Below are 83,197 nucleotides of genomic sequence, written 5' to 3'. Positions count from 1 at the left end.
CCCCCAGCCCCGCGCCCGCGCCCAGCCACGCGACGTCGCGCACGCGGTGCAGCTCCCGCGCGCCCTCCATCCGCCGGAACAGCAGCGCCGGCAGCACTGCCTCCAGCGTGGAGCCCAGCACGACGGACAGCCCCACGCCCGGGGTCACATCCATGGCGTACGCCACCGCGCCCGCGCCCAGCGCCACCGCGGGCCAGCGCGACACCCCCAGGAGCAGAAGCCCCCCCAGCGCGACGCCCGACGGCAACCACACGGGACAGATGTGGCTCTTCTCCGCGGCCAGCGACAGCGCCACCCGCGCGGCCAGCAGGTACACCACCGCCAGCGCGAGGACCTCCACGAGGCCCCGGACCGGGAACGCCGCCACACGGGCCTGAGGACGACCTTGGATGATGACTTCCCCCCGTCCCTTCCAGGCCGTGACACCCGGGCCGAAGGGACATGCGCCATGCTAGCGGGGACCGCCGTGCGTTGCACCCCATCCGCCAATCCGCCCGCCCGGCGGGCAGGCGGTGTCCGGCAGGGGATGCAATGGACAGACTTGGGGACCGTAGGAAGGGGCAAGGAGGAACGAAATCCATGTCGCGTCCCGGTCTTGCTGCGCTGCTGTCGTTCTTCATCCCCGGCGTGGGGCAGATCTACAACGGTGACATCCTGCGCGGGGTCTTCTGGCTCATCATCACGCCCGGCTTCTGGCTGGGCACGGGCGGCATCCTCGGCTGGGTGTGCCACATCATCGCCGCCGCCACCGCCTACAACCGCGCCGAGGACAAGGAGCGGATGAGATACGGCATGGGCTAGTCACGCGACTCCAGAGCCCGGGAGCCCGGAAGGGTCCGGACATGAAAAAGGGGCCCACCGGCCCCTTGCCCACCGCCGCCCCGGTGCCCTCATGGGCCGGGGCGGTGTCGTTGCATCAGCCTCAGGTGTTGAACGCGTCGGGCAACGGCTGCGGGCCCGGGATGATACCGGCGATGTCGGGATCTTCTTCGCCCGGCCCGCGAGTCGGACGCTGGTCCTTCTCGGTCTTGCGCCCGGCCTTCTTGGCGTCCTTCTCGCGCTGCTTCTGCGCGCGGGCCATCTCCTTCTGCCGCTTCGTGGACCTTCCCTGCATGGAACCTCCTGGGAAACATTGACCGAAAAAGAGGCCCGGCCCCGTCAAGGCCGGACCTCGTGGATGCGTGAAGAGCAACCGAGCCGGTAGGCTCAGCCGACCGGGCGGACGTTCTCCGCCTGGAGCCCCTTGGGGCCCTTCTTCACTTCGAACTCCACCTTCTGGCCCTCGGCCAGGGTGCGGAAGCCGTCCGACTGGATGGCCGTGTGGTGGCAGAACACGTCCGGACCACCGCTGTCCTGCGTAATGAAACCAAAGCCCTTCGCATCATTGAACCACTTCACCGTACCACTTGCCATGATCTGCTTCCTTGTCCCACTGGCATCCCGGCGAAATCGCCGGACTGCCCGCCCCCATATTTTGGGGCGAAGACCGCGCCTTAACCCTGAACAGGCATGAAGTCGAGCCGGGAACCACTCCCGGCCTCCCCCACGCCGTCGAAGGTAACAACCTCGATCACGGGGTGAAACGCCTTCTCGGGGCGGTGCATTTCCCGCTGGCTGACGCTCCAGGCAGCCAGGGGTGACGGTTTTCAGGCCCGGCGGTGTTCTGGAATAGTTTCTCCCCCTGAACACTTCCGCCTGGACGTGTCCTATCGTGGAGCCCGCTCGTCCCCGCTCCACCCTGCCGTCCCCTCCCGTGAGGCGTCCCTCCCAGTGACAAACCCGATCCGTGTGACCTTTGGCCAGCGCGACGCCTCCTTCGCGGAGGACCTGAAGCGGCGCGTCTCCGAGTACTTCGAGACCCGGAACCTCTCGCAGCGGGCCAACAAGGCCATGTACGTGAAGGCCCTGTCCATCCTGGGCTTCACGGCGGGCGTCTACGGCCTCTTGCTCAGCGGCCACTTCAACGCCTGGGGCATGCTGGGCCTGGCGGTGCTGATGGGCGTGGCCATCGCGGGCATCGGCTTCTGCATCGGCCATGACGGCGTGCACGGCTCCTACAGCGACGACGCCAAGGCGAACGCGGTGGTGGGCCTCGCGTTCGACCTGATTGGCGCGAACAGCTACATGTGGCGCATCACCCACAACGTCCTGCACCACACGTACACCAACATCCAGGGCATGGACGAGGACCTGACGGTGAGCCCGCAGCTGCGGCTGTCGCCGCACAGCGAGTGGAAGGCGTACCACCGCTTCCAGCACCTGTACGCGTTCGCGGCCTACTCGCTGACCACCGTCTTCTGGGTGTTCGCCAAGGACTACAAGTACTTCTTCCAGAAGGACCTGGGCCCCTACAAGGACAAGAAGCACGCGCCGGCCGAGTGGGCCCGCCTGATTGCGATGAAGGCCGTGTACTACGGCTGGACGCTGGTGATTCCGTGGCTGGTGCTGGACGTGACCTGGTGGCAGTTCGTGGTGGGGCAGCTGGCCATGCACATGACGGCGGGCTTCATCCTGGGCATCGTCTTCCAACTGGCCCACGTGGTGGAGGACGCGGAGTTCCCCCTGCCGGACACGGACGGCAAGGTGGAGGACGCGTGGATGGCGCACCAGCTGCGCACCACGGCGAACTTCGCCCGCAAGAACCGCCTGCTGAGCTGGTACGTGGGCGGCCTCAACTTCCAGGTGGAGCACCACCTGTTCCCCAAGGTGTGCAGCATCCACTACCCGGCCCTGAGCGAAATCGTGAAGGCCACCGCCCACGAGCACGGCCTGCCCTACATCGAGGCGAAGACCTTCCGCAGCGCCGTGGCGTCGCACTACCGGATGCTCAAGATGCTGAGCCGTCCGCCCGCGGTGGATGGCGCCGGGGAAGCGGCCAAGCCGAAGCTCGCCGTGGCCGCCTGAGCCACGAAGCCACCGCGCGGTAGCCACCAGGGGCCGTCCTCCTCATCCGAAGGAGGCGGCCCCTTTCCGCTTTTCAGGGGGCCGCGGTCCGCAGCGCGGCCAGCAGCTCACCGGCCGAGGAGACCACCGCGCGAGCCCCGTGCGCGCGCAGCTCCTCCGCCGTGCGGAAGCCCCAGGTGACGCCCACGCCGTACATGCCCGCGGCCTTCGCGGTGTCCATGTCCACGGAGGTGTCCCCCACGAAGCCGCACGCGTCCGGCGCCACGCCCAGCTCCGTCGCCAGGGCCAGCGCCGCGGTGGGGTCCGGCTTGCGCGGGATGCCTGGCCGCTCGCCGTACACGGCCGAGAACATCACCCCCGGCAAGAGCCGCGCCGCCAGCCGCTTCACGAAGTCGTCGGACTTGTTGCTGAGCACGCCCAGCCGCACGCCGTCCGCCGCCAGCTCCGCGAGCGCGGCCTCCACGCCCGGGTAGGCATACGTCCGGTCGAACAGGTGGGTGTCGTAGTAGGCGTGGTAGGTGGCCAGCACCTGCCCCTGGAGCGCGGCCGGCGCGCCGCCCGTGGCCCGCTCCGCGAGCCTGGCCACGCCCTCGCCGACCATGCGCAGGTAGGCGGCCTCCGGGTGCGGCGGCAGGCCGTGCTGCCCCAGCGCGTGGTTCATCGCCGTGGCGATGTCCCCCAGCGAGTCCACCAGCGTCCCATCCAGGTCGAAGAGCACGGCGCGCAGGAACATGGGGCGCTTCTCTAGCAGAAACGCGAACGCCCCGACCCATGCAGGGTCAGGGCGTCTTTTGTAAAGCGCGGCCCCCGGAACCGGCCGGGGGCCGCCGCGAAGCTAGTGGGTGGCGGCGGCGGTCTTCTCACCGGTCGCGGCGCCACCGGCCTGGATGACGGCGAAGTTGATGTTGTTGTAGCCGGCCGTGGCGCAGCTGAACATCACCCGCTTGATGACCTTGAACTGGACGTCCTTGTTGGCCTGGATGTTCACGTCACCCTTGAAGGTTTCGCCACCGCCGGCCATGGAGTGCAGGTCCTCGAACTGCTTCTTCATGTCCCGCAGCTTCTCTTCCAGCGCGGGGATGTTGAGGTACTCGTCCTTGGTGAGGTCCTCCACCCGGCCCACGATGGTCCCCGACACGCTGACCTGGTCGTTGGACACCATCACCACCGGGTGCATCTCCACTTCCTTCACGTTGACCGCTTCGGGAAGGACGATGTCCTTGGTCATCATCAGCACCTCGCCCGTCGCGGAGAAGTTCGCGATGAGGAAGAGCACGATGATGACGAACATGTCGACGAGCGGGGTGATGAGCAGGTCCGCGTTGCCGTTCTTCTTGCCGTGACCGCCGTGGCCGAAGACCTTGGAGTGCTCCAGCCGCTTGCCGTACCGCTTACCGGGAATCTTGATGCCCATGGCGTTCGCTGACTCCTGTTAGCCCATCGCCGCGGAGACCGACACCTGGGGCAGCCCGGAGCCGATGCACTCGTCGATGATGCGGACCAGGTCCTCGTAGCGGACCATGTCCTCGGTCTGGAGGGTGATGGCGGACTGGTCCGGCAGCTGCGCCTTCAGCTCCTTGAAGCGCGCAATCAGCTTGGACAGGTCCGGCCGGCCCTTGTCATCCCGGGTGAGAGGAATGGGGTCGAAGGCGCTCTGGTCGGCGGTGAGGCGCATCTCCGTGGGCGACACCAGGAGGGTGAGCTGGACCGTCTTGGTCTTCTCCTCCTCCTGCTGCTCGTCCGTGGAGGCCCCGCCGGCCTGCGACACCTGGAGACGGCCAATCTGGGTCCAGACCGCCGTCATGATGAGGAAGCTGATGGTCACTGCCATCAGGTCGATGAAGGGCACCATGTTGATGGCGGTGTCGAGCGGCTTCTTGCCACCCTTTCCACCGGTGCCCAGGTCCATTCCGCCGGCCATGGCGACTACCTCCCAACCCTACCGCGCTCTTCGCGCACGAACGACGTTTCAAGAAGACTGCGAAGGCTGGCGCGCCTCCCGGTGCTCTGCATGCCTCGGAGCATCCAGACAGCGCGCCAGTACCGCCGGTTCCACCTCCACCGCGCTACGGCGAGGAGCGACTACTCCTCGGCGTGGGCGGAGGCCGGGATGTTCAGGTTCTTGAACTTGTCGCGGTTGGCCACGATGAGGTTCAGCACGGAGACGCTGGTCTCGTTGATGTCGTTGATGATGCCCTGGGTGCGGCCCATCAGCACGGAGAAGGCCACCAGCGCCGGGATGGCCGTGAGCAGACCGAAGCCCGTGCAGTTCATGGCTTCAGAGATGCCGTTCGCCAGAATGGTCGCCTTGTCGGCCGGGTTCACGTTCGCCACCGCCTCGAAGCAGGTGATGAGACCGTTCACCGTGCCCAGGAGGCCCGCGAGCATCGCCGCGTTGCCGAGCATCGCCAGGTAGCCCGTGCGCGCCTCCAGCTTCGGCGTCTCACGCAGGCTGGCCTCGTCGAGCGCCGCCTGGACCTCTTCCTGGCCCTTCGGCACGTTCATCAGGCCGGCCTTGACGACGTTGGTCAGCGGCGTGCTCTTCTGGCCGGCCACGTAGTTGATGGCCTTGTCCAGGTCGCCCGCGTAGATGTGCTTCTTCAGGCCGCGCAGGAAGCCCTCCTTGTTGATGGAGGCCTTGCCGAACAGGACGATGCTGCGCTCGATGATGATGGAGAGCGCGATCACGAGACAGACCGCGATGGGGTACATACCGGCCTGACCGGACTCCCAGCGGCGCCCCAGCTCCTGCAGGAAGGTCTCATTGCTTCCGCCGGCGTTGGCGAGGACGGACAGATTGGCTACGAACCCCAGGTTCATCACGGAATGCCTCCAGATGGACGGCGCGGCACGCGCCTGCGAGCCGCTCCGCACTGCTACCGGCCGGGTGGACCTCCACCCTGGTCAGCGGCAGGAATTTTGGATCACGGTGGCGCCGAGTCTAGGAACCGCTCCCAGGCGTGTCAAGGCAGGCACCCTCAGCGTTAGTTACTGAAATCTCACAGGAATTTTGCGTTGGCGCGCGGCTTGCCAAGTCGCTCCACAGGGCACAGGACGGGCCCTTTTCAGTGGCTTGCGCAACAGGCGTGCCAGCGATTTGGGCACCTTCGGGTGACGTGTTAGGCGGGGAAACCATGGCCAGGAAGCGCATTGGTGAGCTGCTCGTGGAACGCGGCGCGATCACCCCCGAGCAGCTGGAGGCGGGGCTCGCGGCGCAGCGGCAGACGCGGCAGCGGTTGGGCGTGACGCTCATCGGGCAGGGCGCCATCACGGAAGCCACGCTGGCGCAGGCGCTCAGCGAGGCGCTGGGGATGCCGCGGGTGGACCTGGCGGCGATCACCCCGGACTGGGCGGCGGTGCACCTGCTGCGCGCGCGCTTCTGCGAACAGCACGACCTGTTCCCGTACGCGCTGGAGAACGTGGGCGGCAAGCGCCAGCTGGTGGTGGCGATGGCTGATCCGCTGAACATCACCGCCATCGAGGAGATTGAGTTCACCAGCGGGCTGAAGGTCAGCGGCCGGGTGACGGCGCTGTCCGCGGTGCGCGGCGCCATCCTGCGCTACTACCACAAGGTCCCCGTGGCCACGGGCTCCCGCCCCGCTCCGGCGCGTCCGCCTGCAAGGGCCGCTCCGGCGCCCGCGCGGCCGGCCGTGGTGGAGGACGACGAGGAGGTCATCGTCGGCGAGGAGCTGCCCGCGTCGGAGAAGACGCAGCGCACGTCGCTGGCGGACCTCATCCGCGAGCGCGAGGAGCAGGCGAAGCGCAAGCGCGGCGGCGCGGTGGACAAGGCCAAGCCCAAGGCGCCGTCGTCCGGTGGCGGCGGCGTGCTGGACGACCTGGACTACCTCTTCGGCCAGGCGGCGCGCGAGGAGCCGGACCGGCTGGAGGAGCTGGAGCGCCGCTTCTGGGCGCTGATGCGCATCATGGCGCGCAAGGGCCTGCTCACGAACGACGAGTTCCGGCGCGAGCTGGACGACGAGTCCGGCGAGGGCTGAAGCGCCCCCGCCGCTCGCGCTCAGTCCGCGGTCAGGGGCAGCCGCACCGTGAAGGTGGTGCCCTGCCCCAGCGTGCTCTCCACGGTGAGGCGTCCGCCGTGGTTCTCCACGATGCCCTGGCAGATGGACAGGCCCAGGCCGGTGCCGCGCCCTTCGGGCTTGGTGGTGAAGAAGGGCTCGAAGATGCGCGACAGGTTGCGCTGCTCGATGCCGGTGCCGGTGTCCCGCACGCGCACCACCGCCTCCGTGCCCTCCTGAAGCGTGGTCAGATACACCTGTCCGCCGGGCGGCATGGCGTGGCAGGCGTTGGTGATGAGGTTGACGAACACCTGCACCAGGTTGGCGCGCACGGCGGCCAGGGGCGGCACGTCGCTCGCGTATTCGCGCTGCACGCTGACGCGGGCCTGGGACACGACGTGCTCGCAGAAGCCCACGGCCATGTCCACGACGGCGTTGAGCGACACGCGCTCCGGCCGGTCCTGCGCGGGCCGCGCGTAGCTCACCAGGTCACGGGTGAAGCGCAGGATGCGGTGGCTGCTCTCCAGGATCTTCTTCAGCTTCTCCTGGTCCGCGGGGTTCGCGCCCGGCGTCATCCGCGAGCGTTGCAACAGCGCGTCCGCGTAGGTGGCCACCGCGGTCATGGGGTTGTTGATTTCATGCACCACGCTGGCCGCGAGCTGCCCGATGGAGGCCAGCTTCTCCGCGTGGATGATGCGCTTCTCCAGCTCCTTCACCACCGTGACGTCCTGGCCAATGGCGATGACGCCCTCCACCTCGCCCGGCTGGGTCTGCATGGAGGAGGTGGCGAAGGACACGCGCACCTCGCCGCCGTCGCGGGTGAGCAGGCGCGTCTCGAAGTTGTTCACGGACTCGCCGCGCATGGCAGCCGCCAGCACGGGCACCAGCCGCAGCTGCTCGCTGTCCGCCACCAGCGAGGACAGGTCCCGCCCCAGCACCTGCTCCTTGGTGAGGCCGGTGAGCGCGCTCAGCGCCTGGTTGAAGACCACCACCTGCTTGTCCCGGTTCACCACCAGGATGAGGGCGTTGGCCTTCTCCAGCAGCTCCTCCAGGTACTTGCGCACGAACGTCAGCTCGTCGATGAGCTTCGCGTTCTTCACCGCCACGGCGACCTGGCTGGCCAGCTGGAGCAGCACGCGCTCGTCGTGCGCGGGGTCCGCGTCCAGCCCCTCCGGGTACTCCATGTTGATGGCGCCGAAGAGCTGGCCGCTCGCGACCAGCGGGGCGCTCACCGCGCGGGTGCTGCCGTGGAAGAGCAGCGGCACCTCTTCGGAGATGGTCACCCGCCCCTGCGGCAGCGCCGTCTGCGTAAGGTTGGTCTTCTCCACCGAGCGCTGGAAGAGCACCAGCGGCTCGTGCGCGCCCTCCTTGAGGCGGCCTTCCGCGTAGAGCGACGTGAGGCCGCCGGTGCGCGCGTCCACGATGCGGATGCAGAAGGCGCGGCCGGGGAAGAGCTCCTTCACGCCGCGCGCCACCGCGGCCACCAGTTCCTCCTCGCCGCCGGCCTCCGCCACGCTGCGGCCCAGGTCCAGGAGCACGCCTTCCGTGCGCGCCTGCTCCAGCAGGGCCCGCTCCGCCACCACCAGCCGGCCGCTGATGACCTCCGTGTCCACGCGGGCGCGCACCGCCACGGTGTCCGAGCGGCGCGACAGGGTGAGCACCAGCGAGGTGCCGCTCTGGAGCACGAGGTCGATTTCGTGGGACTGCCCGTCCTCCGGGGCCACGGCGTTCGCCAGGGCCTCGGCCACCATGTCCACGCTGATGTCGTGCGTGGCGCAGAAGCGGCGCATGGCCGCGTTCACGGCCGCGATGCGCAGGGACACGTCGCAGACGGCGGCGGGTTCATCCAGCGCGTCGAAGAAGGCCTGGAAGGCGTCGGGGGCCAGATTTCCGGACGGGCGCACGGCGCGGACCTCACTCTTCATGGGAGCTGGCCTTGTCCAAGTCGAGGATCTGCTTCGCCCCCACGTACGACTTCACCTCGAAGCGGGTGATCTTCCCGATCTTCCGGACGATCTCCGCCATGCGCTCCGCCTCGCGGTAGATGATGTCCACCGGCCTGTAGGCGAAGTCCTCCTCCTTGAGCTTGCGCTTGAGCAGCTCCGCGTAGCCCATCACGGAGGTGAGGGGCTGGTTGAGTTCGTGGGCCGCGGTGCCGGCGAGCGCGACGATGACGGCGTTCTTCTCGCTCTCCTCCAGCCGCGTCTCCACGTCGTACAGCTTGCGCTCCAGCTGCACCCGGTCCCGGAGGTCCGTGAAGATGCCCACGGTGAAGGACTCGCGGCCGCCCTCGTAGACGATGGAGGCCGTCATGTTCACGGGCACGCGTTCACCGGAGCGGTGCATCAGCTCCTGGCGCGTGAGCGACAGCCGGCCCTTGCCGCCCATGTCGGGCCCGCGCAGCTGGGCCATGATGCGCTGGGCCTCGCCGGGCGGGTAGAGCTGGAGCGCGTTGAGCTTCTCCTGGGCCTCCTGCGCGGTGTAGCCGCACATGGCCTCCGCGCCCTTGTTGAAGAGGATGATGCGCCCCTTCAGGTCGGCCGCGATGATGGCGTCCACCGACGAATCGATGAGCCGCTCCAGGAAGTCCTTCGTGTTGCGCAGCTCGTCCTCCAGCTTGCGCGCGTGAGTCACGTCGCGGAAGGACAGGATGGTGGCCGCGTCCTCGTCGCGCAGCGGCGCCGCGGACATGGACAGCGTGAGGCACCTTCCCGCGGGCGTGCGCACCACCACGTCCACGCCCATGCGCGCTTCACCGCGCGACGCGGACGTCACCAGCTCCATCAGCACGCCGTCATCCACCGGCTGGGTGATTTGATTCAGGTGCTTGCCCCGGGCCTCGCCGGCGGTCGTGTCCAGCATCTGCGCGCCCGCGGGGTTGAGCGACAGCACGGCGGCCTCGTCGTCGAGGATGGCCACGCCCTCGCTCACATGGGCGAAGAAGAGCTGGTAGGGCTTGAAGGACGCGGCCTTCTCCTCCGCCGCGAGCCGCGCCGTCTGCACGGACTGGAGCACCGACGCGCTCCGGAGCGCCACCGCCGTCGCGTGGGCCACCGTGGTGAGGAAGTCGATTTCGCGCGAGCTGAAGGCCCGCCTGCGCCCGGCCGCGCGCAGGAGCAGCACGCCGCGCACCTGGCCACGGATGGGCAGGGGCAGCGCGGCGATGGCGTGGATGCCTCGCGCGGCCACGGCCCGGCGCTCCAGGTCGCCCAGGAGCGGGTGCGTGGCGGCCTCCTGCATGACCACGGGCTTGCCGGTGCGCACCACCTCGCGGATTTCCGGGTAGCGCGCCAGGTCAATGCGCAGGTCCTTCATGCCCGGGTCGTCGCTGGCGGCGACGATGACGCCTTCGTCCACGCCGCCGCCCACCATCACCAGCGTGGCGCGCGCGATGTCCAGTTGCTCCGCCAGACGCCGCGTCACGCCGTGCAGGAGCGCTTCCACGTCGGAGCTCTCCGCGTAGTCGGCGGTGAGCTCGAGGAGCAGCGCCAGGTCCGTCTGGCTGCGGGCCTGCTCTTCACGCTCGCGGTGGCGCTCCGCGGCGCGCTGGAGGCGCCAGGTGAGCTCGTGCGACAGCCCCTGGTGGGTGACGATGTCCGCGGGGCGCAGCGTGTCCACGGCGGCGAAGCCGCGCGAATCCGGGGACACCACCGCGAGCAGCGTGAGGTGCGGCCCGTTGAGGGACGTGAGCAGCTCCACGACGGCGGGGCCGCAGCCCGGGGCGGTGAGGTCCACCAGCGCCAGGGCCGCGTCGTCCGGGTCGTCCACCACGCGCAGGCCCGCGCGCTCGGCGGCGTCGTTCAGGGGTTCTCGAGCCACCGACCCGGGGGGGGACCAGGACGATGCCGAAGGCGGGTTCCGACGGGGCCGACACGGGGGCGCAGGACTCCGGAGCGAGGGGCCCCGGAGTCTACACAACCCCCGGGGTCAGGGGCAGCCTGACTCGAAGGCCCCCTGGTCCGGCGCCGCCCCGCAGAAGGGCAGCCCCAGGGACAGGCCCGCCTCGCGCGCGGGGGACTGCGCGGACAGCCGGTAGTCGTCCGCGCCGGTGTCCACGAAGGCAGGCGCGCGCTCCTGGGAGCGCTTGTCCAGGCCAGCCTTCGTGCGCCAGTCCGCCAGCCCCACGGTGGCGCCCTCCAGGTTGAACACCGCCGCGCCACTGCTCCGGTAGTACAGGTTGCCGTCCACCACCGCGCCGCTCCGGCCCGAGCCACCGCGCGCGGCGATGCCACAGCCGGCGAAGATGTTGTTGCGCACGTCCAGGCCCTGGCTCGCGCCGTTGGAGCCCGTGCCGAAGATGAGGCACGCGCCGCTCAGGTTCCACACGGTGTTGTGCTGCACCTTCACGTCCACGGACGCGTCCACGCGGATGCCAGTGCCCTCCTCGCCGTCCGCATCTCCCAGGCCGTCGTGGATGAGGTTGCGGCGCAGGATGACGCGCGTGGGGGGCGCGCCCTCGCGGTTGCCACCAATCTGGATGGCGCGCGCGTTGGCGTAGAAGACGTTGTCCTCCAGCGTGACGTCGGACGGGGACATGTGGACGATGACGCCCTCGCCCGCGGAGGTGGACACCGAACGGTGGTTGTAGATGGTGTTGCCGCGCAGCGTGACGCGGGTGCACGTCTTGATGTCCGCGCCGTTCTCCCGGTTGTCGTGGAGCCGGTTGTCCTCCACGAGCAGGTTGTCGAACGGCGTGCCCGGGTTGGTGGCGCCGCCCTCCGGTCCCAGGCACTGCACGCCGTCGCCGGAGTTGTGGTGGATGTCATTGCCGCGCACGGTGACGTTGCTGGCGGAGGTCTGCACCGCGACGCCGTGGCTGTCCACGTCGCCCTGGTCGAAGTGGGAGATGTCGTTGTCCTCGATGAGGACGTCGTGCGCCTTCTCCGTCACGTAGACGCCCGCGCCCTCCGTGCCGTTCTTCACGATGCTGTCGCGGAGCACGCCGTGGTGCGCGCCCGCGCCGCGCCACATCACCGCGAAGGCGGACTCGCCGCCCACGTCCACCGTGAGCCCCTGGATGTTCCAGTACGCGCCGCTCACGTCCACCAGCGCCGTCTCGCCAATGGAGCCCCCCTTGAGGATGGCCGTGGCGCCCGGCGCGGCCCTCAGCGTCAGCGGCTTGTCCGCCGTGCCCTGACGCTCCTTCAGCGCCACGTGCTCGCGCCACGTGCCGGATTGGAGGAAGACCGCCTCGCCGGGCTTCACCAGGGACACCGCTCGCGCCACCGTGCGCAGGGGCAGCGCTTCCGTGCCCGCCGCGGAGTCGTTGCCGCTGGGGGACACCCAGAGCACGCGCGTGTATTGCGGCTCGGCGGGCGGCGGCGGTTCGGGCTCTTGCGGTTCCGTGGGCGGTGGGTCTACCGGATCCGTAGGCGGATCCGTGGGCGGATCCGTGGGAGTGGTGCCGCCGTCGGTGGCGACGCCTCCGTCCTCGTCAGGGGACGTGCCCGCGTCGGCCGGTGTCTGGGGCCTCCCGGGCGGAGTGATGATGGGCGGACCGGACGTGCCCGGAGGTGTGGCTGTCGCGGGCTCGACCTTGCCGGTACAGCCGACGGTGCCAGCGAGCATCCCGGTGGCACAGACGATGGTCGTCAGGGTCTGGCGGAAGCGCATGTGGACTCCTCGTAGGGGTTCACGGCGCGGGGGTGCGCTCGCGGGGTCGGCGGGCAACGGGAACACGCGTGCCGAGCATTCCCCGTCAGCCGTGGACTTCGCTGTCGCCTGGTCGCAGGGCAGCCGAGCAGGAATGTGAATCCGCGCGGTTGGGCCTGGCGCCAGGGACCCGCGAATGTGCCGGAGGGTGGTCAGCGCGCGCAGAAACACGCGGGCCGTGCTCCCCGGCATGAGGAACACGGCCCGGATGCGGCGACGGATGAAGGCTTCAGGGGGAAGCGGAGTCCTGGGCCTCCCGGCCGAGGAGCGCATCCAGTTCCCCGCGAGCCTCCAGGTCATACAGGTCATCGCAGCCGCCGACATGACGGCCCGCGATGAAGATCTGGGGCACGGTCTGACGGCCGCAGCGACGCATCATCTCTTCGTGTCGCGCTTCGTCCGCGGCGACATCCACCTTCTGGAACTCGCAGCCCTTCTCGTTGAGCAGGTCCATGGCCTGCCGCGAATAGGGGCAGGTGCGCTTCATGTAGACGACGACCTCGAGCATTACGACCTCCTGCGTCGAAGGGTGGGGACGCATCCCGCGGCCCGCAACCCGGCGCGAGTGCGCTCGCTCCCCTGCCCGGCCCCCTTCAGCGGGCCCCAGACACGGGCACGGTCGCGGGCAGGCGCGCGCTGGCCTCCCGGGCACGTCCGCGCAGGTCCCACGCATAGAGGGCACACCACTGGAGCACGGCGGTGAACACGAACAGCAGCGGCCACAGCGGCGTGTAGTGCAGCCGCAGGAGGTACAGGCCCGCGTAGTACACGTAGAACTGGAGCACGAACGCGAGCAGCGAGTGCCGGCCAATGACGCTCGCCACGCGCAGCCAGCGCGACAGGTATCCGGCCTGCTCGGCGTGAATCAAGAGCCCCAGCAGCGCGAGCGCCGTGCCGCCATAGAGCGCGACATAGGCGGGTCCCGGCGGGTACTTCTGCGACTGCGATGTGAGCGCCATCAGCGTGTCGAAGCCCGCGCCATGCCACAGGTGGTGCACCGCGATGTGGAGCACCACCAGCGCCGCGCCGCCCATGGCGATGCCCAGGCCCACGAGCTCGAAGCGGCGCCCCACGCCCTTCACGTCCGCGCGGCCCCACGTCCCCAGCCACTCGCCGAACATGCTGCCCACCAGGTACACGCCCAGCCACGGCACCACCGGGAAGCTGGAGAGCAGCACGGTCAGCTCACGCTGCCCGAAGAAGACCTCCTTGAACGCGCGCGCCACGACCCACTCCGGCCACCAGCACAGGCTCACCATCCAGCTCAGCACGAACAACCCCAACCCCAGCACCGCGCGGGCCCGTCCGTTCAGCCGCGTCACCACCCAAGGCCCCACGAGCAGCGCCACCGCGAGGGTGTCCGTCACCGGCAGGGCTCGCAGCAGGACCCACGGCTCGTCCGGCCAGAAGCGGTACGTGGGCACGATGAGCAGGTGGCCCGCGGTGAGCAGGAACAGGCCCCGGCGCTGGAGCCGCGTGCGCAGCGGGCCGAAGTCTCGGCTGCGCGCGGCCAGGAGGCCCAGCATCAGGCCGCTGATGACCATGAAGCCGGGCGTGGCCAGCCGCGTCAGCAGGTTGAGCCGCTCGCGCAGATGCGCGGCCTCACCTCCGAGCGGATAGAGATACGCGTCCGCGAAATGCGAGAGGAACACGAGCAACATCACCGTGCCCCGCATGGCATCCACCGCTTCCAGCCGCCCCGAGGCGGACCTCGCCCCTGGCACCTGCTCGCGCTGCATGGGAAATCCTTTCGGAAGAAGGCGCGCGGTCTTTGATGGCATCCCCCACCCGCCTTCGCGGGTGCCTGCCCTGCGCGCCTGATGACAGGGATAGCACCGCCGGCATCAAAGACAAACATTCGGCGGGCAAACCCTTGTCACTGGAATCCTTGTCGCGCCAAGCATCGGCTCTGGGTTGAGCGCCGGCAGGGATGGGTGGGCCGCCGTGCCGGGTGCCTGCCCGGTGGGGAGGTGGACGGGCATCTGGAGGGGAGCGGCGGGACCGGGCGTGCTAGGTAGGAGTCATGTCTCCCCGACGCCCCGAAATCCTCGCCCCCGCTGGTGACCTGGAGTCGTTGCGTGCCGCCCTCGCCAGTGGCGCGGACGCCGTCTACTTCGGGCTCGATGAAGGCTTCAACGCGCGAGCCCGCGCGGAGAACTTCTCGCTCGAGCGGTTGCCTGAGACGGTGGGGCTCATCCACCGGGCGGGCGCGCGTGCCTACGTGACGCTGAACACGTTGGTGTTCGAGCCGGAGCTGCCGGTGGTGGAGCACCTGTTGCGCGGCGTGGCAAAGGCAGGCGTGGACGCGCTCATCGTGCAGGACCCGGCGGTGGCGCTGCTCGCGCGGGCCATCTGCCCCCAGTTGGAGCTGCACGCGTCCACGCAGATGACGCTGTCCAGCGCGGAGGGGGCGCGGTTCGCCACGGGCCTGGGCTTCACGCGCATGGTGGTGCCGCGCGAGCTGTCGGTGGCGGAGATCCGCCGGCTGGCGTCGCAGACGGACATCGAGCTGGAGGTCTTCATCCACGGCGCGCTCTGCATGTCGTGGAGCGGTCAGTGCCTCACGAGCGAAGCGTGGGGCGGCCGGTCCGCCAACCGGGGCCAGTGCGCGCAGTCGTGCCGGCTGCCGTACGACCTGGTGGTGGACGGCGAGACGCGCGACCTGGGCGAGGTGAAGTACCTGCTCAGCCCCAAGGACCTGGCGGGCGTGCGCGCGGTGCCGGAGCTGGCGGACATCGGCGTGCACAGCCTGAAGATCGAAGGCCGGCTCAAGGGCCCGGCCTACGTCTCCAGCACGGTGCAGGGCTACCGCCGCTGGCTGGACGGCGTGATGGCCGGCAAGCCCGACGGCGCGCGGCTGGCGAAGGACCTGGCGGAGATGTCGCTGTCGTACAGCCGGGGCTTCTCCCACGGCTTCCTGGCGGGCTCCGACCACCAGACGCTGGTGGAGGGGCGCTTCCCCAAGCACCGCGGGCTGTACCTGGGCCGGGTGCATGCGGTGTCCGGCAAGGACGTGCTCGTGGTGCCGGACGACCGGCCGTGGACGGGCGCGCTGGGTCTGGGCGACGAGCGCCCGGAGGCCCCGGCGGGCAACGTGTCCGCGCCGCTCACGGGCGAGCCCGACCCCGCGGACGTGGATCCGCGTCCGGGCATGGGCGTGGTGTTCGACGCGGGCGCGCCGGAGGACAAGCACGAGCCGGGTGGTCCCATCTTCCGCGTGGAGCGCGAGGGCGACGCGTGGGTGCTGGGCTTCGGCCATCCGGGTCCGGACCTGGGCCGCGTGGCACCGGGGCAGCGCGTGTGGCTGAACAGCGACCCTGCGCTCGCGCGGCGCACGGGCGATCTGCTCGCGGAGGGCGAGCCCGAGGGCCGCATCCCGCTGTCGCTTTGGGTCTCCGGCGCGGAGGGCACGCCGCTGCGCGTGCGGATGAGCACCGCGCGCTTCACGCGCGAGGCAACGGGCACGACGCTGCTCGCGCCGTCGCGGGGCGCGGGCGTGGACGCGGCGCTGCTGAAGGACAAGCTGGCCGCGCTGGGCGGCACGTCGTTCCACCTGGCGGAGCTGGATGCGTCCGGGCTGGCGCCGGGGCTGCACCTGCCGGTGTCGGAGCTGAAGGCGCTGCGGCGGCAGCTGGTGGCGGAGCTGACGGCGGACGTGGAGCGGGGGCCTGCTCGGACCGTGAGCACGGAGGCGGTGGAGGCCGGCGTGCGTCAGGACCTGCTGGCGAAGGTGGCTTCGCGGCCGGCGGAGGAGGCGCCCCGGTTGCTGCCGCTGTGCCGCGACGACGCGCAGCTGGAGGCGGTCATCGCCGCGGGCCTGCGCGAGGTGGAGCTGGACTGGATGGAGATGGTGGGGCTCCAGAAGGCCGTGGAGCGGGCGCGCGCGGCGGGGCTGCGCGTCACCATCGCCACGGTGCGCGTGCAGAAGCCCGGCGAGGAGGGCTACGACACGCGCCTGGACCGGCTGCGCCCGGACGCGGTGCTGGTGCGCCACTGGGGCGCGATGATGCACTTCCTGGAGCAGCCGGCGGGGGCTTCGCGGCCGGTGCTGCACGGGGACTTCTCGCTGAACGTCACGAACTCGCTGACGGCGGCGCACCTGTTGAGCCTGGGACTGGACACGCTGACGGTGTCGCACGACCTGGATTCGGAGCAGCTCTTCGCGCTCTTGGAGCAGGCGCCGGCGCACCGGTTCGCGGTGGCGCTGCACCACCACATCGCGACGTTCCACACGGAGCACTGCGTGTATTCACACACGCTGTCCAACGGGCGCGACTACAAGACCTGCGGGCGGCCGTGTGAGAAGCACGCCATCGCGCTGAAGGACCGGCTGGGCCTGGAGCATCCGGTCATCGTGGACGTGGGGTGCCGCAACACGGTGTTCAACGCGCAGGCGCAGAGCGCGGCGTCGCTGGTGCCCCGGCTGCTGGAGCGCGGCGTGCGGCGCTTCCGCGTGGAGTTCGTGCGCGAGACGCGCGAGGAGGCCACGCGGGTGCTGGGCGCGTATCAGGAGCTGCTCGCGGGCCGGCTGTCGCCCGCGGAGGCGGTGAAGCGCGCGGCGGTGCACGAGCAGTTCGGCGTCACGCGCGGCACGATGCAGGTGCTCAAGCACCCGGCCGCGAACGCGCGCTGAGACACGGTGCGCGCAGGGCTCCTGCTGCTTCGAGCCCTGCCCTTCTGTCTGTTCAGGCGATGTGGAGCACGTCCCCGTGGGACGAAGCACTCCGCAGCCACTTCATGCGCAGGAGGACGAACAGCAGCGTCATCGCGGCGAACCACTTCCAGTGGGTGGGATCGATGCCATCCCCCGCCTGCTCGACATGCTCCACCAGCGTGTCCGCACTGATGAGGATCTCCATGCCGAGCAGCAGCGGCCCGATGAGGGCCACCGCCACGCAGCCCCAGGTCAGGAGGTCGCGGAAGGCCGAGACGGGGCGCCGGGACGACGGGGCCATCAGGCCCAGGACGTCGTGGCCATCACGGGCTCCGCGCCGCAACCATCGCAGCAGCAGGAACACCACCACCGGTGAGCACCAGAGCGCGTAGAACAAACCCGTCCCGGGCGGCGGCGGACCACAGACATCCGCGAGCGTGAACTGCATGAGGGCACCCTCCTCCCCCGCAGTCTACCGCAGTCAGGCCGCGGCCGCGGACGGGGGCTCGGACTTGGGCGTCACGAGGTTCACCGGCTCACCGTCCTCACCCAGCACCACCGGCGCGATGCCCAGCTTGCGCTCCACCAGCGCGTGCCCCAGGTAGACGAGCGGCGTCAGGCCAATGGCCACCAGCAGCTTCACCGCGTACGAGGTGAAGATGATCCGGAAGATGACCTCCTGCGGCAGCACGCCCGTCCAGGCGACGAACTGCACCACCACCGTGTCGATGAGCTGCGACACCACCGTGGAGCCCGTGGCCCGCAGCCACAGCATCCGGTTGTTCGTCACCCGCTTGAGCAGGTTGAACACCGAGATGTCCAGGAACTGGGCCACCAGGTACGCCACCATCGACGCCATCAGGATGCGCTGCGAGCCGCCGAACACGTTGTTGAACGAGGCCGCCACCGTCCCGCCGTAGTCCTTGGCCTCCGTCATCGGCGCCCACGGAATCTGGCCCGCCAGCGCGACAATCACGAACGTGAAGATGGCCATGAAGAAGCCCACCCACGTCACGAACCGCGCGACCTTCTTGCCGTAGAACTCGTTGAGGATGTCCGTCAGCAGGAACGTCACCGGGAACGGCAACATGCCCACCGACATCACCGCCACCACCGGGCCCAGGTGCACCTCGAACAGCTTCACCCCGATGATGTCGCCCACCACCAGTGAGGTGATGAACAGCCCCGCGAGCACCACGAAAAGCTGAATCCGCCGGTCCAGGGTCATCCGATGCGTCCTTCAAGAGCAGAGGCGCCCCTACTGCTAGCACACCCTCCCGCCCCCGTCGCTTGGACGCCCGGGGCCTATTCGGGCAGGTAGTACTGCCTGCCCGGCCCCACGGGCACCGTCTCCCCGGAGCCGCCCGCTTCCGACAGCACCAGGCGCGGCCGGTACACCCCCAGCACCGTCTGTTCGGTCGCCGTCGGGTTGTCGTAGCCGTGCCCGAAGACCTCCGGGCCGCTGAACGCCATCCCGCGCCCCACCGGCTGTCCTTGCAGCACCAGCCCCGCGCCCAGCACCAACTCCATTCCTTCCGTGTGGCCGTCCGCGCGCGGCGGGATGCTCGCCCCTGGCTCCACCCGCAGCCGGTACACGCCGTAGGTCGCGCCCTCGTGGATGACGTCCACGTGGCCGAAGGGCTTCGCGTCCGTCCGGTACACCATCTCCTCCGCGGTGCGGTGAACCTGGAGCGACGGGATGGCCCAGCCTGTCAGCGCCTCCGGCTTGGTGACCCGCACCGTGGCGGCGTGCAGCGGCGCGTGCGGCGCGGCGTCCGTGGGCGGCGCCAGCAGGTAGCGGCACACCGCCTCCGCCGCGGACTCCAACAGCTCGAAGCGGCACGCATCCAGGAGGAAGCGCAGCTCTCCGGCCAGGCGCCCGTAGTGCACGGTGTTCGCCAGCCGCCCGCCCACCGCCGCCTGCCGGGCGTCCAGGAAGAGCGCCACGTCCAGCCGCAGCGGCTGCGGCGTCACGCGCTCGCGGTTGTAGAGTCCCACGATGACGTCCACCGTGAGCCCGCGCAGCTCCATCACGTCCAGCGGACGGCCCTGCGCGTCGGTGACCACGGGGTGGATCCACACGGGTTCCTGGCTCACAGCTGCGCGCTCCTTCCGCCATCCACGGCGATGACCTGCCCGGTGAGGTACGGCGCCTCGCGCGCGAGGAACACCACCGTGCGCGCCACGTCCTCCACGCTGCCCTCGCGGCCCATGGGCACGCGGTCGAGCACTTCCTTCCGCGCGGCTTCGTCGAAGTGCTCCGGGAACGCCACCACGCCCGGCGAGATGGCGTTGACGCGCACGTGTGGAGCCAGCTCCACCGCCAGCGCGCGCGTGAGCATCACGAGCCCCGCCTTGCTCACCGAGTAGTGCGAGTAGTGGCTCACCGCCCGCTCCCCGCCGATGTCGGTGAGGTGCACCACCAGCGGGTCCTTCCCCGCGCGCAGCGACGGCAGCAGCGCCTGCGTGAGGAAGAAGGGCGCGTCCACGTTCACGGCGAGCATGCGGCGGTACTGCTCGCGCGTCACGGCCGCGAAGTCCACCCGTTCATAGAGCCCCGCGTTGTGGACGACCACGTCCAGCGCGGGGTGCGCCTCCCGCACCCGCGCGCCCAGCGCGTCCACGGCCCGCGCGTCGGAGAGGTCGCCGCTGTACAGCGTGACGGCGCGGCCCAGCTCGCGCAGCTCCTGCGCCAGCGACTCCAGCGGCTCCATGGAGCGGTTCGCGTGAAGCGCCAGGTCGTAGCCGGCGCGGCCGAGCGCGCGCGCCACCGCGCTGCCGATGCGCACGCCCGCGCCCGTGATGAATGCGGTCCCCATATGCGGGCCCTGCCTAACAGGCCCGCCCGCGAAAAAACACCGCGGGGCGATACCTGGAGACCCCTCTCCAGGCACCGCCCCGCGGCACTGCGTCGTCCCCTTTGCGTCGTTCGTCCCGTCTCGTCTCCTCGTGTTGACTACGGGTAGTAGACCACCGTCTGCCAGCGGCGCCCGCCGTACGGCACCCAGACCCACTCCGTCACCGCCTGGTAGCCGCCCGCCACATAGCGCTGGTCGTAGTAGCCCGGCGTGCAGCTCACGTGGCGGCCGCGGCGGCCACGGGACACGCACTGCTCGGGGACCCAGACCTGCTCGTAGCGCGCCGGCACCCAGCGCTCCACCGTCTGCAGCTCGTAGCGGCCGCGCGAGTCCACCGGGCGCGGCATGGGGCCGTGGTTGCAGTTCGGGCCGCGGCAGCCCATGAAGCGGCGCGTCTTCGCGTCGTCGTTGTCGTAGCGGAACGCCTGGCCCTGCGGCGCGGAGTCCCAGCCGCCGTTGTACCGCTGCTGGCCGCCCCACTGCGCATCCGCCCGGGTCGGGCCGCGCCAGTCCGCCGCGAACGACGTGGAGGAACCGAGCAGCATTGCACCGAAGGCCAGGGTCGCGAGTCCGAGCTTGAAAGCCATGTCTTCCATCCTCCGTCCGAGTTGCTTGTCCTGACTGACGGGGCCCCCGCCGGAACATTCAAATCCCGTCGAGTCACGCTCAACCCCGGTGGCGGGGCCGGGGGGATGTGGGTACACCTCGTCCCATGTTCCACCGCGACGGCCCCACCTTCCGCGAGCTTGCACGGCAGGCCCTCACCTCCGTCGAGCAGGGCTACGACCTGCTCGCGCCCAAGTTCGAGCACACGCCGTTCCGCACGCCGGATCCGGTGCTCAAGGCCGCGCTCGCGCACGTGGGCCCCGAAGGCAGCGTGGGCAGCGCCCTGGACGTGTGCTGCGGCACCGGCGCCGCGATGCGTGTGCTGCGTCCGCTGTGCCGTGAGCGCGTCGTCGGGTTCGACCTGAGCCAGGGCATGCTGGATGAAGCGCGGCGCAGGCTCGCGGATGCACCGGGCAGCGCGGCGCTCGACTTCGTCCGGGGCGATGCGCTGGCGCTGCCCTTCGACGCGGCGTTCGAGCTGATCACCAGCTTCGGCGCCTTCGGGCACATCCTGGAGGAGGACGAGCCGCGCCTCGTCGAGGGCATCACGCGGGCGCTGAAGCCCGGCGGCCGCTTCGTCTTCGTCACCGCGCAGCCACCGTCCGCGCTCAACCCCGGCTACTGGGTGGCCAAGGGCTTCAACGCCGCCATGCGCGTGCGCAACGCGCTCTGGAAGCCGCCGTTCGTCATGTACTACCTGACGTTCCTCGTGCCCCGCGCCCGCGCGCTGCTGGAGGCGGCGGGCTTCGACGTGGCGGTGCGCGAGGGCGACATGCCGGAGCCCTTCGGCCGGCTCGTCACCGTCATCGCCACGAAGCGCTGAAGCGGCCAGGCCTCAAGGCGCGGCCGTGGCGGCTTCGGACTCCGCGTACTCCACCGCGAGGATTTCGTACTCCACCGTGCCGCGCGGGCGCTCCACCTGCACGGCCTCGCCGGCCTCCTTGCCCAGGAGCGCGCGCGCCAGCGGAGACTCCACGCTCAGGCGCCCCGCCTTCACGTCCGCTTCATCCGGACCGACGATGCGATAGCGCATGCGCGCGCCGTCCTCGTCCTCCAGCACCACCCACGCACCGAAGAAGACGCGGCCCGCCTGCGAGGGATCCGGCGCCACCACCCGCACATCCTCCAGGATGGCGGTGAGTTCGCGCGCCCGGCGCTCCCGCTCGCGCTTGCGCACGACCGCTTCCAGCTCTGGCCAGTCCCGGGGCGCGGGCCCCTGAAGCTCCAGCAGCTCCTCCTGGAGCGCGCGGTAGCCCTCCGGCGTGATGTAGCGCTGCTCCGCCGACGTCGACCGGGGACGCGCGGGGGTGAGCCCCTCGTCGCCGCCCCCGTCTTCCTTGGTGAATGCCTTCGACATGGCCCGCTCCCTTCTCCCGGGAAATTTCTCAACGTTTCCCGGGCTTTGCATGCCGGGTCCGCCTGCCCGCCCGCTTTTGAATGGCGCAATTTTACTACGCAAGCGGAATCCGCCAGGATTCGAGGGCATGCACCTCCCCCGAGCCGTGCCTCGCTTCGAGCATCGCCTGGCCGTCCGTCTGCGCGGCATGCTGCCGCTCTACACGCGAGATGTGTCGGAGAGCGGCTTCTGCGCGGAGATGCTCCAGCCGATGAAGGCGGGCGATCTCGTGGAAGGCGCGTTGCTGCTGGGGGACGAGGAGGTCCCCTTCCAGGCGCGGGTGATGTGGTCACGCCGCTCCGCCGGGGAGCGCACGCGCGGACGCTGCGGCGTGCGCTTCGTCACCATCGGCGAGGACTTCCAGCGGCGGCTGGAGGCGTTCAGGCGCTTGCAGGGCAGGCGCCTGATTCGCTGGTTCACCTGACGAGCCGGGCCTACTTCGCCGCTTCGGACGCCGCCGGGGCCGCGGCCTCGGAGGGAGCGTCGGGCGTCGCGGGCGTGGTGGACGGCTCCACGGCGGACTCGGCCGGGGGAGCGATGGGGGCGCCTTCGGGCGCGGGGGCCTCACCGGAGGGCACCACCTGGAGCTTGTAGCGGCTCACGCCCTTGGGCAGCACGACCTCCACCAGCGGGTTCTCCTTCACCAGGCCCGGGTCGAGCTTGAGGGAGAACTCGCCGTTCTCGTCGGTGGTCGCGTTGATGTGGTTGCGGTACTCGCCGCCGAGCACCTTGGCGCCCTTCACCGGCTGGCCCGTCGCGGCGTCCGTCACGCGCAGCACCACGAGCTGTCCCTCCTGGAACGCGGTGGCGCCGTTCGCCTGGATGACTTCGTTGTAGCGCGGGCGCAGCGCGCAGGCGGACAGCAGCGCGGAGGAGAGGACGGCAAGGGTCAGCAGGTTGCGGCGAAGGCTCATGGAATCCATCCAGGCTGGGAAGCGGTACGGCGGAGGCGCGGCAGCATAGCCGCCAGCCACCGGACGCCAAGTCTCCGGTGCGTGACAGCCCCCGTGTGCGGCATCCGCCCCCACGCCGGGTCGCGAAATTCCCGGCAGGCAGGCACGGCATGCGCCTTCCTTCTCAGGGACCGGTGGAGCCGTCAGCCCTTCCACCCGCCCGCTTCCAGCACCATCTCCCAAGGTGTCCGGGCACATCCTTCCCCCGCCCGCACGGAGGTCATTGCTCCATGGATGAGACCTATACGGAGACATCCGAACGCGTCGCGCGTCCGGAGCGCCGCTTCGCGATGGAAAACGGGCGGGCCGAGTACGCGACCATTCCAGCCGACACGCGCGTGGAGGAGAGCCGCATCGTCTGGAAGCACAACCGGTTCGACGTGAGCGTGCTGACGATGGTGCTCATCAGCACCATCACGTTCTTCATTCCGCTGTTCAACGGCCTGCTGGCCGGCACGTTCGGGGGCTTCCACGCGGGGCGGCCCCGCCGGGCGCTGGCCGCCGCGGCCGTCGCCTCGGTGGTGGTGCCCGCCGCGTTCTACGTGGCCTTCAACGTCTTCAGCGTGGGCGGCGAGCGCATCTTCCTGGGCCTGGGCTGGGGGAACTGGACGCTGCTGCACGTCATCGGCCTGTTCATCGGGGCGCTCTGCGGCGCCGCCAGCCGTCCGGTGTTCACCGGTGAGTTCCCCGTCTTCCGTACGCAGTCCGTCAGCGGACCTCCACTCCTAGCGCAAGGCGATGTCGCGCCAACCCTTCCGGAAGGCTCGCGAGACTTCTCCCGGGACCTGCCCACGACGCGAGTGTCCCCTCCCAGTGGACCTGTGCGCGGGGAGTGAGCAGCACGCTCCAGCGGGAGATGCGCCCCAGGTACCACTCCACCTGGAGCGTCGCGTCCGCCTCGTGCGTGAAGCCCGGCGTGATGCCCGTGCGCCACGACGGCACGTACGTGGCCTCCAGGCGCAGGGCGCTGTTGCCTGGACCGGGCAGGCCCAGACGATGGGCCAATGACAGACGGGGCCCCACCGTGGGGACCGTCTCCGTGGGGCTCCAGGCCATCGTGGCCTGGGCACCCAACCCCACCGCGAGGAAGGTGTCGAAGCGCTCCGAGGCCGCCACCACGCCCAGCGCCTCCGCCTCCACCGTCGCGCGGTAGGGCAGCGGACGGCCGATGTCCGTGGACATCTTCGCCTCCGCGCCCCAGCCCAGCGAGTCGGAGAACGACCGCTGCTGCTGGGGCAGCTCGGGCATCAGCGTGCGGTAGCCCACCAGCGTCAGGCGCGAGCCGAGGATGCGCGGCACGCCCCAGCGCGGCTCCACCGACAGCTCTCCGTCCAGCACGCGCAGCTCGCTGCTGGACTGGAAGCCGTGCAGGCGCGCGTCGCCCAGGGCCTCGTTCATCGCGGAGGTGCGCAGGCTCACCACCGGCCGCGCGGCGCCCACCTCCGGGAAGTCCACGCCGCCACTCACCACCGTGCGGGCCGCGCCGGATTCGCGCAGCGCGCCCCGGGCCCAGGTGGTCTCCAGCTCCACCTTCTGTTCATGGTCCTTCGCGAGGAAGGCCCGCGGATCCACGTCCGCGAGCGGTCCGTCATTGAGCGCACCCTGAGCTTCCGTGGCCGCGGCGAAGGCGGCCTCGGTGTGCTCCGCGCGGACCAGGGCCTTGAGCTCGTCCGGCGTGGGCAGCCGCTTGATGGCGGTGTCCAGGGCCTGCTGGAGCAGGGCCGTGCGGTCGAGCACCGCGAGCTTGCGCTGCATGGCGTCCTCGCGCTCGAAGAGGAGCTGCCGGTCCTTGACACCCTGGGCGGCGCCGCCCTGCCCCTTCAGGTCGAGGGCGACGAGGCGCTCGCGCTCGATGGCGAGCTTCTCTCCTTCGGCCTGGTCCACCGCCGCGCGCTCCACCCGCACCGCGTGCGCCACGTAGGCATGCAAGGCCTCGCGGGTTTCGGCGCGCGCGGAGGGCGGTGCGGCGTCGAGCGCCGTCGTCACGGCGTGGAGCAGCTGTTCGTAGGCCTGCCTGCGCACGCCGGGTTCGGGGGACTGGAGGCGGCGGTGCACGTGGTGCAGCGGCGCGAGCGCGGTGGACGGAAGCAGGGAGGCCAGCTTCGTGAGCAGCCGCTCCTCTTCCACGAGCGCGCGCCGGGCGCGGTCTCCCGTGGATTCGAGGGCGTCCGGGACGTGCTCCAGGAGCGGCACCTTGCGCCCGTTCGCGTCCACGACGCTCGTCTTCGCCAGCGTGTCCAACGTGGCCGTGGGCAGGACCCACAGCATGCCGGGCGCGCTCACGTGACGGCCGTTCTCCAGCGAGCCATTGAGGAGGAAGAGCAGCGCGGCGGCGCAGTTGTCGGTGAAGAAGTAGTAGCCCAGGTAGCCGCGACGCTCGAGCTCCCAGATGCGCTCCAGCATGCGCTGGGACTCGCCGGGCGTGAGGTTCAGCCGGAAGCGGCGGATGGTGCGCTGCTCCAGCTCCAGCGACTCGTGGGTGATGTCGCCCAGGGTGCCGGTGAGGAAGACGGTGCTGTAGCCGCCCGTCATGCCCTTCATCAGGTAGCCCAGGCCCTTCTCCTCCATGCCGGTGAGGGCCACGAGCTGCACGACGCGCTCGAAGCCGGGGCCCTGCACCATGGCGCCTTCGCGCCAGACCGGGCGCAGGAGCAGGTGACCGAAGAGGGACTGGGGCTGGCGGCCCGTGGCCGCGACGAGCAGGACCTCCAGGTGCGAGAGCGCCTCCGCTTCCGCCCACGCGTCGAAGGCCGGGCAGTCTCCCCGCGCGGGCAGCGTGCCCAGGCGCGCCTCCGAGATGAACTCCGACAGGGCGCGCGTCTTGGACAGCTCCTGACAGCGCACCTGATCATCCTCGGGCAGTGCATCCGGGCGCAGGGACTCCACGGGGACGAGCAGCTCCTCCGCGAACGTGACGAGGTCCAGCGAGGCGCTCGCCTGCCCCCGGGCGCGGCTGAAGGCCCCCGCGTAGGTGATGCTCGCGGTCTCCTTCCACGTGAGGGGGCGCTCGAGGGGGAGCAGCCATCCGTCCAGCCTGCGCCACTGGGGACGCTTGCTCCAGCCGCGCGCGTCGTCCCAGCGCTGCATCACGGCGTGCACCACGGCGCGGCGGCGCCACAGGTGTTCGGCCTCCGTGTCGGTGAGCCGTGACAGGCGCAGCGTGGCCCGGCGCTCCTCGGAAGGGGCGTAGCGATAGAGATGGAACTGCTCGCGCTGCTCCGACCAGTCCGGACGGTCCTTCGTGCCGTCACCCAGGCCCAGCGGCGCGGGCTCCGCGTGGAGCACGAACTCCAACCGGCCTCCGGGCGGACGGCGCATCGCGGGAGGCAGGGTGGCGAGCCCCGCCTCCACGTCCGAGACCAGCGAGGCATCCCGCGCCGCGGCACCGCGAAGGACGATGCCCGACGTGGCCTCCAGGGCCGCGACCCGTTCGGCCAGGACGATCTCCGGGGACAGCTTCTTCAAGAACGCCGGCACCGCCAGGTGGCCCAGGGGTTCTTGAGCCTGCGCGCTCACGGGCAACAGCAGCACCGTGAGCCATCCCATCCAGGCTGGGCGGGGCCTCACTGGAGGGCCTCGGCCGCTTGGGGCGCACCCTCCTGTTCCTGGAGGAAGGCCTGCCGGTCCTCTTCGAGCCGGGGTTCGGTGCGCGCCAGCTGGCCCACGCGCTCCAGCCAGGCGCGGGCGCGCTCGGGCGTCAGCGTCTTCGCATCCGCCATCATCAGCAGCTCCTTGCGGTGCGTGCGGAGCAGCTTGCCGAAGACCTCCAGGTTCTCACGTCGGATGCGCGCCGCCTGCGCCAGGTCCTCCACCGTCGGGCCCGCGCCCAGCGCCAGGTCCTCTCGCAGCTGGTGCGTGCGGGCTCGCAGGTACACCTGGGCCGCGTGCCCCACTTCCTTCGGAGAAGGAGAGGGCCGCTTGTTCTTGCGCCGCTCCGCGCGCGCGTACGACTGCCAGATGACGATGCCCAGGCCCATCACCGTCAGCGCCACCGTGGCCGTCGACAGGAGCTGATTCTCGCGGCCGTTGCTGCTCTCGCTGCGCGTGCGCGAATCGTCGCCCTGGTCCACATGGTTCGACTCACTGCTGCCCGCGTTGCTGTGCTCGCTGGAGCCCCCTTCTCGCGAGCTGTGGTCGCTGGAGCCCGAGGAGTCGCTTGAGTCCGAGGAGTCGCTTGAGTCCGAGGAGTCGCTGGAGCCCGAGGAGTCACCCGAGTCCGACTTGCTCGAATCCCCATGGCTGGAGTTGCCCGAGTCGGAGTCGCTGGACTCGCCCGAGCCCGACTCGCTGGAGCCCTCGTCGCTGGAGCCGTTGGAGTCCGACCTGCTCGAGTCCCCACCGCTGGAGTTGCCCGAGTCGGACTTGCTGGACTCGCCCTGGCTGGAGTCCCCCTGGCTGGAGTTGCCCGAGTCCGACTGGCTGGAGTCACCCTGGCTGGAAGCGCCCGAGTCCGATGAGTTGCCCGAGTCCGACGCCCCCGCGGCCCGCAAGCCCGCGGCGGGTCCGCGACACCCCACGGCGAGCATCAGCATCGACGCCGTCACCACGCGCTTCCACGAAGACTTCGTCCGCATCCATCCCCCTCGAAAGGGCGCCACCGGGCCTGGCGCCAGCCAGTGCCCTAGCCAACCGCATGCCGGGCGCTGAATTGTGCATTATCGGGAGGTTGCTGGATCGTCTGACGCAATACGGCGCGAAAAACAGGTCCCAGGGTGCGTCAAGCGCTTCGCGCCCCTGATTCACCACGGGTGTGACGAACGCCCTCCTCCAGGAAGAGCCGTTTCAGATAGGGATTGAGGAAGCGCCCCTCCGGGTCCAGTTGCTCGCGCACGCGCTGGAAGTCGTCCCAGCGGGGATACAGATGTTTCAGTGTCGCGGCCGTCTGGGTGTGCAGCTTGCCCCAGTGCGGCCGGCCGCCGTGGTTGCGGAAGATGGCCTCCGCGCCGGAGAAGTAGGGCTCCAGCGGCATGCCCCGGTATTGATGCACCGCGATGAACGCGCGGTCCCCGCCGTGCGCCGGGCTGAGGAACACGTCGTCACCGCGCACGAAGCGGTACTCCACCGGGAAGTGCACGGGCAGCTGCTCGCGCGTGATGTATTCGGACAGCTCGCGCAGGCAGTCGGGCCCTCGCTCCACCGGCACGGCGTATTCCATCTCCTGGAAGCGCACGAGCCGCGGCGTGGCGAACAGCGTGTGGCTCTGTCCCGCCAGCACGCCCTCCGACGCCAGCTTCGCCGACAGCCGGCTCACCGGCGCGCACCACGCGGGCCGCATCCGGCACGCACGGCTCACCGCGCCGAAGACCGCGTTCTCCATCACCATCTCGCTGAACCAGCGCCCCACGCCCACCCCGTGCGGGGTCTCGTCCGTGAGGTCCATGGCCTTCGTCATCACGCGGTCGGAGTGCGGGAACCAGAAGAACTCGTAGTGCCGGTGGCGCGCCCGCGCTTCGTCCAGGCCCGCGAGGCACTCCTCCAGCGCCAGGTTCCGCCGCGTCAGCCGCAGCCGGTACGCGGGCAGCAAGCGCAGCCGCACCCGCGTCACCACGCCCAGCGCGCCCAGGGACACCCGCGCGGCCTGGAGCAGCTCCGGCGACGCGTCCTCCGAGCACGTCACCTCGTCCCCGCTCGCAGTGACGAGCGTCATCTCCGCCGCCTGCGTGGAGAGGATGCCCAGCCCCACGCCCGTGCCGTGCGTGCCCGTGCCCAGCGCGCCGCCCAGCGACTGCTTGTTGATGTCGCCCAGGTTCTCCATCGCGAGCCCGTGCGACGCGAGCAGCGCGCCCAGCTCGCGCAGGTTCGTGCCCGCCCACACCACGGCCTCGCGCGTGCGTTCGTCCACGGACTCCAAGCCCCGCAGCGCTTCGAGCGACACCATCGTCTCGTCCGTCGCGCACAGGGGTGGGAACGAGTGGCCGCTGCCCACCACGCGCACGGTGCGCGACCGGGCGCTGGCGTCGCGGAGCGCGGCCTTCAGGGCGTCCACGGAATCCGGCTGGAGGAAGCCGGAGGGATGGGCCACCACCCCGCCGGACCAGTTGCGCCACGTCTTCGTCTTCGCCGCCTCGGTCGTCATGCCGTCACCCCCATTCGCCCCGGTAGGTCGGGACCTCTTCCACGACGCGGCCGCCGGAGATGAGCAGCAGCGTGCGGAAGTGCTCGCACACCTCGCCCGCCTTCGCGTGCCGGAAGAACACCGGCGCGCCCAGGGACAGCGGCACCGGCCCCGCGTACGCGATGGGCGTCTGCACCTCGCCCGCGCCCTCCAGCGGAAGGAGCTTCGCGCCCTCGGGAAGGTAGGGCACGGGCAGCTTGTCCACGCCCGCCGAGCCGGAGGCCACGAAGCCTCCCCCCTGGAGCGTGAAGAGGCCCGGGCCGGGGCGCCGCGTCACGGGGATGGCGAACGCCACCGCGGGCTGGTGCTGGAAGCCGCGGTAGCCATCGAAGAGCGCGGGCGAGTACAGGCCGCTGCCCGCGGTGAGCTCGGTGACGCTCGCGTCCTGGCGCGTGGACTCCAGGCTGCCGGTGCCACCGCCGTTCACGAAGCGCGGCGCGAACCCCGCGCCCTTCAGCGCGGCCACGACCGCCTGCCTGCGCGAGTGCACGCGGCCCACCGAGCCCCGCTTGAGCGCGCGGATGACCACGTTCTTCGGGCCCGCGTGCGGCGCGGCGTCCGGCACGCCCGCGAGCTGCGCCTCGTAGCCCATGACGCCCGCCAGGAAGACGGCGTCCCCTTCCGCCGCGATGCTCTTCGCCACCGCCAGCGCGTCCTCCGCGGAGCGCACCGGCGAGCGGTGCACCCCGAAGCGCAGGCCCGGCAGGTCCACGGACAGGTCCACGTCCAGGCACAGCGGCGCTCGCGTCCCATGACGGCGGGCAGCGCGGGCGGCGAGCGCCACGTGCTCCACCGAGTCCACCATCAGCGTCACGGGCGCTGGCGGCCGGCACAGCTCCGCCAGGGCCTCGGCATCCACCACGGGGTAGCCCATGAGCAGGTCGCTAAAGCCGCGCTCGCGCAGGTGCACGGCCTCGTCGGCGCTGAAGCACATGAGGCCCTGGAAGCCGGGATGCCCGTCGAGCACGCGCCGCAGCAGCGCGACGCACCGCACCGACTTCGTGGCCACCCGCACCGGCAGCCCGCCCGCGCGCCGCACCAGCGCCGCCGCGTTCTCGTTCAGCAGGTCCAGGTCCGCGAAGGCCAGGGGCAGCCTCCGTCCCTCCAGCGCCTGGGCGTAGTAGGCGTAATCACGCGGCATGTCAGGGCCTCCGGGCGCGGGCACGACGGGAGCGGATATCATCGCCGCGCCCCGTCAGGGACGGGGCCTGCCGGCACCGGGCGCGTGGGGTGGTGGACAGGCGGGGACAGGAGCGGGAAAAGGGGCAGCGCGCCGGACATCCCTGGGGGAACGCCCGGCGCGCGCACACGCGGATACTTCGACTCCTAGGTCGGCCCACCCCCCCGGAAGGGCACGGACCGCCATGGTGCCGCCAGCCGAAAGTCATTTCTATTGAGGAAATCACGCGAGTCCTAAACGACTCGGGGGGAAAGTAATCACTTCCCACCTGGACAGGCGGAAGAAGCACTGATTCCACTCCCGACCTCACAAGTCTTCCAATTGGCCCCAACGGCTATAGTAAGTAAATCGTGATTGATTTGATTTCCGAGGACCAACGCCTCTTGCAGGAGCTGGAGGGCCTGCTGGAGGGGTTGGAGCCCGGCTCCGAGGCCCTGCCGACGGTCCTCGCCGCGCTCCGAAGCGCCCTGCGCGCGGAGCGGACGGCGGCCTACGGCGTGGACGTGGGCCCGGACCGCTATCACACGGCGTTCGTGCACGGCGTGGGCTTCCCGCAGCCGCCCTCCGTCCTCACCGAGGCCTTTGACGCGTCGCTGCCGCCGGCAGGGAGCCGCTTCGGCTACTTCGATCCCGCGCGTCCGCCGCTGGCGCAGCGCAACCGCGCGATGCGCTTCTCGCCCCTGGGAATGTCGGAGCCGCTGCGGGCCCTGCCCATCACCGGCGAGGGCGAGGGCCCTCTTTGGGAGCGGCTGGGCTTGAGCGAGGCGGAGTGGGAGCACGCGCGGACGCAGCTGGCCGGGTATGCCTCCCATCTCTACCGGCAGCTGGGACTGGAGCAGCTGGCGCAGCTGCGGGTGCTGGTGTGTGAAGGCGACATGATGCTGGGCTGGGTGGGCGCCTTCCGGGCCGAGCCCTTCACGGAGCGGGAGCAGCGGCTGTTGCAGGCGCTGACGCCCTCCATCCAGCGGCGGATGGCCATGGACCGGCGGCTGCGCGAGGCGGGCCTGCTGGGGCCGGCCCTGGGCGCGGCGCTGGAGGTGCTGGGGCGGCCCGCGTGGGTCGTCACGTTCAGCGGCCGGGTGATGCACGCGAACAAGGCGGGGCAGGCGCGGTGGGAGCAGGACTCCCAGGCGCTGGCGGCGCAGGTGCGCGAGTGTCTGCGGAGCCCGCCGGGCACGGGGCCGCTGTTCTCCTCCGGGCCGCTGCGCACGCAGGGGCTGCCGGACCACTACCTGGTGCTGGACCCCGGGCCGCCGATGGAGCCGACCTCGCGCCTGCCGGTGCTGAGCCAGCGCTGGGGGCTCACCGCGCGCGAGGCGCAGGTGCTGGAGCACGTGGTGCAGGGAGAGACGAACAAGGCCATCGCCCTGCACCTGGGCTGCGCCGAGCGCACGGTGGAGGTGCACGTCACGCACCTCCTGAACAAGGCGCAGGTGGAGAGCCGCTCCGCGCTCATCTCGCGCTTCTTCCAGTCCTGATGGGCCGGTGGGCAGGTCCCGGCGCATGACTAGGATGGAGGGATGGACGAAGCGCTCTTGAGGAAGGCGCTGGCCCGCGCCGACGTGGCGGTGGCGAAGGGGCCGCACGCGCTGGCGGCGGATGGCCAGCGCCGCACGCTGCACGTGGCGATGGGGGACCCGCAGGCGGACTTCGACCGGGTGCTCTCCATCCTCTCGCTGCACGGGCTGCTGGACGAAGAGGGAGGGCTGCGGCCGCACGTGTGCCTGGTGTCCGTGGGCGACCACTTCGACTGGGGCCCCGCGGCGGACCGGGAGCGCGTGGCCCGGAGCGCGCTGCGGCTGGTGGCGTGGCTCGCGTCCCATCCGGCGGATCAGGCCGTGATGCTCCTGGGCAACCACGACCTGGGACGCGTGGGGGAGCTGGCGGACTTCACGGATGCGACGTTCCGCGCCGCGCAGGTGGAGGCGGACCGGGTCTACGCGGGGGACGACACCGACGCGGCGGCGGAGCGGGCCTTCCTCCAGCGCTGGCCTGGATTGCCGAGCGCGGAGCTGGCGGCGCGGGACTTCAGCACCTGGACCGAGGAGCAGCGCGCGTGGGTGGAGCACCTGCTGCGCGCACGGCGCTTCCGCGTGGCGCATGCGGCGGGGGACTCGCTGCTGGTGCTGCACGCGGGCGTCACTCGCGAAGACCTGGGGGTCGTGGGGCTCGCGCCTGAGCGGTGGGCGGAGGCGCACGCGGTGGCGGAGGCGCTCAACGGCGTGATGGACCGGGCGGTGGCGGCGTGGAAGGGCGGGCCGCTCGTGCTGCCGGGGCTGCACCATCCGGGCAATGCGAAGGATGGCGAGGGAGTGGGCATCTTCTACCAGCGGCCCAGCCTCGCCGCGGAGGATGGGGAGCGCGTGCGGGGAACGCCCCGGCGCAGGTTCGATCCCCGGAGGTTGCCCCTCGGGTTGACCCAGGTGGTGGGCCACACGCGGGACAAGCGGGTGCGGGAGCTGGTGTCACCCGGCCCCACGCGCGATGGAGTGCTGCGCCACCTGGTGACGGACGGGACGCGCGTGGACTACGCGCACGGCCCGCCGCCCATGACGGGCCCGGGCGAGGCGGTGATGGTGTTCACCGACGGCGCCATGCGCGAGGGCCGCGCGGAAGACTTCGAGCTGTTTGATTTGAATGCCCGACGCTCGGTGCCGCTGGCATCGTGAGTCTTCGCGCGTGCCGCATGCGTGGCGCGCGCGAAGGCTCGTGCATCCGCTACGGCGCCGCGCCAGGAACAGCGGCAGGCGACTTCAGGCTGGCGAGCTTCTTCTCCAGCGACTCCACCTGACGCGGGGACACCTGCGCGGCGGGCAGCGTCTTCGCGAAGGTCAGCGCCTCCTCCAGCGTCTTCACCGCGCCGGCGGTGTCCTTGCGCGCGACCTGGATGTCCGCGCGGCCGGAGAGCACGGACAGCCGCCGCGCTCCCTGCACCCGCGCCAGCGCCCGGTCGTTCGCGGCGAGCGCGTCGTCCAGCCGGCCCGACAGGCGGTACAGCGTCGCGAGCCGCGCGGGCGGGTTGTAGTCCTGCGGCAGGTCTTTCTCGCTCTGCTCCAGCGCGGGGATGGCCCGCTGCGGCTGCTCCAGCGTCATCGCCGCGAGCATGCGGTGCGAGTCGAACACGCTGCGCGCCTCGGGGTTCGGCGCCTTCGCGGCCTCGCCCTCCAGGAAAGTCAGCCACTCCTGGGCCACCTGCTTCGCGCCCGCGGTGTCCTTGTCCTGCTTGCGCGCCTCCACCAGCACCTCGTACAGGCCGGAGCGGTCATCCGCCTCCATGTCGATGGCCGGCGGCGCGAGCACGTCGCGCGCCTTCGCCTCCAGCGCGTGCCGCAGGTCCGCCGCCTCGGGCGTGCCTTCCGGGATGGCCAGCGCGCAGCTGAGGCCGTTGAGGACGCCGTTGGCCAGGTTGAGCGAGCGCGGCACCTTCGGCAGCTCCGCCACCGCCTTCTGCGCGCAGGGCACGTACTGCTTCGCTCCGTACTGCGCCATCAGCAGCGACTCCAGCGCGCGGCCCCGGCGGGACCAGTCCGCGGGAGCCTCCGCGAGCGCGAGCGACAGGGCCTCCGCGGCCTCCGCGGGCTTGCGCTCTCCGTAGAGGGCATCCCCGCGCGCGAGCAGCGCTTCCGCGCCGGTGGCACCGCCCTGGTAGGCGCGCTCGCCGTCCTCGAAGAGGCGCTCCAGCTGCGGCACCGTCGCGCTGCCGGCGAAGCGCAGCAGGGCCTTCTCCTCGCGCGGGTCGATGATGAAGAAGGTGGGCCAGAACTCCACCGGGTACTTCTCCTGGAACGTCGCGTTCTGGGTCAGGTCGGTGTTGAGCTCCAGCCACACGAAGCGGTCCGCGTGCTTCGCCAGCGCCTTGTCCGTGAAGACGTACGCGCGCATGGAGCGGCAGGTGTGACACCACGGCGCCCAGGTGTCGACGAACAGGGGCACGCCCTTCGCCTTCGCGTCCGCGAGCGCGCGGGCGTAGTCGTCCGGGATGAAGGGCAGCGGGCCTTCGGCGTGGGCCTCGGCGGACGCGGGCGCGGGCGCGTTGGCGTTCGTGGCCGTGCAGGCGATGGACCCCGACAGGAACAGGCAGGCGAGGAGGGAGCGCATGCGGCGCACCCTACCGCGCCTCTCCAGGGGTGTCCCCGGTGGACAGAGCGCGCACACTTCGCTGGGCACGACGCGGCGTGCGTGCTGTCCTGCACATGGCCCCTATGCCCATGAAGGACCCTCGCGCCCTGCGCACCGCCCTCGCGTCCGCCCTAGACGCCCTGCCCGCCTCCGAGCGCTTCCCCGACAGCGGTGACGCCGACGTGGCCCGCCGCCTGGCTGAACGCCTGCGCCGCGACCTGCTGCCCCGCCTCGGCGCCGGGGACGCGCCGCTGCTCCTCGTGGCCATCGCCGGCCCCAACAACGTCGGGAAGTCCACGCTCTTCAACTCGCTGGCGAAGGCGTCCCTGTCCCCCGCGCGTCCCGAGGGCGGACTCACCAAGCAGTGCCTGGCCGCGTCGAATCCGGAGACGTGGGCGGGCGCGCTGAAGGACGTGCTCACCCAGCGCTACGACATCATCCCGGTGGCCGACGGCGCCGTGGCGCCCGTGGATGAGCCCGGGCCTCCGGGCCGGCTGTACCTGGTGCTGTCGGAGGCCGTACCGCGCGGGCTGCTGGTGATGGACACGCCGGACTTCGACAGCGTGTACCGCGACAACCGCGAGCGGGCCGAGGCGCTGCTCGTCACGGTGGACGTGCTGGTGTTCGTGGTGAGCCGGCAGACGTACCAGAACGCGGCGCTGGTGGACTTCCTGCGCGCGGCGGTGGGCCACGGCAAGCCGTACCTGCTCGTCTACAACGAGGCCACACGCGAGGACGTGGCGCGCGGCCACCTGGACAAGCTGGCCCAGGACGTGGGCCACCCGCCCATCGCGCGCTACCTGGCGCCGCACCAGCCGGACGTGGAGGCGGGGCTGAAGCCGCTGGCCACCGAGGCGCTGGATGGACGGCCGCCGCTCGCCGCGCTGCTGGGCCAGGCGGAGCATGTGCGCGAGCTGAAGGCGCGGGCGCTGGAGGCGTCGCTGTCGGATGCGCGCTCGGAGCTGGACGCGGTGGCGCGGGCGGCGACCCGCGCGGCCCGCGAGCCGGAGCGGCTGAGGCAACGGCTGCGGCACGACCTGCAAGGCATTGGCGCGCAGGCGGCGCTGAAGGCCGTGCCCGCGGATGTGCTGGTGGATGCGTTCCGCGACGAACTGGATGCGCGCAGCACCTTCCACCGGTTCGTGCGGCTGCCGTTCCGCGGACTGGCCACGGCGCTCACGTTCGTGAGCCGCAAGGTGCGTGAGTCCTTCACCGGACCCCAGCCGCATGAGGCGCTGCCCACGCAGGCGGTGGATGACTCGCTGAAGGACGGGCTGCGCAGGCTGGTGGATGCCTTCGCGCCGGAGGTGGCCGCGTGGCGCGGGGACGCGGAGACTCGCGAGAAGCTGGCGCAGTCCTTCGGGCCCGCGATGCTCGGCCGGCTGGATGCGCCGCTGGAGTTGGGCGCGCTGCACGCGCACGCGGCGGACCGGGCCACGCTGTATGACTTCTGCCGCCAACTGGTGGGCAGCGAGCTGCAGGGCGGCATGCGCGAGGAGCTGCTCCAGGCGCTCACCACGCTGGTGTACTCGGTGCCGTCTGGCGCGGCGGCGGTGGTGACGGTGGCCACCGGCGGCCTGGGCCATGACGCGGTGGTGTGGGCGGGGACGCTCCTGTCCACGCCGCTCTTGGAGCGCTTCGTGGACCTGCTGGGCGCCCAGGTGCGCGCGACGGTGACGCGCAAGTGGGCGGACGCGCACGGAGCCACGCTGGCGCAGGCCATGGAGACGCGCTTCTTCGCGGAGCTGTTGTCCCACCTGGACTCCCAGGCGGACGGCTGGCTTCGCACCGCCTCCACCCTGGAGACGGCACGGCGGGCGGCGGAGTAGGCGGCCGGCTCCTGACAGGGTCCCGCCTCCGGGCTGGAGGCGAGACTTCGTGCCTCATCGCCACCGATGCGTCATGCTGGGTCCGCCATGACCGGTCCGAGCCCGGAGGCGGGTTCTCCTCTCATCCTGTCGTTCCGTCACCTGCTGACCGAGTCCGTCAGTGCGTTCCTCGACGAGGCGGACATGACGTGTCCGCAAACGGCGGACGCGCTCAGCGAGCTGCTGGTGACGCTGTCGCGCTACCGCGAGGAGGGCGCGCTGCTGTTCCCCACCGCGTTCCTGGGTGACGACCTGGGCGCGATGATGGAGCTGCTGGGCGGGCACGACCCGATTCCCCTGGGCTCGGGGCCGCGCAACCGCGCCACCATCCAGCGGGCGCTCAAGCAGTGCGCGCCGCTGGGACAGGGGCGCTGGTGGGCGCTGTATCTGCTGCGTGAGCCGGCGGGCCTCACCTACGGCATCTTCCGGACGGATCCGTTCCCCCTGGCGGAGACGCCGCTGGAGCGCCTGCGGCACGCGCCGGACCGGGGCGCCCGCGTGGTGGGCGTGTTGCAGCTGGCGGACAACATCCTCGAGCTGCGCGGAGGCGGCGGGCTGTGCCGGCACGTGTACCTGTCCGGCGCGCGCATCGACCTGGAGCCGCCCTCCGTGGTGCTGGACGCGCTGGCGAGCGCGGTGACCGAGCAGGTCCTGCCCTCCAGCCGCGAGTACGCGCGGGGCTTCTTCCGGCGGGTGCTGTTCGAGGTGATGCAGTCCTCGCACGGCACGCTGGTGGCGGTGTTGCCCCGCGAGCGCGCGGGTTCGGCGCTGTTCGTGGACGGCATCCTGTTGCCCCGGCCCATGGACGTGGTGTCGATGCTGGACCGGCACCACGCGACCCAGGACGACAGCGCGGCGTCAGCGGTGCGGGCGGCCTCTCAGCTGCTGCGCGGCATGATGGCCACGGATGGCATCACGGTGTTGCGCGCGGACGGATGCATCCTCGGGTACAACGTCTTCGTGCGTCACCCGGAGACCCTGGCGCGGCAGCCGGGCTTCTTCGGCGGAGCGCGGCGGCGGACCTTCGAGGTGCTGTGCGCGGCCCTGGGCAACGAACTCGCCGCGGCGTTCATCCGCTCGCAGGACGGGGACGTCGCGTGCCGTCGCGTGTGACAGTTTCCTGTTTTGCGCGCTGTCCGGATTGATTGCGTCCCTGAGGGATGGAGGACCCTGGAGGTCGCATTCGGGCACAGGGACTCGGGACGTGGGCGGAAGGTTGAGAACCTCAACTTAATCTGTAAGGCTGCGCCCGTTTTGCGCACAGCTCCCCTCCTCCTCCGCGCGGTTGCCGCGCTGTCCCTGCTCGCCGTGTGCCTCGCGAGCGCGCCTGCCGTGGCGCAGAAGCTGCCGGCCGTAGTGGTGGACGGGCAGCCCTCAGCGCCCTCTCCGGTCAACAACGTCGGCACGGGGATCTGCATGGCGTCCAGCGTGTGGACGCGCACCGCGAACGAGTTTCCGCAGAGCCAGTCGCTCTACACGGAAGGCCTGAACGCATACATGGAGGAGAACAGCGGAGCGCGTATGACCTCTGTGCTGCGCTCCGCGTTCGACCTGTCGAACAACCTGAACGACGGTCGCGTGCTGAGCTTCGGCGACTTCGTCAATGTGGATTCAGGCTGTGCCCAGGGTGGTTGTCCCTTCCACTATACGAACCCGGATACGAGGTTCGTCTCCCGCTTTCGCGGATACCTGAACGTCACCCCGGCCATGGTCGGACGGGTCCTGCACTTCGGTTTCTACGCTGACGACGCCATCAGCCTCGTTCTGTTCGACAAAGCCAGCAGGCGCTACGACGTCATCATCCGACCGCCGGAAATCGGAGCTCCGACACGACGCACCACCAACTCCGTCACCTTCACGCAGGAAGGGCTCTACGCCATGGAGCTGCTCTACGTGCAGATCGTGGAGCACTCAGCACTGGAGTTCGCCGTCCTGGATGGAGCGTTCACGGACTTTGACCGGCCTGCGAATCAGCCACCGGTCGTTCCCCTTGCTTCTTCCGGTTTCTCCCTAGTCCAGCCCGCGCAGCTGTTCCAGACGGAAACTGGCCGCCCGTCGTTCCCGAACAACCTGGATCAGTGCGTCCAGTGCAACCGCCAGTTCGCGAACCAGCCCGGCAACGGCACTTGCGGTCCGTCCTACTACTGCAACTCCGCTGCGCTCTGCGCGCCCTGTGACACGAACTTCCTTTGCGGTGACACGTGCTCGCCGTGCGGACCGACCGCGCCCATCTGCGCGCAGGTCAACGGCCAGTTCACCTGCGTCGCGTGCACCCAGAACAGTGACTGCGCCACTGGCCGCTGCGACACCACCACCAACGTCTGCACCGGCTGTGTCCGCGACTCCGACTGCGGCTCCGGCCAGGTCTGCGACGAGCCGAACTTCACCTGCGTCCAGTGCACCTCCGACGCGGAGTGCCCCGGCAGCCAGGTCTGCGACCTCACCGCGAACAGCTGCGTCGAGTGCAACGAAGACACCCAGTGCGACCGTGGCGAGTCGTGCTCCAACCACGTCTGCACGCCCTGCAACACCAACGATTCCTGCGCCGGCAACTCCTGCAACTGCTGCCCCAATGGCACCCAGTGCGCCGCGCCCACGCCCGGCGCCCCGCCCTCCTGCGTCGAGTGCACCACCGACAGCCAGTGCTCCAACGGCCAGCGCTGCGACACCCTGAACGGCGCCTGCGTCGACAGCATCGCCGAGTGCAACACCTCCGACCGCTGCGGCCCCGGCTGCTCCAAGTGCCCCGGTGGGCGCCCCTTCTGTCTCGACGGCGAGGTCTGCGTCCAGTGCCGCAACGACCTGGAATGCGGCAACGGCCAGACCTGTGTCAGCGGTGAGTGCAGCTCCTGCACCACCGACAATCGCTGCGGCCCCCGCTGCGACTCGTGCGGCGGAGACACCCCGTTCTGCCTCTCCGACGGCACCGTGCAGAACAGCGTGTGCGTGGGCTGCGTCAACGACTCCGACTGCGGCAGCGGCACCTGCGACCCCACCACCCGCACGTGCTCCAACACCGGCGCCTGCGCCGTGACGTGCGCGGAAGGCACCGTGTGCGACGGCTCCACCTGCGTCGAGTGCTTCGCCGATGCCCACTGCCCCTGCGGCGGCACCTGCGACCTCACGTCCAACACCTGCCTTGAAACCTGCGCCGACAGCGGCGACTGCCTGGGCGTCGAGTTCTGCTCCGCCGAAACCCAGCAGTGCGAACGCGGCCGCCGCAAACCCGGCACTGAACCCCAGGGCGGCGCCTTCTGCTGCGGCACCACCGCCGAGGGCACCCCCACCGGCAGCACCGCCATGCTGGTCACCCTCGCCCTGGGCTTCCTCTTCCTGCGCTCCGCCCGCCGCGTCCGATGAAGCCTTCCCGCGCGCCGCTCCTCCCGCTGCTGCTGGCCCTCGCGCTGTCCACCGCCGCCCACGCCGCGCCGGATCCGCGCTTCAACATCCAGGTCTTCCGCCCGTCCGGCGCGCCGCAGGACCTGGTGATGGTCACCCAGTCCCGGCCCCTGTCCCACCTGTCCGTCTCCGCCGGGCCCTACTTCAGCTACTCCCTCAACCCGCTCTCGCTCGTCCCCAAGGACGGTGACCTGGGCTCCATCAGCCTCGTGGGCAACCGGCTCCAGTTGGACGTCATGGCCACCGTCGGCCTCTTCGACTGGTTCGAGGTCGGCGTGGACATGCCGCTCGTGCTCCTGCAGGGCGGCCAGAACCTGGAGGTCATCGGCACCGAAGGGCCCGTGGAGAGCTTCGCCCTGGGCGACCTGCGCCTCATGGGCAAGGTGGCCATCCCCGGCTTCCGCCGCTCCGCGGAGGGCCACGGCTGGGGTGCCTCGCTCACGCTCAACGTCAGCTTCCCCACCGGCGTGCAGGAGGCCTTCGCGGGCGACGGCGAGCTCACCTGGGCGCCGGGCCTGGTGCTCGACTACCGCTTCGAGTCCGGCATCCTCCTCGCCTTCAACGGCGGCTTCTGGAAGCGGCCGGACGTCATCTTCAGCGGCGTGCAGTTGGGGGACATGGCGCCGTTCGGCCTGGGCACGGAGGTGCCCCTGTTGCGCGGCAGCGGCATCACCGCGCTCGGCATGGTGAACGGCGCGTTCGGCCTCAAGAAGGCTCCGGGCCAGGAGCGGCAGATTCCCGCGGAGCTGCTCATCGGCCTGCGCTGGTACAGCTCGCTGGGCGTCACGTTCACCTTTGGCGGCGGCCTGGGCTGCGGCTGCTCGCTGGCGTCGCCGAACCTGAGCTTCTTCACGTCCATCCTCTGGGTGCCCGCCAAGACGCGCGAGTGGGAGGCCATCGAGCGCTTCAAGGAGCCGCCCGAGCCGCCCCCGCCGCCCGTGGACCCCGACTTCGACGGCGTCATCGGTGAGCGCGACCGCTGCCCCGACCTGGCGGGCCCGGTGGAGAACAGCGGCTGCCCGGACACCGACGCGGACTCCGACGGCGTGGTGGACCGCATCGACAAGTGCCCGGATGTTCCGCAGGGCAAGCGCGGCCGTGACGGCTGTCCGCTCGCGCGCACGTCGGGGAACAAGATCGTCATCCTGGAGCAGGTGAACTTCGCCACCGACCAGGACGTCATCCTCTCCGAGTCCTACCCGGTGCTGGAGGAGGTCGCGCGGGTGATGGAGGAGAACCCGAAGATGGACCGCATCCTCATCGAGGGTCACACCGACTCGCGCGCCAGCGACCAGTACAACCTGGACCTGTCCAAGCGCCGCGCCGCCAGCGTGAAGCGATTCCTCATCGAGACCGGCGTCGCCGCGGAGCGCGTGTGCTCGCAGGGCTACGGACGCAGCATGCCCCTGGCCGACAACGCCACGGAGGAGGGCATGGCCCTCAACCGCCGCGTGGAGTTCACCATCCAGCCGCCTGTCGACGGTCCCCGCCCGCCCTGCCCGGATGACGTGGAGGCCGCGTCCAAGAAGAAGGGCGGCAAGCGCCCCGCGCCGAAGTCCCCGGCGCCGCCCAAGAAGAAGCCGTAGAGGCGGGCTACTCGACGATGAAGTCCGCGGCCGTGCGGCGGCGGCCGGCCACCACCGACACCACCGCGCGGCCCTTGCCCACGGCCGTCACGCGGCCTTCGGGCGACACCGTCACCACGGCGGCGTTGGAGCTGAACCACTCCAGCGGCACCTTCTCCAACGCCACGCCGTTGCGGTTGTACGCGCGCGCCTGGACCACCACCGACTGGCCCTTCTTCTTGAAGGTGTACGAGGTGAGGTTCAGCCCCAGGCGCGCGAAGTCCGGCGGAACCACCTGCACGGCGATGGCGCGGTGCAGGTGCCCCAGCGTCGCGGAGACGGTGGCCACGCCGGCCGACGCGGCGATGAGTTCGCCGTTCTCCACGCGCGCCACGGCCTCGTTGCTGGAGCGGAAGTCGGGCGCCGCGTCGGGGATGACGTGGCCCGCTTCATTGCGCGCCACCACGCGCATCTTGATGGTGCGCCCCACCTCCACGAAGTCCGCGCCCGGCGCGCGCACGTCCAGCGACGCGAGGATGGTGAGGTCCAACGGCAGCGCCGCCTTCGCCCGTCCGCCCTGCACGCCGATGATGGTCTTCCCGGACTTGCGCGCCACCACCGTGCCGTCCTCCAGCACGGAGGCCACCTCCGGCGCGGAGCTGGTCCAGCGCAGGCGCGTGTCCATCATCTTGCGCCCGTCCGCGTCCAACACCGTGTAGCTGAGCGGCAGGTTCTGGCCCTGCGTGCGCAGGTAGCGCAGCTCGGGAGGCTCCAGGGTGATGGTCGTGGGCGACGGTCCACACGCGCCGAGCACGCCCAGCGCGAGGAAACCCAACAGGGAAAAGGAGGCGGGACGTGACGTCTTCACGAAGGCAGGCACGAGGGCGGGCGGGGAATGGCCCAGTCTACCGGCGGATCACCCGGAGGGCGTGAAAACCGCGAGCGCTCGCGCCGAAGTCCGCGTGCCTGCACGCCTGCTGACGACTACTGCCCACTTCCACGGCGCGGGGCCCGGGCCTCCATCGCCCCCAGCACCTGCGCGGCCAGGGCCTCTCCCTCCCGCCAGCCCGCCACCCGGGCGCGCTCCCTCGCCTGCTCCAGCCGCTCACGCGCCTCCGGCGCCCGGCCTCCCGCCACCAGCAGGCGCCCGGCGTTGTAGTGGATGCGCGCCACCTCCTGGGCGTCCCCGCCCTGCTCGGCCAGGGCGAGCGCGCGCTCCAGGTCCGACAGCGCCTGGGCCGGTTCGCCCGCGAGGACCCGCAGGCCCGCGAGCTGCGACAGCGCCCGCGCCTGGCCCACCGCGCTGCCCACCGAGCGCGCCTGCTCCGCCGCGCGCGTGAAGGCCACCCGCGCCCGGTCCAGCTGTCCCAGCCGCTGCTGCAGCCGGCCCAGGAGCAGGTAGTGCTCCCAGAAGAAGTCCGCCACGTACGGGGTCCGGTTCCCCATGCGCTGGAAGGCCCGCGCGAGCAGCTCCACCGCGGCCGTCGTCTCGCCCTTGGCCTCGCGCACGCGCGCGAGCTCGCCCAGAACCAGGGCCTCGACCTCCGGGTCCGCGCCCGCTGGGCTCTGCGCCATGCCGAGGCGCACCTCCGCGTCGTCCACGCGCCCCAGCTTCAGCTCCGCGACGGCCAGGCGCCGCGCGACCTCCGCCCACCGGCCGGGCGTCTGCATCACCGGCACGCGGTCCAGCCACGGCGTCACCAACCCGTCCACCGCGGCGGGGTCCGCCTGCGTGAGACATCCCGCCGCGCGCGCGAGCACGTCCAGCTGCCAGCGCACCACCGCCGCCGTCGCGCCGGGCGCCCGGCCCAGGGCCCAGCGGAAGAACTCCACCGCCGAGCGCCACTCGCCTCGCGCCGCGAACCAGTCTCCCGCCCGCTCGCACGCGGCCGGCGCGCCGGAGGAACCCGCGCCCAGCAGGTGGTCCGCCACCCGCACCTCGCGGGCCGGCTCCTGCACGAACGCCTCGTAATCCAACGTCTCCGCCAGCTCCCGGTGCGCGCTCCGCAGCTGCGAGGGCGACAGGCGCTCGCGCAGCACCTGCCGCGCCTCCTCGCTCGTGAAGCGGAAGATGCCGGGCTGCCCGGGCACGGGCACCACCCACTCCGCGTCCTCCAGCACCCCGGCGCCGTCCGTGGCCGTCAGCGACACGCGCACCAGCTCCGCGGAGAAGAGCGAGCCCTCCACCGCGGCCCGCTGGAGGAAGCGCAGCGACGCGGCGGGCAGCAGCTCCAGCCGCGCGCCCAGGGCCTGCCCCAGGCCTTGCGGCAGCGCCGCGGGGGACAGCGGGCCATTGGACTGGAAGCCGCTCTCCGTGCGCTGCAACACCCCCACCGACACCAGCAGCCGCACCAGCGCCAGCGCATGCGCGGGATTGCCGCGCACCCGGTCCGCCACCGCCCGCTCCAGCGACGGCGACAGGGCCATGCCCAGGCTCACGGTGAGCAGCGCGTTCAGCTCCGACGGCGACAGGCCCTCCAACACCGTCACGGGCAGCGACGCCAGCGCCGTGGGCACCGCGTCCACGTCACCCGTGGCCACCAGCGACACGCCTGGCTCCTTCGCCGCGAGCAGCCCCGCGAGCATCTCCAGCGAAGGGCCGTCCACGCGGTGCACGTCGTCCACCAGCAGCAACAGGCCGGACGGCTTCGCCACGCGCTGGATGGCGTCCACCACCGCGCCGTCTCCCGCCGGCAGGAATCCGCCGCCTGACGGCGCGCCCCGCGCGAGCCTCCGCCAGAGCGCCGCGGCCTCCGGTTCGGAGAGGCCCAGCCCCGACAGCGGCGGCAGCGACGCGTCCCCGCCCGTGGCGGCCCGCGACAGCGCGGCGAACACCGTGCGCCACAGCCCCAGCGCTCCCGCGGAGCGAGGGTCTCCACCCCACGCGTACACCACGCGCGGCGAGGCGCCCGTGGCCAGCTCCGCCACCGCCTCCAGGAAGCGGCTGCGTCCCACGCCCGAGGGCCCCACGAAGAGCCGCGCGCCGCCTTCACCCTTGCACGCTGCCTCCACCACCATCGCCGCCTGGGTCAGCGCCTCGTCGCGCCCCACCAGCGACTCCACGCGGTTCGCGGGCGCGCCGGACTCCACCCGCCATGCCGTGCCACCGGGCAGCTCGCGCGACATGCCGATGCGCACCCCGCCCGACTCCACCAGCAGCGCCTTCACGGAGGCGCCCACCAGCAGCTCGCCGGACCCCGCCGCGTCCGCCAGTGCCTGCGCCCGCTCCAGCCCCAGGCCGGACAGCCGCGACGCCCCGGCCTCCGCGCTCATGCGCACCACGCCGGACTCCAGACCCCGCCGCAGGTTCAAACCGGCGCCGCCCAGCTCCTCCGCGCACTTCAGCGCGCGCGTCGCGTCGTCCGCGCGAGCCTGCGGCAGGCCGAAGGGCAGACACCAGTGCGTGTCCGACAGCGCCATCGCCTCCACGTGGTGGCGCGCCGAGACCTGCGCCACCGCCTCGCGCAACCGGACCGCCTGGGCCGGCTCCCCCGCGACCACCAGCAGCGTGAGCCGGCGCATCTGCGCCTGCGCGTCCATGGCGCGCATCTTCACCGTGGGGCCCGGGGCTTCATCTCCGAGGGCCGGGGGTCCGTCGTCGTCCTCGTGCGTGGCAGGCGGCTCGGCCAGGGCGGAGGCCGGCTGCGCGGGCACCTCCATCGTCGGGTCGGTGGGCGGCTCGTGCACGGCGCCGTCGCCGCGGCGCGCGGGGGCCTTGGCCGTCGGCGCGTCGGGGAGGTCCTCGTCGCCCAGGTGCACGGGTGGCTCGCGCAGCGCGGGCATCACCGGCAGCCTGGGCGAGGCGTCCCCGGAACCGGACGAGGGCGTGAGCGACTTCTGCGCGGCGTCCACGCCCACGGGCGTGAGCGAGTTGCCGCACGCGGGGCAGAAGCGGCTGGTCGCGCTGGTGGACTGGCCACAGCGCGGGCACGACACGTTGGAGGGCTCGCGGACCTGGGGCAGTCCGGGCTCGCCGCTGCCCGCGTCGCGCAGCCGCGCCAGCACCGTGTCGCCCACCAGCCGCGTCACCACCGCGGGGACGCTCTCCTCCGGCGTCTCCGGCGTTTCATCCAGATAGACCTGGAGCGCGCGGGCCACGTCCGCGCAGCGGGCGAAGCGCTGACCGGGGGCGCGGTGGAGCATGCGCAGGATGATCTGCTCCAGCAGTGGCGACAGCCCCTCCACGAACTGCGAGGGCCGGGGCACCGCCGCCAGCGCGATGCGCCGCATGGCCTCCGCGGGGTTGTCCGTGTCGATGAACGGCCGGCGCGTGCACAGCTCCCACAGCACGACTCCCAGCGCGAACTGGTCGCTGGTGCCGGAGACGGGCTCGTTGCGCACCTGCTCCGGCGACATGTACCGCAGCTTGCCCTTGAGCACGCCCGTGCGCGTGCGGCTGGCGCGGATGGTCGCCTTGGCCACGCCGAAGTCCACCACCTTCGTCACGCCGTCCAGGCGCACCATGATGTTCTGCGGACTGATGTCCCGGTGCACCAGCTCCAGCGACGCGCCCTGGCTGTCTCGCGCGTGGTGCGCGTGATCCAACCCCAGCGCCGCGTCACGGATCATCTGCGCGCAGACGCGGTGGGGCAGCGGCGTGCCGGCCCGCGCCGCGGCCTTCGCCAGGCGGCCCAGGTTCTCGCCCTCGATGTACTCCATGGCGATGTAGAACGTGCCCTGCCACGCGCCGACCTCGTAAAGCGAGACGACGTTCGGATGGTTCAGGTGCGCCGCGACGCGGGCCTCGTCGAGGAACATCTCCACCGAGCCGTCGTGCTCCAGCAGGTCCGGCAGCAGGCTCTTGAGGATGACGGGGCGCTCGAAGCCGCTCACGCCCACCTGACGTGCCAGGAAGATTTCCCCCATGCCCCCCACGGCTACGCGGCGCAGCACCGCGTACCTGCCGAAGATGAGGGAAGACGGGGAAGCACCGGACACCATCGCCCTTGCACCGTACCCAGCGATCCCCATCCCCCGCCAGTCCCCGGCCCTTTGGTTTCAAACCGGGAGCCATTAGCCGTTCCGTCTCCGTGTGGGGTCCTGGCGTACCGGGCGCGAGTCACGTGGACCCAACCACGTTTCAGACGTACCAGGTCAGCCGCCCCGCCTGCTCGGACGACCCGGGCACAAGGGTCAACGGCGACACATACAGCCCGCGCCACTCCCGCTTCCACCAGGCTCCGGTGCGCTGGCGCTCCGCCCGGGACGTCATCCGGTAGTCGTGGAGCACCGCCCGTACGAGCCGGGGCGGACGGTCCGGGAAGGGGTTGGACGCGAACAGCCCCAGCACCTCCGGCGAGCCCTCCAGCAGCCGCTCCATCAGGGCCAGGAACCACGAGGGCGGCGACCCCAGCGCGGCGAACCACATCTGCCAGTCCAGCCGGGGCTGATGCGGGGCGACCTGACGCGGTGGCCGGTCCACGCCCGACGTCTTGTATCGGAACGGGAACTCCACCCAGTGCACGCCGTCGTTCGAGCCCTCCACGGTGATTTCCGGCCGGTCCACCGTCATCACCGCGAACAGGCCGTAGGAGTTCACCGAGTGCAGCGGCACCACCCGGTCGTCCAGCCAGTCCACCGCCCGCACCAGGCGCTCCGGGCCGCGAGGCCACCACCCCATCCGGCGCAGCTGCTCCACGGTGCCCAGCGTGAGCAACGGCACCGCCGCGGCCACGGCCAGCGCCGTGCCCGGCACCGACGGCCGCCGCGCGGGACCGGCGTCGCGCCACAGCGCCTCCGGCAGCACGCGCCGCAGGGCCGCGTCATCCAGCAGCCACAGCCCCAGGGCCAGCGACTGGACGTTGAAGAAGCCGTAGTTGCCCGTGGCCATGATGGCCGCCTGCAACGCGGAGAAGATGCCGAAGGCGGCCTGCCGCACACGCCGGGGACCGAAGGCGAGGAACGGCACCGCCGTCTCCGCCGCCAGCACCGCCGCCGTGCCCGCGTGACGCACCTGGCGCGGAAGCTGGTGCGCGGCCCAGCCGCCGCGCGTGGGCAGGGGCGCGGTCTCGAAGTACACGTCGCACGCGCTCAGCTCGCGCCACGTCCGGTCGCCCGAGTGGAACTTGCTGATGCCCGAGCCGAAGTAGAGCCGGAACACGAGCATCCGGAAGAGGAACACCTCCAGCGCGGACACGTCCCGCTTCCCCAGCCCGGGCCTCACGCCGACCGGCGCGGTGAGCGCGCCCAACAGCCCCATCTCCAACAGCAGCACGTCCCACTGGAACGACAGGAACTCGCGCCCCAGTGACACGTAGGAGAGATACAGCGCCCACAGCGCGGCGGTGCTCGGGAGCGGGGCCACGTTGAGGAGCAGCGCCAGCGACAGGGCCTGTCCCACGCGGCAGCCTCGCACCAGCGCCGCGTCCGACGCGTCCTTCCAGAACACGGAGGGACGGCGCCAGCGCCCCTGCGCGGCCCAGCGCTCGGACTGCGCCACGTCGCGGATGGGACGGATGCCCTTCTCTCCGTAGAGCCCCAGCACCTGCTTCCCCAGCGACGTGAAGGCGATGAGGAACGTGCCGCCCAACAGGCGCATGAAGGCCCAGCGCACCAGGCGGTGCTCCGCGGGCTCCGTCACGCGGCCGAACAACCACGTATCCCACCGCGACGCGCGCCGGCGGTGGTGCGCGATGACCGAATACACCGCGCCCGCCGCGTGCCGGACGCCGGGCGCCAATCCCAGCCGCGCGGCCAGACGCGTGCTCCAGCGGGGCGACCAGGCGAGCATGCGGAAGACGGCCTCCGCGCCGGACGAGCGGCGCCCTGAAGGCTCCAACAACTGCATGGCCCGCAGCATGTCCTTCTTCGGAATGCCCAGGAGCTTGAGCAGCCACCTGCTCCCGCGCGCGAAGCGCACCCGGCCACCGGTGTCCTGGCTCCAGCGAGCCACCCAGCGCTTGCAGAAGCCGCAGTCCCCATCGAACAGCACCAGCGGTTGCATCTCACGCATCGGGTCGCTCCTTCGTCCGACGACAAAGGTGCGCGCGGCGGTCGGGATGCGAAGGGGGCAGGAGGGCTCGCTGGAGGGGCAGGCGGGCAGCGGAGCAGGGCCCCCTGTCACCTGGGTCCAGGTGCCTAGCTTTGTCCGCATGAGCGAGCCCAAGGCCCAGGCGAAGAAGACGGATGAAATCGTCCCCGGCGTGCACCACTGGACCGTCTCCGACGACCGGCTCGGCGGCACCCGCAGCGACGCCTACGCGGTGGTGGACGACGACGGCACCGTCACCCTCATCGACCCGCTGCCCATCGACGAGAAGGCCCTGCGCAAGCTGGGCGACATCGACGCCATCGTGCTCACCGCGGGCAACCACCAGCGCTCCGCGTGGCGCCTGCGCAAGGCGTTCGGCGTGCCCGTCTGGGCGCCCGAGGGCGCGCAGGGCCTGGAGGAGAAGCCGGACTTCGAATACGTGAACGGCACCACGCTGCCGGGCGGCCTCAACACCTTCCAGACGCCGGGGCCCACGGAGGCCATGTACACGCTGTGGCTCCAGAAGAGCCCGCATGCCGTGGTGTTCATCTCCGACCTGCTGTCACACGAGGGCCGGCGCACGCCCACCTTCGTCCCCGGCGAGTACCAGGACGAACCGCTGCGCACGCGCACCAGCATCCAGCGCATCCTGGACCACCTGCCCATCCAGACCGTCTGCTTCGCGCACGGCGCGCCCATCCTCAAGGACGGCGCCAGCGCCCTGCGCAAGGCCCTGGAAGAGGACGACGAGTTCCCGCACGCCCCCGCGCCCTGAGCCTTCAGCCTGGAGGCATTTCGCGCACCAGCACGTGGCCGTCGTCCTGGCCGGGAGGCACCAGCTCCAGCCGGGCCCCTGCTTCCGCGCGGTCCAGCAGCGCGCCCAGCGACAGCAGGTCGGTGACGGGGATGCGCACGGCGGGCCCGGAGGGTGAATCCCCCCGGAGCATCGCCCGGGCCACGCGGGCCTCGTCGGAGAGGTCCGTCTCGTAGACGAAGGTGCGCTCGTCGTAGTCGTGGCCTCCGGGGACGCGCCCCACCAGCCGCATGGGCCCCAGCCGCGAGTGCACGCGCACGGCGGGGTTGTCCCACTGGGTGACGCCGCGCAGCCGCTTCGCGCGCACCATGCCCAGCGTGAGCAGCTTCACCCACGCGGACGCGCCCCGCCCCGGCAGGAAGCTGAACAGCGACACGCCCACGAACAGCCCCGGCGTCAGCGACGGCGCCACGTAGCAGGCCGCGCCGATGGCCGACTCCTCGTCCGCCAGGAGCAGCCGCTCACGCGCGGGCGCCTTGAGCAGCCGCGCGGGACAGCGCAACAGCCCGATGGCGCCGGGCAGCAGGTACAGGTCCGACAGCACCCAGCGCGGCACGCCGATGCCGCCGAACGCCAGCTGATTGAGCGTGAGGTACTGCCGCGCGAGCTCCGCGTTGTGCTCCGCCAGCAGGTGCGTCACCGGGATGCCGTGCGGCGCCAGGTCCAGCGACGGGACATGCACGCCGGAGCCCAGCGCCTGCAATGACAGCTCCGGAGTCGCGGCGAAGAACGCCTGGGCCTGCGAAGCGAGCTCACCCGCCATCGGCTTCGATGTCCTTCGCCACGACGTCCAGCCGGTACTCCGGCGGAACCGAGACGCGCGAGGCCTCCACCGACGCGCGCGACACGAGGCAGCGCGACGAACCCCCGCCCTTCTCCGTCAGCTCCGGCATCGGCATGGACACCACGCGCATGCCCAGGCGCTCGAAGGCCTCCACGATGTGCGCGGGCATCACCGTGGGCGCGAGCAGGTCCCTGCCCAGCGGCAGCCCGTTCGTCGCGTAGCGGCGGATGTCCGCCTCCGCCACCCGCACCAGCCGGTTCGCGCCGAAGCGCTGCTCCAGGAGCGCCACCGACTCCGGCGCCATCACGTCCGGGCACACCACCAGCCGGTCCACCGCGGGCAGGGGCAGCACCGCCATGTTCCCGTGGAACGCGGGCTCGCGCACCTGCACGCGCAGCACCTCGCCGGGGAAGTGCTTCTGGGCCGCCTCCAGCCCGTCGAGCGTCGTGCGCCCGCCCCAGAACAGGAGCGTCACGCCGTCGAACGTCGCCACGTCGCCGTGCGCCTCCCAGATGCCCACGCCCGGGTCCACGACCTCCAGGCCCAGGCGCCGGGCCAGCGGCGTCCAGTGGTCGCGCTCCGCGAAGCGATGCGCGCTCATCATCTTGGGCAGGAGGAACAGCGGGGCCTGGCCCTCGCGCGCCACCACCTGGCCGCACTCGGCGGCGTAGGGCATGCCCGTCAGCGCGTCCGACGGCGAGGGCAGCGCCACCACCGTGCCGCCTCGGGACTCGATGTGCCGGGCGAGCGTCAGCCACTCCCGCCGCGCGCCGCGCGCATCCGCCGGAGCCGCCTCACGGCTGCGGAAGTTCGAACGGCCGCGCAACGCCCAGCCCCGGCCCGGGGGCGACATCAGGAAGAGGTCCATCATTCCTCGCTTCTAGCCACCGCCCCGGAGCCTCACAACGCGTCCGTTTCCAGCCCTGAGAAAACAGTCTGGCAAAATGCAACGCCCGCCCGTCCCCTCTCAATTCCCTCCGAAAGGGGGTTGCCCCACCGCCCCGCGCGCATGGCATCCTCGCCATTTTTGAGCACAAACGGGGCTGGGGATTCATGCACTTCGAGTTGGCCTTCGTGCTGCTCTTCTCCATCGCGACAGCGGTGGCGATCGCGGCGCGCTACTTCAAGTTTCCGTACACGGTGGCGTTGGTCCTGGCGGGCCTGGGCCTGGGCATCGTGCAGGCCTTCGAGCCGCCGCACCTGACGAAGGAGCTGCTGTTCGCGGTCATCCTGCCGGGTCTGCTGTTCGAGGCAGCGTTCCACGTGGACTTCCGCAAGTTCATGAAGAACAAGCTGGCCATCACCTCCATGGCGATTCCGGGCGTGGTGGCGTCCATGGGGCTCACGGCGCTGCTGTTGTCCCCGGCGATGAGCGGGCTGAACGCGCTGGAGGGCTTCGGCCTCATCCACGCGATGGTGTTCGCGTCGCTCATCGTGTCCACGGACCCCATCGCGGTGGTGGGCCTGTTCAAGGCGCTGGGCGCGCCCAAGCGGCTGGCCATCCTGGTGGAGGGTGAGAGCCTGCTCAACGACGGCACCTCCGTGGTGCTCTTCACGCTGGTGGTGGGCGTGGCCGCGGGCCAGGAGTTCACCGTGGGCGGCGCGGTGATGGACTTCATCAAGGTGGCGGGCATGGGCGCCGTCATCGGCGGGGCGGTGAGCTGGGCGGCGTCCAAGGTCATCCTCCGCGTGGAGGACGCCATGGTGGAGATCACCCTCACGGTCATCGCCGCGTACGGGTCCTTCGTGGTGGCGGAGCACTTCCACTACTCGGGCGTCATCGCGGTGGTGGTGGCGGGCCTGCTGTGCGGAAACTGGGCGGCGCGCATGGGCATGGGCCCCACCACGCGCATCGCGGTGGAGAGCTTCTGGGAGTACCTGGCGTTCGCGCTCAACTCCGTGGTGTTCCTGCTCATCGGCCTGGAGGTGCAGCTGTCGTCGCTGCTCGACTCGTGGCTGCCCATCCTGCTGGCGTACGGAGCGGTGCTGCTGGGCCGCGCGGTGGTCGTCTATGGCGTGTCCGGCCTGCTGCGGTTCACGTCGGAGAAGCTGCCCTGGAAGTGGAGCGCGGTGCTCACCTGGAGCGGCCTGCGCGGCGCGGTGTCCATGGTGCTGGTGCTCGGCCTTCCGAACGACTTCGCCCACCGCGAGCTGCTGGTGAACATGACGTTCGGCGTGGTGGTGCTGTCCATCATCTTCCAGGGACTCACCATGGCGCCGATGCTCAAGAAGATGGGCATCACCGGCCTCAAGGACGTCTACCAGGAGAAGTACGAGCTGGCCCGCGGCAAGCTGGGCGCCATCCACGCGGCGCTCGCGTCCCTGGAGTCCATGCGCCGCGGCCGGGAGATTCCGGTGGACGTGCTGGAGCCCCTGGAGCGCGACTACCAGCAGAAGGCGCAGGCGGTGGAGCAGGAGATCGCCACGCTCAAGCAGCAGTCCAACCGCTTCCACGAGGAGGAGGAGCAGGAGGCCATCCGCCGCGTCCTCATCGTGGAGAAGGACGCCCTCTTCAGGGCCTACCAGCAGGGCACGCTCAACAAGGAGGTCTTCGAGCACCTCACCGCGGAGCTGGACGAGCGCATCGCCAAGGCCAAGGACGCGGAGGCCCACATCCCGGAGGAGGACGTCCCCGCGCCCCCGCCGCAGGCCCTGGCCTCCTGAGCGCCACCGGGGGGCGGCGGCGTCAGCTCGCGCCGCCCTCCACCCGCGACTGGAGCACCGCGCCCAGCACGTCCGCGGTGTCCTCGCGCAGCCGCGACAGGTGCGTGTAGAGCACGTCCTCCACCTGGGCCACCGTCTCCCTCGGCGCGCCTGACTCACGCAGGCCCGCCAGCACCGTGTACGCGGCCACCGCCAGCGGCCCCACGTAGCCGCGAGACTCCTCCCAGAACTCCTCGAAGCACGGCACCGCCTCGCCCGCCACCACGCGCGCGAGCCGTCCCAGGCACGCCTCCCAGTAGGCGCGGTGCGCGTCCCGGGCCGCGTCGTCCGCGAACGGGCCCTGGCGCAACTCCAGCCGCGTGCCGTCCTCCCCTGCTCCGGTCGCATGGAAGGTCAGCTCCGCCCGGGTGCGCCCCGGTGGCACCGGCCCGCCACCCTCCCAGTCCATCTCCAGCGCCAGGAACCGCCCCGGCTCCACCTGCACGATGCAGCCCACCTGGGAGAACACCCGACCCGCCGAGTCCCTCAGGCCTACCCGGTAGGGCTGGCCCAACGCACCGGGGTCCGGCGCGTGCGTGCGGTAGCAGCCCGGCGGCGCGCCGAACCAGCGGCGGATGAGCGCGGGCTCCGAGAAGGCGGGGAACACCGCGGCCGGCGGCGCGGGCAGCTTCCACTCCAGCGTCAGGTCGCTCACGCCCGCACCCCCGAGCGCGTGCGCACCTCGAAGCGGGGCACGTTCGCCAGCTGCTCCGCCGGCGCGCGGTACTGCTCCACCACCAGGCTGATCCGCGACTCCTGCATCGACTCCGCGCCGGAGGTGATGGCCTCCACCTCATGCAGCAGGTCGCCCCGGAACATCACCAGCGCGTTCTGCTGCGGCGTCAGCTCCGCCACCCGTCCTCCCCGGTGGTACAGCCGCAGCGCCCCGCCCCGGAGTTCCTTCGGAACCTGGACATACAGCACGCTCACCGCCACCGGGCAGCCGATGCTCGGGCCGTAGAACTCAAGGCTCCGGTCGATGTGCGCCGCGACGTTCCGGCCCCTGCCCACCAGCAGCGGGTTGAGCAGGAAGGCGTTGCACTCCGGCAAGAGCGTCTTCGCCAGGTACGGCGCGAACGCCGGGAAGCGCTCATGGACGTCCGGCAGCGCGTCCCGGCGGAACGTCAGCGAGAAGCCGTACGTGCCGGAGAACTGCCCCGACAGGTTCGACTCCCCCAGGAGCGACGAGCCCAGGATGGCCGAGCGGATGGAGGCCATCGTCTCCTCGGGGAGGACGTCCGGAGTGCGGTGGAAGAAGGTGTCGAGCCGGAAGGCTCCACCCCACGGTGGCTGGAAGCGCATGGCCCCGAAGTCTACCCACCCACGCCGCGCTGCCCCATCCCCCGCTTTCACTCGGGCGGAGGCGCTCCACGGCCCAGACGCAACACGACGCGTCAATCCCTGACAACACAGCGCGTCAGGAATGACATCAATTTCACTTATTTATCAGTTATCACGTCTAAGTCGAATTCTCCGGCCTCCCACCTTGCGGCTCCCAGGGTGTTCAGACTTTCTTCGGACAAGCTACGAAGTCCCCTTCGCAGCGCTCGCCGTCCCACGCCCCATCCACCCCCACAATGGAGTTCGCAACCATGAGCCGAAGCAGACTCACGGGAATCGCGCTCGCATTCCTGGCTGTCAGTTGTCTGGCGGTGCAATCCGCCGAAGCCGCCACGTATGGCGTTACGCCATCGGGCTCCTCCGCCGTCTTCTACGTCGACACGACGGACTGGGCGGACATCCACTACGTGCTCAACAACGGACAGCAGCTCAACATCCGCATGACGGTGACGGGAGGCCGCAACCAGTTCACCGTCAGCGGACTGAGCGCCGGCAACTACATCGACTACAACTTTACGTACTGGGATGTGTCGTGCGCCTGTGCGCGCGACACGGCCTGGACGCGCTACACGCATACCGGCACGGGTGGCGGCACGGACGCGGGCACGGGCACGCCCGACGCGGGCACCGGCGTGGACGCCGGTCCTCCTCCCAACGGCGACGCGGGCCCGGTGGTGCCGCTGTTCACGAGCAGCACCTCGCTGGAGCCGGCCACGGTGGAGAACACCTCCACGGCCCTCATCACCCGCGTGGGCGACCGCGTCCGCGACCGCCACATGCGCGAGGACCAGTACCAGGCCTACGACCACTACCTGAAGCTGTACTTCGAGAAGCGCACCCACTGGATCGAGATCGTGGACACGGTCGCCAAGGGCGGCAGCGTCATCACGGTGAACCTGTACACGATTTATCCGTATGACTCGCCGGACTTCCGCGCGTTCTTCCGCGGGCTCAACACGGTGGCGGAGTACTTCCACAACGCGGACTTCGTGAAGGTCAACGACTACAAGTACACCTCGTCGGTGAACTTCAACGCCAAGGAGGGCCGCGCCATCCGCGTGGGCGACCGGATGGAGCTGGAGATTGGCGTGTTCCTCCAGGCGCCGGTGGAGGGCCGCTTCAACTACTACTCCACGGGCATGCTCTACATCGTGGGCCAGGGCGGCATCGTGCCCTTCGAGGGCCAGGGCAGCACCCGCGACTCCTTCCCGCTGCCGGAGAAGGCTTGGTCGGGCGGCCGCGGCACGCTGCACACGCCGTTCTCCAACGAGCCGGACAACCGCTTCCTGCAGATGGCCACCAACATGGCGCCGGTGAACGCGCAGCCCTTCGTGGAGGGCCGCCGCCTGCACCACACGAACTTCCGCGACGGCACCCACTCCGAGCCGGACAACCCCGTCTTCACCGCGCACGCGAACAAGCTGGGCAACAACTACGTCAACGTGTCCTGCATCTCCTGCCACAAGCAGAACGGCCGCGGCCTGCCGCCCACCACCACCAACACCACGCTGGACAACTACGTGGTGAAGGTGGGCAAGGTGAACAACGGCGTGGTGTCCGTGGATCCCGCGCTGGGCTTCCGCCTGCAGCCGCGCGCGGTCAGCGGCACGCCGGAGGCGGACGTGCGCATCGGCAGCTGGACGACGACGGCGAGCGGCACGCTGAACGGCGGCGTGACGTACAGCCTGCGCAAGCCCAACTACAGCTTCCTCAACGTGACGCCGACGAACTTCTCCGCGCGCATCTCGCCGCAGCTGGTGGGCATGGGCCTGCTGGAGGCGGTGCCGGAGTCGCAGATCGCCGGCCTCGCGGACCCGAACGACGCGAACGGCGACGGCATCTCCGGCCGCATGCAGACGGTGAAGGACCCGGAGACGGGCGTCACCCGCATGGGCCGCTTCGGCTGGAAGGCCGGCACGGCGCGCGTGAAGCACCAGGTGGCCGAGGCGCTCAACAGCGACATGGGCGTGACGACCAACGTGTTCAAGACGCAGGACTGCGGCTCGTCGCAGCAGGGCTGCGCGGGCACGAGCACGGAGCTGGGTGACAGCGAGCTGGACAAGATGACCCGCTACATCGCCCTGCTGGGCGTGCCCGCCCGCCGCGACCACTCGGACGCGACGGCGATGCAGGGTGAGACGGTGTTCAACAACGCGGGCTGCGCGAAGTGCCACGCGCCCACGCTGACCACCAGCCAGTACGCGGCCATGGCCGAGTTCCGCGGCCAGACCATCCACCCGTACACGGACCTGCTGCTGCACGACATGGGCGCGGGCCTGGCGGACAACCTGCCGGAAGGCCAGGCCTCCGGCTCCGAGTGGCGCACGGCCCCGCTCTGGGGCATTGGCCTGACGGCGGGCGTGTCCGGCGGTGAGGCGTACCTGCACGACGGCCGCGCGCGCAGCGTCACCGAGGCCATCCTCTGGCACGGCGGCGAGGGCGAGGCCTCCAAGCAGGCCTTCGTGAACCTCAGCGCCGCGGACCGCAACGCGCTCCTGAAGTTCGTCAACTCGCTGTAAGGCGACAGGCCAGCTTCAAACCCAGACGCCGGGCGGGAGGGGCCATCCGTGCCCCTCGCGTCCGGCGTCGTGCCGTCTCAGGGCGCGAGCGGCGGCGCCTCGTAGCCCACGGTGCCGGCGGCGTTGCCGTCGTAGGTGCTGGCGCTCTGGGTGAAGGTGGCGTTCTTGAAGACGAAGACGCCCCAGCCGGCGCCCTGCGACACGAGCGAGTCGGACAGTCGCAGCTGGCCCCGCCCCGTGCCGCTCCCCACGGAGATGCTGGCCCGGATGTCGCCCGTGCGCGTGAAGTAGTCACAGCAGAAGGGGTCCGAGCCGCCGTGGCTCACCCGCGCGTGGGCGAGGACGTTGTCCGGGTTCAGGGAGAGGATGGAGATGCCCTTCCAGTACCCCGGCGTCTCCGTCCTGCCCGTGAACACGATGGGCGCATCCGCCGTCCCTCGCGCCACCAGGGAGCCCGTCTCCGTGATGCGGAGCCCGGACTCCGCCTCGAACTGGAGGCGCACCCCCGGCTCCAGGGTGAGCGCCCCCGCGTACTCCACGGTCGTGTCCGGAAGGCCGGTGGAGACCCCATAGGGCACGTCCAGCTTGCGCAGCGTCTGCGCCGTGGAGGTGTCCGCTTCCGGCGCCGCCACCAGGTGGACGAGGTTGTCGCCGTTGGCCTCCGGCTGGGTGGGGCTGTTCCCGGAGTAGATGCTCGCGCCGTCCAGCGAGCCCGCGGCGGACAGGCTCACGACCACGGGGGCGCCCAGGTTGCCCCGGAAGAGGTTCCGCGAGAAGCCGGGCAGCCGCGCCTTGTTGAAGACGAACAGCCCCTGCGTGCCGCTCTTCTCCACCGTCGTGTGCGCCAGGCGCACCTGGCTGCTGGCTCCCTGGTTGGAGCCCACCACCACGGACGCCCGGGCCTCCAGCCTGCCGCCCGGCCCGTAGAAGAAGTCACAGCAGAAGGACTGCTCGCTGCCCGCGTAGGAGATGACCACGTGCTCCAGCGCGTTCTCGGGGGTGTTGGACTTGAAGGCGAGCCCCTTCCAGAAACCCGGCGTGGGCGTCGTCCCCGTGAAGGTGATGGGCGCGGCCTCGGTGCCCACCGCGTTGAGGGAGCCCGTCGCGGTGACGAGCAGTCCCGCGTCGGGACCGAAGCGGACCACCGTGCCGGGGGCGAGGGTGAGCGCGCCGCGCACCTCCACGACGCCCGTCACCTCATAGGAGCACCGCTCCTCCCCCGGCGCCCAGGCCGTCGTGGAGGTCAGGGCAGAGGAGATGGTCCGGACACAGCCGCTGGGGGAGGGGTCCTCGCCGGGGTCATCCCCCGGCCCGGCCGGGTCTCCGCCGCAGGCCGCCAGTCCGGAGGCCACCGCGAAGGGGAGGAGGTGAGAAAGGCGGGACAGGTATCGCGTCATGCATGCCACCCGGGAAGGAGCCAGCGACGAAGGCCGCGCTCGCGCAAGGGGGATACGCCGGCCCCGCCCGCTATTCTCACGAAGCGCGAAGTCACTCCCCGGGCTCACGGTGCACGCATGGACGGGCCCCCCTCCTCGACGGCGGGAACACATCACCGGATGCCACCTGACACCCGGGTGGCCCGGGTCACTGCGCACGGGAGCACGGTCGGCGTCCGCGATGCGCAATGGCAGACAGGTGCGGAGGAGTCCCCACTCCCGGCCTCGTGAAGCGTTCCGACATTTCCGGTGTCCCTTTTCCCGGAGAACGCACATGGCGCATCGTCCCGCCCCTCCGCCGCCGCTTTCCGACAATGCCATCCAGGTGGAGGCCGTGGCCTTCATGGATGCAAGGGGACACTGGCTGACCGCCGTCGCGTCGCGGCGGGTGGCGGCGGTGCGCGAGTTCTTCCGGCAACACGCCCACCTGCGGCGCGACTTCGTCCGGGAGCGGGCCGAGGAGGAACGCCAGGAGGGACGGCTCGCGCTGGAGCTGTTCTCCCGCGCGGCCCAGCGTGTCCGGTGGCTGCTCACCACGGGTGACGGCCCCAGCACGCGCATCCATGGCGCGGAGGCCGGACGCGACCTGGGCCTGCTGTTCGCGGGCACGGACTCCGGACTGGATGGCCTGACGTCGGAGCGGGAGCAGCGCTGGAACCTCAACCACCCGCATCCGCTGCCGCCCACCGGCTTTCGCGCGAGCCGCCTCGACGAGGACCAGACCCACCACCTGGCCTTCTACGCGATGTTCGGCGCCTCCAATGACAGCTTCCCCGAAGAGCAGCTGAACAGGCTGATGGGTGCGCTCAGCGACATGGGCCCTCCGGATGATCAACACCTGGCCTGGGACGGCATCGACCTGGGGCGCATGCTGGGCGACCCTCGCTTCGACGTGAACGCCTGGCTCTGGAAGACCGTGGGGGACCCGGTCCAGCTCCCCCAGGCCGCCGAGGCCGTCGCCAGCTAGGGGCCCGGCGTCAGCGGCAGCAGGACGAGCTCCTTGGGGTATTTCTTCGGGTCATCGGGTTTGCCCCAGGGGATCCGCACGTAGGACAGCCAGCGTCCATCGGGCGACACCAGGGGAGCACGCACGCCGTAGGCCTCGGACTCCAGGGGCAGCTTCGAGCACATCCACGGGCGCACCGCCGTGCACAGCCACGGCGAGCGTTCGTTCTTCGGGACGTGCAGCAGGACCCGGCCATTCCTCAGCGAGGCGGAGCCTCCGCCGGCCCGCGCCGCGAGCGCCAGCTCCTCCACGGTGGGTGCACGCGTGCGCACGGGGCCCGCGTCCTCGGGGACCTCGATGACCTTGAACTCCGGGGCCAGGTCGCCGCGCGAGGTGTCCGCGATCAACGAGGCCCGCGACGACAGCGGCAGCACGTCTCGCATCTGCTCCGAAAGGGGAACGGAGCGGCCTCCCATCGGGTAGCACGCGCCCGGGTGATACTGCGACTTCAGGAGCAGGTCCTCTCGCGGGAACGGGCGGTCCTGCCTGGCGACCACGGGCCCCCACTTGCGCGCCGCCGGGTCGTAGCAGCGCACCTGTGCCCCATCCGGCTGGACCAGACACAGGGTGCCATCCCGCCAGTACAACTGGGGCTGACGCTCCGGGGGGATGCTGGGGACGAACGGCACCTGGCCGATGACCTCCGCCTTGCCCTTCACCGCCCCGGCGCTCAGCGGAAGCGGAAGGGTGGCGGCCTTGAGCCGCTGCTGGAGGGCGCGCATGCCGTAGCGCTCCGCGCAGGCGCCGTCGGTCTTCAGCGAGCCATGCAGCTCCGGGTGGACCCCGTCCGCGAGCGCCCGCCGGGCGGAGATGGCCTCCAGCGCCGTGGAGAGACAGCCCATGCGGGAGATGCGCCCCTCCTCCTTGTTCATCGCGAACGAGGCGTCTCGCGCGTCGTCATTCATCTCCACCAGCCGCGCGAAGGCGGCCAGGGCCTCGCGAGCGGAGGCGTCGTCGCGGGCGAGCAGCGCCAGGAGGCGGGCTTCCGTTTCCGGCGCCAGGTCCCAGCGCACCGCGCCGAACGCGCCCATGTTCGCGTCCAGCGTCAACGCGGGGACGTCAGGCACGCCCTCCATCCACAATGACAGACGGCCCGGCTGGCAGCGCATCTTCACCTCGCCTTCGGCTGACGGACTGTCCCCCGCGATGGCGAAGCCGCCGCGGGAGAACCGCAGCCCTCCGGGCGCGGACAGCCTTTGAGACATCCTCACCCCGTCGCCGCGGCAGTCGCTCAGAGGGTCGACGGGGTTGTACGGCCCGACGATGCGCAGCGTCTCCAGCTCGAAGGGGATGCGTGGATCCTGGCCCAGGTCGCAGGAGATCCGCGCGCGGGTGATCCGATCGTCTTCGTCCCTCTTCAGCGACGGCCCTTCCCAGGTCGGCTTCTGCATCACGACGTCCGTCCGCACGAGGCGCGGTTCCTTCGAAGCGAACACGCGGGGCGCGACGTACGGGCCCATTTTCAGGGAGCGCACGACCAGCGTCCGGGTCTCGTCGTCCGAGTCCACCTTGCCCGGCTTGGGACGGCGCATGTAGGCGACCCACCGGCCGTCCGGGGACACGCGGGCCTCCGACAGGTCCTGGCTGCTCTCCTCCTGGCCCGGACCGTCCCATTGGAGGGACCAGCACCTCAGGGGCCTGCGCACGGAGCAGAACTGCTTGCGCTCCTCGTCCAGGATGAACCGGCCTTCGGCGAAGAGCCGGGAGCCGGTGGACGCGAGCATCGCCTTCTTCAGCTCCTCCGCTTCCGGCGCGCGAAGGCGTGGAGGACCGTCCCCTTCAGGGACCTCCAGGACCAGGGCCTCGTGGGTCGCGCTTTGCCAGTACAGGACGGCCCGGGGAGACAAGCGCAGGACGGGCTCATGAAGCTCGGGAGGCCGGACGTTCCGGGTCCCCAGGGGAATGCCGCAGGCCCCCGCGCGAGCGGTCCAGGCGGACGGGTCACCCCGGTCCAAGGGGACAGCCTTGCTCCAGCGCCGCGCCACGGGGTCGTAGCAGCGCATCTGCTTGCCGGTGTCCTGCTGCGCCACGCACAACCGTCCCTGGCGCCAGAACAAGTCCGAGTCCACGAGCGAGCCGAACTGGACCGGCGACTTGGATGGCTGGACCTCGCCAATCTCCTCGGGAGCGCCTGTCTCCAATGGCGGCCGGTCTTCCTCCGGCTGCGGATCCACCATGATATCGAGAGGGGCGTACTCGGCCCGGTCACCGCCCGAGGCCAGCGCGACGCGATACCGGGCGCGCACGAGCGCGGCGGCCAGTCCCGCGACGCTGTCCGCCTCCAGGTTCGCGTCACGACCGTACAGGCGGGAGGGAACGCCCTTGCCGACCAGGAAGTCCAGCTCCTCCAGTGCCCGGCGGGCCCCGGCGTCGTCGCGGACCAGCAGGGGCAGGATGCGGGCTTCGCTGTCCCGGGACACCCGGAACTTCACGGAGGCGGAGGCGGCACCGATACCGATGGGCTCCAGCCGCAGCAGGGGGGCCTCGGGCACGCCTTCCACGGACAGCTCCAGCCGCCGTGCCTCACAGCGCACGCGGATGCGGGGGCGCGGGGGAGGCGGTGGCAGCTGGGTGCCAGGAGCGTCATCCACGATGCGAAAGCGGCGCTCGACGTGTGAGCCATCTGGCAGAGACAGCTTCTGGGTGATGACCACCTCCGCGGGCTGGCAGGAGTCCGGCCTGGCCTGCGTCACCTCCACGGTCTGGGAGGCGGTGATGTCGGGGGTCTTGCCCAGCCCCAGGTCGCAGGGGGCGGACCCGGTGAGCTTTTCAGGAAGCGCCTTCGCCTCCGCGAAGGTCCGCGGCTCGGCGTCGAGGACCACGCCTGGCGACGGCGGTTCCGCGGCGGACGCGGACAGGGTCAGCAGGAGCCCCAGGCACCACCCACGAACGATACGAAAGTGCATGTGTCCCGGACCGTAGCAGCAGGTCATCCTCCGCCGTCCAGGGAGGGGAATGCACGCTGGCGCACCGTCACCGCACATCCCGGTAGCCAGCACACGCGCGTCACGCCACGCTGGCCCTTCCGTGGACGACACCCGCCTTCCCGACCCCGAAGCCCTCCGCCCGCTGCTCACCGACGCCCTGTCGCTGCCCGCGCTCCAGCCGCATGGCCCGCGCCTGGAGCGGCTCCTGGAGGACTACGCGCGGGGCATGGCCCGGAAGGACGCGCCGCTCGTCGTCGCGCTGGTGGGCGCCACCGGCGCGGGCAAGTCCACCCTGCTCAACGCCCTCTCCGGCCAGAACCTCTCCCGCGAGGGCGTGGACCGCCCCACCAGCACCGTCTCCACCCTCTTCGCGCCGGAGGGCACGGCCACGGACGAGCTGGCCCGCACGGGCGCGCGCGTCGTGCGCTACACGCCCGGCCCCCAGGGCCTGTGGAGCGGCCAGGTCTTCATCGACACGCCGGACCTGAACAGCGTGGCCACGGCGCACCGCGACGTGGCGCGCGCCGCGCTGGACAAGGCGGACGTGGCGCTCGTGGTCATGCACCGGGGCAGCGTCGCGGAGGCCACCCAGGTGGAGTTCCTCGCCGAGTTCGCCCGCCGCCGCGCGCTCGTCTTCATCCTCAACTTCGCGGACGAGCTGTCCGCTGAATCCCGCGACGCGCTGAAGTCCCAGGTCCGCCGCGTGGCCACCCAGCACTACGGCCTGGCCGCGGAGGACGTGCCCGTCTTCGCCATCAGCGCCAGAGCCGCGAAGGACGGACAGGACGTCTCCGGCGAGTTCGGCCCGCTCCTCTTCCACCTGCGGGGCCTTGCCACCCAGGCCGTCGCCGCGCGCGTGCGCCACACCAACGCCCTGGGCGCGCTGGAGGAGTTCGCCTCCACCGTGCAGACGGCGCTCAACGACACGGACGCCCTGCTCGCGAAGACGCGCACCGCGCTGGACGCGGGGCTCGCGCGCGCGGCGGAGTCGCTCCAGGCGGACTTCGACGCGCGGCTGTCCCTGGCCCACGGCCACCTGGCGTCGGAGGTCCGCCGTCAGGCCGCGGGCCGCTTCTGGGGTCCGGCCGCGTGGGGGCTGCGGCTGTCATTGTGGGGCGCGTCCGGGATGGGCGTGGGGGCGCTCGTCGCGCGCCGCAGCCTGCCCGCGGGGCTCGCGGTGGCGGCGGCCTCCACGGTGGTGGACGCGGTGAGGGACCGCACCCGCGCCCGCGCCGCGGAGGTGGCCGTGGTGGAGCCCTTCGAGGACGACTTCCTCGCGGAGTCCGCCGCGCGCACCGCCCTGGCGGAGGCGCGCAGCGTGGCGCGCACGCAGGGGCTGGAGGCGGAATCGCTGGGCGTTCCGGACGTGGAGGTGATGCTGGCGGAGCTGCGCGTGGCCCGCGCGGGGGCCTGGCGCTACACGGCATCCACCGCCGTCGCGGAGGCCGTGGCCCGCTGGTGGCGCACGGCCCGGTGGCTGGTGTTGCCGCTCATCAACCTGCCCCTGCTCGCACTGCTGGGGCACGTGGGCTACCGCGTGGTGCGCGGATACGTCGAAGGCCCCCTGTTGCCGTTGGAGTACTTCCTCAACGCGGGGGCCTTCTTCGGGCTGCTCGCGGGCGCCGGAGCGCTGCTCGCGTCAGCGAGTCTCGTCGGAGCCGGTCGCCATGCGGGGAGAGCGGGCCGGGCTCGGTTTGTCGAGGCCCTCGCCGCCCTGGGCAGGAGGCTGGGAGAGGCCGTCGATGATGGCCTTGGCACCGGGCGGCAGGCCGCGAGACGCATCCTGGAGCGGATTCGCGCTGTCGGGTGACATGGACATGACGGCCTGGCCGGGCAGGTGGACGCCGCCGTTGGAGGCCATCATCGGCTGCGCGGAGTCCTTGCACAGCGGCGCCGACACCAGCGTGTCACGCACCGGATCGCCATAGCCCACGATGCGCGCGGGCACGGAGGGGTTGTTCCAGCCGGAGCCCTGCTCCTTGGCGACCTTGAAGTGCAGGTGCGCGCCGCACGACCAGCCCGTCGCGCCGGAGAAGCCGATGAGCTGGCCCTCCTTCACCTTCTCACCGACCTTCACCACCACGGCGCTGAAGTGCAGGTACTGCGTCTCCAGCCCGTCGCCGTGGGAGATGACGACGTAGTTGGCCAGCGGCGCGAACTGCTCGCCGCACCCGCCCTGCTTGCTGTCGCCACGCGCCATGCGCACGACGCCGTCGTGCGCCGCCACGATGGGCGTGCCTTCCGGCATCCGGAAGTCCCACGCGTACGTGTCGTTGTGCTGGTGGCTGCCGGTCTCATGACCCTGGCTCACCGTGTAGATGCGACCACACGCGAAGGGCACGCCGACCTCCGGCATGTTCGCGACCGCATTGGCGGAGGGAGGGAGGGCAGGAGCCGAAGCGAGGAGGGAGCCGACGAAAAGAGCGGAGATGTTCATATCGGGGCGGGCGGACAACCGGTGCAAGGGCTTGCGCTATTTCCCTTGGATTTTCGCTCAGTCCCGAACGGATCACTAGCAGCCGAGCCACGCCCCGCTCTGTCTCAAGGGGGCGACCCTTGACCACACTCCAGAGGGAGAATGGCCCGAAAGCACAGGAGCGCCTGCCTCCCTGTCTGCCTGGTTGGCGGGCTTCAAGCCTCTCAAGCCTTGCCGCTCCAATCCCTGTCAGCTGACCTGAGGTAAAGACAGACGCCCGTCTGCTCGGACGCCCCGTGGGCAGGCCCGGGCGGCCGCGATCAGACACCCCCGGAAGGCCCTCTTCGGAAAGTGACTGGTCACTTTTTAAGTTGGCGGTTATCGTCCCTGCATGTCCCCGAAGTCCGCCGCCAGGAAGGCCGCAGCCCCGGTGCGCCGCACCCAGGCGGAGCGCCGCGAGTCGACGCGCCGCAAGCTGCTGGACGCCACCATCGAGACGCTGGTGGAGCAGGGCTACGCGCGGCTGACGACGGTGGAGGTGGCGAAGCGGGCGGGGGTGTCGCAGGGGGCGCTCTTCACGCACTTCGAAACGAAGGAGGAGCTGCTCGCGGTGGCGGTGGAGCACCTCTTCCCCCGCCTCATCCAGGACTTCCTCGCGGGCGTGGGCGCGCGTCCGTCCGGGAAGGACCGGGTGGGGGCGGCGGTGGACATGCTGTGGACCGCCTACCAGCGGCCGGAGCTCCAGGCCGCCATCGAGCTGTACGTCGCGGCGCGCACCAGCCCGGAGTTGCAGAAGGCGCTGGCGGCGGTGGACGGGCCGCACCGCCAGAACATGCACCGCGTGGCGCGCGAGCTGTTCCCGGACGTGGCCGCCACGCACCCGGACTTCGACGACGTGGTGGAGCTGGCGCTGGACGCGGTGCAGGGCGCGGCGGTGGGCGGCGCGGCCCGCCCGGAAGACCCGGCGCACCGCCGCATGCTGGACACGCTGGCGCGCTTCATGCGCGTCGCATTCGCACCCAAGGATTGATTCGCAGGAGGTCAGCAGCCATGGACATGTCGCACATCCCCGACCTCATCACCCCGGCCATCCCGGTGTTCGTCATCACCGTCATCGCCGAGGCCCTCTGGGTGAAGAAGCTGCGGCAGGAGCGCGGCGAGCGCATCAAGGGCCACACGTGGAAGGACACGCTGGCCAGCCTCTCCATGGGCCTGGGCAACGTGGCGGTGAGCGTGTTCTGGAAGGGCGTGGCGTTCGCGGGCTACGCGGCGCTCTACCACCTGACGCCCTTGCGCATGGGCCACGGGCTGGTGGCGTGGGTGCTGCTCTTCTTCCTGGAAGACCTCTGCTACTACGCCTTCCACCGCGTCCACCATGAGAGCCGCTTCTTCTGGGCATCGCACGTGGTGCACCACTCCAGCCAGCACTACAACCTGTCCACGGCGCTGCGGCAGACGTGGACGCCGATGACGGGCTGGGTGTTCTGGGCGCCGCTGGCGCTGCTGGGCTTCTCCCCGGAGATGATCGTCACGCAGCAGGCGGTGAGCCTGCTGTACCAGTACTGGATCCACACGGAGGCCATCGACCGGCTGCCGCGTCCGGTGGAGTGGCTGTTCAACACGCCGTCGCACCACCGCGCGCACCACGCGTCCAACGCGGCCTACATCGACGTGAACTACGCGGGCATCCTCATCATCTGGGACCGCCTCTTCGGCACCTTCGTCCCGGAGACCGAGCGTCCCATCTACGGGCTGACGAAGAACCTGACCACGCACAACCCGGTGCGCATCGCGTTCCACGAGTTCGCCGCCATCGTCAGGGACGCGGCCCGCCCGGGGCCACTGAGCCAGCGGCTGGGCTACATCTTCCGCAACCCGGCGTGGAAGCCCAAGGGGGCGTCTCAGCAGGCGGGGGCGCCTTCGGTGGAGGCCGCGCCCTCGGCACCGTAGGGGCCGTGCCCTTCCGGGTGGAGGACAGCCCGGGGGTGGAACCGACGTCCAGGCGACGTCCAGGCAACGGGGACCGCGACATCGTTGCGTCCGTGCCGTGTGGGCCTTGCTACGGTGCGCCGCGACGGTTCTGGCGGGCGCCGCGCATGAGGTCGGCGCCCCTTGCAAGGGAGTCGGGTCATGACGGAGCGCGAGTTGTGGGAGCGGTACCAGCGGCACCTGTGCGTCGTCCCCTCCGTGGGGCTCACGCTGGACATCTCCCGCATGAACTTCGGCGCGGACTTCCTGGACGGGATGCGCTCGCGCATGGACGCGGCGTTCCAGGCCATGGACGCGCTGGAGAAGGGCGCCATCGCCAATCCGGATGAGAAGCGCCGCGTGGGCCACTACTGGCTGCGCGCCCCGGAGCTGGCGCCGGAGGCGGAGCTGAAGACGGCCATCACGGACATGCAGGCCCAGGTGGCCGCGTTCGCGAAGGACGTGCACGCGGGCAAGGTGAAGCCGGCGAAGGCGCAGAAGTTCACGCAGGTGCTGATTGTCGGCATCGGCGGCTCCGCGCTGGGTCCGCAGCTGGTGGCGGACGCGCTGGGCAGCGGCCGGGACGCCATGCAGGTGCACTTCCTGGACAACACGGACCCGGACGGGATGGACCGGGTGCTCAACGGCCTGGGCGAGCGGCTGGCGGAGACGCTCACCGTGGTCATCAGCAAGTCCGGCGGCACCAAGGAGACGCGCAACGGCATGCTGGAGGCGGAGGCCGCCTACAAGCAGCGCGGCCTGGACTTCGGCGCGCATGCGGTGGCCGTCACGGGCGACGGCAGCGAGCTGGATAACTACGCCAAGGGCCACAAGTGGCTGCGCACCTTCCCCATGTGGGACTGGGTTGGCGGGCGCACGTCGGTGATGTCGGCGGTGGGGCTCCTGCCGGCCTGGTTGCAGGGGCTGGACGTGGACGGCTTCCTCGCGGGCGCGAAGGACATGGACGCGGCGACGCGCGGGCATGACGCGGCGGCGAACCCGGCGGCGCTGCTCGCGCTGATGTGGTTCCACGCGGGCGGCGGCAAGGGCCAGAAGGACATGGTCATCCTGCCGTACAAGGACCGGCTGATGCTGATGTCCAAGTACCTCCAGCAGCTGGTGATGGAGTCGCTGGGCAAGGAGCTGTCGCTGGACGGCAAGGTGGTGAACCAGGGCATCGCCGTCTATGGCAACAAGGGCTCCACGGATCAGCACGCCTACGTGCAGCAGCTGCGCGAGGGCGTGAACAACTTCTTCGTCACCTTCGTGGAGGTGCTGAAGGACCGGGACGGCAAGTCCCTGGCGGTGGAGGGTGAGAACACCAGCGGCGACTACCTGCTGGGGTTCCTCCTGGGCACGCGCCGGGCGCTGTTCGAGAAGGGCCGCGAGTCGATGACGCTCACCGTGCCGGACGTGAGCGCGCGCACGGTGGGAGCGCTGATTGCGTTGTACGAGCGCGCGGTGGGCCTCTACGCGAGCCTCGTGAACATCAATGCCTATCACCAGCCGGGCGTGGAAGCGGGCAAGAAGGCCGCGGGGCGCGTGCTGGAGCTGCAGGGCAAGCTGCTCTCGAAGCTGAAGGCGGCGAAGGCGGAGGCACGGTCGGCGGATCAGCTGGCGCAGGACATTGGCGCGGCGGAGGAAGTGGAGACGGTGTTCAAGCTGCTGGAGCACCTGTCCGCGAACGGCGACCACGGCGTGAAGCGCTCGGGTGGAGCGCGTCCGGCGGAGGCCCGCTTCCAGTCCGTGTGACAAATCATTGCCCGTGAGGGCAATGCCTGACGGTTCCAGGCCCCGGCTAGCCTGGACCGTCATGGGCCGAGCACACGCGGTGGGGCTGTGGCTGTGCGTCCTGGGCGGGCTGGCGGCATGCCCGGACGTGCACCGCCCGGGCGGCAAGCTGGACCGGGCGGCACACAAGGACGCGTTGGAGCAACTGCCGGAGTCGAGCTGCAGCGCGAGGGTCTACAAGCGCCTCTGCCCTGAGGGCGTCGAGCCGAGCGAAGAGTGCATCGAGCTGTGTGGTGGCCCATGACGCGGCCCTGGCACGTGTCCATGAGCCTGGTGGCCTGCCTCGTCATCCTGGCCCCCACACTCTTCGTCCTCCAGCAGGTGCGGGAAGCCAGTGCCGCCCCCATGGCGGAGCCGGAGGGCCTGGTCCCCATGCTGAGCTACGACGAGCGGATGCGGCGGGTGACCTACCACCACACCTGTTCGAAGCAGACCGACTGTGAGTCCCCTCTCGTCTGTTACCGCGACGTCCGCTTCCGGCGCTATTGCACGGACAGCGCCTGCACGACCGACAGTCAGTGCCCCGAAGGACAACGATGCACGACGCTGGCCGTCCCCAGCGCAGGAGCATTGGTCAGGCTCTGCGCGCTCGTCGGCATTCGCCAGGAGGGAGAGCCCTGCCTGGAGACCGCTTTCGATGCAACCTCCGCCTGCAGGGCTGAGTTCGAGTGCATGGGGAGGGATGGCTACTGCGCTCGTGCCTGCACCCCTGGCCAACCCGGGACGTGTTCGGAGGGATTCTTCTGCGCGGACGTGAAGCCGAGGCCCTCGTGTCTCCCCACCTGTAAGGAGCGCGGCTGCCCGCAAGGTGAGCGCTGTGTCCCCTTCGAGGAGGGCACCTCCATCTGCGCGTCCATCTACGGTCCGAACTGCCTGGACACCCCTTGTCCCGAGGGCCGCAAATGCCAGGTGTTCTCGCAATCGGACTTCCCGGGCAAGGTCTGGGCGGAGTGCGTTCATCGCTGCTCCGCCACGAACCCGACGTGCGGCGAAGGCCAGGTCTGCGATGGCTTCCACTGCCTCCAGGCCTGCGATCCCAACGGCCCCAACCCCTGCGCCGAGGGCTATCACTGCGACCGTCGCGGCGAGAAGCTCCCGTGGTCCTGCCAGCCGGACTATTGGCGCGGCGGTTGATCAGCGCCCGACGCTCTGACTGCCCCAGGGTCGACACCTTCATGGCCCCGGGCGCACGGGATGTGGAGGGCCCGGGTGGGTTCCATCCTGAAGGCTCGTCCCCCAGGAGCCTCCTCCCGATGAAACCGTCCTCCGCCTTCCTGCTGGCCCCTCCCCTCTCCGCGCGTGAAACCGAAGACCCGTGGCACGGCACCGTGCAGGGCTGCGTGCGCAGCCGCGATGACGTCACCCTGGCCGCGCTCCCTCGCGAGCGCTACCGCTCCGCCCTGGAGATTGGAGGCGCCATCGGCCTGCTCACGGAGAAGCTCCAGGCGCGCTGTGACGCCCTGCTCTCCCTGGAGACCTCCGACTCCGCCCAGGCCCGCGCCATCCACCGCTGCCGCCACCTGTCCCACGTGCGCTTCCAGCAGATGAGCGTGCCGGAGCGCTACCCCGAGCAGACCTTCGACCTCACCCTGGTATCCGGACGCGGCGCCTGGTGGAGCCTCCCGGAGCTGGCGCTCGCGCAGTCGCGCATCCTCGAACACCTGGAGCCCGGCGGGCACCTGGTCCTCGTGCACTGGACCGGCCAGACGCGCGACATGCGCTGCAGCGGCCACGAGGTCCACGACGCCTTCCGCAAGCTTGCCCCCAAGCGCCTGCGCCACCTGCGCGGTGAGATGGAGGGCACCTGGCGCCTGGACGTCTTCGAACGGCTTTGAACGCCCCGGGTGAATCCCGTCCCCCACCCGGCCCGGGCCAGCGGTAGAAGGGACGTCATGGAACTGGGAATCACGGGGAAGTCGGCGCTCGTCACCGGCAGCAGCAAGGGCATCGGGCGGGCCATCGCCATGGTGCTGTCGCGCGAGGGCGCCCGGGTGTGCGTGTGCGCGCGCCACCCGGAGGCGCTGGAGGCCCTCGCGAAGGAGCTGCGCTCCGAGGGCGCCCAGGTGGCCACGGTGCTCACGGACGTGGCCACGCAGGAGGGCGCGTACCTGGCGGTGGACTCCACGGTGCGCGCCTTTGGCAGCATCGACATCCTGGTGAACAACGTGGGCGGCAGCGGCGGCGCGGGCGCCTTCGACGCGGCCAGCACCCAGCAGTGGAACGACGTCATCCAGCGCAACCTGATGTCCGCCGTGTGGTGCAGCCAGCGCGCGGTGCCGCTGATGCGCCAGCTTGGCGGCGGCAGCATCGTGCACATCAGCTCCATCTTCGGCCGCGAGTACGCCACCAGCGCGCCCTACAGCGCGGCCAAGGCGGGCCTCATCGCGCTCACCAAGGAGATGGCCGTGGACCTGGCGTCCCACCGCATCCGCGTCAACGCCGTGGCCCCGGGCTCCATCTTCTTCCCCGGCGGCAGCTGGGACCGGCGCAATCAGCACGACCCGGAGGCGGTGGCCAAGATGGTGCGCGAGCAGATTCCCTGGGGCCGCTTCGGCACGCCCGAGGAGGTGGCGGACGTGGTCGCCTTCCTCAGCTCGGAGCGGGCGAAGTGGGTGACGGGCGCCACCCTCCCCGTGGACGGCGGACAGGGCCGTGCCTACTGAACCCCGTTGCGGTATGGAGTCCGCGCGAATGAGGCCAACGCATTGCTGAAGCTCTACAAGAAGGACGGCGACACCCTGCGCTACTGGGAGGCGTGGGAGCACGAGGGTGTCGTCACGGTGCACTGGGGCACCGTCGGTGATGGAGGCGAGCAGAAGACCGTTCCCGTCCCCCCGGACGAGGACCCCGACATGGTCATCGCCCAGGAGGCCGAGCCCCACGTGGACGCCGGCTACGACGAGCCCGAGCCGGACGCCATGTCCGTGCTGCTCGTCGAGTACACCGTGCAGGGCAAGGGCACCGGCCATGACTTCGAGCAGCGCAACGCCGTGGAGGAGCTGCTCACGGACGCGCTCGGCTGGACGGGCAACGGCGAGGTGGAGGGCGGCGAGACGGAAGAGGGCGTCATGCGCGTGCACTGCCGCGTGATGGACCCCGACAGCGCCGCGCGCACCGTGGTGGAGGCCCTGGACGCGGAGGACCTGCTCGAAGGGGCCCGCGTGCTGGTGGCGCGAGGCGACGAGAAGCCCCGCGTCGTGCACCCGCCGCTGTTCCCCGTGCTCAAGTCCTAGACGCTTCCGGAGCCTGGGGAGCCTGGCCCCGGGGCCCGAAGACGCGGAACAGCAGCACCAGCGACGGCACCACCGTCACCAGCCCCACCCCGAGCGCCACCAGGAGCAGCCGCTGCACCACCGGCTGCGCCGCGGCGCTCTGGAGCGTCAGGTGCGGGTAGACGAGGTACGGCGCCTGCGACACGGCCCACCCCAGCACGATGAGCCCGCCCTGCGTGGCCGCCGCTACCCGAGCGGCCCGGAAGCGCCGCGTCCACAGGAGCGCGAACGCCGTCACCGCCGCCACCGCGGTCCCCCCGTGCAGCGCCAGCGCGAACGGCGTCTGGAGCAGGCCCGTCCACACCCGGGGAGCGCCCTCGCGCGACAGCAGCAGGGCGGCCAGGGCCAGCGGGAACAGGAGCCCGCCCGTCACCAGCGCCCGGCGCCGGAAGTCCTCCGCCAGCTCCGGCGTCCGCGCTTCGTGCGTGAGGTACACGGCCGCCAGGAACGCGAACATGCCCAGCGTCAGCACGCCCACGGACAGCGCGAAGGGCGACAGCCACGACGCGAAGAAGCCGCTCACCACCGCGTGCCCCTGCATGCGGATGGCGTCGCTGGCCACCGCGCCCACGCACATGCCCAGGAGCAGCGGCGCCACCACGCTCGCCACGCTGAACACCACGCCCCAGCGGCGCTCCACCGCGTCCCCGCGCGTGTCGTAGGCGCGGAAGGTGAACGCCGTGCCCCGGAACACGATGCCCAGCACCAGCAGCGTCAGGGGCACATGCAGCGCCACGCTCAGCGCCGCGAAGGCGCGCGGAAAGCCGCTGAAGAGCAGCACCAGCCCCACGATGAGCCAGACGTGGTTCACCTCCCACACCGGGCCGATGGCGTGGGCGATGAGCGCGCGCTGCTCCGCCTTGCGAGGCCCGCGTGCCAGCAGGTCCCAGACCCCGCCGCCGAAGTCCGCCCCTCCCAGGAGCGCGTACAGCACGAACGTGCCCGCCACCGCGAGCCCCAGCACCGTCGTCTCAATGGGCATGGGCCACCTCGCCATCCGCGGGCGCGCCGGGCGTCTTGGACCCGGGCAGCGTGCCCGCCACCTGCCGCCAGAGCACGAAGAGCACCGTCACCCCGAGGAACAGGTACACCGCCGTGAAGGTGAAGAACGGCGCGGCCAGGTGCGGCACTGGCGTCACCGCCTCGCTCGTGCGCATCACGTCGCGAACAATCCAGGGCTGCCGGCCCCACTCCGTGACGAGCCACCCTGCCTCCAGCGCCACCAGCCCCAGCGGCCCCGTCCAGAGCCACGCGCGCATCATCCCCTTGCCGTGCGGCCACTCGCGGCCCCGCCACCGGCGCCACAGCGTGGCCAGCGCGAGCAGCGCCATCAGCGTGCCCGTGCCCACCATCACCTGGAAGGCCATGTGCACCTTGGCCACCGGCGGCCAGACGTCACGGGGGAACTCGTTCAGCCCCTTCACCTCCGCGTCGGGGTCCGCGAACGCCAGGATGGAGAGCCCCTTCGGCAGGTCGATGGAACCCGACACCGTGCGAGTCTCCACGTCCGGCCATCCGCCCACCCGCAGGGGGGCGCCCGCCTCCGTGTCGAAGTGCGCCTCCATCGCGGCCAGCTTCACCGGCTGCTCGCGCGCCACGTGCTTCGCGGACAGGTCCCCCACCAGCGGCTGCGCGAGCGCCGTGACACACGCGAGCGGCAGCGCGATGGACAGCGCCTTCTTGTGGAAAGCAGCGCCCGGGTGCTTCAGCAGGATGAAGGCGTGGATGCCCGCCATCGCGAAGGCGCTGGCCTGATAGCAGGACAAGAGCACGTGCGCCGTCTGGTACTGCCAGCCGGGGCTGAACATGGCCACCAGCGGCTGCACGTCCGTGGGCCCCGTCGGCGTGGGCGTGAAGCCGGACGGGTTGTTCATGAACGTGTTCACCAGCGTGACGAAGAACGCGCTCGCCGCGCCGCTCACCGCCACCATCACGCCGCTGAACAGGTGCAGGCCCGGCGACACGCGCTCGCGGCCGTACAGGTAGATGCCCAGGAAGATGGCCTCGGTGAAGAAGGCCACACCCTCCAGACTGAAGGGCAGGCCAATCACTTCGCCGTAGCGGCCCATGAACTCCGGCCACAGCAGGCCCAGCTCGAACGAGAGCACCGTCCCGCTCACCGCGCCCACCGCGAACAGGATGGCGGTGCCCTTGGCCAGCTTCTCGCTGAGCTTCCGGTAGTCCGCGTCCCCCGTGCGCCGGTGCTTCAGGTCGCTCAACACCATCAACACCGGCAACGCCACGCCGGCCGCCGCGAACACGATGTGGAACGCGAGCGAGAGCCCCATCTGCGCGCGCGCATAGAGCAGGTCCGTCATGGACATCAGTCTGCTTTATGCGCGCATTTTACGCATTCAGGATTTCTTATCTTTGTCCGCAGGCACCTTGGCGACGCTCCGCGAGGGCACCAGGGTCTGCATGGAGTTGCGGGCCACGGCGGTGGCGAGCGAGGTGGCGAAAATCATGACCACCTTGCGGCCCAGCTCCGCGCCCAGCGGCTTGTCCTCGATGCTGGTGGCCACGCGGTCCGGGTGGGCCCAGGCGCGCTCCAGGGCCTTGCGGCGCATGCGGCGCACGCGCTCGTCGTGGTGGCGGGCGCGGTAGATGGCGAAGCCCACGCCCAGGCCCACCGCCACCAGGGCGGCGGCGCCCACGGTGAGGAGCAGGTCCTTGTTCTGGTTGACGTGGTAGCGCACATCCGTGGCGCGGGTGCGCCGGCGGTCCAGCTCCTCCAGGGTGAGCAGCAGCTCGTCGCGGATGCGGTCCGCGGTCTGCTCCACCTGCTCGCGGTCGCCCATGCGCTTGGTGATGGCGTGGTCGGCGTGCGTTTCGATCTCGGAGGCCTGGCTCATTGCAGCGTCTCCCGGGTCATCTGGAAGTCCGTCTTCAAGCGTTCCTGGGTATGGACCAGCGGTTTCTTGGGAATCCGCTTGGTGCCCAGGAACAGGAGGAGGCCGGCCACGGCCAGCAGCACCACTCCCACGATGAGCACGCCCACGGCGTCTCCCAGGGGCAGCGCCAGGCCCAGCGCGACGAAGAGCACGGCCAGCGACGTGAGGGCCAGCACGGCCCCGGCGCCCAGGAAGATGCCCGCCAGCTTGGCCGCCTGCAGCTCCTGCTTCAGCTCCTTCTTGGCGTGCATCACCTCCGCCTTCACCAACAGGCGGGTTTCCGACAACGCATGCCGGATGAGTTCGGGGGTGGAGAGCGTCTCCAGCTGGCTGCGCTCCAGGCGTTCTGATTCGAGGTCCACGACCGTGCCTCCGACAGGATGACTTCACGGGGAATCACCGACGGTCGCCTGCCTGGCGTACCGGCTGTCCCCGGTCTGTCCCTGAAGGTGGTCAGGAAGGGTGTGTGGGAGAAGTCCCGCCGCACACCCCAAGCGCGTCTGGCTGCCTGCCTGGTGCCCCCGCCCCTCCGGACGGGACCGGGTGGGGCCGGCGGGCCCGGTCCATTAGCGGCGGGTCTTCTGGTGCGCGATCGCCGTGGCCAGCGTCTCGCGCACCTGGCGGGCGCGGAACAGGCGGTCCGCGGTGTCCAGCAGGTTCTCCGCGTACAGCACCTGCTTGCGCAGGCGGGCCGGGATGGCGCGGGTGCCCAGGTGCGCGCCCAGGAGGGCACCGGTGAGGGCCGCGGCCACGTCCGCCTCGCCGCCACAGCGCAGCGTGAGGACCACGGCCTCGCGGAAGTCGTGCGGCACCTTCAGCGTCGCGTAGAGCGACGTGAGCAGCACCGGCACCACGTGGCACGGCAGGCCGTCCACGCCCTTCAGCTCGCTGGGGGGCACGCCCACCTTGCGCAGTTGGTTGAGCGCGCGCTGGGTGTCCCAGGTGAGCAGGCGCGGCAGGTGGCGGATCTCCTCCGCCAGGTTCTTGTCGTGCACCGCGGCGGACAGCGCCAGGGCCTCGCAGAAGGCCGCGGGCGTGAGGGCCTCCTGCTCCATGCCCAGCGCCACGGCCTGCGCGAACGCGGCGGCGGCAGCGGCGCAGACGGGGTCCTTGTGCGTGATGACGGTGAGCACGCCCGCGTCGTGCGGCAGGCGCGCGCGCTGGCCGCTTTCGAAGAGCCCCACCACCAGCGCGCGGCTGAGCACCGACGGGCACTTCGTGCCGAGCGGGGCACCCGCGCTCATCCACGGCGTGCCGCTCGCCAGCCGCTGCAGCGCTTCCGACAGGCTGCGCGGCGGCTGGAGGATGATGCCCTCCTGCCACAGCCACGCCAGGTGCAGCGCCGCGCTGCGGCCGTCCACCTTGCCCTCGCGGATGACGCTCTCCGCGGCCGCGAGCAGCAGCTGCGTGTCGTCGCTGAACTGGCCCTTGGCGAACTTGCCGCGCGGCCGGGGCGCGAAGTCCTCCGCCAGGCCAGGCAGCCGCGCCAGGCTCGCCGGGGGGATGCCCCTCAGCGGAAAGCCGAGCGCATCCCCGATGGCGAGCCCCAGGAATGCCGCATGAAAACGGTCCTGGCGGTCTGCGGGAGTCAGCGGCATCGGAGGGGCGGAGATTACCCGAGCCTCAGCCAAGGACGAGCACCGAGATGAACGCTGCGTGGGCGCGCGACGCGATGGCGGATCGATCATGGGGCCTTGACGTGCACGAAGCGGGTGCGGTGGAGCGCCGGACAAGAAAGGTCCCGCTGGATTGCACCGCGCGCGTCGCCACTGTCCGCCTCCTCCGCCGCAACCACGGCGCAACCGGGGGCGCGGTAGCTATCGCATCCCGCTGCGTTTCAGCAAGCAGGCGAGCCCGTTGAAACGCGCGAGCACGCGTGCATGTCCAACTTCGAATGCTGCGCATGAACCGAAAGGGACGCACGGGTGGCCCCGTGCGCGTGCGCTGCCCACGGGCTCAGGTGTTCACCTTGACGTGAGCGACTTCACTTCATCCAAGCGACGCACGTGTGCGCGCGCGGATCACGCGTCGTCGCGGCCCAGGTTCACCACCGCCATCAAGCGCGCCACCACGGCCTCCGCGCCCTGGTGCAGCCGCGTGCCGTCCCACAGCGCGGGGGACGTGTGGCCGCCGCGCTCGCGCCAGTCCCTCTCCACCTCTTCGTAGGTGAGGTTGCGGAAGCGCACGCGGTCCTCCAGCGCGTGGTCCGTGACGAAGCGGCGCGCGGTGGCGGACGGCGGATCCGCGATGCGGTGGAACAGCTCCAGGACGGGCGAGTCGGGCGTGCTCATGACTTGAGCCGCATCATGCTTCGTCCGGGCCTCCGAACGCGAAAAGGGTGGAGCGCCGGTCCCCAGGTCCCTGGGGATTCGGAGCACCACCCTTCCCGATACCGCGGAGAGACCCTTAGCGGGACTCGGAGGCGCTGATGCGCGCGGCCTCGCGGCGCACCGCGGCCTGCTCCAGCGCGTAGCGCGCGTCCGCGGCGTTCAGGTCCTTGAGGCGCGCCTGGGCCTCTTCCATGCGGCGGCGGGCACCCGCGACGTCGATGCCGGTGACGTGCTCGGCGGCGTCCGCCAGCACCAGCACCTTGTCGTTGCTCACCTCCACGAAGCCGCCCGCCACGAAGTAGCGGTCCTGCTTGCCCGCCTCGATGAGGGTGAGCGTGCCCGGCTCCACCAGCGACAGGAACGGCGTGTGGCCGGGACGCACGCCGAACAGGCCCTCTCCGCCCGGCACGATGGCCTCGTCGGCCTGCACGGACAGGATGCGCTTCTCGGGGGTGACGATCTCGACAGTCAGCTTGGCCATGAAGGTCCTCGTGCTACCGCACTACCGCATCAGAAAGTCAGCCGCTGGGTCTGCGCGCCCACCGGCTCGAACTCCAACACCCCGGCGTCCGTCAGGCGCGGGCCCTTGCCCGGGATGCCCAGCGTGCCCTCCAGCCACTTGAGGTGGTGGGCCAGCTGCCGCACTTCCGGCAGCTGCTTCGTCGTCATCAGCTCCGTCAGCCGCCGCTCCTGGAGCTTCTGCCCGGTGCGGTCGAACTGGGCGGCCACCATCACCCGCGCCCACGCCAGGCTCTGGCCCTTCACCTTCTTCTTGCCCTTGCTGGGGAGCGGCTTGCCCTTCTCCACCAGCGGGTAGAGCACCCAGACCTTCTCCCCGTCGTTGGACGCGAAGTAGAGGTCATCCACCGTCCCCACGCACACGTCCGCCGACCAGAGGGGCCCGCTCTCCTTGAGCATCTCCAGCCGGCACTTCCCCACGCCCACGTCCACCAGGCGGACGCTGTAGAGGCCGTTCGCGCTCACCCGTGCCCGGCTGCCGCGCTCCCCCGCCAGGGCGGAAGGCGCGGCACCACAGATGAGCAGGGCGAGCGCGACGGTCAGGCGCATGGGGTCTTTAGGCCGCCGCCAGCTTGCGGGCCTTCTCCTGCGCCTCCTCGATGGAGCCGACCATGTAGAAGGCGGACTCCGGGAGGTCGTCGTGCTTGCCGTCCGCGATCTCCTTGAAGGAGCGGATGGTGTCCTGGAGCTTCACGTAGCGGCCGTCCAGACCGGTGAAGACCTTGGCCACGAAGAACGGCTGGGACAGGAAGCGCTGGATCTTGCGGGCGCGCGCCACGGACAGCTTGTCCTCTTCGGAGAGCTCGTCCATGCCGAGGATGGCGATGATGTCCTGGAGCTCCTTGTAGCGCTGCAGGATGCCCTGGATGCGGCGGGCCACGGCGTAGTGCTCGGCGCCCAGCACGTCCGCGGACAGGATGCGGCTGGTGGAGTCCAGCGGGTCCACGGCGGGGAAGATGGCGAGCTCCGCGATGGAGCGGTTGAGCACCGTGGTCGCGTCCAGGTGGGCGAACGCGGTCGCGGGGGCCGGGTCCGTCAGGTCGTCCGCGGGCACGTAGATGGCCTGCACGGAGGTGATGGAGCCCTTGGTGGTGGAGGTGATGCGCTCCTGCAGGCCGCCCATCTCCGTGGCGAGCGTGGGCTGGTAACCCACCGCGCTGGGGATGCGGCCCAGGAGGGCGGACACTTCCGAGCCGGCCTGGGTGAAGCGGAAGATGTTGTCCACGAAGAGGAGCACGTCACGGCCCTCCACGTCGCGGAAGTACTCCGCCATGGTCAGCGCGGAGAGGGCCACGCGGGCGCGGGCGCCGGGCGGCTCGTTCATCTGGCCGTACACGAGGACCGCCTGGCTCTTCTCCAGGTTGTCGGTCTGGATGACCTTGGTCTCCTGCATCTCGTGGTACAGGTCGTTGCCTTCGCGGGTGCGCTCACCGACGCCGGCGAACACGGAGAAGCCGCCGCGCTCCACGGCCACGTTGCGGATGAGCTCCTGCAGGAGCACCGTCTTGCCCACGCCGGCGCCGCCGAACAGGCCGATCTTGCCGCCACGGGTGTAGGGGGCGAGCAGGTCGATGACCTTGATGCCGGTCTCGAACATCTGCACGCGCACGTCCTGCTCCGTGAACGGAGGGGGCGCGCGGTGGATGGGCCAGTACTCGGTGGCGTTCACCGGGCCCATCTCGTCCACCGGCTCGCCGGTGACGTTCATGATGCGGCCCAGGGTGGCCTTGCCCACCGGCACCTGGATGGGGGCGCCCGTGTTGCTCACCGGCATGCCGCGGCCCAGGCCCTCGGTGGAGTCCATGGCGATGCAGCGCACGGTGTTCTCACCCAGGTGCTGCGCCACCTCGATGGTGAGGTTGTCCTTCTCCGCGCCCAGGTTGGGGTTGGTCACCTTGAGGGCGGCGTACACCTCAGGGAGCCCGCCGGGCGGGAACTCCACGTCGACCACGGGGCCGAGAACCTGCGTGATCTTGCCAGTCGTCGGGACTTGAGCGCTCATGGGACTCCTCTGCCTTGTCTCGTGTGGCGAGCGGCCGGGGCGCCGCCGCCCGTCAGGAAATCGAACCCCGAAGAGGGGTGTGGGCGGGCCCCCTTTACCGGGGGGTGCCCGGCAGGGTCAAGCCTCCCGGGTCCGCCTGCGTAAGTCCCGCTTAGCGGAGCGGTGTCCCGGGCGCCAGTCCCTTGCCGTTCCCCTCTGCGCCGCCTGCCCGGTGGGGGCCTGAGTGGGGGGGCTGGAAACACAAAGGGCCCGTGCCCGGCGCTCGTGGAGCGCGAAGCATCGGGCCCTCCTGGGGGAGCAACCGGACGGGAGGCGGACTACTTGAGGGCCTCGGCGCCGGAGACGATCTCCATGAGCTCCTTGGTGATGACCGCCTGGCGGGTGCGGTTGTAGAGCAGGGTGTAGCTGGAGATCATGTCCGTGGCGTTGTTGGTGGCGTTCTCCATGGCGCTCATGCGCGCGCCCTGCTCGCTGGCCACGCTCTCCAGCAGCGCCCGGTACAGCTTGATGTTGACCGCCTGGGGCACCAGCCGGTCCAGCACGGCCTGGCGGGACGGCTCGTACTTGAAGTCCACCAGGGCCGGGGCGGAGGTCACGGTCTCCGGGGTGGGCGTGGCGGCGGCCTTCGCCGTGGCGGGCTGCAGCGGCAGCAGCTGCGACACGACCACGTTCTGGGTGATGGCGGAGACGAACTCGTTGTAGACGACGTAGACCGCGTCGACCTCATCGTTGAGGAAGGCGGCGGCCAGCTCTTCCGCGACGTTGGCGGCGGAGCGGTAGTTCAGCGTCGCGTACAGGCCGGCGAAGTCCTTGCGGATGGACTGGCCGCGGTTGCGGAAGAAGTCGTTGCCCTTGCGGCCCACCGTGGAGACGCGCACCTGGAGGTCGCTGTTCTCGTACAGGTAGCGGTTGGCGCGGCGGATGACGTTGGAGTTGAAGCCGCCGGCGAGGCCGCGGTCGGACGTGAGGAGCAGCAGCTCCACGCGGCGGATGGGGCGGGTGGCGAGCAGCGGGTGCGCCAGCTCCTGGTCGGCGGAGCGCACGGCCAGCTCGGAGATGATCTGCTCCAGCGTCTGCGCGTACGGACGGGCGGCGAGGATGGCGTCCTGCGCCTTCCGGAGCTTCGCGGCGGAGACCATCTTCATGGCCTTGGTGATCTGCCGCGTGTTCTTCACCGAGCGGATGCGCTTGCGGATGTCGCGAAGGGACGCCATGGACCGGAAACTCCTCGTAAGTCGTGCGGCGCGCGCCCCGTGACAGCCCGGGCTGGCCATGAGGGACGGCGGGCCCCCTATATAGGCGGGGCGGGGGCCGGTCAACGGCGGGGTGCCCGGACCCGGGCCCCCTGCCCGGCGCCGGAGCCCGGCGCCACAGCCGTCCGGGGGCCGGGCGGGCGTGACCAGTTCCCGCCAGAGGGCCGCCCGTGGTGCTTTCCGACCGGGGGGCGCCGGAAGAGAATGGCCCCTTCCGACTGTTGCGCGGGGTCCATGAAGGCTGGCGGCACGACCAGGGTGTGGGTACGCAGGGGCCTGGGGCTGCTCGGGCTGGCCCTGGCCGTCCTGCTGGGTCTGTCCCACTTCGTGCGCCTGCGCTACCAGGGCCGCATCGTGCCGCTGGCCGTGGCTCCGGAGGCCCCCGTGGCCCTGGTGTTCGGGGCGGGGCTGGCGCCGGGCGCGGTGCCGTCGCCGGTGCTGGCGCAGCGGCTGGACGCGGCCATCGCGCTCTGGCGGCAGGGCAAGGTGCGGTCGCTGCTGGTGAGCGGGGACAACTCCGCGCCCTTCCACAACGAGACGCGGGCCATGCGGCGCTACCTGCTGGAGCACGGGGTGCCGGAGGACGCGGTGGTGGGGGACGAGGCGGGGCTGTCCACCTACGACAGCTGCCTGCGGGCGCACTCGGTGTTCGGCGCGACCCGGGCGGTGCTCGTCACGCAGCGCTTCCACCTGTCGCGGGCGCTCTTCATCGCCAACTCGGTGGGCATCGACGCGTGGGGCGTGGCGGCGGACGAGGGACGGGCGACTCCCTGGCGCTACACGGTGCGCGAGACGCTGTCCCGGGTGCTGGCGCTGGGGATGGTGCTGCTGGAGGTGGAGCCCGGCAGCACTGACGGCCAGCCGCCGACGGCTCCCCGCTGACGGGGGACTGGGCCCGGCAGGCAGGCGGGCGGCGTCCATTGCCGCTCCCGTCCGGGGGTCCCATTTTCGTGGGGACACGGAAGCTTTTCTCAACCGTCCCTGTCGAGGAGACCCCATGAAGTTCAACAAGCTCGGAGACGAGGATGTGGGCGAGTCCACCTCGCTGCGCCACCGGAACCCGGACACCGGAGAGGACGAGATCAACATCTCGGACCAGGACCTCGCGCTGTCGCCGCCCATGGAAGAGGAGGCGGATGCGCGGGACATCCTGCCGGATCAGATCCAGCGCTTCGGCCGGGGCGATGAAGAGGAAGAGGAGCGCGAGCTGACCGCGCAGCCTGATGAACCCGGACCGCGCGCCCAGTCGCCGGACCTGCTGCCCGAGGGGTAGCCGGGTCCAGCAGTCGGGTGAGGCTTGAAAACAGGGCGCGTCCCCGTGAATGGGACGCGCCCTTTGTTTTCAGGAGGGGCCTCTGTCGGAGGCCCCGTGCGGCTCAGGACTAACGGCGCGAGGACTTCTTCGCGGCGCCCTTGCCCGTGGCCTTCTTCGCGGCTCCACGCGTGGATGCGCCCTTCTTCGCGGCGGCGCCCTTCTTCGCGGCGGCCCCGCGCGTCTGAGCGCCCTTCGCGGCAGCCCCCTTCTTCGCGGCAGCCCCCTTCTTCGCGGCAGCGCCACGCTTCTGGGCCGCGCCTTTCTTCGCGGTGGCCCCCTTCGCAGCGGACTTCTTCGCGGCAGCGCCACGCTTCTGGGCCGCGCCCTTCGCGGCAGCCCCCTTCGCAGCGGACTTCTTCGCGGCAGCGCCACGCTTCTGGGCCGCGCCCTTCTTCGCGGTGGCCCCCTGCTTCGCGGCGGTCTTGCCCGGGGCCTTCTTCGCGGCCCCACGCGCAGGCGCGGCCTTCTTCGCGGCGGTCTTGCCCGGGGCCTTCTTCGCGGCCCCACTCGCGGGCGCGGCCTTCTTCGCGGCGCCCTTCTTGCCGGCCGCCTTGCGCGTTCCCGCCCTCGTGGAGACGGTTTCGCTCGGTGCCTCCGCTTCGGTGGCTTCGGCCTTCTTCGCGGGGGCGGACGGCGTCTCGGTGACGGCCTTCTCGCGGCGGGCCTTCTTCACGGCGGGGCGCTTGGGCTCGGGCTCCTCGAACAGCTCCTCCTGCTCGGGGGCCTCCTCGTCACCGCCCTCTTCGGCGGCCTCGGCCTCCTCCTCACCGGTGTCCTCGGCCAGTTCCTCCTCCCGCTCCTCTTCGCCGGACACCTCGGCCTCTTCGGCTTCGAACTCGTCGGCGGCCTCCGCGGCTTCGAGTTCCTCCTCCTCGTCGGCCTCCTCGTCCTCGCCCGCGTCACCGGCCAGGGCCGCCAGGGCGCCCGAGTAGTCACCGCCACGGCCAGCGGGAGCCTCCTCCTCGTCCTCCAGCGCCTGCGCGGCCGCTCCGGACAGCGCTCCCTGGAGCACGGCGTTCATGGCGCGCGCGAAGGTCCGCTCCCCGAAGCTCTCCACCTCTTCCACGGGCGGAATCAGCACCTCGAGCATGTCCTTGAGCGCGCGGTACAGCCGCATCTCCTGCTTCTCGCCGTCCCAGGTGCCGAAGACCCAGGTGTCGCCGTCCAGCGCGTCCACCCAGCCGGGCAGCGGCCCGCCGCCGTCCCCCTGCTCCTCCATCGCGGACTTGCGCGCGACGAACAGGTGCCGGTGCGCCCCCTTCAGCCCGAAGCGCCACACGCCCGCGGCGGGCAGACCCACCACCATCAGCCGGCTCTTCTCCAGGACGCTGGGCTCCCCCTCGCCGCCACGCAGCGGGAACAGCCGCACTTCACCCTGGAACTCACCGCCGTTGAGCGCCTGGTACAGGTCCGCCAGGTCCTCAGGGAACGGGACGCCGCACTCCGTCTCCGCGCGGCGGACCTCCTCCGCCTGCACACCCTCCGAGGTCGCCTTCGCCGACTTGCGCAGTGCCTCCAACCACTCGTGCATGACCCCTCCACGACATCGACAGCCACCAGGGCTCGCACCTTATGGCGCCTTGGGCCCCCGTGAGCAGTGTGCATGTCGGGTTTCGTCCACCCGACGTCCTCTAGACATACCTGGACAACCTGACACG

General features: G+C 71.0%; 72 protein-coding genes and 1 pseudogene. 28 read left to right on the top strand and 45 right to left on the bottom strand.

Annotated elements, in window-relative coordinates; translation table 11 throughout:
- On the bottom strand, positions 1 to 367 hold a 367-nt coding region (locus D7V80_RS05065; RefSeq protein ID WP_199738382.1), incomplete at its 3' end, for an MASE1 domain-containing protein.
- Positions 368 to 579: 212 nt separating this feature from the next.
- On the opposite strand from D7V80_RS05065, the gene D7V80_RS05060 reads away from it, so the two are divergent.
- A complete protein-coding gene (locus D7V80_RS05060; protein WP_014400216.1) occupies positions 580 to 801 on the top strand; it encodes a hypothetical protein in 222 nt (73 codons plus the stop codon).
- 121 nt (positions 802 to 922) lie between these two features.
- Here D7V80_RS05060 and D7V80_RS05055 read toward each other — a convergent pair whose 3' ends face one another.
- Both D7V80_RS05055 and D7V80_RS05050 read right to left on the bottom strand, forming a co-directional pair.
- Positions 923 to 1,114 carry a hypothetical protein gene (locus tag D7V80_RS05055; protein WP_120560974.1) on the bottom strand — a complete coding sequence of 64 codons (192 nt, stop codon included), beginning with the start codon at positions 1,112 to 1,114 and terminating at the stop codon, positions 923 to 925.
- Positions 1,115 to 1,206: 92 nt separating this feature from the next.
- Positions 1,207 to 1,413: a cold-shock protein gene (locus D7V80_RS05050; RefSeq protein ID WP_120547587.1), complete on the bottom strand. Its 207-nt coding sequence runs from the start codon at positions 1,411 to 1,413 to the stop codon at positions 1,207 to 1,209.
- A 357-nt stretch (positions 1,414 to 1,770) separates the two neighbouring features.
- On the opposite strand from D7V80_RS05050, the gene D7V80_RS05045 reads away from it, so the two are divergent.
- Positions 1,771 to 2,904: an acyl-CoA desaturase gene (locus D7V80_RS05045; protein ID WP_120587074.1), complete on the top strand. Its 1,134-nt coding sequence runs from the start codon at positions 1,771 to 1,773 to the stop codon at positions 2,902 to 2,904.
- Positions 2,905 to 2,977: 73 nt separating this feature from the next.
- Here the strand turns inward: D7V80_RS05045 and D7V80_RS05040 are convergent, their stop codons facing one another.
- The 4 genes from D7V80_RS05040 to D7V80_RS05025 all read right to left on the bottom strand — a co-directional run bounded on the left by D7V80_RS05040 (position 2,978) and on the right by D7V80_RS05025 (position 5,724).
- Positions 2,978 to 3,637 carry an HAD family hydrolase gene (locus D7V80_RS05040; protein WP_120587073.1) on the bottom strand — a complete coding sequence of 220 codons (660 nt, stop codon included), beginning with the start codon at positions 3,635 to 3,637 and terminating at the stop codon, positions 2,978 to 2,980.
- A gap of 102 nt (positions 3,638 to 3,739) precedes the next feature.
- Complete coding sequence (locus D7V80_RS05035; RefSeq protein ID WP_120587072.1) at positions 3,740 to 4,318, bottom strand: biopolymer transporter ExbD; 579 nt, start codon at positions 4,316 to 4,318, stop codon at positions 3,740 to 3,742.
- 18 nt (positions 4,319 to 4,336) lie between these two features.
- Positions 4,337 to 4,825: a biopolymer transporter ExbD gene (locus D7V80_RS05030; protein ID WP_014400222.1), complete on the bottom strand. Its 489-nt coding sequence runs from the start codon at positions 4,823 to 4,825 to the stop codon at positions 4,337 to 4,339.
- A 161-nt stretch (positions 4,826 to 4,986) separates the two neighbouring features.
- A complete protein-coding gene (locus tag D7V80_RS05025) occupies positions 4,987 to 5,724 on the bottom strand; it encodes a MotA/TolQ/ExbB proton channel family protein (RefSeq protein ID WP_014400223.1) in 738 nt (245 codons plus the stop codon).
- A gap of 314 nt (positions 5,725 to 6,038) precedes the next feature.
- Here D7V80_RS05025 and D7V80_RS05020 point away from each other — a divergent pair, with 314 nt between their 5' ends.
- Positions 6,039 to 6,899: a general secretion pathway protein GspE gene (locus D7V80_RS05020; RefSeq protein ID WP_120587071.1), complete on the top strand. Its 861-nt coding sequence runs from the start codon at positions 6,039 to 6,041 to the stop codon at positions 6,897 to 6,899.
- A gap of 20 nt (positions 6,900 to 6,919) precedes the next feature.
- Here the strand turns inward: D7V80_RS05020 and D7V80_RS05015 are convergent, their stop codons facing one another.
- From D7V80_RS05015 to D7V80_RS04995, 5 genes are all read right to left on the bottom strand, one after another.
- On the bottom strand, positions 6,920 to 8,842 hold the full coding sequence (locus D7V80_RS05015) for a GAF domain-containing sensor histidine kinase (protein ID WP_120587070.1): 1,923 nt from the start codon (positions 8,840 to 8,842) through the stop codon (positions 6,920 to 6,922).
- Complete coding sequence (locus tag D7V80_RS05010; RefSeq protein WP_120587069.1) at positions 8,832 to 10,736, bottom strand: PAS domain S-box protein; 1,905 nt, start codon at positions 10,734 to 10,736, stop codon at positions 8,832 to 8,834. Before D7V80_RS05010 ends, D7V80_RS05015 begins: the two co-directional genes overlap by 11 nt.
- Positions 10,737 to 10,844: 108 nt before the next feature.
- A complete protein-coding gene (locus D7V80_RS05005) occupies positions 10,845 to 12,530 on the bottom strand; it encodes a nitrous oxide reductase family maturation protein NosD (RefSeq protein WP_120587068.1) in 1,686 nt (561 codons plus the stop codon).
- Between the two features lie 268 nt (positions 12,531 to 12,798).
- A complete protein-coding gene (gene grxC / locus D7V80_RS05000; protein WP_014400228.1) occupies positions 12,799 to 13,077 on the bottom strand; it encodes a glutaredoxin 3 in 279 nt (92 codons plus the stop codon).
- Between the two features lie 85 nt (positions 13,078 to 13,162).
- Positions 13,163 to 14,308, bottom strand: coding sequence for a heparan-alpha-glucosaminide N-acetyltransferase domain-containing protein (locus D7V80_RS04995; protein ID WP_158616548.1), 1,146 nt, complete (start codon positions 14,306 to 14,308; stop codon positions 13,163 to 13,165).
- A gap of 284 nt (positions 14,309 to 14,592) precedes the next feature.
- Between D7V80_RS04995 and D7V80_RS04990 the strand changes: the two genes are divergently transcribed.
- Positions 14,593 to 17,202, top strand: a complete 2,610-nt coding sequence (locus D7V80_RS04990; protein ID WP_120587066.1) for a U32 family peptidase — start codon at positions 14,593 to 14,595, stop codon at positions 17,200 to 17,202.
- 52 nt (positions 17,203 to 17,254) lie between these two features.
- On the opposite strand, the gene D7V80_RS41310 is transcribed toward D7V80_RS04990, so the two are convergent.
- From D7V80_RS41310 to D7V80_RS04965, 5 genes are all read right to left on the bottom strand, one after another.
- Positions 17,255 to 17,671 (bottom strand): hypothetical protein, encoded by a 417-nt coding sequence (locus tag D7V80_RS41310; protein WP_147446985.1) that lies wholly within the window; start codon positions 17,669 to 17,671, stop codon positions 17,255 to 17,257.
- A 33-nt stretch (positions 17,672 to 17,704) separates the two neighbouring features.
- On the bottom strand, positions 17,705 to 18,451 hold the full coding sequence (locus D7V80_RS04980; protein ID WP_120587064.1) for a queuosine precursor transporter: 747 nt from the start codon (positions 18,449 to 18,451) through the stop codon (positions 17,705 to 17,707).
- Between the two features lie 77 nt (positions 18,452 to 18,528).
- Positions 18,529 to 19,320 (bottom strand): dihydroneopterin aldolase, encoded by a 792-nt coding sequence (locus D7V80_RS04975; RefSeq protein ID WP_120587063.1) that lies wholly within the window; start codon positions 19,318 to 19,320, stop codon positions 18,529 to 18,531.
- Positions 19,317 to 20,042, bottom strand: coding sequence for an SDR family oxidoreductase (locus D7V80_RS04970; RefSeq protein ID WP_120587062.1), 726 nt, complete (start codon positions 20,040 to 20,042; stop codon positions 19,317 to 19,319). Before D7V80_RS04970 ends, D7V80_RS04975 begins: the two co-directional genes overlap by 4 nt.
- 137 nt (positions 20,043 to 20,179) lie before the next feature.
- Complete coding sequence (locus tag D7V80_RS04965) at positions 20,180 to 20,668, bottom strand: hypothetical protein (protein ID WP_199738380.1); 489 nt, start codon at positions 20,666 to 20,668, stop codon at positions 20,180 to 20,182.
- 125 nt (positions 20,669 to 20,793) lie between these two features.
- Here D7V80_RS04965 and D7V80_RS04960 point away from each other — a divergent pair, with 125 nt between their 5' ends.
- Entirely contained in the window at positions 20,794 to 21,510 is a 717-nt protein-coding gene (locus D7V80_RS04960; protein ID WP_120587061.1) for a class I SAM-dependent methyltransferase, read from the top strand.
- 12 nt (positions 21,511 to 21,522) lie between these two features.
- Here D7V80_RS04960 and D7V80_RS04955 read toward each other — a convergent pair whose 3' ends face one another.
- Positions 21,523 to 22,044 (bottom strand): GreA/GreB family elongation factor, encoded by a 522-nt coding sequence (locus tag D7V80_RS04955; protein WP_120587060.1) that lies wholly within the window; start codon positions 22,042 to 22,044, stop codon positions 21,523 to 21,525.
- Positions 22,045 to 22,171: 127 nt separating this feature from the next.
- Between D7V80_RS04955 and D7V80_RS04950 the strand changes: the two genes are divergently transcribed.
- Positions 22,172 to 22,507 (top strand): PilZ domain-containing protein, encoded by a 336-nt coding sequence (locus D7V80_RS04950; RefSeq protein ID WP_158616547.1) that lies wholly within the window; start codon positions 22,172 to 22,174, stop codon positions 22,505 to 22,507.
- 10 nt (positions 22,508 to 22,517) lie between these two features.
- Here the strand turns inward: D7V80_RS04950 and D7V80_RS04945 are convergent, their stop codons facing one another.
- The 3 genes from D7V80_RS04945 to D7V80_RS04935 form a co-directional block, all read right to left on the bottom strand.
- Complete coding sequence (locus tag D7V80_RS04945; RefSeq protein WP_233585144.1) at positions 22,518 to 22,997, bottom strand: carboxypeptidase-like regulatory domain-containing protein; 480 nt, start codon at positions 22,995 to 22,997, stop codon at positions 22,518 to 22,520.
- 747 nt (positions 22,998 to 23,744) lie between these two features.
- Positions 23,745 to 26,582, bottom strand: a complete 2,838-nt coding sequence (locus D7V80_RS43580; protein WP_304987049.1) for a DUF4105 domain-containing protein — start codon at positions 26,580 to 26,582, stop codon at positions 23,745 to 23,747.
- Positions 26,583 to 26,599: 17 nt separating this feature from the next.
- Entirely contained in the window at positions 26,600 to 27,106 is a 507-nt protein-coding gene (locus D7V80_RS04935; protein ID WP_233585142.1) for a hypothetical protein, read from the bottom strand.
- On the opposite strand from D7V80_RS04935, the gene D7V80_RS04930 reads away from it, so the two are divergent.
- Positions 27,081 to 27,683 (top strand): hypothetical protein, encoded by a 603-nt coding sequence (locus tag D7V80_RS04930; protein ID WP_147446984.1) that lies wholly within the window; start codon positions 27,081 to 27,083, stop codon positions 27,681 to 27,683. The genes D7V80_RS04935 and D7V80_RS04930 overlap by 26 nt on opposite strands.
- A 70-nt stretch (positions 27,684 to 27,753) precedes the next feature.
- Here the strand turns inward: D7V80_RS04930 and D7V80_RS04925 are convergent, their stop codons facing one another.
- Entirely contained in the window at positions 27,754 to 29,112 is a 1,359-nt protein-coding gene (locus D7V80_RS04925) for a D-arabinono-1,4-lactone oxidase (protein ID WP_120587055.1), read from the bottom strand.
- 4 nt (positions 29,113 to 29,116) lie between these two features.
- Positions 29,117 to 30,292 (bottom strand): amino acid deaminase/aldolase, encoded by a 1,176-nt coding sequence (locus tag D7V80_RS04920; RefSeq protein WP_120587054.1) that lies wholly within the window; start codon positions 30,290 to 30,292, stop codon positions 29,117 to 29,119.
- Positions 30,293 to 30,681: 389 nt separating this feature from the next.
- Between D7V80_RS04920 and D7V80_RS04915 the strand changes: the two genes are divergently transcribed.
- Together D7V80_RS04915 and D7V80_RS04910 are read left to right on the top strand one after the other, a co-directional pair.
- Positions 30,682 to 31,809 carry a LuxR family transcriptional regulator gene (locus D7V80_RS04915; protein WP_120587053.1) on the top strand — a complete coding sequence of 376 codons (1,128 nt, stop codon included), beginning with the start codon at positions 30,682 to 30,684 and terminating at the stop codon, positions 31,807 to 31,809.
- 42 nt (positions 31,810 to 31,851) lie between these two features.
- Positions 31,852 to 33,000: a metallophosphoesterase gene (locus tag D7V80_RS04910; RefSeq protein ID WP_120587052.1), complete on the top strand. Its 1,149-nt coding sequence runs from the start codon at positions 31,852 to 31,854 to the stop codon at positions 32,998 to 33,000.
- A gap of 49 nt (positions 33,001 to 33,049) precedes the next feature.
- Here the strand turns inward: D7V80_RS04910 and D7V80_RS04905 are convergent, their stop codons facing one another.
- The gene (locus D7V80_RS04905) at positions 33,050 to 34,429 is read right to left on the bottom strand and encodes a thioredoxin family protein (RefSeq protein WP_120587051.1); all 1,380 of its coding nucleotides are present in this window, start codon (positions 34,427 to 34,429) and stop codon (positions 33,050 to 33,052) included.
- A gap of 110 nt (positions 34,430 to 34,539) precedes the next feature.
- On the opposite strand from D7V80_RS04905, the gene D7V80_RS04900 reads away from it, so the two are divergent.
- The 4 genes from D7V80_RS04900 (at position 34,540) to traB (ending at position 41,303) form a co-directional block, all read left to right on the top strand.
- Positions 34,540 to 36,279 (top strand): GTPase, encoded by a 1,740-nt coding sequence (locus D7V80_RS04900; RefSeq protein WP_120587079.1) that lies wholly within the window; start codon positions 34,540 to 34,542, stop codon positions 36,277 to 36,279.
- An 87-nt stretch (positions 36,280 to 36,366) separates the two neighbouring features.
- Positions 36,367 to 37,431: a hypothetical protein gene (locus D7V80_RS04895; protein ID WP_120587050.1), complete on the top strand. Its 1,065-nt coding sequence runs from the start codon at positions 36,367 to 36,369 to the stop codon at positions 37,429 to 37,431.
- A 141-nt stretch (positions 37,432 to 37,572) separates the two neighbouring features.
- Positions 37,573 to 39,678 (top strand): outer membrane exchange protein TraA, encoded by a 2,106-nt coding sequence (gene traA, locus D7V80_RS04890; protein WP_233585141.1) that lies wholly within the window; start codon positions 37,573 to 37,575, stop codon positions 39,676 to 39,678.
- Positions 39,675 to 41,303 (top strand): outer membrane exchange protein TraB, encoded by a 1,629-nt coding sequence (gene traB, locus D7V80_RS04885; RefSeq protein ID WP_120587049.1) that lies wholly within the window; start codon positions 39,675 to 39,677, stop codon positions 41,301 to 41,303. The genes traA and traB overlap by 4 nt, the downstream gene beginning before the upstream one ends.
- A gap of 7 nt (positions 41,304 to 41,310) precedes the next feature.
- Here traB and D7V80_RS04880 read toward each other — a convergent pair whose 3' ends face one another.
- From D7V80_RS04880 to D7V80_RS04870, 3 genes are all read right to left on the bottom strand, one after another.
- Complete coding sequence (locus D7V80_RS04880; RefSeq protein ID WP_120587077.1) at positions 41,311 to 42,150, bottom strand: Ig-like domain-containing protein; 840 nt, start codon at positions 42,148 to 42,150, stop codon at positions 41,311 to 41,313.
- Between the two features lie 116 nt (positions 42,151 to 42,266).
- The gene (locus tag D7V80_RS04875; protein WP_120587048.1) at positions 42,267 to 46,223 is read right to left on the bottom strand and encodes a protein kinase; all 3,957 of its coding nucleotides are present in this window, start codon (positions 46,221 to 46,223) and stop codon (positions 42,267 to 42,269) included.
- A gap of 139 nt (positions 46,224 to 46,362) precedes the next feature.
- Positions 46,363 to 48,234, bottom strand: coding sequence for a lipase maturation factor family protein (locus D7V80_RS04870; RefSeq protein WP_120587047.1), 1,872 nt, complete (start codon positions 48,232 to 48,234; stop codon positions 46,363 to 46,365).
- A gap of 139 nt (positions 48,235 to 48,373) precedes the next feature.
- Here D7V80_RS04870 and D7V80_RS04865 point away from each other — a divergent pair, with 139 nt between their 5' ends.
- On the top strand, positions 48,374 to 49,027 hold the full coding sequence (locus D7V80_RS04865; RefSeq protein WP_233585139.1) for an MBL fold metallo-hydrolase: 654 nt from the start codon (positions 48,374 to 48,376) through the stop codon (positions 49,025 to 49,027).
- 4 nt (positions 49,028 to 49,031) lie between these two features.
- Here D7V80_RS04865 and D7V80_RS04860 read toward each other — a convergent pair whose 3' ends face one another.
- Entirely contained in the window at positions 49,032 to 49,829 is a 798-nt protein-coding gene (locus D7V80_RS04860; RefSeq protein WP_120587045.1) for a hypothetical protein, read from the bottom strand.
- Entirely contained in the window at positions 49,819 to 50,721 is a 903-nt protein-coding gene (locus D7V80_RS04855; protein ID WP_233585138.1) for a dimethylarginine dimethylaminohydrolase family protein, read from the bottom strand. The genes D7V80_RS04860 and D7V80_RS04855 overlap by 11 nt, the downstream gene beginning before the upstream one ends.
- A gap of 182 nt (positions 50,722 to 50,903) precedes the next feature.
- Between D7V80_RS04855 and D7V80_RS04850 the strand changes: the two genes are divergently transcribed.
- On the top strand, positions 50,904 to 52,514 hold the full coding sequence (locus D7V80_RS04850) for a Na+/H+ antiporter (protein ID WP_120587044.1): 1,611 nt from the start codon (positions 50,904 to 50,906) through the stop codon (positions 52,512 to 52,514).
- Positions 52,515 to 52,536: 22 nt separating this feature from the next.
- Here the strand turns inward: D7V80_RS04850 and D7V80_RS04845 are convergent, their stop codons facing one another.
- Both D7V80_RS04845 and D7V80_RS04840 read right to left on the bottom strand, forming a co-directional pair.
- The gene (locus D7V80_RS04845; protein WP_120587043.1) at positions 52,537 to 53,208 is read right to left on the bottom strand and encodes an SRPBCC domain-containing protein; all 672 of its coding nucleotides are present in this window, start codon (positions 53,206 to 53,208) and stop codon (positions 52,537 to 52,539) included.
- Positions 53,205 to 53,855 carry a 2OG-Fe(II) oxygenase gene (locus D7V80_RS04840; protein ID WP_120587042.1) on the bottom strand — a complete coding sequence of 217 codons (651 nt, stop codon included), beginning with the start codon at positions 53,853 to 53,855 and terminating at the stop codon, positions 53,205 to 53,207. Before D7V80_RS04840 ends, D7V80_RS04845 begins: the two co-directional genes overlap by 4 nt.
- Before the next feature lie 290 nt (positions 53,856 to 54,145).
- Between D7V80_RS04840 and D7V80_RS04835 the strand changes: the two genes are divergently transcribed.
- Entirely contained in the window at positions 54,146 to 56,413 is a 2,268-nt protein-coding gene (locus D7V80_RS04835; RefSeq protein ID WP_199738378.1) for a di-heme oxidoredictase family protein, read from the top strand.
- Between the two features lie 77 nt (positions 56,414 to 56,490).
- Here the strand turns inward: D7V80_RS04835 and D7V80_RS04830 are convergent, their stop codons facing one another.
- Positions 56,491 to 57,810, bottom strand: coding sequence for a hypothetical protein (locus D7V80_RS04830; protein ID WP_147446983.1), 1,320 nt, complete (start codon positions 57,808 to 57,810; stop codon positions 56,491 to 56,493).
- Positions 57,811 to 58,123: 313 nt separating this feature from the next.
- Between D7V80_RS04830 and D7V80_RS04825 the strand changes: the two genes are divergently transcribed.
- Positions 58,124 to 58,816, top strand: a complete 693-nt coding sequence (locus D7V80_RS04825; protein WP_120587039.1) for a hypothetical protein — start codon at positions 58,124 to 58,126, stop codon at positions 58,814 to 58,816.
- Here D7V80_RS04825 and D7V80_RS04820 read toward each other — a convergent pair.
- The gene (locus tag D7V80_RS04820; RefSeq protein WP_147446982.1) at positions 58,813 to 61,761 is read right to left on the bottom strand and encodes a hypothetical protein; all 2,949 of its coding nucleotides are present in this window, start codon (positions 61,759 to 61,761) and stop codon (positions 58,813 to 58,815) included. The genes D7V80_RS04825 and D7V80_RS04820 overlap by 4 nt on opposite strands.
- A gap of 121 nt (positions 61,762 to 61,882) precedes the next feature.
- On the opposite strand from D7V80_RS04820, the gene D7V80_RS04815 reads away from it, so the two are divergent.
- A complete protein-coding gene (locus D7V80_RS04815) occupies positions 61,883 to 63,592 on the top strand; it encodes a GTPase (protein ID WP_120587037.1) in 1,710 nt (569 codons plus the stop codon).
- Positions 63,593 to 63,817: 225 nt separating this feature from the next.
- Here D7V80_RS04815 and D7V80_RS43815 read toward each other — a convergent pair.
- Positions 63,818 to 64,030, bottom strand: a pseudogene (locus tag D7V80_RS43815) (M23 family metallopeptidase); the annotation flags it as partial.
- 559 nt (positions 64,031 to 64,589) lie between these two features.
- On the opposite strand from D7V80_RS43815, the gene D7V80_RS04805 reads away from it, so the two are divergent.
- The 8 genes from D7V80_RS04805 to D7V80_RS04770 all read left to right on the top strand — a co-directional run bounded on the left by D7V80_RS04805 (position 64,590) and on the right by D7V80_RS04770 (position 71,190).
- Entirely contained in the window at positions 64,590 to 65,228 is a 639-nt protein-coding gene (locus tag D7V80_RS04805) for a TetR/AcrR family transcriptional regulator (RefSeq protein WP_120587036.1), read from the top strand.
- Positions 65,229 to 65,248: 20 nt separating this feature from the next.
- Positions 65,249 to 66,148, top strand: a complete 900-nt coding sequence (locus D7V80_RS04800; protein WP_120587035.1) for a sterol desaturase family protein — start codon at positions 65,249 to 65,251, stop codon at positions 66,146 to 66,148.
- A 180-nt stretch (positions 66,149 to 66,328) separates the two neighbouring features.
- Positions 66,329 to 67,918 carry a glucose-6-phosphate isomerase gene (locus tag D7V80_RS04795; protein ID WP_120587034.1) on the top strand — a complete coding sequence of 530 codons (1,590 nt, stop codon included), beginning with the start codon at positions 66,329 to 66,331 and terminating at the stop codon, positions 67,916 to 67,918.
- Between the two features lie 61 nt (positions 67,919 to 67,979).
- The gene (locus tag D7V80_RS04790; protein WP_120587033.1) at positions 67,980 to 68,201 is read left to right on the top strand and encodes a hypothetical protein; all 222 of its coding nucleotides are present in this window, start codon (positions 67,980 to 67,982) and stop codon (positions 68,199 to 68,201) included.
- On the top strand, positions 68,198 to 69,091 hold the full coding sequence (locus tag D7V80_RS42545) for a hypothetical protein (RefSeq protein WP_233585137.1): 894 nt from the start codon (positions 68,198 to 68,200) through the stop codon (positions 69,089 to 69,091). The genes D7V80_RS04790 and D7V80_RS42545 overlap by 4 nt, the downstream gene beginning before the upstream one ends.
- Positions 69,092 to 69,210: 119 nt before the next feature.
- On the top strand, positions 69,211 to 69,792 hold the full coding sequence (locus D7V80_RS04780) for a class I SAM-dependent methyltransferase (protein WP_120587032.1): 582 nt from the start codon (positions 69,211 to 69,213) through the stop codon (positions 69,790 to 69,792).
- A 57-nt stretch (positions 69,793 to 69,849) separates the two neighbouring features.
- The gene (locus D7V80_RS04775) at positions 69,850 to 70,620 is read left to right on the top strand and encodes an SDR family NAD(P)-dependent oxidoreductase (protein WP_120587031.1); all 771 of its coding nucleotides are present in this window, start codon (positions 69,850 to 69,852) and stop codon (positions 70,618 to 70,620) included.
- A 42-nt stretch (positions 70,621 to 70,662) separates the two neighbouring features.
- Complete coding sequence (locus D7V80_RS04770; RefSeq protein ID WP_120587030.1) at positions 70,663 to 71,190, top strand: hypothetical protein; 528 nt, start codon at positions 70,663 to 70,665, stop codon at positions 71,188 to 71,190.
- Here the strand turns inward: D7V80_RS04770 and D7V80_RS04765 are convergent.
- The 10 genes from D7V80_RS04765 to atpG form a co-directional block, all read right to left on the bottom strand.
- A complete protein-coding gene (locus tag D7V80_RS04765; RefSeq protein ID WP_120587029.1) occupies positions 71,180 to 72,211 on the bottom strand; it encodes a cytochrome d ubiquinol oxidase subunit II in 1,032 nt (343 codons plus the stop codon). The two genes, D7V80_RS04770 and D7V80_RS04765, sit on opposite strands and share 11 nt — an antisense overlap.
- The gene (locus D7V80_RS04760) at positions 72,201 to 73,547 is read right to left on the bottom strand and encodes a cytochrome ubiquinol oxidase subunit I (protein ID WP_233585145.1); all 1,347 of its coding nucleotides are present in this window, start codon (positions 73,545 to 73,547) and stop codon (positions 72,201 to 72,203) included. Before D7V80_RS04760 ends, D7V80_RS04765 begins: the two co-directional genes overlap by 11 nt.
- Positions 73,548 to 73,583: 36 nt before the next feature.
- Positions 73,584 to 74,081, bottom strand: a complete 498-nt coding sequence (locus tag D7V80_RS04755) for a hypothetical protein (RefSeq protein ID WP_120587027.1) — start codon at positions 74,079 to 74,081, stop codon at positions 73,584 to 73,586.
- The gene (locus D7V80_RS04750) at positions 74,078 to 74,482 is read right to left on the bottom strand and encodes a phage holin family protein (protein ID WP_120587026.1); all 405 of its coding nucleotides are present in this window, start codon (positions 74,480 to 74,482) and stop codon (positions 74,078 to 74,080) included. Before D7V80_RS04750 ends, D7V80_RS04755 begins: the two co-directional genes overlap by 4 nt.
- Before the next feature lie 204 nt (positions 74,483 to 74,686).
- Positions 74,687 to 75,718, bottom strand: coding sequence for an ADP-ribosylglycohydrolase family protein (locus D7V80_RS04745; RefSeq protein WP_014400281.1), 1,032 nt, complete (start codon positions 75,716 to 75,718; stop codon positions 74,687 to 74,689).
- A gap of 423 nt (positions 75,719 to 76,141) precedes the next feature.
- Positions 76,142 to 76,411 carry a hypothetical protein gene (locus tag D7V80_RS04740; protein WP_120587025.1) on the bottom strand — a complete coding sequence of 90 codons (270 nt, stop codon included), beginning with the start codon at positions 76,409 to 76,411 and terminating at the stop codon, positions 76,142 to 76,144.
- 115 nt (positions 76,412 to 76,526) lie between these two features.
- Positions 76,527 to 76,931 carry a F0F1 ATP synthase subunit epsilon gene (locus tag D7V80_RS04735; RefSeq protein WP_120587024.1) on the bottom strand — a complete coding sequence of 135 codons (405 nt, stop codon included), beginning with the start codon at positions 76,929 to 76,931 and terminating at the stop codon, positions 76,527 to 76,529.
- Between the two features lie 29 nt (positions 76,932 to 76,960).
- Positions 76,961 to 77,518 carry a hypothetical protein gene (locus D7V80_RS04730; RefSeq protein ID WP_120587023.1) on the bottom strand — a complete coding sequence of 186 codons (558 nt, stop codon included), beginning with the start codon at positions 77,516 to 77,518 and terminating at the stop codon, positions 76,961 to 76,963.
- A gap of 7 nt (positions 77,519 to 77,525) precedes the next feature.
- Positions 77,526 to 78,971 carry a F0F1 ATP synthase subunit beta gene (gene atpD / locus D7V80_RS04725; RefSeq protein ID WP_120587022.1) on the bottom strand — a complete coding sequence of 482 codons (1,446 nt, stop codon included), beginning with the start codon at positions 78,969 to 78,971 and terminating at the stop codon, positions 77,526 to 77,528.
- 317 nt (positions 78,972 to 79,288) lie between these two features.
- Positions 79,289 to 80,185 carry an ATP synthase F1 subunit gamma gene (gene atpG, locus D7V80_RS04720; protein ID WP_120587021.1) on the bottom strand — a complete coding sequence of 299 codons (897 nt, stop codon included), beginning with the start codon at positions 80,183 to 80,185 and terminating at the stop codon, positions 79,289 to 79,291.
- Between the two features lie 273 nt (positions 80,186 to 80,458).
- Here atpG and D7V80_RS04715 point away from each other — a divergent pair, with 273 nt between their 5' ends.
- Both D7V80_RS04715 and D7V80_RS04710 read left to right on the top strand, forming a co-directional pair.
- Entirely contained in the window at positions 80,459 to 81,106 is a 648-nt protein-coding gene (locus D7V80_RS04715) for a vancomycin high temperature exclusion protein (RefSeq protein ID WP_199738376.1), read from the top strand.
- Positions 81,107 to 81,221: 115 nt separating this feature from the next.
- Complete coding sequence (locus D7V80_RS04710; protein WP_120560922.1) at positions 81,222 to 81,497, top strand: hypothetical protein; 276 nt, start codon at positions 81,222 to 81,224, stop codon at positions 81,495 to 81,497.
- Between the two features lie 109 nt (positions 81,498 to 81,606).
- On the opposite strand, the gene D7V80_RS04705 is transcribed toward D7V80_RS04710, so the two are convergent.
- Positions 81,607 to 83,070, bottom strand: coding sequence for an SMI1/KNR4 family protein (locus D7V80_RS04705; RefSeq protein ID WP_120587019.1), 1,464 nt, complete (start codon positions 83,068 to 83,070; stop codon positions 81,607 to 81,609).
- Between the last annotated feature and the right edge of the window lie 127 nt (positions 83,071 to 83,197).

It is taken from the genome of Corallococcus sp. CA054B (genome assembly GCF_003611625.1).
GTDB lineage: Bacteria > Myxococcota > Myxococcia > Myxococcales > Myxococcaceae > Corallococcus > Corallococcus coralloides.
The sequence above is the reverse complement of the archived record's forward strand: the minus strand, read 5'-3'. Positions and strand labels throughout refer to the sequence as shown.

What these genes read in the sequence shown, in the direction of transcription:
- D7V80_RS04995 (WP_158616548.1), bottom strand. Translation starts at nt 14,308, where the DNA reads ATGCAGCGCGAGCAGGTGCCAGGGGCGAGGTCCGCCTCGGGGCGGCTG.
- D7V80_RS04865 (WP_233585139.1), top strand. Translation starts at nt 48,374, where the DNA reads ATGAGCGAGCCCAAGGCCCAGGCGAAGAAGACGGATGAAATCGTCCCC.
- D7V80_RS04790 (WP_120587033.1), top strand. Translation starts at nt 67,980, where the DNA reads ATGGGCCGAGCACACGCGGTGGGGCTGTGGCTGTGCGTCCTGGGCGGG.
- D7V80_RS04945 (WP_233585144.1), bottom strand. Translation starts at nt 22,997, where the DNA reads ATGAGCCTTCGCCGCAACCTGCTGACCCTTGCCGTCCTCTCCTCCGCG.
- D7V80_RS04860 (WP_120587045.1), bottom strand. Translation starts at nt 49,829, where the DNA reads ATGGCGGGTGAGCTCGCTTCGCAGGCCCAGGCGTTCTTCGCCGCGACT.
- D7V80_RS05030 (WP_014400222.1), bottom strand. Translation starts at nt 4,825, where the DNA reads ATGGCCGGCGGAATGGACCTGGGCACCGGTGGAAAGGGTGGCAAGAAG.
- D7V80_RS04775 (WP_120587031.1), top strand. Translation starts at nt 69,850, where the DNA reads ATGGAACTGGGAATCACGGGGAAGTCGGCGCTCGTCACCGGCAGCAGC.
- D7V80_RS42545 (WP_233585137.1), top strand. Translation starts at nt 68,198, where the DNA reads ATGACGCGGCCCTGGCACGTGTCCATGAGCCTGGTGGCCTGCCTCGTC.
- D7V80_RS04760 (WP_233585145.1), bottom strand. Translation starts at nt 73,547, where the DNA reads ATGACGGACCTGCTCTATGCGCGCGCGCAGATGGGGCTCTCGCTCGCG.
- D7V80_RS05005 (WP_120587068.1), bottom strand. Translation starts at nt 12,530, where the DNA reads ATGCGCTTCCGCCAGACCCTGACGACCATCGTCTGTGCCACCGGGATG.
- D7V80_RS04805 (WP_120587036.1), top strand. Translation starts at nt 64,590, where the DNA reads ATGTCCCCGAAGTCCGCCGCCAGGAAGGCCGCAGCCCCGGTGCGCCGC.
- D7V80_RS04920 (WP_120587054.1), bottom strand. Translation starts at nt 30,292, where the DNA reads ATGCCGCGTGATTACGCCTACTACGCCCAGGCGCTGGAGGGACGGAGG.
- D7V80_RS04950 (WP_158616547.1), top strand. Translation starts at nt 22,172, where the DNA reads ATGCACCTCCCCCGAGCCGTGCCTCGCTTCGAGCATCGCCTGGCCGTC.
- D7V80_RS04705 (WP_120587019.1), bottom strand. Translation starts at nt 83,070, where the DNA reads ATGCACGAGTGGTTGGAGGCACTGCGCAAGTCGGCGAAGGCGACCTCG.
- D7V80_RS04765 (WP_120587029.1), bottom strand. Translation starts at nt 72,211, where the DNA reads ATGCCCATTGAGACGACGGTGCTGGGGCTCGCGGTGGCGGGCACGTTC.
- D7V80_RS04970 (WP_120587062.1), bottom strand. Translation starts at nt 20,042, where the DNA reads ATGGGGACCGCATTCATCACGGGCGCGGGCGTGCGCATCGGCAGCGCG.
- D7V80_RS04795 (WP_120587034.1), top strand. Translation starts at nt 66,329, where the DNA reads ATGACGGAGCGCGAGTTGTGGGAGCGGTACCAGCGGCACCTGTGCGTC.
- D7V80_RS04875 (WP_120587048.1), bottom strand. Translation starts at nt 46,223, where the DNA reads ATGGTGTCCGGTGCTTCCCCGTCTTCCCTCATCTTCGGCAGGTACGCG.
- D7V80_RS04905 (WP_120587051.1), bottom strand. Translation starts at nt 34,429, where the DNA reads ATGCGCTCCCTCCTCGCCTGCCTGTTCCTGTCGGGGTCCATCGCCTGC.
- D7V80_RS05060 (WP_014400216.1), top strand. Translation starts at nt 580, where the DNA reads ATGTCGCGTCCCGGTCTTGCTGCGCTGCTGTCGTTCTTCATCCCCGGC.
- D7V80_RS04870 (WP_120587047.1), bottom strand. Translation starts at nt 48,234, where the DNA reads ATGCGTGAGATGCAACCGCTGGTGCTGTTCGATGGGGACTGCGGCTTC.
- D7V80_RS04830 (WP_147446983.1), bottom strand. Translation starts at nt 57,810, where the DNA reads ATGACGCGATACCTGTCCCGCCTTTCTCACCTCCTCCCCTTCGCGGTG.
- D7V80_RS04955 (WP_120587060.1), bottom strand. Translation starts at nt 22,044, where the DNA reads ATGTCGAAGGCATTCACCAAGGAAGACGGGGGCGGCGACGAGGGGCTC.
- D7V80_RS04840 (WP_120587042.1), bottom strand. Translation starts at nt 53,855, where the DNA reads ATGCGCTTCCAGCCACCGTGGGGTGGAGCCTTCCGGCTCGACACCTTC.
- D7V80_RS05015 (WP_120587070.1), bottom strand. Translation starts at nt 8,842, where the DNA reads ATGAAGAGTGAGGTCCGCGCCGTGCGCCCGTCCGGAAATCTGGCCCCC.
- D7V80_RS04980 (WP_120587064.1), bottom strand. Translation starts at nt 18,451, where the DNA reads ATGACCCTGGACCGGCGGATTCAGCTTTTCGTGGTGCTCGCGGGGCTG.
- D7V80_RS04730 (WP_120587023.1), bottom strand. Translation starts at nt 77,518, where the DNA reads ATGCGCCTGACCGTCGCGCTCGCCCTGCTCATCTGTGGTGCCGCGCCT.
- D7V80_RS04740 (WP_120587025.1), bottom strand. Translation starts at nt 76,411, where the DNA reads ATGAGCACGCCCGACTCGCCCGTCCTGGAGCTGTTCCACCGCATCGCG.
- D7V80_RS04715 (WP_199738376.1), top strand. Translation starts at nt 80,459, where the DNA reads ATGAAGGCTGGCGGCACGACCAGGGTGTGGGTACGCAGGGGCCTGGGG.
- D7V80_RS04960 (WP_120587061.1), top strand. Translation starts at nt 20,794, where the DNA reads ATGTTCCACCGCGACGGCCCCACCTTCCGCGAGCTTGCACGGCAGGCC.
- D7V80_RS05025 (WP_014400223.1), bottom strand. Translation starts at nt 5,724, where the DNA reads ATGAACCTGGGGTTCGTAGCCAATCTGTCCGTCCTCGCCAACGCCGGC.
- D7V80_RS05055 (WP_120560974.1), bottom strand. Translation starts at nt 1,114, where the DNA reads ATGCAGGGAAGGTCCACGAAGCGGCAGAAGGAGATGGCCCGCGCGCAG.
- D7V80_RS04900 (WP_120587079.1), top strand. Translation starts at nt 34,540, where the DNA reads ATGAAGGACCCTCGCGCCCTGCGCACCGCCCTCGCGTCCGCCCTAGAC.
- atpD (WP_120587022.1), bottom strand. Translation starts at nt 78,971, where the DNA reads ATGAGCGCTCAAGTCCCGACGACTGGCAAGATCACGCAGGTTCTCGGC.
- D7V80_RS04925 (WP_120587055.1), bottom strand. Translation starts at nt 29,112, where the DNA reads ATGACGACCGAGGCGGCGAAGACGAAGACGTGGCGCAACTGGTCCGGC.
- D7V80_RS04910 (WP_120587052.1), top strand. Translation starts at nt 31,852, where the DNA reads ATGGACGAAGCGCTCTTGAGGAAGGCGCTGGCCCGCGCCGACGTGGCG.
- D7V80_RS04855 (WP_233585138.1), bottom strand. Translation starts at nt 50,721, where the DNA reads ATGATGGACCTCTTCCTGATGTCGCCCCCGGGCCGGGGCTGGGCGTTG.
- D7V80_RS05020 (WP_120587071.1), top strand. Translation starts at nt 6,039, where the DNA reads ATGGCCAGGAAGCGCATTGGTGAGCTGCTCGTGGAACGCGGCGCGATC.
- D7V80_RS04745 (WP_014400281.1), bottom strand. Translation starts at nt 75,718, where the DNA reads ATGCCGCTGACTCCCGCAGACCGCCAGGACCGTTTTCATGCGGCATTC.
- D7V80_RS04780 (WP_120587032.1), top strand. Translation starts at nt 69,211, where the DNA reads ATGAAACCGTCCTCCGCCTTCCTGCTGGCCCCTCCCCTCTCCGCGCGT.
- D7V80_RS05040 (WP_120587073.1), bottom strand. Translation starts at nt 3,637, where the DNA reads ATGTTCCTGCGCGCCGTGCTCTTCGACCTGGATGGGACGCTGGTGGAC.
- D7V80_RS04825 (WP_120587039.1), top strand. Translation starts at nt 58,124, where the DNA reads ATGGCGCATCGTCCCGCCCCTCCGCCGCCGCTTTCCGACAATGCCATC.
- D7V80_RS04710 (WP_120560922.1), top strand. Translation starts at nt 81,222, where the DNA reads ATGAAGTTCAACAAGCTCGGAGACGAGGATGTGGGCGAGTCCACCTCG.
- D7V80_RS04735 (WP_120587024.1), bottom strand. Translation starts at nt 76,931, where the DNA reads ATGGCCAAGCTGACTGTCGAGATCGTCACCCCCGAGAAGCGCATCCTG.
- traB (WP_120587049.1), top strand. Translation starts at nt 39,675, where the DNA reads ATGAAGCCTTCCCGCGCGCCGCTCCTCCCGCTGCTGCTGGCCCTCGCG.
- atpG (WP_120587021.1), bottom strand. Translation starts at nt 80,185, where the DNA reads ATGGCGTCCCTTCGCGACATCCGCAAGCGCATCCGCTCGGTGAAGAAC.
- D7V80_RS04965 (WP_199738380.1), bottom strand. Translation starts at nt 20,668, where the DNA reads ATGGCTTTCAAGCTCGGACTCGCGACCCTGGCCTTCGGTGCAATGCTG.
- D7V80_RS04800 (WP_120587035.1), top strand. Translation starts at nt 65,249, where the DNA reads ATGGACATGTCGCACATCCCCGACCTCATCACCCCGGCCATCCCGGTG.
- D7V80_RS04895 (WP_120587050.1), top strand. Translation starts at nt 36,367, where the DNA reads ATGACCGGTCCGAGCCCGGAGGCGGGTTCTCCTCTCATCCTGTCGTTC.
- D7V80_RS04990 (WP_120587066.1), top strand. Translation starts at nt 14,593, where the DNA reads ATGTCTCCCCGACGCCCCGAAATCCTCGCCCCCGCTGGTGACCTGGAG.
- D7V80_RS05035 (WP_120587072.1), bottom strand. Translation starts at nt 4,318, where the DNA reads ATGGGCATCAAGATTCCCGGTAAGCGGTACGGCAAGCGGCTGGAGCAC.
- grxC (WP_014400228.1), bottom strand. Translation starts at nt 13,077, where the DNA reads ATGCTCGAGGTCGTCGTCTACATGAAGCGCACCTGCCCCTATTCGCGG.
- D7V80_RS04850 (WP_120587044.1), top strand. Translation starts at nt 50,904, where the DNA reads ATGCACTTCGAGTTGGCCTTCGTGCTGCTCTTCTCCATCGCGACAGCG.
- D7V80_RS05050 (WP_120547587.1), bottom strand. Translation starts at nt 1,413, where the DNA reads ATGGCAAGTGGTACGGTGAAGTGGTTCAATGATGCGAAGGGCTTTGGT.
- D7V80_RS04755 (WP_120587027.1), bottom strand. Translation starts at nt 74,081, where the DNA reads ATGAGCCAGGCCTCCGAGATCGAAACGCACGCCGACCACGCCATCACC.
- D7V80_RS04820 (WP_147446982.1), bottom strand. Translation starts at nt 61,761, where the DNA reads ATGCACTTTCGTATCGTTCGTGGGTGGTGCCTGGGGCTCCTGCTGACC.
- D7V80_RS04835 (WP_199738378.1), top strand. Translation starts at nt 54,146, where the DNA reads ATGAGCCGAAGCAGACTCACGGGAATCGCGCTCGCATTCCTGGCTGTC.
- D7V80_RS43580 (WP_304987049.1), bottom strand. Translation starts at nt 26,582, where the DNA reads ATGGGATGGCTCACGGTGCTGCTGTTGCCCGTGAGCGCGCAGGCTCAA.
- D7V80_RS41310 (WP_147446985.1), bottom strand. Translation starts at nt 17,671, where the DNA reads ATGCAGTTCACGCTCGCGGATGTCTGTGGTCCGCCGCCGCCCGGGACG.